We start from the raw sequence: 115343 nt of genomic DNA, 5'->3' as shown, positions 1-115343 counted from the left end.
GTCCGGGAATGCCCCCTGAGCACGAAGATCTTAAATTACCGGGTGCAGATCAAGCGGGGAAAAAAGAGCAAAAAGAGCAGAGCGTCGAAGATAAAATGTCTTTGGATGTCCAGGCCGCCGGCGAAGGCCAGCTGCCCGAGCAGGGTGCTATGTTCATTGGGAAAAAAGGACGATTGTTGTTGCCGCATTTTATGCAGTTGCCTACCAAGATCGTAAAGGGCAAGTATGTAGATATTTCAAAGGAAATCGAGGAAGTCTCGAAAGAGTATAACTTAGGGGAAATTATTCGGAATTATGAGTCGGAGGGACCGAAACACTATCATCAGTTTGTCGATGCCTGTTTGGGCAAGGGCGAAACGACGGCCCCATTTTCATACGGCGGAAAATTGACCGAAACCATTCTTTTGGGTACCATTGCATGCCGGTTTCCTAACCAGACCCTGCACTGGGATGCGGAAAAGGCGAAATTTCAGGAAGAAGAGGCCAACCAGTATTTAAGTGGTGACTATCGGGAATTTTAATTTTCATGGCAATATGCAAGACCAGTATGGCATTAAGCGCTTAGTACTTTTAGTGTCAATCGCTTTGTTCGGGGTGGCCCTGACCTTCGCGCAGACAGGTAGGGTCTTTGATAACCTGACCATGACGAGCGAAATTCTGGACAGTGAACGGAAGTATGCGGTGTATTTGCCTCCGGATTATGACAGTTCCGAGCGCCATTACCCCGTGCTTTATTTACTGCACGGCGCAGGCGACGATCAGACCGGGTGGGTGCAGTTCGGAGAGGTACTTCGGATAACCGACAATGCCATCAAGAACGGTACCGCCACCCCAATGGTGATTATCATGCCCGATGCCAACACCGGTAAGCGCGGCTACTTCAATCAAGGAGAGAATTGGCGGTACGAAGATTTCTTCTTTGAGGAGTTCATGCCCCATGTGGAAAAGAAATACCGCATCAAAGGCGAGAAACGCTATCGTGCCGTAGCGGGACTCTCCATGGGTGGGGGCGGGTCATTTATGTACGCGCTGCACCGGCCGGAGCTGTTTTCCTCGGCCTGTCCGCTCAGTGCCTATGTCGGCCCCTTGACGATAGACGATTTTAAAGAGCGTTTGAAAGATAGGGATGTCAAGTATTCCGATTCGGAAATGACGGCCTATTTTAAACGGCATAATGCCTTGGAACTTCTTAAAACTGTTCCCGTTGCCGATGTCAAGTCCGTTCGCTGGTACATCGATTGCGGCGATGACGATTTTTTATACGAGGGCAATAGTCTTGTGCACATCGCCATGACCAAGCAAGAGATTCCCCATGAATACCGTGTGCGTGACGGCGGGCATAGCTGGACGTACTGGCGGGAGTCGTTGCCAGAGGTTTTACGATTCGTTTCGGAGGCGTTTCACCAATATTAGAAAGTAAGGTTCTACCAATCATTATTTCTGTGGTAAAATTTAGGCACTTTGCACGTGACATAAGACAATAGGATGTAAGACGTAAGATTGGTTTTATATAGGTGTTGATATTCAGATATTTGTCTTGATGTTATTCAACAAGGTCATTGGATTTAATCTTATGTCCTATGTCTGGAAGTCTTAAGCCCTCCTCATTAATAGGTTGATTTTTACAACACTCGTGGTAGTACCAAAAGTAATAATAATCAGCAATCAAGAATCTCAATGCAGTACAGGAAATTCGGAAGAACCGGTTGGCAAGTAAGTGAAATAGGGTACGGGATGTGGGGCATGGCGGGTTGGACGCAATCCGACGACGAACAGTCCGCCAAGTCCTTGGACCTGGCCGTAGAAAACGGGGTCAATTTTTTTGATACGGCCTGGGGCTACGGCGAGGGCCATAGCGAAAAGTTATTGGGTGAACTGGTGCGGCGACACCCCAATGCGAAGCTATATACGGCCAGCAAAATTCCCCCTAAAAATTTCGAATGGCCCGCAAAACCGGAATACTCATTCGAGGAATCCTATCCGGAAAACCATATTATCGAATACACCGAAAAGACCTTGAAAAACCTAGGGATGGAACGGATCGATCTGATGCAGTTTCACACGTGGGACGACGGGTGGTCAGACCGCGAGGAATGGCAACGGGCTATCGAAAACCTCAAAAAGGATGGAAAAATTGCGGCTATGGGGGTCAGCGTCAATCGCTGGGAGCCCGAAAACGGAATTAAAGCCCTGAAAACGGGAATGCTCGATGCCGTACAGGTCATCTATAACATCTTTGACCAGAATCCTGAAGATGAATTATTTCCGTTATGTAGAGAAATGGATATTGCCGTAATCGCCCGGGTTCCCTTTGACGAGGGCACCTTGACGGGAAAGATTACCAAGGAGACCACGTTTCCGGAGGGCGATTGGCGGGGCACCTATTTTGTGCCAGAAAACTTGAACTCCAGCGTGGATCATGCCGATGCCTTGCGGCCGCTGGTTCCGGAAGGGATGACCATGGCCGAAATGGCCTTGCGCTTTATTGCCATGAACAAGACGGTAAGCACCATGATACCCGGAATGCGTAAAGCGCCGCATGTCAAGGCCAATACCGCCACCAGTGACGGAAAGGGACTTCCAAAAGACCTGTATCAAGAACTAAAGAAGCACCGCTGGGATAGGGAACCTACGAAGTGGTCGCAGTGAAATTGAGTTTATAGGTTTATGAGTTTATAAGATTATAGATTGATGTCATCTTTAATCCACTTCCTCATCGGGGGGTACAGTATATTCATTGAGTCCCGGCCACACCATTTTGATTCTTTATTTCTATTTCGCAAATAATTGCCCCATATCCCGAAAGGCTTTGAATTCCAATGCATTTCCTGCGGGGTCCAAAAAGAACATGGTAGCCTGTTCGCCTACCTTTCCCTTAAACCGGATATAGGGTTCGATAACGAATTTTACTCCTTTTTTTCCGAGTTCTTCGGCGAAGCTTTGAAAGGTATCCCAAGGCAAGACCACTCCGTAGTGCGGTACCGGAACGTTTTGTCCGTCTACGGGATTGGAGTGTGATTCTTCTTTTTCCGACTTGGGTTTGTAATGAATCACCAATTGGTGTCCGAAAAGATTGAAGTCCACCCAGTGTTCACTGCTGCGTCCCTCTTCGCAATTCAAGGTTTCGCGATAAAACGTACGGCATTCAGCAAGATTGTGAACGGGTATTGCGATGTGGAAGGGGGTTATTCCTTGCATTTGTTTGATGTTTAAGAGTTCGAATATTCGACTAAATTTACCATAAGATCCGCCCTTTCGGTTACTGATTTTTTTGGAACTTGGACGATATGATATCCATAGTGTTTATAGGTTTCGACCATCTTATCATAGGTAAGTACCGCCTCGTTCCAGTCTTGTTTTCTTTCGCTGTCGGACTTATAAATTTCTCGCCATGGCGGAAGAATAAAGATGCTTTTATTATACCTCCATTTTTCCGCATAGATTTTCATTTGTGCAGTTATTTCCGATTGAATTAAGTTCGCATAACAAATCGAATCCAAAAACCCGCGGTCGAAAAAAATCGGATTCGATGGAGTTTCTCTTTGGTCAATTTGTCTATAACTTTCAATGGAACGGTCGAACATCTGATTTTTGTACAAATCCTCGTCTTTCCAAGGTAAGGCTGCTCCGTCATTTTCTTTTTGCTCTTTTATTAGCTCGCGCGCGATTTCAGGTATGACTTCATAGTTTCTTTTCTTTAGCTCCTGCAATAAAGTTGTTTTTCCCGTTCCCGGACCTCCGGTTATTACATAGAAATTCTTGTTCTCCTTGAATTCAATCATAGTCGACCTTAATAGCGGTTAAAAAGCCAATGTTTATCTATATTTCCACAAAGATAGCTCATCGAAATATTTACTTATTAGGTCAGGTTACACTCCATCCCCCAAATTCCACACTTCGGTGGTTTCTTTTGGCCCTCGTCGAGTCTATGTTTCATTTTTGGGACATAAAAAATAATACGTCGCGACACGATGAAACGAACTCTCCTAATCCTGATGCTACTCCTTTTTTGCGAATACATTTTCTGCCAGACCCCTATTTCCGGTAAGGTCAGCGATAGTTCCGACAACCCGATTCCCGGGGCGAACGTCTATCTCGAAGGCACCTATGATGGCACCTCCACCGGGTCCGATGGTAGCTTTGCTTTCGAGACCTCCGAGACAGGAAGCCAAACGCTGGTCATTTCCATGTTGGGTTTTCAACCGCGTTACGAGACCGGTGATGTCGCTTATCTCAACGGATTGAGCATAAAAATGGTGGAAGCTATCAATGCCCTGACCGGCGTTACCCTGACGGCGGGTACTTTCGAGGCGGGAGACAATTCGAAGGTCTCGGTACTCAAACCTTTGGATATCGTCACCACCGCCGGGACGGTAGGCGATTTTGTGGGGGCATTGCAAACCCTACCGGGAACCTCGACAGTCAACGAAGACGGCCGACTTTTCATAAGAGGGGGAGACGCAGGGGAGACACAGGTATTTATAGACGGTCTCCGTGTGTTCCAGCCCTTTAACGCCACGGCCAACAATATTCCCACCCGGGGGCGGTTCTCCCCTTTTCATTTTAAGGGCATCACTTTTAGTACGGGCGGATATTCCGCGGAATACGGGCAGGCACTCTCTAGTGTGCTGTTGCTGAACAGCATCGATAGCCCCGACCAGGAAAAGACCGATATTTCGATCCTATCCGTCGGCGGGGGTATCGGCCATACCGAAATCTGGGGCGATCAGTCCCTTAGCATCAATATGCAGTATATCGATCTAGCGCCCTATGAGGCCCTGATTCCCTCTGACCAGGGGGTGCGCTGGAATAGGCCTTACGAGTCCGTTTCGGGTGAGGCCGTTTTCCGTAGTAAGGGGGAAATGAGCATGTTCAAGCTGTACACCTCATTCAATCGAGCCGTTTTGGATATCGAGCAGGAGGATATCAACTTTGAGGATTTCGTCCGCTTCGACCTGACCAACAAAAATCTATATTTCAACACCTCTTATAAACTTTTTCTTGATCGGGAATGGGCGTTGACCACCGGCGCCGCTATCTCATGGGATGCCAACGACATCGGATTAAGGGGTACTGCCATCGAGACCAAGGAAACCGCATCCCATCTAAAGCTCAAGCTCAAAAAGAATTTCAGCAACCGTCTTAGCTTGGCCCTCGGAACCGAACATTTTATCACGGATTACGGGGAAACCTTTCTTGCGCCGAAAGGACCCGGTTTCGATACGGCCTTCACCGAAAGACTCTGGGGCGGCTTTGCCGAAAGTGATATTTTTTTCAGTAATGACCTGGCCCTAAAATTGGGAGTCAGGGCAGAACATAGCGGTTTAATCGAAGATTTTACGGTTTCGCCCCGCGTTTCCCTAGCCTACAAATCCAGCGAAAAGGGACAGTTTTCCCTCGCTTATGGTGATTTTTATCAGAATCCACGAACCACCGCCCTACGCTACGATAACACGCTCGATTTCGAAAAGACATCCCATTATATCCTGAACTATCAATATCTTGATGACGGGAAGACCTTTCGGGCCGAGACCTACTACAAAGATTACGACGGTCTGGTCAAATTTGATACCGAAATGCCCCAATTCGATTCCCGCTTCAACAATTCGGGAGGCGGCTATGTATCAGGCTTGGATATTTTCTGGCGGGACAATAAGGGCGTCAAAAACCTGGACTATTGGGTGTCGTACGGCTATTTGGATACCGAGCGTGATTTTCGGAATTTTCGGGAACGCGCCCGACCCAACTTCGCCCCAAAACATAATCTGTCCGTCGTAACTAAATACTGGATCAACCAGTGGCGCTCGCAAGTGGGCCTGTCCTACACCTACGCATCCGGAAGGCCCTACGACAATCCCAATACGGCGGAATTTCAAGCGGAGCGTACGAAAGCGTTCCAAAGTCTGAGCTTGAGCTGGGCCTATCTGATCGACCAACAGAAAATACTTTACTTCTCGGTCAGCAATATGTTAGGGTTCAACAACATCAATGACTACCAATACGCCAACTCCCCGGGCCCGAACGGTAATTTTGGGCGAAGGGCTATCCGCTCCGCCGCCGACAGCTTTTTTTTCGTAGGCTTTTTCTGGACGATCAGCACGGATAATACGAGCAACCAATTGGACAATCTATAAAACATCGGTCCATCCCAAAAAATCAACAGTTCGGTCAAGGGTTTTGGGATTGCAAAGCGAATACGGCCATTTTTGAAACAGAGCAAATTAGAAACCTCAAAACAAGCATCATGAAAAATCTACTTACTATCCTTTTTTTGGTAACGGCACTTTCCATCAGCGCGCAAAACCGATACGCCGACGGCATGGAAACGGCCATGCAACTTTGGGGCGAGCAACAGACCTCGGCGGCCTCCAATCAATTCGAGCGCATCGCCTTGGCAGATGACGACAACTGGTTGCCCTATTACTACGTCGCCATGGTAAACACCGCCGCATCCTTTGGTGAAAAGAACGAAAATCTACTTACCCGGCAACTGGAAAAGGCCAAGGAGTTTAATGACATTGCCAAGAGCCTTTCCCTCGAAAATCCCGAATTGTTGGTGATGGAGGCCATGATCAATACGGCCTGGATTGCATTCGACGGTGCCACCTACGGACAGGCCCTATCGGGAAAAAATAACCAGCTGTACCAGAAAGCCTTACAACTGGCGCCCGATAACCCAAGGGCCGTACTCGCGAAGGCGGAATGGGACATAGGCTCGGCCCAATATTTTGGCAAAGACACAACGCCCTATTGCAAGGATGTGGAACGGGCTATGGAACTTTTCGAAACGTTCGAAAATGAAACCCCTTTTTATCCTAATTGGGGAAAGGATAGGGCGGAGCAGGTCTTGAAGCAGTGCGCGGATTAAAAGCCCTTGGATTTGAACAACAAGCTCCCTCATTGCACTTCGGGGGCTTGTACCTATTTTGGTTACCTTTAAGTAAATTTCGAATGGCTTGGATTCTCGTGAATTCAGTAGGGTGGGCCTCAAACAGATATTGGAAAAGATAGATTATGCGTGTATTTTTTAGGGAACTTTTGAAGGGGGCGTTCGTCGGAACTTGCATTTTTGCAGTGCTTTTGACGGTAGGCTATTTCAGTGGGGAATACGATAACGGTTTTGACTATGCTGAACTCTGGAATGAATATCAGATCAATCTGATGTATTCGGCCATTATTTATATGACCAACGCCTATCTTTTTATCTATCTGCTCCGTCGATACGACGGAAATCTTTATGGACGAAAGAGCTTTCCGATTTCAATGGTCGCGACGGTCACGGTTTCCTTGCTATCGCTCTTTTTTGCCCGATTTCTGCATCGGGTGGTATTGGAAGGTGAGCCGATAGCTACGTTCTGGGCTAAACAGCGTTTGGAGTACTATTGGGTATCCCTCTCCATTGCCCTTGTAGTCGCCTTGATTTTTTATTCCTTTTTTTATTTTAAATACCGACAGGAGTCCAAGGTCAAGGAACAAAAGATAATTGCCGGTACCGCTTCCGCCAAGTTCGATGCCCTGAAAAATCAGCTCGATCCGCATTTCCTCTTCAATAGCCTGAACGTGTTGACCAGCTTGATCGAAGAAAATCCACATCAAGCCCAGAAATTTACCACCTCGTTGTCCAAAGTGTATCGTTACGTGCTGGAGCAGAAGAACAAAGATTTGGTCAGCGTTGACGAAGAACTACGGTTCGCAAGGACCTATATAGGACTATTGAACATGCGGTTCGAGGGTAGTATCGTTTGTGAACTCCCCGAATCCGTTCAAAATCCTGAAGCGAAGATCGTACCGCTGTCCCTGCAACTTTTGTTGGAAAACGCCGTCAAGCACAATATCGTGACTTCCTCGAAACCTCTAATCATAAAAGTTTTCGAGAAAGACAGCGGATTGGTGGTACAGAACAACCTGCAGGAAAAACAATGCGTTAAAAAGAGCAGTGGCGTTGGCCTGCGCAATATCCGGCAGCGTTACGGTATCTTAACGGATAGAACGATAGAGATTCAAAAAACAAATTCTACTTTTAGTGTCCGTCTGCCCATCCTTTCAAAGCAAATATCGGTCATGGAAAGCCAAGAGGATTATCTTGAAGACAAACGATACGAGCAGGCCAAGGAGAGGGTAGAGAATATTAAGGGTTTTTACGGCAATTTATTGGCCTATTGTATCGTAATTCCGTTCCTGACGTATTTGAATTACAGGACTACAGGTTATCCATGGGTCCTGTTCCCTATCTTCGGATGGGGCATTGGCCTAACGATACACGGTATGCAGGCTTTTGGGTATAACCCGCTATGGGGCAAACGCTGGGAAGAGAAAAAAATGCGCGAGTTTATGGAGGATGATGGATTCTGACCCGGCCACCTGTCCAACCTAAGAGAAAAGATACGGATAAGGAACCACAGGAAATACAATTCATCTGGCGAATTCGACAGTTCGGAAAGATACAACTGCTGCGGTGGATTATTTTTGCGAAATTTGAATGAACACAGCATAACAGAATAAAAGAAACGATACCCCGAACCCATGGAGAATTCGAAAAGGGACAGCAAGTACCTACGGGCCAAGGAGCGTGTGGAAGAAATCAAGAAGTTTTACAACAGCTTGATATCCTATATATTGGTCATCGCGTTGTTGGGCGGAGTGAATTATTATACGAACGAATGGGCTTATCCCTGGTTTTTATGGGCCGCATTCGGGTGGGGCATAGGATTGATATTCCAGGCGACCAAGACCTTCGGCCTAAATCCCTTTTTCGGACGTGATTGGGAAGAGCGAAAAATCAAGGAATATATGCGGGAGGATGAAAGAAGAACACGTTGGAAGTAGCACGTTTGGTATGGCGGAAATCTAAGAATTCAATCGGAAACAAGATGGAAACAAATAGAAATGATAAACGGACTAAGGCCCGAAACCGGGTCGCCCAACTCAAAGGGTTTTACATACATGCCTTGGTATATGTGCTTGTAAACCTTTTTATTGTTGTTGCGTCAATAATCGGACAGATGAACGCCGGCGAGAGTTTCAATGAAGCGTTATTCAATTTCGGCACTTTCGCCACCCCCGTTTTTTGGGGTATTGGGTTGGCTTTTCATGCCGCGAAAACCTTCGGATACAGTCCCTTTTTCAGCAAGGATTGGGAAGAACGACAAATTAAAAAGTACATGGAAGACGATCGGAGGGAGGCGGAGAAATTTAGTAAAAGTAAGTAATGAAAAATGAAATAAAGACCTTATTCCCGGCCCCGACCTTCTCCTGGATAATTTAGCTCCCATGACCACCATCATTATCGAAGATGAAAAACCTTCTGCCCGGCGCTTGGCCCGAATGCTGGCGGATCTGGATGTGGAGGTTGCGACTTTGCTGCATTCCGTTGAGGAATCCATAGATTGGTTCCAAAAAAACGAACATCCCGATCTCATATTTTTGGATATCCAGCTTTCAGACGGACTCTCCTTCGAAATATTCGATGCCGTTGAAGTGCACAGTGCCATTATTTTTACCACCGCTTACGATGAGTACGCCCTTCAGGCCTTTAAACTCAATAGTATCGATTATCTTTTAAAGCCGATCGATGACGAGGAGTTAAAGGTGGCCGTTGAGCAATACCGTAGTTTAAAGCAGGCCCCCAAGAAACTCGCGCTGGATTTTGAGGATGTCAAACGACTATTGGTCAACCCCTTGGAGCGGGAGTACAAAAAACGCTTTACCGCCAAGGTGGGACAACACCTTAAAATCATCAACGCCGATGAGGTGGAATGCTTTTACAGCGAAAACAAAGGTACGTATGCAGCCACTACCGACGGAAGAAACTACCTGATCGACACCACCTTGGAGCAGCTGGAATATGAATTGGAACCCCAAACTTTTTTTCGTGTCAGCCGCAAATTCTACGTTAACATCGACTACATTAAAGATATTATTTCCTACACTAATTCAAGGCTTCAAATCAAGCTCAACCGTTTTTCGGATGCTGAAATTATCGTGAGCCGGGAACGGGTGCGGGATTTCAAGTTGTGGTTGGAGTAGAGGGAGCCAAAAACTCGACAATCGCATCATTGACCTGGTCTTGATGCATGGAATGCCCCAAGCCTTCAGTGGATATCAAGCGACTGCATTCCCAGTTGGCATGAACCTGTTGGGAGGCGTGGTAAGGAGTGATCCTATCCAATGTATCGTGGAAAAGCAATCCGTTTTTCGTGTTTGTCCGGACGAATTCCGAAGTGGAAAACTCTTTAATCTTGAATCCGAACCTGTCCATAACGTACGCATCTAAAGCATCCAGAACCCTATCGTTAAAGCGAAGCAAATTTTGAAAATGGGCCATGATTTCATGAAACTCCGAAGGGGCGGCGACCGTTACGATTTTTTCTACACTGGGACTCGGATTCCTTTTCTCGTTGTAAATCACTGCCATTCCCCCTACGGAGTGGCTAACAAGATGCTTCGGTCGGTACTTTTCAATGACCGTACGTAATATTTGGGCGTACAGGGGTACATGCAATTTACTTCCCGATGAGTGACCGTGGCCCGGGGCATCGAAAGCCACGGTGTTGAAGTCCGCCGCCCTCAGTTTTGTAATGAGGTTTCGCCATCGAAAGGTGTTGCTTTCCCACCCGTGTATCAAAAGAACGGTAGGCCCCCTGCCAGGCCAATTGTAGATTTGGATGTCATGGTCCTCAATGCGCAGCATCTCTTTTTTGGCGGAATCAAGGTACTCCCTCTGATGTGCCAATACCCGTCCTCTACGGACGGTGGAGAATAGATCAAAAGCCTCACTTGCTGTTTTTTTCTTTGAGAAAACACTGAGAATATTGAAGTAAAAACCGAAGAATACCGGAATTGTCCGCTTAAAATAGTTCAGCATAGGAAATTTGGAAAAAGGAATTAGGTATTCAAAACTATAAACATAATTCACGGTCTTCGCGGCGGCCAAATTAGTGAGAAGCTCATAGGGCAGTCTCTACCGAAAGCGGATAGACGCTCACGGGTCCGGTCACAATTAATCCCACCCCACCATCATATATTTTATCTTGGCATCATCGGGAATCTGTACCGCTTCAATGTTTACACTCGATGCATAGCGCAAACTTGAGGGCAGTTGCTCTTTACTGATAGTAAAGTAGATATCACTGTCCTTCAGAAGGATCACCACGTTGTTCATCGAAGTAATTACTTTGCGAATGGAATAATTATCTTTGATATCCTTGAACGTACTATTAAGCCCCACGCCCCCTTCGGTCACGAAACGAGAATCTTCGATGCGGATATTTTCAATCGAGGGGATGCTGTCCGAATTAGGGGTCAAGGTCAACAACTTTTTACCTCCCTTTTCGTAAATTTTGATTCTTTTACTGTTGTTTGCGGCGTTGACATAGGTCGAGTCCCTTACGATGGAATCGTTCTCATAAATGATGTCCAGGTCACGGGCCAGGCTGATTTTATCGAGCTTTCCTATTGCATCTTCGGTAACCAAAAAGGTGGTGTCGGTTTTTTCTTCGCAGCTTAGCAGCAAAAGAATAACAAATAATGTGGATAAAATGGCTCTCATTGGTTTGGATATGGGTTTATTCAAAAATATCGTTAACGACTAACAACGGCCAACATCACCGCATAACCTTTTTCAAAATACCCAGGACACCACGGATGAAAGTAGCGCTGGTCAACACCTTGATTACAGGATTCATTCTGTTGCTGGTGGTCCTTCGGCTTGGAGCTTTCGGTTTTTCTTCCTCCTGTTTAGCCAGTGCTTCCGCCTTTTCTATTTTATTGTTCAAGATTTCATAGGCACTTTCTCGGTCGATGCTCTCGTTGTATTTGTCCACCAGATCCGAGCTACCGATAACCGTTGCGAGTTCCTTTTCTGTCAGCACGTCCATACGGCTCATGGGGGCACGGAGTAGGGTTGCGGCCAAGGGCGTCGGCCTTCCCTTTTCATCCAGAGCGGACACAAGGGCCTCCCCGATACCCAGTGAGGTCAAGGCTTGCTTGGTGTCGTAATAATCCGATTCCGGGTAATTTTCTGCAGTCAGCTTTATCGCCTTCCTGTCCCTTGCCGTAAATGCGCGCAGGGCGTGTTGTACTTTCAAACCGAGTTGGGCCAATACCTCGTTCGGTACATCGGTAGGGTTTTGGGTTACGAAGTACAGGCCGATGCCTTTGGAGCGGATCAATTTTACAATACTCTCGATCTGGTCCAACAGTGCTTTCGACGCTTCATTAAAAATAAGGTGGGCCTCGTCGATAAAGAGAATGAGTTCCGGCTTTTCGCTGTCGCCCTGTTCAGGGAAGGTGTCGTATATCTCGGCTAATAGACTGAGCATAAATGTGGAAAAGAGCTTGGGGCGGTTTTGGATATCGGTCAGCCTCAAGATGTTGATGTAGCCTTTTCCTTTGTCATCGATTCGCGTTAGATCGTTCACCTCGAAGGATTTTTCCCCGAAAAAAAGCTCCGCACCCTGCTGTTCCAGTTCGATAATCTTTCTGAGGATGGTACCTGTTGAACGGGTCGATATACGGCCGTAATCTTTGGTGAACTCCGATTTTCCTTCCCCGGTCGCATACTGAAGCACTTTTTTAAAATCCTTAAGGTCTAACAAAGGAAGCTTATTGTCATCACAGTACTTGAAGACCACCGCGACGATTCCTTGCTGCGTTTCCGATAGGTCTAGGATGCGCGAGAGCAGCACGGGTCCGAACTCTGAAACGGTCGCCCTTAATTTGACACCGTCCTGTTCGGAAAGGGAAAGTATTTCAACGGGAAAGCTTTTCGGCTCAAAAGGGATACCTATCTGTGCATGGCGCTCGTCGATCTTGGAATGTCCCGGACTCGGTTGCGCCAGTCCGCTTAAATCGCCTTTAAGGTCCATCAGCAGCACGGGTACTCCTTTTTCGGAGAGATTTTCGGCTAACACCTGCAGGGACTTGGTCTTACCGGTACCTGTTGCACCGGCGATGAGCCCGTGCCTGTTCATGGTTTCCAGGGGTAGCTTGACTAAGGAGTTCGCAACCGCTTTGCCATCTAGCATAGCCGCTCCCAAGACGATAGCATCACCTTTGGTAGCGTAGCCTTCGTCAATATGTTCGCGAAAGTCCTCTTCGGTACGCATAGTGGTATATTTTGGCCCAAAAATAAGGGTTTTTGAGTTTATGGGTTTATTAGTTTAGGAGTTTATGCCTGCCACGATCAACTAATTCAGATCTCGCCCTCAAACTGAATCTGAATTTGGAATTTGGGTTTTGGAACCCGCATGCCGTATCTTTGCGCCATGGTAGAAAATGAAGTGTCGAAAGATGAGGTGACCGCGTTAGTGGACCAAGGCTTGCTATTGCCCTTGATGGAGGAATTCTATACCATTCAGGGCGAAGGTTTCCATAAAGGTACGGCCGCTTATTTTATTCGGGTGGGAGGCTGCGACGTGGGTTGCCACTGGTGCGACGTTAAGGAAAGCTGGAACGCCGAGACCCATCCGCCGACCGGCATTCGACAGATTGTCGAAAATGCCGCTAGATTATCCGATACGATAGTCATCACGGGCGGTGAACCCCTCACTTGGAACATGCAGCCCTTGACGGAAGCCTTGAAGTCCGAAAATCTGAACATCCATATCGAGACGTCGGGGGCCTATCCCTTAACTGGGATATGGGACTGGATCTGCCTGTCCCCAAAGAAAAACAAACTACCAAAGGAGCCCATCTACGCCAAGGCCAACGAGCTCAAGGTCATCGTCTATAACAAACATGACTTGATTTTTGCCGAACAGGAGGCGGCCAAAACGAATAGCGATTGTATTTTATACCTACAGCCCGAATGGAGCGTTCGGGACAAGGTAACCCCGATGATCGTTGATTACGTCATGGCAAACCCCAAGTGGAAAGTGTCATTGCAAACGCACAAGTATTTGAATATACCTTAGTAATCGTTTCGAACTGACACAATTCAAAGAAGGTCTCTTAGCACGTCAAGCGCTGAAAACCGAAAACATTAGGGATTGTTTGAACTTCTTTACGGCCAATTGCCGCTGCCGTTTTGAGCTGAAATCACCGCCCGCCATTTGTCTGTAAATCCAGAATACATTCACTATCCAAACCTGGGGCCAAGCCACCCTTCGCGGTCCGTGACTTCAACATTTTGAGAACGCTTTTACCGCTTAACCGACATTCGGCCGAAATTCCGTCTCCGTTTTTTGAGGTACGTAGAGCATTCTTCCCCTTCGCACTTCCGCCGAATTGCAGTTCGGCGTTCATCAGGCATCCGTTGACATTGCAATGGTTATTACCCATAGTGTTGCCTTTATCGTCTAAAACAGGTTCTCCGTTCGCATCCGTCTGAATATCCTCATGGTCATTGACAGGTGAGATGCCCAAATTGACCAGCCCGAGAAGGTGACCGAATTCGTGGTTCAGGGTAGAGCTTTCGACATCGGCATCGGTAATGAAGATGCTCTGGCCCGCCAATTTGCGTACGGTCGATTCGTGAATGATCATGGAGGTGTTCCGGTAAACGGCGCCAAGAGTGACGAGATCTTTGTCTTCATCATCCTCCTCGGCCGGGGCATCGGCAAAATATATGTAAACCCCTAAGGTTTTGCCTTGGTTATATACCGTTCTGTGCTTTTTTTCCAGCTCGGCGATTTCGTCCAAGGTCAGCTTTTCCTTATCGGGGGAGGGCAATTCACTATAAACCAGATTGATTTCTTCCTTAAAAGTTCTTGACTTCAGATAGGCAACGAACCCATCCATGGCGGCCTGAGTGGGCCGAAACCCTTTGACATAGGCAATCTCGACATGTAACTTGTCGTAATCTGCGTTAGCTAGCAGGTCTTTGGCCGAATCCCCGGTTTTCTTTAGGTTGGCCGTGGTATCGACTGCGGTAGGATTTTGTGGCAAATCGTCATCTGCATCTTTGGAACAGCTAAGGAGCAAGCCCAAGCAAAATAGGATTAAAATAGGGAAGCTTATCTTTTTCATGATCTAGTGTTTCTATTAGGGATAACGTAAAAGTAAGATGAACCGTATGTACGGTACAGCGATTAATAAAGATTACCACAATCGGGCCAAATAGTCGTAATGTTCGCCTTTTTCTACAATCTCACACCGGATTCCGCAGGTTTCGGCGATGCTGCGCAAGGTACGATAATCGACATATAACCAAGAAAAAGCTGCGCCTTTGTGATTCTTGTAACGTAGGCTAAACTCCACCTCCCCGTAGTACCTATCGGAATTGGCAACGTATGTGCGTCCGTCATCGGCATCATCGAACATATAGATAATATCGCTTGAATCTAACAAGATCTGCCCGTCAGGTCGCAATAGGGTTTTTAGATGCTCAAGATAACGGCCGAGATTTTCCAATTTTCCGACAATACCTATACCGTTCATCAGCATCAGCAGCGTGTCGAATTTTCCTTGATTAAAATCGAGGATATCGGTATGTATCCTGTTTTTGATTCCCCGAAGTCCGCAGGTTTCAATGGCTCCTTTCGAGCTGTCCAAGGCTATGACCTCAAATCCTTTTCGTTGTAAATATATGCAATGGCTTCCGGCCCCGCATCCGATGTCAAGTATGCGCCCCTTGCAGTGTTGTAAGGCCTTTTTTTCGATGGATGGCATGTCCCCATATCCCCGAAAGAGATAGGGCAGGGGCATCACGTCATGTTCATCCAACGAGGATGAGGTTTCGATGTCTTCCGAATACTTTCCGTTCTGATATTCCAAGAGCGCATGTCCGAATAAATCTTTCATAACGAATGCAAAAATCGACATTTTGTCCGAGTTTCCTATTTCTTTTTTAGCTTTGGACCGACATGGATAAGATGGACCGAATACTGGATACACTTCCTCAAAAGGCTGCAATAAAACACGGTGAGAACAAAAAGTTTTTAAAAAGACTAAAAAAGAAGCCGCCCAAAAATTTGGATTATATCATGCAGGAACTGCATGAGAGGGAGTTCGAGCGTACCGATTGCCTGAAGTGTGCGAATTGCTGTAAGACCACCGGCCCACTATTCACGAATGCCGATATTGAACGGATTGCCAAGCACTTTAGACAAAAACCACAAGCGTTCATCGAACAACATCTCCGTATCGACGAAGACAAGGATTATGTGTTGCAGGGAGTACCCTGTGCTTTTTTGGGAGCGGACAACCGTTGTTCCATATACGATGTCAGACCCAAGGCTTGTCGTGAATTTCCCCATACCGACAGAAAAAAATTCCAACAAATTTCACAGCTGACGTTGAAGAACGTGGGTATTTGTCCGGCGGCCTTTAATATTGTCGAAGCGATGAAGGAAAAGCTTACAAACGACGGCCGCACTCGCCAAAGACCGGAAAGTAGGAGGTAGAAAATGGCAGATCCTGTTCCGAGACAACAACAATCGGAGAGGGGTCGCTGCGCTGACCAAGGAACAATGCTTTAGCTCGTGAGTTTAGAACCATTAAAGCTTTAGGAGCATTGAAGTACGAGAACCGGTTCCGTTCAATGAGCTAAGGGGCCGTTCTAGTAAATCAATCCCATTTATTCGCCGTATTTGTCGTAATTTGTGACCGAACAGTTCAGTTTTTAAAACGTATCCCACATTCCGATGGAGGCTATCATCGACTATTTCGAGACCATCCCTTCCCTGCACCGCTCGTTGATATTAGTGGGCGGCATAAGCTTTTTCTGGATGTTGGAAGGCGCCGTTCCACTATTTAGGTTCACCTATAAAAAATGGAGACATGCCGTACCCAACCTTTTTTTCACGCTGACGACCGTTCTCGTGAATTTTATATTGGCCTTTCTCTTACTCCGGACGGCGGATTGGACCGCAGTCAACGATTTTGGAGTGATTAATTGGCTGCCCGAAATGCCGCTCTGGCTCTACGTGGTCTTGGGAACATTATTGCTGGACTTCGTCGGTGCATATCTTCCCCATTACGTCGAGCACAAAGTAAAGCCGCTTTGGATGGTTCACCTCGTGCACCACACCGATCACAACGTCGATACGACTACGGCGAACCGTCACCACCCTTTGGAAAGCGTCATCCGTTTCGGATTTACCTTAGCGGGGGTCTTTATCATCGGAACGCCAATCGGTATTGTGTTCCTTTACCAATCTTTGTCCCTAATCGCCACCCAGTTCGGGCATGCCAATATCAAGCTGCCCCGGCAGGTGGACAAAGCTCTAAGCTGGGTTATCGTTTCCCCCGATATGCACAAAGTACACCATCACTATATGCTTCCCTATACCGATTCGAATTACGGAAATATATTCTCTATTTGGGATAGGTTGTTGGGAACATTTATGGAATGCGATCGCGACGCTATTGTTTACGGAGTGGACACTTTTCCCGATGAGGTCGAGAATGGTAGTATTGGCGGATTGCTGAAACAGCCGTTTCACAAATATCGGAAGCCGACGGGAACGACCAGGTGCAAGGGTGACGGATAGTGTTCGGTCGTGCGTCCGATGGGTCGCCCGGAAAAAACCGGAACATCGAAACGGGCCGGGCTACGCGACCGGTTACGGATACATCAAATACTTCTTCCGTGTCTTCCCGAATTTTTCTAAGTCCCCCTGCCAGGTTTCCTTAATTTCCTTTTCGGTCTTGCCGGCCTCGATCTGTTGTTGTAGTGCAGCGGTACCGGCATGCTTTGTAAAACCCTTGGTGTTGAACACTTTGCTTTTATCAAGAGAGTTCGTGTAGGCGTCGATGACCCATTGCAAGGTGACTTCGTGCATTCTGGGATTTTGGGAAAGGTCTTTTCCGAAACACTTTTTTCCTTCCTCTTTAGGATTTTTTGATCCAAAATTGGGCATGGGTACATAGGTGAAACTGTACTGGGTGCTGTCTAAAAAGGAGGCGCCGTAACGTTGAAACTGGAATTCCGTGCCGCGTCCGGCGTTGATGTTGGTGCCCTCAAAAAGGCCCAAGCTCGGATAGAGGGTTATGGCTGTATCGTCCGGTAGGTTCGGCGAGGGCCGTATCGGGAGGTTATAATCGGTGCAGTGGTTCCAGTTTTTTAATGGGATTACAGTGAGGTCCGCCTTTTTATTATCTTTCAGCCATCCCTCTTCATTGATCATTCGAGCGTATTCGCCTATGGTCATTCCGTAAACTAGAGGGATTTGGGTCATTCCCAAGAAACCGGTATGTGCGGCCTCCATGGTTGGACCATCAACATAGTGACCGTTCGGGTTGGGACGGTCCAAAACTATTATGGGAACGTCGTTTTCGGCACAGGCTTCCATAACAAGTTGTAAGGTGGCAATATAGGTGTAGAAGCGCACCCCGACATCCTGAATATCAAAAAGCACTACATCAAGGTCTTGCAATTGCCCGGCCGACGGCTTCCGGTTTTTTCCGTAGAGGGAAATCAACGGCAGGCCCGTTCGGTTATCCGTCCCATCCTTTAACTTTTCCCCGGCATCCGCCTCTCCGCGAAAACCGTGTTCGGGCGCGAAGACCTTTTTTATATCCACCTTTAGGGAAAGCAAAGAATCCACCAAATGGGTATAATGGGTTCGGATGATTTCGTTTTTAGTCTTTCGTTCCCCGTAGCCCTGTCTTCCGTCTTGCGTTACCGGTCTTGCCGAATAGCCATCTATCTTTACTTCGTCACCGCTTCCATGTTCCGGCATCCCTGGTCCGTCACCGGTCTCCATTTCCCTATCGCCGCTGCGCCCATTTTCCTCAAGCTTACTTCTTGAATCTTGTTCGTGGAAAGAATCGTCCTGACCTTCGTCCTCTTTAAATATCACACTGGTCTGATTCGCGACCACCCCCACTTTTTTGCCTTTGAGTAAATCGATATAATCCTCTGTTCTGTTTGCCCCCACAATGACCGGTTCCGGTACTAGGGCTTCCGTTTCCGCCATAGCGATTCGCACCGGGCCGGCCTTCTCTTCCTTGGACGGGTTTACACAGGAACAAGCCGCCAAAAACAAAATGAAAAACGTACTTTTGAAATTAAGTATGTGCATGACCTGATCGAAATATGCGCTGTTAGCTTAATGATATTATTTTAGCGTCGGGTTTTGATAATTACCTTAGGGTTGCCGAACCATTCCATTAGTGCGGAACGGGATCGAAAAGTTCTTTTCCCTACTTAACAGGTTGATGTGTTTGCATACCTATAAAATATTTTACCATAGTACCGTAAAAACCTCGGATTGAATTTTGAATATTTTCTGGCCAAACGCCTTATCAAAGGTGCGGCGCATAAAAGTAGTATTTCTGCGCCGATAATAAAAATAGCGATTGCCGCCATCGCCATGGGGGTAATCATGATGCTGGTCGCCATTGCTACGGGAGTGGGACTTAAATATAAAATCCGCGAGAAAGTATCCGCGTTCAACGGCCACATCCAGATATCGAACTACGACAACAATGCATCCGATGTGTCTGTGGTGCCGGTATCTTTGGATCAGGAGTTCTATCCGGAATTCAAATCTGTCGATGGAATTGCGAACGTGCAAGCAGTGGCGAGCAAGGGCGGCATTATCCGAACTGAGGACACCTTCGAAGGCATCATCGCCAAGGGCGTCGGCAGCGACTATAACTGGTCCGTTTTTGAGGAATACCTGGTCGATGGCAAATTACCTGATTATTCCGGAAAATTGAACAATGAGGTGTTGATGTCCCGTTTGATGGCGAAGCGTCTGCATCTTGAGACGGGTGATTCGTTCTTTTCTTTTTTCTTGAAGGATGATAGTGTCGACAAATTGCCCAACCAGCGAAAGTTTACCATAACGGGACTCTATGATAGCGGTTTTGAAGAGTTTGATGGACTCTACGTTTTTGCCGACATACGTCATATTCAGCGGATGAACCAATGGGATGCCGATCAAGTTGGAAATTTTGAGGTTTTTTTGGATAGTTTCGATGATATCGAGGCGAAAAGCAAGGAAATATACGGGAAGACCCTCTCCTCGTTGGATACCCAAACCATCATCGACAAATATTATAAAATATTCGAGTGGATCGGTCTGTTCGACTTTAACATCTTCCTGATTATCGGAATTGTCATCATTGTCAGCGGATTTAATATGATTACCGCCCTCTTGGTGCTGATCTTGGAGCGGACCCAAATGATTGGTATCCTCAAAGCCCTCGGCACGGCAAACTGGAGCATACGAAAAGTTTTTCTGTACAATGCCGCCTACCTGATCGGTATCGGACTGGTATGGGGCAATTCCATTGGACTAGGGGCGATATGGATCCAAAATCGGTTTAAAATTCTTAAATTCCCCAATCCACAGGAATATTATATCGATTACGTCCCCGTTCACATCGATAGCATTACCATAGTTTTATTAAATATCGGAGTTTTGGTATTGTGTCTTCTGATGTTATTGGTGCCCTCTTACATTATTACCAAAATTACACCGGTTAAGGCCATCAAGTTTGAATGATTAATTGAGTTTATTGGTTGAGTTTGTAGGTTTATCAGTTTAGGAGTCGCCAATACACTAGTCCACAATTCTATGAAATACGCAGAAAACATACTGGAAACCATTGGGAACACGCCCTTGGTGAAAATGAACAAGTTGACCGTCGAACTGCCCTGTCTCGTCCTAGCGAAGTACGAAACCTTTAATCCGGGGAATTCGGTGAAGGATCGTATGGCCCTACAGATTGTCGAGGATGCCGAGGAAGCGGGGCACCTTAAACCTGGGGGGACGATTGTAGAGGGTACCTCCGGGAATACCGGCATGGGTCTCGCCTTGGCGGCAATCGTGAAAGGCTATCGGCTTATTTGCGTCATTAGCGACAAGCAATCCCAAGAAAAAATCGACATCTTGAAGGCGATGGGGGCCGAGGTGCATGTTTGTCCTACCGATGTCGCACCTGAAGACCCGAGAAGTTACTATTCTACGGCACGGCGCCTGGCCGAAGAAATTCCCGGGGCTTGGTACGTGAACCAGTATGACAATCTTTCGAATACGAAAGCCCATTTCTTAAGCACAGGTCCCGAAATTTGGGAACAGACCGATGGTAAAATTACCCATTTTGTGGTGGGGGTCGGCACGGGAGGTACGGTTTCGGGCGTCGGGAAATTTCTGAAATCCAAAAATCCCGATATCAAGGTCTGGGGGGTCGATACCTATGGATCTGTGTTCAAAAAGTACCATGAGACGGGCATTTTTGACGAAAACGAGATTTATCCTTATACCACCGAGGGTATCGGCGAAGACATCCTTCCTAAAAACGTAAATTTTGATATCATCGATGGTTTCACCAAGGTGACCGATAAAGATGCCGCCCTATACACGCAGCGCCTGGCCAGGGAGGAAGGTTTCTTTTTGGGCAACTCCGCTGGGGCGGCCATTAAAGGCCTTTTGCAGCTCAAGGATAATTTTAGCGAAGACGATGTTGTCGTTGTGTTGTTTCATGACCATGGTAGCCGGTATGTTGGAAAAATGTTCAACGAGGCTTGGATGCGGAAGCAGGGATTTGTGGAGTAGTTTGAAAAGTGTCGTGTCGAGTACTTCGACAGCCGATTCGACTCTATCATGCAGCACAGGCTGTCGGTCGAGACATTTTCATCTAAGCCCTTGACTGCCAGCCCGAAAAATTCGTTCCCGCCTAAACGGGACACCCGCACAATTCGGCAAGGGAGGGACGGACTGACGGGCACTCAAGGTGACAAAAACCTTCTGTAGGCTACTGAACGGATAGGCATTCTCTTTTTTTAGTCTTTGTTCTAAGTCTTACAGTCCTACATCGGATTTAACTCTCAGAACGGATAATAAAAAAAATACAATGATATGATTATGAGAAAAGGTTTCATTTTTGCCATAGCGCTTGTCACCTGCGTTACCGGCCTCAACGCCCAAAAACTATCGCGTGCCGAGAAGAAATTGGTAAAGAGCGTAGAAACGAACAATCCGGATGCCATTTCATTTTTGGAGAAAGTGGTGAACATCAATAGTGGTACCTTGAATACCGAAGGTGTAAAGCGGGTGGGAGCGGTGTTTCGGAAAGAATTCGATAAAATCGGCTTTACCACCTCATGGATTGACATGCCTGAAGAACTCAACCGTGCTGGGCATCTTTTCGCCGAAATTGGGGGAAACAAGGGAAGAAAGTTATTGCTGATCGGACATTTGGATACGGTTTTTGAAGAGGATAGTCCCTTTCAGACCTTCGAGAAGGTCAATGACAGTATCGCCCACGCTCCGGGCGGAAATGATATGAAGGGCGGCGATGTCATCATATTGTATGCCCTGAAGGCGCTCCGGGAGAACGGACTGCTCAATGACGCCCAAATTATAGTTGCCTTCACCGGGGATGAGGAGAGTGCCGGAAAACCTTTGAGCATTAGTCGAAAAGATTTGATAAGCGCTGCCGAACGTAGCGATATCGCCCTGGGGTTCGAGACCTCCACGGGCTTTAACTACGCTACCGTGGCACGCAGAGGGGCTTCGGGCTGGGAGGTCGAGGTAGAGGGCAAGCGGGCCCATTCATCGGGGGTGTTCAGTACCGATGTCGGGGCTGGAGCTATTTTCGAGATGTCGCGCATCCTGAACGGCTTTTACGAGAAAGTCAAGGGAGAGGAGTTTTTGACTTTCAATCCCGGCGTATTGCTGGGCGGCACTTTTGTAGACTACGATCCCAAGAAAGGTAAAGGCAATGCCTTTGGAAAAAGTAATGTAGTCGCGCAGACGGCGGTGGTCAAAGGCGGACTCCGATTTATCTCTGAAGAACAGAAAGAGAAGGCACGTAGTAAAATGCGGGAAATCGTGGCGAAAAATCTGCCCCACACTTCCGCACAAATAAGTTTCACCGACAGTTATCCCGCTATGGAGCCCAGTGAGGGCAACCGGGCCCTTTTGGATCAACTTGACCAAGTCAGTCGCGATCTGGGCCAGGGCGAGGTCTTGGCCTACGACCCCGGAAAACGCGGGGCGGCCGACACTTCGTTCGTGGCCGAATACGTCGATGCCCTTGATGGCCTGGGAACGATGGGAACCGGGGCGCATACTCCCGATGAGACCGTGAACCTTAATACGATAGAGGCCTTGACCAAACGTACGGCGGTCTTGATCTATCGGCTTATTAATCAGGACTAAAATTATGATTACACTAGAATTACTCGATCAAAAGGTAGGCATCGATGCCGGGGAACTGGTGAGCTATCAAGTCGATGGCCACGAATACATCCATCAAAAGGGAAGTCCCGGTTGGCGGAACTCCGATACTGAGATGTTCCCGATTATCGGCCCCACCTCGAAAGCTGAGTTTCAGGTACAGACCCCTAAGGATATCGCTATCCAGGATCAACACGGTCTGTTGCGGGAAATGGATTACGAACTGGTTTCCCAGACAGGCACGGAAGTTGTTTTCAAGAAAAAATACGAAGCGCGTACCCAGGTCAAGAACTCGAAGTATCCGGAGAAATCCAACAAGGAATATTTGTTTTGGACCTACGATTTCCTGTTTCAAAAACAGTTCCTATTGACGGAATCGGGCCTCGAAATAACCTTTATCGTTTCCGGGGAACGCGATAGTCCCTTTATGTTGGGCTATCATCCTGCCTTTAAACTGTATTCCGCAGACCCCGTTATCGTAGCGGGCAAAAAGAATATTGGGCTTGATGAGGTACTAGCCGTAGGAAGTCGCGCTATGGAAGTCCCTAATTGTGAAGACATCCTACTGAAAGATGGAGAACGCCAACTTCAAATTAAGACAAAGGACTTTGGCAATTTTATGTTGTGGACGGAGGTTCGCAATATGGTCTGTATCGAGCCCATCACCTTTTACCCCTATACCGTCGAACAGCGAAACCTGCACGAGGGCTTTCGGTACTTGGATAACAAGGCGCAGACCTTCAAGGTAGCTTTGATGCCTTGAGAGGCAATTTACTGAAGCCCCAAGATATTCCATCCATTTGTTGAAGAACTGGCGGGCTCTGTGCAATTCCCGGATTCCGATCAAGATTATAAAGAACTTTTAACCGATGCCTTGCTCGAGAAATATGCCTATTCTCCGGAATTCTTCGCTTTCTCCAAATAAGCCTTCAGTGCAGTGCCGTACTTCGACTCGGCGACCTCGGAGGTAAGTGACCCGTAAATGGAATCCAGATACACGATGTTGGCGTCCGGCACCTCGTTAAGGGCGATGTAGGGGGCGATGTAGGAGTCATTGTTATTCAGCGCAAAGTTCAGAGCGTAGGCGTAGCCCCGCTTTACGTTTCTATCGCTCAAGTCTTGGATGGAATCCAATTGTAGGGAGTCCAATTCAGATTGTCGTTCTGTTGCATTTCGTACCAGCTCCAGATTTTTTAAATTGAAGCGGGACATGGTTTTTTGGTACTCCTCCAGTTTCTTTTGAGTCTTGGAGCCCTCGATCTTAGCTTTGGTATCAAACGTGTTCCAAGCCGTGTTGATGGTAATCGTCCCGGGCTCACCAAAAAAAGTGATTCGATCGTTGATGTCGTTGTTGTCTTTTTTGTCGAGGTACAGATAGAAGATTTCAGGGCTCTCCAATTCCGTCTTAAAGTTAAAGCCGCCATCACCATCAATCTGTAACGAATCAACCGATACCAACTTGGAATCGGAGAGGTGTTGGAGGTACAGGGTTCCTTTTTTTAGGCCTTTGACCTTTCCGGTCACGAACATGGTTCGCTCTGATGTATCGCTATCGCAGGCTAGCATCAATACCGCCGGAAGCAGGAAAAATAGTAGTGTTCTTTTCATTTTGGGGATGGTCTGATTAAGAAAACGGGAACGTTAGAAATTTAAAGGCGACCGGGTTGCTCCGATTGATGCCTAATTCAGGTTGGATTTCCGAAATTCCATTCCGCAAATATCCTAAATTTTTCGATGGTGCTACCTCAATCCGACTTTAAAATTCACATCCTCGTTTAACGGCAACCAGCGCTGCGAGTTGTCAAGCGAATGCCTACTTTCATCGAAAAAACCGATCCAAAATCGGGAAAAAACGAAAATTTCCATAGATTGGTGGAAAATTCCTACTTATGAACAACTATATCGTTCTCTTCTGTTTTTTTGCGATTTGTTTTGTCATGGCATGTCTTTTGGCTCTGTTCTTATCCAACGATAAGGGGTAAATTTCCATTACATGGTAGCGGCCACCTCCATTAAATAGGTACATAGCAAGGCTCCGCCCGTTCCGACCACATATCCGAAAACGGCAAGTAGTACGCCTACGGAGGTTAAAGACGGATGGAATTCAGCCGCAACGATCGGTGCCGAAGCTGCCCCGCCCACATTGGCCTGACTGCCAACGGCTAGGAAGAAATAAGGCGCTTTGATGAGTTTTGCGACCAAAATAAGGAGACCCGCGTGGATGGAAATCCAGACAAATCCTACGACCAGAAGCCCCGGATTTTCCAATACCCTTCCCAAATCCATTTTCATACCTATGGTCGCCACTAGAATATAAATGAACACACTTCCGATTTTACTGGCACCTGCCCCTTCGTAATTCTTTACTTTGGTAAATGAAAGTGCAATTCCAAGGGCAGTTGCCAATACAACCATCCAAAAGAAACCGGAACCTAGAAAGGAAAGAAAGTTTGAGGCATCGGCAACCTGCGCGATGTTCGCGATAAGATAATCACTAATTTTATCCCCGAAAAAATGAGCGATACCGGTTGCCGTAAAGGCAATGGATAGCATCAAAATATAATCGCTCAAAGTAGGAATCCGTGCGATCTTTTCAGCAAATTCGGTCACTTTTACCTTTAAGGTTTCGATGGCCGAGTTATCCGCTTTTAGCCATTTGTCGATTCTGACACTTCTGCCCACCCCGAACAGAATGACGGCCATCCAAATATTGGCGATGACAATATCGACCAGCACCATTTTTCCGTATTCATTGGGGTTGTACTTAAATATCTCTAACATGGCCGCTTGGTTCGCACCGCCCCCGATCCAACTGCCCGCGATGGTGGAGAGTCCCCTCCATACCGCATCAAAATCGTTGCCGCCAACCGTTGCAGGCGAAAAAATGGAAACGATGAGTATAGCGATGGGGCCACCGATAATGATACCTCCCGTACCGGTCAAAAACATTATTAGGGCCTTGCTGCCCAAGTTCGATATAGCTTTCAAGTCAATACTTAAGGTCATCAAGACCAATGCAGCCGGCAAGAGGTATCGGCTTGCCATAAAATAGAGGTTTGACGTTTGGTCCGAAATGACACCGGTACTCGCCAAAATAGCCGGCAAGAGGTAGGCCATAAGTACGCCGGGAACGATGGAATAGAACCTGCGCCAAAATCCGGTCTTTATCGCAGAGGTATAAAAAATAAATCCTAGGCAAAGGACTAGGAGTCCAAATACTACCGTATCGTTGGTGATTAAAGGGTCGGCCATTATTTTGCTAGAGGTTAGGGGTTAGGAGCCCGGATTTTATAAAATGTGCTACACCATCGTGAACATTGGGCAGTGCGACGATGTCCGCAGCCGCTTTGACCTCTGGTCGTGCATTGCCTACCGCCACGCCGAACCCACAGTGCTTCAACATGTCAATATCATTGTAATTGTCCCCGAAGGCGATTACATCGGAAAGGGTCTCGCCCGGCTTCAACAAACTTTTGATCGCGGACAGTTTGGAGACCGATTTCGGCGATATCTCGATTAAAGTATCGTTTGAACGATACAGATGGACCTGTTCACCCAATTCTTTTTCAAGCTGTGGATACAGTTTATCCGACGTAATCTTAGTTCCCATAAGCATGACCTTGTGTGCTCCAACGTTCCGCTCCTCCCAATCTCGCAACGTATCCGGAGTATTCCTAAATACTGGGGTGGCTTGAGTATGTCGGATTTCTTTGCGCACCCGCGCGGTGTTTTCCTCCACATACCATTCGTCGCTCTGGTAAAGTCCCAGTTTTGTGAATTGCGATTCGGCGAGGTCATAAATTTTCCACAGGTGGGGCATATTGATCAGGGCCGATGAAATTTCCACGTCCCCATGCAGTACCAAAGCACCGTTATAAGAGACCATTGGCTGGTCTTGTATGTTCAGCCTACGCTGTAAATAGCGCATGGCTCTTGGCATTCGGGCCGACACCAGTATAATTCGCATTTTGTCGCGTAGCCGACCGATCTCGGATATCGTGACATCCGACACATCGCTTTTTGTAGAAAGCAATGTTCCGTCAAGATCAGCGCAAAGCATTTTATATTTCAAAATAGTCGTATGGTTTGGAGCCACCTGGTCGGCGCTTCCCTTTATAATCGGGCTTAGAGCAATTCGAAACTTCAAATTCTGAAGTACATTAGAATAGCAACATATGTGTCCATTTTTCAAAGTTCAAAATCGCCTTATTTTAAATCGGTCATAAGTTCACCCAATACCGCAATTTTAAATTGATCGAGCGATATCGAGGTTCAAATTGGTTCACGACGTAATTGTCATTGTAAACGACAAATAAATCCGACAAGGGGGCAAAACGCCATTGCAGTCTTGAATTGATGCCCATATTGTTAGCCTGGTTTCCGTATTGAAAAATAGTGGACCAAAAAATAGATTTGCTAAAGGTAATATTGAGTTTTGAACTCACCAACCAAAAGTTGGCATCCGGGTAGGGGTCGGGCAGTCGAATCCGGTTGTGGCTCAAGAGCAGCGAAATTACGGCTTTAGGCTGTAGTCGCAAAGTTGTTTCCCCTTCAAGGCTCAAGAGGTCGCCGTTAAAAAAGCGACCTATTTGGGCAAAACCCTCGAAAGAAACTGTCTTGGCCCGATTCGATTCGTATTCTACCCCTACGCTGTTGAAGTGATAACCTTGATCGCCGGGCAAGGGAATACCGCCTTCGGTTCCGGTCGGATCAAAAGGGTCGGACAGATAGATGTACTCTCCGTAAAATTCGACCATGAATTCGGACTGGTCCTGGAGCTCGGCGGACCATGAGGCCATTATATTACGATCGGTGTTCTTGTAATCTAAACTTGGTTGCCAGGTAATAATGGGAAAAAACTGAAAGCCATGGGTGTTGATAAAGCTACTTTTAGGGTAGAACAGCCGTTGGACACCCGTAGCGGATTTTAGGATATCGGTGCGCCGGATAAAGCCGAGATCCGATCGAAAGTCCTCATCGATATACACCAGATCGGAAAAAACGTTAAATCTCCTGGTGTTGTAGCTCAAGGATGCCCCACTGGAAAAATTGCCGCGGCTGTCGTCGGGCTGGAAGGACTTATGGGCGTAAAATTTGCCCGTCCAAATATTATTTTCAGAGGCCAGATTATAGTCCAATCCCACCACCCGATTGTACTCATCTTCACGTTCGATAAAATCATAGTCTTTGAAAGATTGTTTGTTGATAAAGAACATTCCGATGTTGGAACGGGAGAAGACTTTCTTTTGAAGGGCGAGCATGGTATTGTTGTTCGAGGCGATCTCATTGGCCTTGTCCTTATCGGTTTGAATGCTGAGTACGCCCAAACGCCAATCGTCGTTGAGTTTCCCACTCAGACGGATGCCGCCCAGAATACGGTTTTCTATAAAATTGCCAGTACTGTCCCTGGCGATGCCGATGCGCCTTGAAAAAAACGGATTGGCATCTTTGCCGCCGCCAAAGCTGCCGAAAAGGTCGCTATTATCTATAAAAAATTGCCGTTTTTCCGGACGGGACACCTCAAATCGGGTCAAATTGGTGATAATATCATCTACTTCGACATTGGAGAAATCGGGATTGATGGTTACATCGAGGTTCATGCCATTGCCGATAGCAACTTTCGCGTCGCCACCGACCTTGAGCTGAAAGCGGCCGTCGTCGAGCAAATAGTCCTTTTCGGCAATGGCGTTGGCATAGGGAATAAGGGCCAGGGGGGTACGCGATTTTCCCAGGGGTTGTTCAAAGATCATATCGCCCATAAAGGCGAGGCTGAAAATCGACTGGTTCTGGGGTACCCGATACCAGGCACTGCGCTCATTGGTCTGCATGTCAAAGCGATAGCTCTGAAAGCGCCATTTGGTCTCGCCCTCCCTGAACTTGAAAGAAGTCAGGGGAATGGCCAGTTCTGCCGTGTAATAGTTCTCGAACATTTTGGCTTCCCCCAGCCATTTAACATCCCACGAAGTATTAAAATCACGACCACTTTCCTCTCCGCCCCCTGAAATCAGCGCCTCCCGACGCACACCGAAGGGGTTGATACCAAAGAGAAAGGCGTTGGTACCATCGTTGAACGTATCGAACATCAAACTGATGTTATCGTTTCCCCCGGCCCGAAAGTCCCGTTCCAAAGAAGGGATGACCCAATTGTTGTCAACCGATAATACCTTGATGCCAACGTATAGCGTGGTCTCGTTATAGACCATTTTTATTTCCGTCGGCTGTTTCGCTGGGACCTTGTCCGAGGGAAAATATTGTTGGAAATCCGTAGCCACCTCTGCGTTTTCCCAAGCGGGATCGTCGAGAATACCATCGATTTCGAGAAAATCGGATATAAATTTAACGGTGAAGGATTTCTCGGGGTCTTGGGCTAGAACAAGGGCGTTCACAAATAGCGCAAGGGTAAAGCAAAACGTCCTGGTCATTGAAGGTAAGGTTAGCCGCCATAAAAATAAGGGAATTTATTTTACGGGCAAGCCTCTCGACCAGCTTGAGGTCATGCAATTTAATTAATATCTATCAATTCTTGCATCGACCAGGGCTCTCTGTCTCAATATCAAGCTTACTTACAAGCGAATAACGTTCAAAGCCTTCCGTTTAAATACCAAGGTCCAGCGACCAACGACTAATCTCTAACGCCCAGAGCTCTTCCGCTCAAAGTCTTTTTTCTTCTTTTTGTTCGGGTTGGTAAACAATCTTTTAAAGAAACCATCGCGCTTGACCGGTTCGCAGTCCATCAAGCGTACGACTTCGGGGGACGGGGTTGAGAAACGGGCCTTGGTGATGGAATCGTAAGAAGGGTGCCGGTTCAGCTCTTGCATAAACTTGGCGAACATGGGGAGGGCGGCGTTGGCGCCTTGGCCGAGCGCGGTACTTCTGAATCCAATTTCGTGATGATCGAGTCCCACCCAGGTCACGTGGAGCATCTTGGGGGTCAGGGCCACAAACCAGGCGTCTTTGTTATTTTGGGTGGTACCTGTTTTCCCGGCGATATCGTTTTTGAGTTTGTAGGTGGTACGGATTCGGGAGGCGGTGCCGCTATTGACGGTTGATTTCATCATTTCGAGCATAATTTGCCTTGTTTCTTCTGAAAAAGCGCGTGTTTTGGCCTGTTTTGGCTCAAATTCGGTCAGAAGGGAATCTTTTTGGTCGGTTATGCGGTTGATCAAGTAAGGCAGTACCGCTTTGCCGTCGTTCAAATAGGTCGCATACACGCCCGCCAGTTCGTTCAGGTAGAGCTCGCCGGTGCCCAAAGCGATGGATGGCTCTTCGGGCAGTTTGGTGAAAACCCCCATATTTTTGGCCATGGTCATAACGTTGGTGAGTCCCGTTTCTTCCAGCACCTTTACCGTGACTGTGTTTACGGAATTGCTAAGCGCCTGTTCCATGGAATAGTTGAGGTAGGCCTCGTCTTCGTCGCCGGAGTTGCCCGGCGACCATCCTTTTAAATTCTCGTATTCCACTTCTCGGGCCGAAAAATAGTCGCAGGGTGAGATGCCGGTTTCCAGGGCGGTGGTATATACGATCGGTTTAAAGGTCGAGCCGACCTGTCTTTTGCTCTGGGCGACGTGGTCGTACTTGAAATGTTCGAAGTCCACCCCCCCGATCCAGGTCCTTACCGCCCCCGTATTCGGATCGATGGACAACGATCCGGTATTCAGGAATTTCATGTAGTGTACGATGCTGTCGTAGGAACTGGACTCGACCGTTTTTTCACCTTCCCAATCGGTTAGCAACATCGGTTTCTTGATTTTAAGCGAATCCATGATTTGGGCATCGTTTAGTTTCAATGCTTTGAGCTTCTTATAGACATCCGTGCTCCGCACCACTTTTTGGATCAACTTTTTATCGGTGAGCCAAGGCGCATTTTTGCCGTAGCTCTTTTCGAATTGCGATTGAAGCGAGGTCATGTGTTCGCGCATCGCGGCCTCCGCCCAATATTGCATATTGTAGTCGAGGGTGGTGTAAATCTTGAGTCCGTCGGTATAAATATTGTAATCGTTGCCATCTTCGCGCTGTTGTAGGCTCCATTTCTGCATTTTTTTGCGGACCTCTTCGCGAAAGTAAGGGGCTAGGCCGTCGTTGTTGTCGTACTCCCGATAATCCAAGGCAATCGGAATGTCGATCAAGCTATCCTTTTTTTCTGCGGATAGGAGCTCGTTTTCCGCCATGGCGTGAAGCACTAGGTTTCGTCGGGACAGGCTTTTTTCGGGAAATATTCTCGGATTATAACCGTAGGTTGCCTTCAGCATCCCGACCAAGGTGGCGCCCTCATCCACAGAAAGGTCTTTTGCACGTTTGTTGAAAAATTTTAGGGATGCACTTTCAATACCGAACGTATTGTCCCCAAAGGAAACCGTATTTAGGTAATGGGTCAAAATTTCGTCCTTGGTATAGATATCCTCCAAACGGGATGCGATGACCATTTCCTTCAGTTTGTCCACCGCGATATTCGTTCGCTTTCTATCCCTTCTCGGATACAGGTTTTTGGCCAATTGCTGAGTCAAGGTACTTCCGCCACCGGAGGATTGGTCCTGCATCAGCAGTGTCTTTATTGCCACCCGGCCCAAACTGGGATAGTCGATACCGGAATGTCCGTAGAATCGCTCGTCCTCGATAGCGACAAGGGCGTCGAGCAGATGTTGGGGAATAGCCTCAAAGGGGATGGGCTGCCGATCGTACAGATAAAATTTACCGATAAGAACGCTATCGATGGTATATACCTCGGAGGCCCGCTGGTACTGAAAATTGGAGAGCTCTTCTTTCTTGGGAAGCTGCCCCCAAGCGCCCCAGTACACACTAAGGATAAAGAACAGCAACAGCAAGATGCCCGCCGCAACGGTCAGCAGGGCATATCGTAGGATGGGGGATTTTATCTTTTTTAATAGCACAGGCTTGTTTTTAAGATGACATGGGGCGTTAAGACATAGGATAACTTTCGTTTCTTCGATTACTCGTTCAAGGCCCGTTGGCGCAATGTTTAAAATCGACTTTTCCCTTTTCCCGGCCAGTGCCCACTTTGCCCCCTTCCTTGAAAGACCAACCTGTCGGTCGGTACATTGGCCCCGTTCGTTTTTGAAAAAGTCTTACATCATGCGTCCTTTTGTCCTAAGTCCTTTTTTAAAACGGCTGCAATATCCGATTAAAAAATAAAATCGCAACGAAGCTTAACAATTGATTAATGTGCGTTTGACTATTTTTGGCGAAAAATATCCCGGAATGAGACAGATTATGCTTTTATTGGTGTTGGCGACCCAATTTTGTTTTGCCGATGCCGTCGTCTGGTCGGAAACAGGACACCGGGTGGTCGGCGAAATAGCGCAGGAGCACCTATCAAACAGAGCGGCAAAGGCCATTGACCGGTTGCTCGACGGCGCAAGTTTGGCCAAGGTCTCTACTTTCGGCGATGAAATCAAGGCCGACGGCAGGTATCGCAACTTCAGCCCATGGCATTACGTGAACTATCCCGCGGATAAGGAGTATGGTGACGAGCCGCCCAGTAAACAGGGCGATTTGATCATCGGTATCGAAAAATGTATCGCAGTGATCAAAGACCGGAAAAGTCTGAAAACCGAAAAAGCGTTCTACCTTAAAATGTTGGTGCACCTGATGGGTGATCTGCACCAGCCCATGCACGTCGGCCGGTTGGAGGATAAGGGCGGTAACGACATTCAGGTACGCTGGTTCAACCGGGGCAGTAACTTGCACCGCGTCTGGGATTCGAACATGATCGACGATTATGGCATGAGCTATACCGAACTCTCGGACAATTTGCCCCGGCTCTCAAAGGCACAGAAAGAAGCGGTTCAGAAAGGGGATATTTACGATTGGGTAGAAGAGTCACAGGAGTTGGCCAACGAGGTCTATGACTCCGTGGAGATGGGCGATAAGCTTTCCTATCGTTATAGTTACGACTGGTGGCCTACCGTGGAAATACAGTTGGAGAAAGGCGGGTTGCGATTGGCCAAGGTGCTGAACGAACTGTTCTGATACGGACGTTCTAGCGTTTGGAAATTTTATTTCCCGTGATGTTCTTCTGCCGCGAACTTTTAAAGCGTCCGATCTCGTCCTGTCGAAGTTTTGTGTGTTTCGTGCTTCTGCCTTGTACCCTTTTACGCCACATCCGAAAACTACTGGGTTTCATTTCACGGCGCATGATTTCGATGGTTTCTTGTTCCCTGACCCCGAATTGAAACGTGATGGCCTCAAAGGGGGTGCGGTCTTCCCAGGCCATTTCTATAATACGGTCCAACTCGCGTTCTGTAAAATCCTTTTTCATAGCGGTCCAAAGGTAACAAATTGACTTATTCTCTTTTATTTCGCCTTACGTCATTCCGTTTAACCCAAAAACCTGAAATTTGACGATCTGTAATACGCTTTGAGCTTCCTGTAGGTTATAGTAGTGAAGTTTATAGTGAGGACATTAGCGGCCGCCCGACCGCTAAAGGCAGCGATGGACTTTCTAAACAGGGCCCTCAATAAAAAATCGGCTTAAACAAGTCGATTTTTTTTAGCGATTCGGGTTCTGACCTGTCAGCTCGATGACTTCAAGCGATTACCCTAAAGGTCAAATTGATTCGCTCGCCAATAGGTTTCGCAGTCTTGGGGACTTGGTGCAACCAATGCTGCTGGGTGGTGCCTTGCATTATCAAGAGACTGCCGTGCCACAATAACACTTTATGTTTTAAATACTTGTCGCTGCGATGTTTGAGGTGAAAATAGCGCTCTTGGCCCAAGGTTACGGAAGCGATAACCGGATGAGGTCCCAGAGCTTTTTCGTTGTCCGCATGCCACCCATTGCTGTCCCTTCCATGGCGATAGCGATTGAGGAGGCAGGTGGTGAACACGGCATCGGTAACGGTCTCGATTTTTTCCTTGATTTCCAGCAAGGCTTCCGTGAAGGAATGCGGTTGCATCGTAATATTGGAATAGGAGTAGGGTTTCCCATTAGTACCGTACAGCGCGGTCAATCTAGGTTGTGGATATATCTTCCCAAAAACTTTGATGTTGTCTTGTTGCCAGGGTACCTTTTTCTTAAAATGCTCGAAATAGGCATCCGCTTTCGCCTTGATAAAAAATTCTGGGTAATAGACGATCTCACTGTCGGGCAGGTCGAGGCGTTTTCCGATGGGTTTATCTCTGTTGGCGTTGAAGGCGTTCATGATCACTGCTGAATTCGTCGGTGTGGGTTCTTAACAAATCTTGTCTTGTACGTTTCTTAATAACTTGGGATGTTGGACTTGGAATAGGAGAAGATTCAAAGATACCACCACGCCCAATACATAAGTCCGAATTGCAGGGGAATCCTTAAAATCAAGATCCATTTTGGGATGCCGGCGGATGCTTTTTCGCCAGAAAGCATGTAAAAATGGACCAAAAGAAACACGGCAAGCATTAGAAGGATGCCGTAGATGGATACCTCCTTGGTGGCAGGAAAGCACAATCCCAGCCCGAGAACAATTTCTGCGATACCGCTAAGGGATACCAAAAGCTTGTGTTTCGGCAAGTAGCGGGGCATGATCCGCAAATAGATCTTGGGTTTTATAAAATGCATCAGACCGGCAACGATGTACATTGCGGCCATGAGGTAAAGGTGCCAAGAGGGGGTCAAGTTCAAGTTCAAGTGCCAGGTTCAGGTTTCAAGTTCAAACTTCATGAGTTTATAGGCTTACGCGCCAATGAGTTCATCTAAAAAAGCCACCTCCTATGGCGGTGTTTAGCCCGATTTGAGCAAATTCTTTATTGCTTTGGTCAGCATAGTAAATTAACATCAGTAAAATCGAGACTTGCCGTCCCCCGCTGCTCATGTTTTGCTCTCGCTCGCGATCCATTGATTGATTTTCTCTTCTAAAAGGGCCAGCGGCACGCAGCCAGTTTCCAGAACTTGGTTGTGGAATTCCTTTATATCAAAGGCATCCCCGAGTTCGTTTTCGGCATTGCCGCGTAGCTCCAGAATCTTTAATTGTCCGATTTTGTAGGATAGCGCCTGCCCAGGATTGGCCATGTAGCGCTCGATCTCGGAAGTAATGCCGGCTTCGGATTCCGCTTCGTTGTCCAAGGAATATTGGATGGCCTTCTCCCGTGACCAGCCTTTGGAGTGAAGCCCTGTATCCACTACCAAACGTATGGCCCGGTGCATTTCGGCTCCCAGCATCCCGAAATACTGGTACGGGTCTTCGTAGAGACCCAATTCTTCGCCCAAAGATTCGGTATACAAAGCCCAGCCTTCTCCGTACGCACTGTACCAAAGCGTTTTACGGAATTTGGGAAGCGCCTCGTTTTCCTGGGTCAGCGAAATCTGAAAATGGTGCCCGGGAATGGCTTCGTGCAGAAACAGGTCTTCATCGGAATAGATATTGTATTCGGTAACATCGGGTATGGGCACGTAGAAGATACCGGGCCGGGTGCCATCAAGGGATCCCGGATTGTATTCCGCACTGGCGGATGCCTCTCGGAAGGCCTCGGTACGGCGGACCTCGAAAGCGGTCTTCGGTTGCTTGTCAAAGAGCTTGTCCACTTGGGGCTTCACCTTGTCGTGGATGGCGTTGAAATGGTCGATGACCTGTTGTGGTTCGGTATAGGGCATCAGTTCCTTTTTATTGCGCACATGGTCGAAAAAGGCTTTGAGGTCGCCCTCGAAACCGACCTGCTCCTTGACCTTTTCCATTTCCGAGGAGAGACGGGCGACTTCATCGAGCCCGATCTGATGGATTTCGTCCGCGGTCATATCCGTGGTCGTGTACAATTTGATTTGGTGCCTGTAGTAGGCATCTCCGTCCGGAATGCCCTGAATGCCGCTGCTTTCCCTGCCCGAAGCCATGTAATCGGTTTCCATAAAGTCGTGCAGTTCGCGGTAGGCGGGGACTATCTTTTCGGTAATAATCTTCCCATATTCTTCGGTCAAGCGTTCTTTATCGGCGTCGGAGAAACCTTCGGGATAGTTTTTAACGGGACTGTAAAATAAATTATCCTCCAATTCCGGTTCGGCGACACTCGCCAGTTGGGGCAACACCTTTTGGATGAGGGATTTCGGCAGTACGTTTTCCGCTTCGATACCTTCAATCATTTTGGTTTTGGCAGAGGCCAGCCATTCGCCATAGTCTTCCAATCGAGAGAGCCAGTTGTCGTAATCCTCGACGGACTTAAAGGGTTGTGCACTTGTCCCGCCTGCCAGCTGGCCGACCATGAGGTTCATCGACCACATTTGATCGATCGGGGTGTAGTCGTCGAACTCCAATCCCTCCAGATTGATATCGCATTCCCATTGCAAAACTGCCTTGGTCATTCTTTGATCTTCGGAAAGCTTTTCGTCGCTAAAATCATTTAGTTCTTTTTGATAGGAGGTGTAATAGTCCCGCAGGCGTTTTTCGTATTTGTTCGACAAAAAATTCGGTAGGGTATCGTTGTAGCGCGCGTCGCCCTGGAATGTGGCGCTTAAGGGATTGAGCTCCAATCCCTCTTGATAATAGTTTTCGGCAAGGGAGTCAAAGGCCGTATTTCCGGATACGCCGTTTTCCGCAGCGTTTTTGGAATCATTTTCGCAGGCGAGAACACCGAAAGCCGATACTAGAATTAAAATTTTGATTTTCATAATGGTAATTTAAAATTTTAAAGGTCAGTAGATCAATACATACCATCTTCTCAAGTCTCAGACCCCGTGTTTCAGATGTCAAGTCCTGCTCCTCGAATCCAGCTCTTCAGAGATACTTTTTCATCCGTTCTTTTTTATACTCCGGCACGGAGTCATTGTCCATAAACAGCCGTAAGATTTCGGGACTTTTTTTCTTGGCATAGATAAGTTGGAAAAACTGTGCAATGGTCAGGGCGTTCTCTGATCGTTCGACCAATTTCACAAAATCGTCCTTTTTTATCGCGCCTTCTTCCAGGACACGAACGTATGTGCCGGGACGATTTCGTTCGACGTATTCATTTAGGATGTTCTGATCGTTGAACCGAACGCCCAGTTTATAACAGGGCTCCCGAGGTTGCGACACCTGGATCGTAGCACTTCCTATTTTATAGATGTCCCCGATACGTACTAGGGATTCGTCCAAGCCTTCTACCGTTAAATTCTCGCCGAACATCCCCCAGTCCCAATCCAGCTCGGGATAGGCCTTCCTCCAAAAGGGATATTCATTCGCGGCAAACAAAAAACAGGCCTTGTTGACTCCCGCGTGGTGCTTACGGTCCATTACATGGTCCTTTTCAACATCGGTCTTGCCCAGATGCAGCGACTCGGACACCGGATATTTATAGATGCCTGTTTGCTCTTCCTCCCCGTTCCAATAGAAGGTCGTCGGTTTGCCGATGTTGGTGGAAACAATTCTCATATCCCAAAAATAGAAAACCATCTGGATTAATGGATGGTTTTCAGGAATTAAGTCCAAACCGTTGTAAGGATGTACGGCTTTATCCTTTCAATTGATACTAGAGCTACGCTGGGTATCCGACGAAACATCCAACATTTTTCCTATTTTTACCGTCGATGGCGCTTCTTACATTTTTACTTTTTACCGGCTTTGTGGCGTTTTATGCCACGTGGAAACTGCGCCGTGATAGCCTAGACACCCAAGACGGTTATTTTTTGGGGGGGCGGTCCCTGACCGGGGTCGTGATTGCGGGATCGCTTCTACTGACCAATATTTCTACGGAACATTTGGTGGGTATGAACGGGTCATCGTATCGCAATGGGGCTATAATCGTCGCTTGGGAGGTCACTTCTGCCCTGGCATTGGTCATCGCTGCCCTCTATTTTGCCCCCCGGTACCTGAAAATGGGCCTGACCACCATCCCCGAATTTTTGGAAAAGCGTTTTGACGGCCTGACCCGTACCCTCATCGCACTGCTCTTGATCCTTTCTTTCGTAGTAACCTTACTGCCTATCGTGCTGTACACGGGAGCCTTGAATATCGAAGCCATTTTTGAGATTTCGGAGCTTTTGAACGTCTCCACGGAGCAGGGAATCTGGATTACCATAGTCGTGGTCGGGACCATTGGGGCGGTGTATGCCATATTCGGCGGGCTGAAAATGGTAGCCTATACCGATACGATCAACGGTTTCGGTCTGCTGGTAGCGGGACTTCTAGTGCCGATTCTCGCCTTATTGTCCATTGGCGATGGCAATCTGTTCGAGGGCATGGGCGCCGTTTTTAAGAATAGTCCCGATAAATTTAACGTAATTAGCAACGAGCCCGGGGCCGGGGAAGGGGCGCGTACCGCCATTCTTCCTTTTGAGGTTCTCTTTACGGGCCTGATGATCAATCAGGTATATTTTTGGACGATGCACCAGTCCATCATCCAACGCGTTCTCGGGGCCGTTAACCTAAAGGAAGCGCAAAAGGGCTTGCTATTTACGGGGCTTTTGAAAATTTTGGTGCCTTTGGTCATCGTACTGCCCGGATTGATCGGTTTTTATTATTTCGGGGAAAGTCTCTACGACAATCCAGATAATGTGTATCCGCTGCTGGTTAAAAAGGTACTGCCCCTGTGGTTGACCGGATTTTTTGTGGCGGTCATGATGGGGGCCATCCTCAGTACGTTCAACTCCGCCCTGAACAGTGCCGCTACTGTGTTCAGTCTGGATATTTTTAAAAGATACATCCGCAAGAATGCCTCGGAACGGAAACTGGTCGCCCTGGGAAGGTGGACCTCGGCGGTATTGGCCGTTTTTGCCATCGGAATCGCTCCCTTTGTGGCGAAGGCGCCCGAAGGACTCTACCAGTTGCTACAACAGCTCAACGGCATCTTCTTTATCCCTATCGCCAGTGTCATTATCGCAGGTTTTTTATTTCCCAGGGTATCTGCAGCGGGCGCTAAGATCGGATTGCTCTTCGGGCTCCTGTTCTACATCATTATGTATTACGTGGTTCAAGTGAAGCTGCACTTTGTGCACATCTGGGGTATCGAGTTCGTACTGAACATCCTTATCATGCACCTGGCCTCACGTTTTTTTGCCAGGGAGGCAAGGTTTGAAATGGAAGACTCGGGGAAACTCGATTTGAAGCCTTGGAAATATGCGAGAGGCTTTAGCGTTTTTCTCGTAGCTGTAACCATTATTTTGTATATTGTTTTGGGAAATGTTTAAAGAAGGCGGATACTATCCAGCTGCAGTTGGCGATGCTGGATTTCAATTTATTCTGGGCTCGAGCATTGCCCTAAACTTTTAATGAATTTACAATGGATGCAAAAACGTTTAGAAATTATGAAGCCGTCGATGTAAAGGCGGCCGTAAAAGAGCATTATCGGAAAATGCGCAAAAATCAGACCTACGATTATGTGCAAGGTATGCACAGGAAATATTTGACTTTCGACAAGCCAATGGACCTGTGGGAAGCAATGGGACACTTGAACAAGCTTATCGACGTCAGCGATCCCGATCTAGATCTGCCCAACGTGCAACACCTGATTCAAAGTGCCGAGGCCATCCGTGCCGACGACCGGCCGGATTGGATGCAGTTAACAGGACTTATCCATGATTTGGGTAAAGTAATGTTCCTTTGGGGCAGTGACGAGGACGGTACCAGCCAAGACGAGCAGTGGGGTATGGTCGGTGATGTTTTTGTAGTCGGCTGCGAGTTGCCGGATACTTGCGTGTATCCCGAATTCAACAAATTGAATCCCGATATGCACGATGAGCGTTACAATACGCCTACGGGAATCTATGAAAAGGGCTGTGGCCTTGATAATCTAGATCTCGCCTGGGGCCACGATGAATATCTGTATCAAGTGCTGAACAACCATGAGCCCAATACACTTCCCGATGAGGCCATGGTCATGATTCGGTACCATTCCTTTTACCCGTGGCACACGGGCGGTAGTTACAAACACTTTTTGACCGAAAAAGATGGCGAGTACCTGAAATTGATCAAGGATTTTAACAAGTACGATCTTTACACCAAAAGCCAAAAAGTCTACGAACTCGATGAGGTTCGCGACTACTATCAACCTATCGCGGAGAAGTATTTGGGCACTGGGCCGATTTATTGGTAAGGATTTGAGGATGTGCCCAGGTTTCTCGGACCTTGCGCTGATAATCGGGACCTTGTAAGGCATGACCGATAATTTACGGGGGAAGCCGGAACCTGCCATAGTCCTATCCCGGTGCATATTGGAGGTAATCTTTAGAATTTGGAATTTACGATTTTCCTTGGGTTCTATTCTTTAGAAATATGAAAAATCGCATCCCCTTGATTGACGATGGGCGCTTCGTTTATACAAATCAGGTAGCCGGCATGCGGCGCCTTGACCTGCCGTTCGAAATATCCGAAGGGGTCGGAAATATTGCCCAGAATTTGCCCTTTTTTCACTTTTTTACCTAAATTGATCAAAGGATGGAACATACCGGAATATTTGGCCCGCATCCATTGGGTCTTATGCAAAATAACCGGTTCCGAATCGTTTGAGGCCAAGTTATCAATTTCTTGATCGTAATTCCGCATTCCCAAATGCTGCATAACCCGCAACGCTCCCACAACCCCCGTATTGGTGACCTCTTTGTCGATATGAAGCGATTTTCCCCCCTCGAATAGTAATATTTTCTTATTGAGCCGATGCATGGTTTCCCGGTATGATTTTTCTTTCCGGGCCGAACGGATGATGAATGGGGGTTGAAAGACTTTCGCCAAGGCGAGGTTATCGGAATCTTCGCCATCGATTCGAATCTGTGAGGCATTAAAGCGGCTATCGCCACCGGTGTGGTAATCGATGCAGTAATCGGTTAAAGGAGCGATCTCCTCGATAATATGATGGGCAAACCTACTGGCCAGAGATCCGCGCGGACTCCCTGGAAATACGCGGTTAAGGTCACGTCCATCGGGAAACTGCCGCTTTTGGTTTAGAAAACCGAAAACGTTGACCACGGGAATACATATGACCATTCCATATTGGGGCCTATTATATTTTTTGGCCACAAGTTGGCGTACGATTTCGATCCCGTTGACTTCGTTCCCGTGAATGCCCCCTGTAATCAGTAGCGTGGGACCGTCTTTTCTACCTCTTTCTATGATAATGGGAACCTCTATTTTGGTACGGGTGTGCAGTTTGGCGATATCGAGGTTTACCAGTGCACCCTTACCTCTAGCGATGTACTGCCCCAGGATTTCTATTTTACCGTTCCCCATTTCTACTGCTCCGCATTGCGTTCTACGTACTTGATAATCATGCTGGCGATATCCTTGCCTGTGGCGGACTCGATCCCTTCCAATCCTGGAGAGGAATTGACCTCGAGAATCAGGGGCCCTCTTTCCGATTGCAACAAATCTACTCCCGCAACGCCCAGTCCCATCACCCGGGCCGCCTTTAGCGCGGCATTTTCTTCTTCATCGGAAAGTTCGATAATATTGGCCGACCCGCCCCGGTGCAGGTTAGATCGGAATTCCCCCTCCTTACCTTGGCGTTTCATGGCCCCCACGACCACACCATCGACCACGAAGGCCCGGATATCGGCTCCTTTGGCTTCCTTGATAAATTCCTGTACGATGACACGGGCCTGTAAGCCGTTGAATGCCTCCAAAATGGATTCGGCCGAGTTGCGCTTGTCTGCCAGAACAACTCCGAGGCCCTGGGTGCCTTCGAGTAACTTTATAACCACAGGTGCACCTCCGGCTTTTTCGATAATACCACCGACATCTTTGGAATAGTTGCTGAACACTGTTTTTGGAAGGCCCAGACCGGCTCGGGACAGAATTTGAAGGCTGCGCAACTTGTCGCGGGAGCGCACCAGGGCCTGGGACTCGACCGCGGTGAATACTTTCATCATTTCGAACTGGCGTACTACCGCCGTTCCGTAAAAGGTGATGGAGGCCCCGATTCGCGGAATGACTCCATGTATTCCAGTAAGCGCCTCCCCTCTATAGGTAATGCCCGGTTTTTTCCTTTCGATGATCAGGTCGCATTTCGAATGGTCGACCACCTGCATGTCGTGTCTTTTCTTCTTGCCTGCCTCGATTAGGCGTTTGGTGGAATATAAATTGGGGTTTTGGGATAATATTGCGATTTTCATGAGTGGGTATGTATATTATGCTAGTTTTTGTGGTACTTTTCTTTAAGGCCTAAAATGTACGATAAAATCTGTCCCGTCGGAAAATAAAAAATAATGATGGATAAACCTCCCCAAACCGAGCTTATAAATTAAAAAACCGTCTTTGGTTCTCACCTCCGACGGTTAAAATAATCGTTATCACTAATTTTGATCAGACCGGCTATGTAAATAGCTGCTCAAGATACCGTGTCCCTTTTTGGATTGTCAATAGTATGACTCTAAAAAATAGTGTTAATGTGCAGGTTCATTAATTTCTGCAGATCTTACCGTATCGACAATCCGACGTGCTATTTTATAAGGGTCTCCGTTGGATGCCGGCCTTCTGTCTTCCAGATAGCCCTTCCAGCCGTGGTCCACGGTGTAGATCGGAATGCGGATCGAGGCCCCCCTGTCCGAGATCCCATATCTAAAATCGTCTATGGCCGCGGTCTCATGGTTACCGGTCAGGCGCTGATCGTTGAATTCCCCGTACACCTCGATATGTTCGTCGGTCACGGGCCGAAAGGCTTCGCAGATCTGCATAAAAGTTTCTTTCGAACCGCAGGTCCGCATCGTATTGTTCGAGAAATTGGCGTGCATACCCGATCCATTCCAATCGCCCTTGATCGGCTTTGGATGATATTCGATATAATACCCGTAGCTTTCGGTCAAACGATCGAGTAAATACCTCCCGATCCAAATTTCGTCCCCCGCTTTTTTTGCGCCTTTAGCAAATAGTTGGAACTCCCATTGACCACTGGCCACTTCTTGGTTGATGCCCTCGAAATTGAGTCCCGCTGCGATGCACAGGTCCGCATGTTCTTCTACAAATGCGCGACCGTGGGAGTTTCTTCCTCCCACCGAACAGTAATACATGCCTTGTGGCCCCGGATATCCGCCGACGGGGAAACCCAGAGGCAATTGGGTCTCATTGCTCATAATAAAGTATTCCTGCTCGAAGCCGAACCAGAAATCGTTCTCCGGATCGTTGATCTTGTGGCGTGAATTCGATACATGCGGCGTACCATCCGCATTTAATACCTCGCACATTAAAAGGTAACCGTTTTCCCTTGCAGGGTCCGGATAAATGGCCACCGGTTTCAAAACACAGTCCGATGATTCACCAATGGCCTGTTTGGTCGAACTTCCATCAAAAGACCAAAGCGGACAATCTTTCAATTTTCCACTGAATCCGTCAATGACTTTCGTTTTACTTCTGAGGTTTGCGGTGGGCTTATAACCGTCCAACCAAATGTATTCCAACTTTGACTTGCTCATAATAGGGTAGTTAAGTTAACTGTATGACTTGAGCAAAAATATATGTTTTGACGGAGTCGGTTGATTCTTTTATTAGTTAAAATTGAACAATGTCATCATTTTTTTGATATCCCCATAATTGGTATCCGTCTTTTGACCACGCTTTATTTTGGTTGGGATATTTTATCAAATCCCTAATTTTTCTTTTGGGTCAGCTCGATGTTTCATGCTCATATCCATTCTCTTACGATTTGACGGACAACTGGGACCGTCCCGTCCATCGATTTCAAAGCCAAAAGTCATCATTGCTGGTGAAAAGCAGGAAGGAGTTCGTTATTTTTGCGGTAAAATGCAATAAATGAATACATCGGCAAGCGAGAGATATCGTCAGCGCGGGGTTTCCGCCTCGAAAGAAGATGTGCACAATGCCATCAAGAACATCGACAAAGGTCTCTTTCCCAAGGCCTTTTGCAAGATTGTACCCGATTATCTGACAGGGGACGACGACCATTGTCTGGTTATGCATGCGGACGGGGCGGGTACGAAATCTTCCTTGGCCTATATGTACTGGAAGGAAACGGGAGACCTTTCCGTGTGGAAGGGTATCGCCCAAGATGCACTGATTATGAACGTTGACGACCTGATATGTATTGGGGCGACGGACAACATCATGCTTTCCTCGACCATTGGCCGAAACAAAAATCTGATTTCCGGAGAGGTAATCTCGGCTATTATCAATGGTACTGAAGACCTGATCGCCGATTTGGCCGAACACGGGATAAACATCCATTCCACGGGTGGCGAAACGGCAGATGTAGGGGATTTGGTGCGCACGATTATCGTAGATTCCACTGTTACGGCGCGCTTAAAAAGAAGCGATGTCATCGATAACGCCAATATCAAGGCGGGCGACCTTATCGTCGGGCTTGCTTCTTTCGGACAGGCCACCTATGAAAAGGAATACAATGGCGGCATGGGCAGCAACGGACTCACCTCGGCGCGGCACGATGTGTTCTCGAAATATTTGGCCGAAAAATACCCTGAAAGCTACGATGCATCCGTACCGGAAGGGCTCGTATATTCCGGAAACGCAAAGCTGGCCGATACGGTCGAGGGTTCTCCCCTCGATGCAGGAAAATTAGTGCTGTCCCCCACCCGTACCTATGCGCCGATCGTGAAAAAGATGTTGAAAAAATATGCATCCAATCAAATACACGGTATGGTACACTGCAGCGGGGGCGCGCAAACCAAGATCCTTCATTTTGTCGATGATCTTCATGTGATTAAGGACAACCTGTTTCCCGTTCCCCCGTTGTTTCGGTTGATCCAGGAACAATCGGGTACGGATTGGAAGGAGATGTACCAAGTCTTTAATTGCGGACACCGATTGGAACTGTACGTCGATCCTTCCATCGCCGAGGACCTAATTTCGATTTCGCAAAATTTCAATGTCGATGCGAGGATTGTGGGACGGCTAGAAGCGCGTCCCACCAAAAAATTGACCATCAAAAGCGAATTTGGCACCTTTACGTACGACTAACGATTCCACTCAAACGTCCGCCCATAACGTCAATCCGTAACACTAACTTTTGGCACCTAACACCGGCCCACTAACGTCTAGAGACTAACGCCGAGTCCATCCCAACGCCTCGTCGATGGCGCTTTCGAAGAGCTCCGATAGCGAAATGCCCGCGGCTTTTGCCTGTTTCGGCAAGATACTTTCTACGGTTAGCCCCGGAGTGGTATTCATTTCGAGCATATAGGGCTCGTCGCCGACGAAGATAAACTCACTGCGCGAATAACCTTTCATTTTTAATACCTCATAGGCGCGTTGAGCTAGCTCAGATACTTTTTTTTGTTGGATTTCCGATATTCTGGCGGGGGTTATTTCCTCTGATTTTCCCTCGTATTTCGCTTCGTAGTCGAAAAAATCGTTCGTCGTGACGATTTCGGTAATGGGAAGCACTTTGGTCTTTCCTTTATAGGTGATTACTCCGACCGATACCTCGGTGCCGTCCAAAAAGGCTTCGATGATAATCTCATCGTCCTCTTGGTAGGCCTTCTCGATGGCGCTGCGCAATTCCGTTTTTTCGTGTACCTTGGAAATCCCGAAGCTACTGCCGGCCTTATTGGCCTTTACAAAACAGGGTAGTCCGACTTTTGCCACGATGGCGTCCTCATCGACGGTATCGCCCCGGTTTAGATAGTACGAGGCGGCAGATTTTATGCCGTAGGGCTTTAATGTACTGAGCGAATCCCTCTTGTTGAAGGTAAGCGCGGCCTGATAATAGTCGCAAGAAGTCTGGGGAATGTCCAGCAGTTCAAAATAGGCCTGCATTAACCCGTCTTCGCCAGGCGTGCCGTGGATGGCGTTGAACACGCAATCAAAGGTCTGTATTCCCTTTTCGGTGGTTACGGAAAAGTCATGTTTGTTTACAGGCAATTTATCTCCTTCCTCACTTACGAAAACCCATCCATCCTTTCCAATATGAATACGAAACAAATTGTATCTGTCCTTATTCAGATGCTCATAGACAACGCCGCCGCTTTTCAGGGAAATCTGAAATTCACTGGAATATCCACCCATAATGATGGCAATATTTTTCTTCATGTTACCGTTTGGTTGATAGCTTACTAAAACGAATCCCAAAGTAAAGAAAAAAAGCAGTCCATTGCCTTTCACTTCGCTATATTTGTCATGTCAAACAGAATTAAATGCGTAATTTTTTCAACTTTTTAAGGAGCAAGGTATTTCTTGTACAGCTCGGCTTGGCACTTTTGGTGCTGATACTGATCGTTTTTATGGCCTTACGTTGGCTAAAAAGCTCGACAAACCACGGTGAATTCGTCGAGGTGCCCGACTTTAGTAAGATGTCCGTTCCGGATATGCGAAAGGCCGTAGAAGAGGCAGATCTACGGTATGAGGTGTTGGATTCTGCCAATTTTAATCCCGATTATCCCCGGTTCTCCATTATCGAACAGGATCCCCCGGCGGGCAATAAAGTCAAGGAAAACCGTAAGATATATTTTTGGGTAAATCCTTCCGGATACAAACAGGTGACCGTTCCCAATATCATACAGGTCACCCAGCGTAACGCTACTTCCATGTTGCGTGCCGTGGGTCTCGATGTACAGCGTGTGACGTATGTCGACGAACTTGGTAAGGACATGGTATATGAGATTAAACACAAGGGTAAGTATATTAAACCGGGCGACAAACTGCCCAAGACTTCGAAGATCGAGCTGGTGTGCGGTAACGGGTCCATTCCCGAACAGGCACGCATACAGGCCGAATCACAATAATTTATGCAATCGGAAGACAGCAACGATAGCGAAGAGGCACTTTTCGAGCACCATCGGTTCGTGGCGGCAAAAGGACAAGAGCCGTTACGTGTCGACAAATTTCTAATGAACTTTATCGAACACGCTACCCGGAATAAAATCCAACAGGCCGCCAAAGACGGTAATGTTTGGGTCAACGGAAATACGGTCAAGCAGAACTATAAAGTGAAGCCCGGCGATGAGGTGAAGGTACTTTTCGAACATCCGCCCCATGAATTTTTATTGGTCCCTGAAGAGATTCCCCTGGACATCGTGTATGAAGACGATGCACTGCTCGTGGTCAACAAACCGGCGGGCATGGTGGTACACCCCGGACACGGCAATTATTCGGGAACCCTGATCAACGGTCTCTTGCACCATGTCGAAGAGCTTTCGTCTAGCTCGGCAAACCTACCCAAAAATAGTAGCGAACGCCCCGGATTGGTCCACCGTATCGATAAGGATACATCGGGACTCTTGGTGGTCGCCAAGACGGAGGCCGCCATGACCCATTTGGCCAAACAGTTTTTCGACAAAACCTCCGAAAGGGAATATGTCGCTTTGGTTTGGGGCGATGTCAAGAGCGATAGCGGCACCGTGGAGGGCAACATTGCCCGCAACCCGAAAAACCGGTTGCAGATGCAGGTGTTCCCGGAAGGCGACGAGGGCAAGGAGGCGGTCACCCACTACAACGTCTTGGAGCGTTTAGGGTACGTGACCTTGGTCTCGTGCCAGTTGGAGACCGGCCGCACCCATCAGATTAGGGTGCATTTGAAATATATAGGGCACACGCTTTTCAACGACGAACGTTACGGCGGCGATAAAATTTTAAAGGGCACTACGTTTACCAAATACAAGCAGTTTGTAGATAATGCCTTCAAAATACTTCCCCGGCAAGCCCTACATGCCAAGACTCTAGGTTTTGTACATCCCGAAACCGGCGAAAAGATGCGCTTTGAGTCCGAGATTCCCCAAGACATGACCGATTGCATCGACAAGTGGCGGCGTTATTCGAAACATCGGTAGGGATTCCATAACCACAAATTCCGAATTCCAAATCCCAGATTTAAAAAATGGTGTTTCGAGTCCCCGCCAGAATGAATCTTTCGGGCTGGCAGTCGAGGGACTAAATCCCAAATCCGTCCCTATTCGCGAATAGAATAAATTTCTCCAATGTTTGGATAGACATCGGCTTGGGAATAAACGCGGTAGTCCGAAAAATTCGGATTATTTTCGTAGCTCATTCTAAAATTGATCGCGACTATGAAAATTGTCATTTCACCGGCCAAGACCTTGGATTATGAATCGGAGTATCCTAAGATAGAACAGACACAGCCCCAATTTTTGGAGGAGGCCTTGAAACTGAACAAAATCCTGGCTAAAAAGAAGCCGAAGGATTTAATGGACCTTATGGCAATTTCAGATAATCTCGCACAGCTCAATTGGCAGCGGAACCAGGATTTTGAAACACCTTTCACGACGGAAAACGCGCGACCCTCCATCTACGCATTTGATGGGGATGTCTATAAAGGATTGGAAGCGTATGCACTTTCTGCAAAGAAAATCGAAAAACTACAGGATATCTTGCGGATCTTATCTGGACAGTACGGCATACTTCGTCCCCTTGATTTGATGCAACCCTACCGTTTGGAAATGGGGACGAAATTAAAAGTGGGACGGAAAAAGAACCTCTATGAGTTTTGGAAGGAAAGGGTTACCCAAAATCTGAATGCGGAACTTGAGGAGGATGAACTTTTTCTCAACCTCGCCAGTAATGAATATTTCAGTGCCGTTGACGAAAAAGCTTTAAAAGTCCCGGTAATCACTCCGATTTTTAAGGACTGGAACAACGATAAATTAAAAATAATCAGTGTCCATGCCAAAAAGGCGCGGGGCACGATGGTGCGCTACATCGTTGATAAGGATGTCAAAAACATAAATGATCTCAAGGGTTTCGATTACGATGATTACATGTTCAGCGAATCGCATACCTCGAAAAAGAACGAACCCGTTTTTGTTCGCTAAGGTTTTTCGGGAGGCTACGGCTTAATTCTTATTGCATTTTTGATTGATCTGCCTTTTCGGATGTTCCGGAAAATGGTTTTGTTTTTTATCCATGCTCTTTCCGTCCTTCTATCATTGGATAGTCGTTCCATTGGCCGGTGCGTTCTAAAATTACTCTCAAAGTTCAAATGAAAATCAACTACATAGCACGGATATTTACCATCGAACCATTGCCCTGAACGGCACGGGTACGGCGGCAACCAATATCACTTTTTCTTCTCCAGGCTGATTTTTTCCTCGACCGTAGGTCTTTTTTTGATTCGACGTGGGCGCCTCGCCCCGTAAGAACGGTTGGCAATTTTCCCCCTCTTGGATTTTTTGTCTCCTTTTCCCATAGTTGTACTTTTAACCTGATTTTATTTTTTTTGGTAAAATTCCGAATAGCTGAAATAATATAGGTAAAATATGTTCAATTTAATGAAGATATCGTATTGTTATACCAATTCAAAAAAGTTAAGTTTGTTTTTGAATGGGTAAATGAACGAAAGAGCAACGGGAAAAATACAATGGCACTTTAAGAAACGCATTAAAATTTAAACGATACAAGGTGAAAATAGAAAAAGTTTTAGTTGCGAACCGGGGCGAGATCGCTATCCGGATTTTCAGGGCCTGTGTAGAGATAGGGGTTCGGACCGTTGGCGTCTATACGTACGAAGACCGGTATTCGTTGCACCGCTACAAGGCCGATGAGTGCTATCAGATCGGGGAAGACAAGGAGCCCTTAAAGCCCTATCTCGACATTGACGCCATTATCAAAGTGGCCAAGGACAATCACGTCGATGCCATTCATCCCGGATACGGATTTTTATCGGAGAATGCGCAGTTCGCCCAAAAATGCGCCGAGAACGATATCATCTTTATCGGCCCCAAGGTATCCGTGCTAAAGGCGCTTGGCGATAAAATTACGGCCAAAGAGGTGGCAGTGGCGAACCAAGTGCCCGTTATCGAAAGTAGCAACGTAGATTTAAAGGATATCGACACCGCACTGACCGAGGCCGGGCGTATCGGGTTTCCGCTGATGCTCAAGGCCGCTTCCGGTGGTGGGGGGAGGGGAATGCGGGTCATCCGTACCGAAGAAGAGCTTAGAAAGGGCTTCCCCGAGGCCCAGCGGGAATCGCTGAACGCTTTTGGGGACGATACCGTCTTTCTAGAAAAATTCGTCGAAAATCCCAAGCATATCGAAATCCAGATCGTGGCCGATACCCACGGCAATATCGTGCACCTCTACGAAAGGGACTGTTCGGTGCAGCGGCGTTATCAAAAGGTAATCGAGTTTGCACCTTCGATCGGACTCCCCCAAAAAACCAAGGACAGCCTCTATAAATATGCCATCGATATCTGCAAAGCGGTCGATTACAACAATATCGGTACGGTGGAATTTTTGGTCGATGACGACGGAAGTATCTATTTTATCGAGGTAAATCCCCGAATCCAGGTCGAGCATACGGTGACGGAAATGATTACTAATATCGACTTGGTCAAGGCACAGCTGTTTATTGCAGGAGGCTACAAACTGTCGGACAGGCAAATAAAGATTCCCGATCAGGCTTCCGTCCAGATTTCGGGAATCGCGCTGCAGTGCCGTATTACTACTGAAGACCCGTCTAACGACTTTAAGCCTGACTACGGGGTGGTGACCACCTATCGCAGTGCCTCGGGTTTCGGAATCCGGTTGGATGCGGGGAGTATATATCAGGGCGTGGTCATTTCTCCCTTTTTCGACTCCATGTTGGTCAAGGTCTCCGCCCGCAGCCGTACGCTGGACGGTTGTTGCCGAAAGATGCGCCGCGCCTTGGCGGAATTCCGAATACGCGGGCTCAACACCAATATGGCGTTTTTGGACAATATTTTGTCGCACCCTACTTTTCGGGATGGCAAGGTCACCGTCAATTTTATCAAGAACGAACCTGGGCTTTTTGAGTTTACCGAACCCCGGAACCGGGCTAATAAACTAATCCAATTCTTGGGGGAGACCATCGTAAACGGAAATCCGGATGTAAACAACTACGACCCGAACCACGTGTTTTCAAAGCCCATGGTGCCTAGCTTTCCAAAAATGGACAGCTATCCCAGGGGAACAAAAGACCGGTTGACGGAGTTGGGTCCCGAAAAATTCGCCCAATGGCTGAAGGCGGAAAAGAAAGTCCACTTTACCGATACCACCATGCGGGATGCACACCAAAGTTTGTTGGCGACCCGGATGCGAACGGCGGATATGCTCAAAGTGGCGGAAGGCTACGCCAAGAACCATCCAGAGATTTTCTCCATGGAAGTCTGGGGCGGGGCCACTTTCGATGTATGTCTGCGCTTCTTGCACGAGAACCCTTGGGAACGTTTAGCTCTTTTGCGGAAGGCGATGCCCAATCTATTACTGCAAATGTTGATAAGGGGATCGAACGGGGTCGGCTACACCGCCTATCCCGATAATCTGATCGAAAGATTCGTGGGGGAGTCCTGGCAGACCGGGGTCGACGTGTTCCGTATCTTCGATTCCCTGAACTGGATGAAATCCATCGCTCCCTGCATCGAGTACGTCCGCAAAAATACGGGTGGATTGGCGGAAGGTTCCCTTTGCTACACCGGCGATATCCTCAACCCCGCCAAAACAAAGTACGACCTTAAGTATTATATGCAACTGGCCAAGGATATCGAAAACGCCGGTGCCCACATTTTGGGGGTCAAGGATATGGCGGGCCTGCTAAAACCCGATGCCGCCTTTGAGCTTATAACGGCCTTGAAATCCGAAATTGATATCCCCATCCATCTTCATACCCACGACACCTCGTCGATACAGGCCGCCACCTACCTAAAAGCTGTGGAAGCCGGGGTCGATGTCGTTGACGTGGCCTTGGGCGGGTTATCGGGACTCACGGCGCAGCCCAATTTTAATTCCATAGTGGAGATGCTGCGTTTCCATGAACGGGAAAACCCCGTGAATGCCGAAAAGCTGGCAGAATATTCCAATTATTGGGAGATTGTGCGCAACTACTATTACACTTTTGAATCCGGTTTGAAATCCGGTACCGGCGAGGTGTACGACCACGAAATACCAGGGGGACAATATTCCAATTTAAAAGGTCAGGCCATCGCATTGGGCCTCGAAGATCGGTTTGCCCAGGTGACAAAAATGTACGCTGAGGTCAACGCCATGTTCGGCGATATCATCAAGGTGACCCCGAGCTCTAAAGTGGTCGGGGATATGGCTCAATACATGGTCAGCAACGATCTTACCGTGAAAGATGTCATGGAAAGGGGAGAAGAAATTTCCTTTCCTGAATCCGTCAAGAGCTTTTTTCGAGGCGATTTGGGCCAGCCGTACGGAGGTTTTCCTAAGAGATTGCAGAAAATCGTCCTAAAAGACGAGAAGCCCTACACCGACCGTCCGAACGCCCATTTAGAGGCCATTGATTTCAATAAGGAATTTAGGTCCTTTAAACGAAAGTTCAAGAAGGGAATGGGCCGCGAGTTGGAGATGACGGATTTTTTATCCTATAAATTATATCCAAAAGTATTTACCGACGCTTATGAAAACCATGTAAAGTTCGGCAACCTGGTCAATATTCCCACCAAGAATTTCTTTTATGGAATGGACATCGGCGAAGAGATTATGGTAGAGCTTGACAAGGGCAAGAACGTATTGATTTCCTTGATGTTGGTCGGTGAACCTGACGAGGCCGGCAACGTGAGTATCTTTTTCAAGATCAATGGGCAATTGCGTAACGTGGTTATCAAGGACCGGTCGGTCAAGGTCGAAAAAACAGAGAACCGAAAGGCCGATACCGACAATCCCATGCAAGTAGGGGCGCCCTTACAAGGCCTGCTTTCCAACGTTTTGGTCAAAAAAGGACAGGAAGTCAAACGCAACCAACCCCTCTTTATCATCGAGGCTATGAAAATGGAAACCACGGTGACCGCCAACGCCGAGGGCACGGTCAAGAGCATTCAACTGGAAGGCGGTTCGCTGGTCAACGCAGATGACTTGGTTTTGACTTTAAAATAAAGTTTCATGTTTCTTCATACGCATCCCTATCCACCTTTCATCTTTCCCGAAGCCACCAAATTGATCGTCGGTACGCTTCCGCCACCCCGGTTCACCACCCGGGAATTAAAAGAGGGCGACGTGGACTTTTGTTATGGGAGCCGCGATGGACAGTTATGGCCTATTTTGGATCAAATTTTTGGGCTGGACCTGACTTATGAAACTACCCGAGAGGCGGTGGAACAGCGCAAGCATTTTTTGTTCAAACGGCGTATCGGCATCTGCGATATGGTGGAAGGGGCGGAGCGGGAGAAAATCGATGCTTCCGATCTGGGGATGCAAAACGTGCAGCTACGGGATTTGGTCCGCATCCTAAATACCTATCCCAATATCGATACGCTTTTGTTTACCGGAGGTAACAGCAAGAACGGCCCCGAATATTTTTTCAGGAGCCATTTGAAAGACTACGGGTTGCGGTTGGAACCGGTTTCCAATGAGATTCCCCGAATACATCAATTCGTACTTCCTTCGGAAACCGATCGGATAATAAAGACCGTATCACTGACAGCGCCTTCCGGAGCTGCGAACAGGGCGGTGGGTAGCTTGTCATCCTATAAAAAAAAGAAGAGGGAGAACCCTGATTTTACAACCATTGATTTTAGGGCACTGCAGTACGCCCCTTTTTTTTGACCCGGCCACCCCATTCTAAACCAGCTTTGCAAAATTGCTGCATCTGATTATAGTGTCGAACGATGCCATAAACTAAAAAGAGCCCTACCGAATAAGGAAAGGCTCTTTTACGAGAACACTATATGAAAATGAAAACTTTTATTTCGTTTTTATTACTCCGTAAAAATACCCCCACATTACCCTGAACGGAAATTTTTGTTGTGAACCCTGTTGTTTTTGTGGTGTAGGCACCCTATTTTGTGGTTTATGTTCAAAACCTGCGCGCACAAGCCCGCTAATCCCGATATTTATCGGTTCAATCGATATTATATAAAAATTTAAACACCATATCCCTATATGCATCAAATAGAAAGACTCGAAACTTTTAAGAAGTCGGTTACCAACAAGTTCAACGTATATAATAGCCTGTTTCTGAACTTGCCCTACCAAAATATCGAAAACGTCGGGATGCTCATCCCCGTGCTGTCCGATAGATGCCAAAAGGGCTTGCGGGCGGGGCAACATCCCCAAGAGATTTTAGATACGTTTTTTAGCAACTATGCGGACATCGAAGATGAACGGGCCCAAATCGACTTTATGTTTCGCATTATTCAATACGTTGAGCGCCAAGTGGTGCTTTATGATAGCGTGGAAGATGCGGCCTTTCCAAAGTTGCACGAACATACCGGTTCACAATCCATCAAGGATTATTTTCAGTTTGTGGACAAGAACAGGAATTGGGACAAGTTGGCCAAGCAGCTGTCCACCTTTAGTGCCCGTATCGTTTTTACCGCGCATCCGACCCAATTCTACACCCCGGCAGTACTGGATATTATCGACGAACTGCGCTGCCTTATCCTGGAAGATCGGATCAACGATATCGATTTGACCCTGCAGCAATTGGGACTGACCTCCTTGATCAATGCAAAAAAACCTACGCCGCTCGATGAGGCGAAAAACATCATTTATATTTTGCGTAACGTCTATTATGATGCGGTCGGGGATCTGTATTCCTATATCAAACACAGCGTTCCCAACGCCGATTTTGAGAATCATGGCATCATGAAACTCGGGTTTTGGCCCGGCGGCGACCGTGATGGTAATCCTTTCGTAACGGCCGATATCACTACAGATGTAGCCGACGAGCTGCGTATTACCTTGATGAAATGCTATTATAACGATCTGAAAGAACTGCACAAAAAATTGACCTTCAAAGATGTTCAGGAGCCGTTGAACAAACTGCGGGACAATCTCTACGTGGCCATGTTCGATGCGGACAAAACCGTGCAATATGAAAATCTCATCGGTCAATTGGAGACCATCCGTGAATTGCTGATCGAAAAGTACCACGCGCTCTATCTAAAGGATCTTGACCACCTTATCGACAAAGTCAAGATCTTCAAGGTGCATTTTGCGACCTTGGATGTTCGGCAAGACCAAAGCAAACATATTTTGGTCGTGGAAAGCCTGTTGCAACATAACGGGATTATCAAAAATAGCTTGGACGAACTCAAACAAGAGGAATTGGTCGATATACTGCTCCATAAAAATATGGAAGCAGACCCAGCCGATTTTTCGGAGGATGTTGTAAAGGATACCCTAATCAATATTGCACAGTTGAAAAAAATACAGGCAAAGAACGGAGAGGAGGGCTGCAACCGTTACATTATCAGTAATTCCGAGGATATTTTTTCGGTTCTTTTTGTTTACGGACTTTTCCGCTGGTGCGGATGGGATACCGATGAAATAACCTTTGACATCGCACCCCTCTTTGAGACCATGGATGGGATGAAAGGTGCCGAGGCGACCATGCAGGCCTTGTTCGATATGCCCGAATACAGGGCCCATCTCGAACGTCGGAACAATGTGCAGACCATCATGCTCGGTTTTTCCGATGGTACCAAGGATGGCGGTTACCTCAAGGCCAACTGGTCCATTCTTAAAACCAAGGAAACCTTGTCGAAAGTCTGCAAAAAGAACGGGGTCAAGGCCGTGTTCTTTGACGGCCGTGGCGGACCACCGGCCCGAGGGGGCGGAAAGACCCACCGTTTTTACGCTGCGCAGACCGAAGATGTGGCCAATCACGAGATTCAGCTCACCATTCAAGGTCAGACGATTACGAGTACCTACGGTACCAAAGAGCAGTTCATCCACAATTCCGAGCAGCTGCTCACCGCAGGGCTGTCGAACAATCTGTTCGGTAAGGAGAACATCATTACGAAGGGCGATCGAAGGTTAATGGAAGAGCTTTCGGAGCTGAGCTTTGCCAAATACGATGCCTTGAAGCAGCACGAGATGTTCATTCCCTATCTCGAAAACAAGAGTACCTTGCAGTACTACACCAAGGCGAATATCGGCAGCAGACCGGGCAAGCGTGGCAACAAGGCCGAACTGAAACTGACCGATCTGCGTGCCATTTCTTTTGTAGGCTCTTGGAGTCAATTGAAACAGAACGTTCCCGGTTATTTCGGTATCGGCACGGCGATAAAGACCTTAAAGGACGAGGGTAGGCTCGAGGAAGTGAAATCCCTGTTCAAGGAAGTGCCCTTCTTTAATGCCTTGATGCTAAATAGTATGATGTCACTCACCAAATGCTATTTTGAGTTGACTAGCTATATGAAAGAAGATCCGGAGTACGGCGATTTTTGGAACATCTTGCACGAGGAGTACGAGCTCTCCAAGGAAATGTTGTTGGAGATTTCCGGTTTCGACATCCTGATGCAGAATGAAGGCGTCTCCCGCGAATCGATAAAGATCCGGGAGAACATCGTCTTGCCGCTCTTGGTAATTCAGCAGTACGCCCTACAAAAAATCGGGCAGGGCGCCGAGTTCAAGGAGTTGTACGAGAAAATAGTTACGCGCTCCCTGTACGGTAATATCAATGCCAGTCGGAACTCAGCTTAATAACATCCCGATCTGGAACAACCAACAAGTCCCGAAGCCGGGTTAACGGCTTCGGGACTTGTTATTCTATTGCAATAGCCTTCGCAATCTGGCTACTTCTTGTTCTCTTGATCTTTTATGGTTTCTTCGTCAATATCGAATTTGTTCGTATCGACAGTGTTTTTAATATTGGCGCTAGTGGGATGATCTTGATCCGTTTTGCGCTTGAACTTTCTCTTATCGTCTGTATTTCCCATAGTTTTAATTTAAAGATTACTTCTAAATATAGGTAGATTATGATGGATTTCGAGTTAATATCTTCTCAATTTTTTGAAGTAAGTTCTTAAAAATAAAAACGTAGGGATTTTGGAATATGGAAATCCCGATGGTAATAATAGCGTTTTGAATCAGTTCTAATGAATGTTCAGAGCGATATGCTAACGAATTTCGTCGATAAATTTCGCTATTGAACTTACACCGTGTTCGGTCAAATGTTTTATGAATGCCGACCCGATGATTGCGCCCTTTGCCGCTTGGGTCGCTGCCCGAAAAGTTTCAGTATTATGGATGCCAAAGCCTACGATTTGGGGATTGGATAGCTGCATGGCGGCAATACGTTCGAAATACTCGGTCTGGGCCTTCTCGACGCCTTGGCTCGAGCCCGTTACACTCGCCGAACTGACCATATAGATAAAGCCTTTTGAGACATCGTCGATATGTCGGATGCGCTCTTCCGAGGTCTGTGGCGTAATCAAGAATACGTTTATAAGTCCGTATTTCTCGAAAGTTTCCTGATATGTTTCATGGTACACATTGACGGGAAGATCAGGGATGATAAGTCCGTCAATACCGATATCCTTGCACTTTTTACAGAATGCCTCCACTCCATACTGGAGCATTGGGTTGAAATAGCCCATAATGAGTAACGGAATCGAAACGGATTGCCGAATATCCTTGAGCTGCTGAAAAAGAATTTCGGTGGACATTCCGTTTTTGAGGGCAGCGGTGGAACTTTCTTGTATGGTCGGTCCGTCGGCCAGGGGGTCGCTAAAGGGGAGGCCGATTTCAATCATATCGACCCCGTTTTTTTCCAAATCTTGAATGATTCTAACGGTATTGTCCAAGGCCGGATAGCCTGCCGTGAAATAGATGGAGAGAAGTTTTTTGTCCTCCTTAAGTTTATCCTGAATTCTGTTGATCATGTTTTCAATAGTATTGGGTACTTAGTATTTGGTATCAATTAGGGCTGCTCGATACTTCATCCCAGATTAAAATAATCGATATACGTCTGTAGATCCTTGTCCCCACGACCGGATAGGTTGACGACCACGACATCGTCTTTGGAAAATTTTCGATGCTCAAAAATCGCAAAGGCGTGTGAGGTTTCGATGGCGGGGATTATACCTTCTAATTTCGCCATTTCGAGTCCCGCTTTCATGGCCTCGTCATCGGTGATGGAGATGAACTCCCCGCGCTTCGATGCAAATAGGTGGGCGTGCATGGGACCGACCCCGGGATAATCAAGTCCCGCGGAAATGGAATAGGGTTCCGTAATCTGTCCGTCTCCGGTCTGCATCAATAAGGTTTTACTGCCGTGGATGATGCCTACCCTTCCAAGTGCCGAAGTGGCGGCACTTTCTCCCGAATTAACGCCTCTTCCAGCCGCTTCCACCGCGATGATACCCACCTCGGGAGTATCGAGATAGTGGTAATATGCCCCTGCGGCATTGCTTCCCCCGCCGACGCAGGCAACGACGTAATCGGGATTTTCACGGCCTTCCTTTTCCTGCAGCTGTGATTTGATTTCCTGGGAGATGACGGACTGAAACCGGGCCACCATGTCGGGGTAGGGGTGTGGCCCAACTACAGAACCAATGATGTAATGTGTATCGACGGGATTGTTGATCCAATCGCGGATGGCCTCGTTGGTAGCATCCTTAAGGGTTCGGCTGCCCGATTTTGCCGGTCGTACTTCGGCTCCCAGCATATTCATCCGAGCGACGTTCGGGGCCTGGCGTTCGATATCGATTTCCCCCATGTACACGACACATTCGATGCCCATCAGGGCGCAAACGGTGGCGGTGGCCACTCCGTGTTGTCCGGCCCCGGTTTCCGCTATGATACGATTCTTGCCGAGTTTTTTGGCCACCAAGATCTGTCCGATTGTATTGTTGACCTTGTGGGCTCCGGTATGACAGAGATCTTCCCTTTTCAGATAGATCCGCGTTTCATACTTTTCGGATAGCCGATTGGCGAAATAAAGAGGGGTAGGGCGTCCTACATAATCCCGTAGCAACTGGTCGAACTCCTTTTTAAAGGAAGGTTCCTCCATAATACGGATATAGTTCTGTCGCAATTCCTCACAGTTCGGGTATAGCATTTCAGGGATAAACGCCCCGCCGAACTCTCCGTAGTAGCCTTTTTCGTTCGCGTGATAAGATATGGTGTTGTTCATATGTGTTAATTCTGGCTTTAAAATAGATAATTACGTGAGTAAGTGTTTTTCAATAAATGCCGCGAAGAAACAATCTTTGTCGTTGATAGTATCAGCAGCGCATCGACTTTTGAAAGTTTTCTAACTTTTCTATGTACTTTAAACCCGGTTCCATCTCAAATCGACTGTTGATGTCGATGGCATGGCAATATTTGGATTCCGGTCTTTGCATAAACGCCTTGATGGAATCCGCCTCCCCCGGTCCAATACCACCGCTTAGAAAAAAAGGCTTGGTCGAAGGATAATTTTTCAGCACTTTCCAATCAAATGCATAGCCGTTTCCGCCGGGGAGCTCGCCTTTGGTGTCGAACAAAAAATAGTCGCAAACTTCTTCATAAGGTTCTAAAATGCTGAAATCGAATCGGTCTTTGATAGAGAATACCTTGATTATCCTGGGATTTGATTCCGAAGGAGAGGTCGCGACTGCGCTTTTCTCGAGCGAAGTCGAGAGGCTCGACTTACCACGGGCTGCGCTCGATTTACCACGGGCTGCGCCCGACTTGACACGTAGTTCTTTACAAAATTCGGGGCTTTCGCTCCCATGTAACTGTACGGCATCCAAACCATATTTTTGCACTTTGTCCAGGATTTCATTTATTGTGGCATCCACAAAAACCCCTGTTTTTGTTATCCCCTTCGGCAACGAAGGAATCGTTCCGTCAAAATAACGGGGTGAAGCTTCCCAAAATATAAAGCCAAGGTAGTCGGGCCGTAGTTCTGCAACTTCCGCCGTATTCAATTTCATTCCGCAGACTTTAATTTTCATTTTGATACTTATTTTCCGTATTGAACCCTACCACATTTCAAATCCATAAATCTTAAAATCGATATATACCCACATATTTAAATAACTACATCTTTAAATTAAATAACCATCCTGTCAATAAACTCCCCCGCAGCTTTTCCCGGATTTTGCGTCCGCATAAAGGTCTCCCCGATCAAAAAGCCTTGATAGCCGTAGGGCTGCAATTGCTGGATGGCTTCGACACGGCTGATTCCGCTTTCTGATATTTTCACGAAATCGTCGGGTATCAAGGCGGACAGCTTCTTGCTGGTTTCCAGGCTGACCGCAAAAGTCTTTAGATTTCGATTGTTTACCCCCAATAGGTCGAGACTGGGCATGATGGAATAATGGAGCTCCTCTTCGTTGTGGACTTCAAGCAGTACTTCCAGGCCCAGGCTTTGGGCGCGTTCGGAAAAACGTTTAATTTTTTTCTTATCCAAAATGGCGGCAATCAAAAGGATGACATCCGCGCCGTGGGCCCTGGCCTCAAAAATCTGGTATTCGTCGATGATAAACTCCTTTCTCAACAAGGGGATGTCAACGGCCGCCCGGGCTACCAGCAGATCGTCCAAGCCCCCCCCGAAGTATTTGGCATCGGTGAGGACGGACATGCCGCAAACCCCGGCAGCTTCATAGCCCCGGGCGACATCCTGCACGTTCAGGTCTTGGTTGATGACCGATTTGGAGGGCGACCGCCGTTTATGTTCGGCGATGATACCTGTTTCGCTATGTCGGAGCTTGTCCGTCAAGGAGACGGTCGGGTAATCAAAAAGCACCGATTTCTCAAGTTGGGAGACGGGAATCAGGGACTTCCTTAAGTCCACTTCCTTGCGTTTATCCGTTACAATTTTATCTAAAATATTCATATCAAACTATTATTCCGAACTTCATGCCGAGGGCAAGGAAGCGAAGGAATCTGTTGAATTAGTTAAGTATTCCCCTAAAAGCCCTTTCTTCTGCCTGTGGGGAAAATCTACTCGTGACTTATTTCTTTTAGGCAACGAAACGATGGAATTCGTTGATTTCAATCGATATTCCATTAAAAACTTTGGCTCCGGCCGCATTAAAACTTGTCTTAGAGTTTATCCGCTTAGGAAGCCTTGCTTTTCATGTTTCGCTCAGGTTGCCTTACTCAATTCCTGCAATTTTTTCAAGGCTTTCAATCCACTTCCGTTCATAAGCGATTCTTTCGCCAGATCAAAACCTTGCTGAACATCCATATTTTTGACGGTGGCTATTGCTACCCCGGCATTGGCACAGACCACGTTGTTCTGGGCTTCGGTACCCTGACCTTCCAAAACGTTGAGAAATATTTTGGCGGAAGCTTCTATGCTTTCCCCGCCAGCAATCTCGAAGGCTTCAATGGGCGAAACCCCAAAATCCGAGGGCTTGAGCATGCTTTCGGAACGGTTGGATATCGTCTTGGTCCTTCCCGTCAGCGAAATTTCATCATAACCGTCCAATGCGTGCAAAACCGTGAATTTTTTATCGGTATTCTGATAGAGATACCCATACATGCGGGCCAGCTCGAGGTTAAAGACACCTACCATTTGATTTTTCGGGAAGGCGGGATTCACCATCGGTCCCAGCATATTGAAAAAGGTCTTTACGGCCAGATCGCGTCGTATGGGAGCCACGTTTTTCATGGCAGGATGGAACAACGGCGCATGCAACACGCAGATGCCGGCCTGATCAATGGATTTTTCCAAAAAATCTTTCTCATTGCTGAAATGGATGCCGAGAAACTCCATGACATTGCTGCTTCCGCATTTGCTGGAAACCCCGTAATTGCCGTGTTTAGTGACCTTCACCCCGGCTCCTGCGGTCACGAACGATGCCAAAGTCGAGATATTGAAGGTGTCTTTGCCATCGCCGCCCGTCCCGCAAAGGTCTACCGGGTCGTAGGCGGAAAGGTCTACCGACAGACACAGTTCCAAAAGCGCATCACGGAAGCCTTCGAGCTCTTCGATGGTGATGCTGCGCATCATGTACACGGTTACAAAGGCCGCGATCTGACTGGTATTGTAGTCGCCCTTGGCCATATTGACCAATATGCGTTTGGCATCCGCTTTGGAGAGGATGTCGTGGTTAATGAGTTTGTTTAAGGTCTCTTTCATATTTTTTTAGTACTGAGTACTTAGTACAACGTATTAAGTACAGGATGGTTTTTGATTTCATTTGTTTAGTACGGAGTACTTGGTACAATGTATTAAGTACGGATTTGGGTTTTCGAAAGTCGTTACTTTGCGTCCAAACCGGATTACGGAGCCGGCACTAAATGACGTCTTCGTGCGTGCTTCAATAACAGTCGATTATATTTTTAATAAATTTATAAACCTATCAATCCATAAACTAGCCAATTGATAAAAAAGCTCCCAATCACGGGCTTACGGTCCGGCCAAGTGTCTCAGTACTTAATACTCAATACTAACTACTTAATACTCCCTATCCAGTTCGCCAAAATCTTCTTCCCATGGGGCGTCAGTACCGATTCGGGATGAAACTGCACCGCGCACACATCGTATTCCTTATGGCGAAGAGACATGATCTGTCCCCTGTCATCGACCGAAGTGGCTTTCAAGCCCTCCGGTAAATTCGGATCTACGACCCAGGAATGGTATCGACCTACTTCGATTTCCTTTGGGAGTCCCATAAAAATTGGATCTTCTTTAATGATGTTTATCCGGGTAGCGACCCCGTGGTGTACTTCCTCCAAATTGATTAGTGTTCCCCCGAATACTTCGCCTATCGCCTGTTGGCCAAGACATACCCCAAGGATGCTTTTCGTGGGGGCATAGCGGGATATTATATCCTTCAACAAACCCGCTTCATCTGGAATCCCAGGTCCGGGCGATAATACGATCCTATCGAAGGCATCGACTTCCTCGAGCGTAAGCCTGTCGTTACGCTTCACGGTCACCGTGCATCCTATGTCTTCGAGATAGTGCACAAGGTTGTAGGTAAAGCTGTCGTAGTTATCGATGACAAGAACATTGGTGCTTTCGAATTCTCCTGTGGGGGAAGAATCCTTGCTCCGGTCACTAATTTTATCGTTTTTCATTATTTAAATTTCTTTTTAATCTTTTTCCCGGCGTAAAAGAAAGATAAGTACTTTCCCCGTCTGTCTCCGCGGATCTTGGCGGACCAATGGCACTGGCGGACTTTTAAATTCCCTCTGCGATTTCCAGCGCCTTGGTCAGTGCGCCCAGTTTGTTGTAGGTTTCCTGCAGTTCGTCATCGGGGTCGGAAGCGGCTACCAATCCCGCCCCGGCCTGATAGTGTAGGCGGTGGTTCTTGCTTAAAAAGGTGCGGATTAAAATGGCGTGGTTAAAATTGCCGTTGAAATCCATAAAACCGATGGCGCCACCGTAGTAGCCACGACTTGTTTTTTCATACTTTTCTATCAATTGAATGGCCCTGTGTTTTGGGGCACCGCTCAAGGTTCCGGCGGGAAAGGTGTCGGCCACTACCTTCAGGGTAGGTACATCCTTTTTCTTTCGGCCCGTTACTTTCGATACCAGATGGATGACGTGCGAAAAGAACTGGACTTCACGGTAATTGGCGACCTCGACCATACTGCCGTTTCGGCTGAGGTCGTTGCGGGCAAGGTCGACGAGCATCACGTGTTCGCTGTTTTCCTTATCGTCTTCAGAGAGTTGTTTGGCCAAAATAGCGTCCTGTTCATCGTTGCCGGTGCGTTTGAAAGTGCCGGCGATAGGGTGGATTTCGGCAATATCGTCATTCACTACGAGTTGCGCTTCCGGAGAACTTCCAAAGATCTTAAAATCCCCATAATCGAAATAGAACAGGTAGGGCGAAGGATTGACGGAGCGAAGGGCACGATACACGTTGAATTCATCCCCCTTAAAATCTTGCGAAAATCGGCGGGAGAGCACCAGTTGAAAAACGTCTCCGCGCTGACAATGCATTTTGGCCAAACGCACATGCTCTTTGTATTCTTCGTCCTTTAGATTGGAGGCTGCCGTCCCATCCATAGAAAAGTTATAGGAAGCGAAATTACGAACGTTTAGAATTCGCTCAATTTCAGTCGTATTTTCTTCGGATTCATAGCAATGGGCAAAAACATAGGCCTCGTTCTTAAAATGGTCGATGGCGATTACATTTTTATACACGGCGTAGTACAGGTCGGGAATGACGATACTATTGTCCTTTTTTCCCAGCTTCACGTCCTCAAAGTAGCGTACGGCGTCATACGCCATATATCCAAAGAGACCGTTTACCATAAATTTGAAATCTTTGTTCTCGGTTTCGAACCTTTGGCTGAATGCGTCGATGATAGTGACTACATCAGTGTCATTTTCGATTGATATTTCTTCGGACGTACCATCGGGAAATTGCTGTACAATGCTTTCGTTCTCGATTTTGATCGAGGCTATGGGATTGCAACAAATGTAGGAAAAGCTGTTATCATTAGCGTGATAATCACTACTTTCTAGAAGGATGCTATTCGGAAAGCGGTCCCTAATTTTGAGATAGACGCTCACCGGGGTGATGGTATCTGCAAGAATGCGTTTGTAGGTCGTGTTCAAGGTATAGTTCGTCATGTCAATAGCTATGAAATAATAAAGGCCTGTCGTGATGACAGGCCCTGTATAGTTATACTACAATAATGCTCAGCTCACGATGCGTATCGAAAGTTGTTCCACCACCAAGTATGTACCGTATTTTTTATCATGGGTTCAAATATAAAGATCATTTTTCGAATGACAAGCCGTTGGGGCAAAAAAAAGAGGGACCGAAATTTCCGGTCCCTCTCGTACAGTAAAATGGGATGGCTTCTAGAACTCCAGATCAACGACGAGATCAAATTCGTCATAGATGGTTTTATCGCCCAAATTTTCAAAGAAACTCCCAGATCCATAGCGTACATCATATTCCGCCCTGTCTATTTTTAGGGTAGCGGTCGCCTTGCTTCCGTAAACCGAAACATCGAACACGACCGGTTTGGTGATATTTTTGATGGTAAGGTCCCCCGTTACCTGGTACGAATTTTTACCGGTAGATTTTACATCGGTAAAGACCATATTGGCGGTCGGATGCTTCTCGGTATGGAAGAAATCTTCTGAGTTGAGATGTCCCTCCAATTTTTTCTTGTTTTCCGGATCGCCTTCCAGATCGGTCGAGATTAAGGTGGACATGTCAACGGTGAACTCTCCGCCTGAAAGTTTATCGCCGTCAAACCTTAAAAAGCCGTCTTCCAGATCCACGGTTCCGGTATGCGAGCCAGTGACCTTATAGGCTTTCCAGGTAACAGTGCTGGCTTCGGTATCGACCTCTTTCTTTACTTCTTTCACCGGCTCCGTTGCCGTTGCCGTTCCGAAAATTAAGGCCAATGCTAAACTAAATACTCCTTTTTTCATACATTTTCATTTTAGTCGTTTCCTTTGGCGGAAACGTGGTTAATACGTGGTGTTTCTATTTAAAATTTATCGAACAATACGTTCAATTGTTCCAAGTTCTCGTCGGATAGGTTCATTAGAACTTCATCTTCGGCTTTTTGCATCGCCCTATCCATTTTTTCCAGTCTTGCCATTCCGTGATCGGTGATGGTAATTTCGATTTTTCGTCGGTTCGAAGGACATATTTTACGGTCAACGTACCCCTTTAACAGCAACTTGTCCACCAATCGGGTGGTATTACTCCTTTTAGTGACCATCCGCTCATTGATGGTCGACAGGTTCGCCGGTTTGCCCTTTTGTCCCCTTAAAATACGCAAGACGTTGAACTGTTGAACTGAAACCTCGAAAGGTTTGAGCGCATGTGCAATTGTTTCATTGATTTTATGGTCAATCAGCATAAGATGGATAATCGTCCTGCGTTTAAGCGGGATTTTCCTATCTGTTTTTATGACCTTCTCGACATTCATGTACCTACAATGATTGTATATACAAATGTATGCTCGTTTCTTCGGATTGCCGCATACCCGAAGCTAAACTTTTGTTAAATCTCAGCGCGGTCGTTAGCGCTAAAAAAGGTACATTTGATGTTCAGCAAATAAATATAATACAACAATGGATTTATCACAGCAAGAATGGCAGGATCAGTTAAAAAATGACGAGAATGCCGTTGTCCTGGACGTACGAACCCCAGAGGAAGTGGAGGAGGGGTACATTCCCAATGCCACGAATATTGATTTTTATTTGGGACAGGAGTTCCTCACCGAGGTGGAAAAATTGGATAAGGACAAAAACTATTACGTTTACTGCCGCAGTGGAAACCGAAGCGGCCAGGCCTGTGCCGTCATGAACAGCGTAGGTTTTAAGAATGCCTATAATCTGGAAGGCGGTTTTATGAAGTGGGAAGGCGATGTTATTGAAGAGTAGTCGACAGAGGTCAGTTGGAAGTAAAAAGGAATACGGGGAAATAAGAAATGAAAAGTAGGCTGTGAATAGGGTAAGGGGAGCGTTGGTCTGAAGGCAGCAAATGGTGAACACTGTGGATGTTCCGTTGCTGTACACTTGGTCGTCTAGCAGTAAGAAGTAAACAGTGAACAGTTGTCGTGGCCTGTTACAGGGGGCGGTAGATAGTGAAAGGCCGTCAATGAGCAGTAAAAAGTGGACCTTAAATAGTGGCTTTTTACTCAATACTCAATACTCAGTACTAAGCACTCAATACTATTTAACCTTGAGGGAAGACCTGCTACATTTTATTTGGAAATACAGAAAGTTGTGCACCACCGAGCTGGTCGGAACCAACAACGAACCGATCCGTATCGTCGAACCCGGCATCCATAATCATTTGGCAGGTCCGGATTTCTTCAATGCCAAGTTGAGTATCGACGGCCAACTTTGGGCGGGCAACGTCGAAATTCATCTAAGTTCATCGGACTGGTACGCGCATCATCACGAGCGCGATTCCAACTACGACAATGTCATTTTACACGTGGTCTGGGAAGACGATGCTGCGGTGTTTTACAGTGATAATTCCCAAATACCTACCCTTGAACTCCGGAACTATATTTCACAAAATCTCTTGGATGACTATCAAAATCTTTTTGACAGAAATGGGACAGGTTTTATCAATTGTGAAAAGCATATTGCGGAGATCGATACCTTTTTACTCGATAATTGGCTGGAACGTTTATACTTTGAGCGTTTGGAACGGAAGGCGACTTTGGTTCTCGAATTGCTGGAAACCTCAAAGAACGATTGGGAGCAGGTGCTTTTTGCACTGTTGTTGAAGAATTTCGGGCTAAAGGTCAACGGATCACCCTTTTTGAGCTTGGCGCAGGCCCTTGATTTTTCGACCGTGCGCAAACTGCAATTCGATTCCTTGACCTTGGAGAGCGTGTTCTACGGAATGTCCCACTTGCTCGATAGCGACGAAATTTTTGACGACTATTACATCCGACTCAAAAAAGAGTATGTGTATTCAAGGAAAAAGTTCGACTTAAAAGCGGATGCCGTGCAAAAACCACATTTCTTCAAACTGCGTCCTCCGAACTTTCCCACCATCCGATTGTCGCAGCTGGCCAACCTCTATGCCACGCATCAAAATCTGTTCAGCCGCGTAATCCATGCCACCGATCTGTCTGAAATTCGCTCTTTGTTCAATGTTTCCGCAAGTGGCTACTGGAACCGGCATTATACCTTCGGGAAACCATCCAGGAAAAGTACGAAGAAGCTGACCGGGAAATTCATCGATCTTTTGGTCATCAACTCCCTATTGCCCCTAAAATTCTGCTATGCCCGACATCAAGGGAAAGACGCCAATGAAGAGATTATCCAGATTATATCCCAAATCAAAAAAGAGGAAAACAGTGTCATCGCCAACTATGAACGGGTAGGGGTCGGCATTGAGAACGCCAAGGAAAGTCAAGCCCTCTTGCAGTTATACAACGAATATTGCACCCAGAACAAATGCTTGCAGTGTGCGGTCGGGAGTCGGTTATTGCATGAAAATTGTTAATTTAGTCGTCAGTCGTCAGTCGTCAGTCGTCAGTCGTCAGTCGTCAGTCGTCAGTCGTCAGTCGTTAGTCGGGTTGCACTAAATACTTGCGCTTGAACTTGCACATGATGCTTGAACTTGTACTTAAAATTTGAACATGAATGTCCTGTACCAGCTTATCTACTATTTTCAAAAACGCGGTTTTGAAGTCTGCCGCCGTATTGCCGAGCGCTTGGGAATCAGGGCGCGGGTAGTACGTACCTCGTTCATCTACCTTACTTTCGTGACGCTCGGCTTTGGTTTTGCCCTTTATCTTTTTTTGGCTTTCTGGCTGCGGATCAAAGATTTGGTCTATACCAAACGCACCTCGGTATTTGACCTATGAAACGAGCATCAACAAATTTTAAGAATTACTTCACCAGGGGTGATGTTTTAAATTTTTAATGCGAGAGCGTAGCGGTTACATACGTTCTTAATTTTTTAATTAAAAATTTTTAAGCGTGTGAAACTATTGAACATCTTTCGGTCCAGGATCTATCTAGCCACGGGTTTGATGGTATTGGTACTGACGACAGGGGTTCTGGGATATCGATTTATTTCGAACTTCACCTGGTTAGATGCCATATACATGACGGCCATTACCGTAACTACTGTCGGATTTTCGGAAGTGGGGCCCCTCAGTACCGAAGCAAAGATTTTCACCGTGCTGTTAATCATATCCAGCGTGTTTATCTTTGCTTTTTCGCTTTCATTGATTACGGAATATATCTTGAGCAGAAACTCGTTACAACTTTTAAAAAAGAAAAAAGTGAAGGAGAGGATCGATAAGTTGACCGATCACGTGATTTTATGTGGTTTCGGACGTAACGGCAGGCAGGCGGCCGAGCGCTTAAAGACGTATAAGAGACCTTTTGTCGTTATTGAACGGGATAAAGAGGTCATCGATAAATACGTCGAAGAGGATATTCTTTTCGTAGAGGGCGATGCCAATGAAGATGAAATCCTGAATTCTGCCGGTATTTGCAGGGCCCAATACCTTATATCTGCCATGCCCGATGATGCGGCCAACCTCTTCGTGGTGCTGTCCGCCCGGCAAATGAACGCAGATTTGTTCATCATCAGTAGGGCTTCGCTGGTCACCTCACAAAAAAAATTGGTATTGGCAGGGGCAAACAAGGTCATCATGCCCGACCGTATCGGGGGCGATCACATGGCTTCGCTAGTGGTTATGCCGAACCTGATTACGTTTATGGACGAATTGGGTACCGTAGGAAAAAACCTGACCAACCTGGAGGAGGTCGATATCGCGGATTTTAAAGAAACCGTGGAACACAAATCCTTACGCGAGCTTGACCTGCGAAAGAAAACAGGTTGCACCATAATAGGATATATCGATCCCGATGGAAAGTATACCATCAATCCCGAAGCTGACTTGCAGCTAAGGCCCAAAAGCAAAGTTATTGTCTTGGGGCGGCCCGAACAGATACGAAAGCTGCACCAAATGTTTCATGTTTAGTAATTGACCGGTTCAAGTGTCATGTATTTTTTTAATAGTTCCAAAAAGTGCTCAAGCTTGATGAAATCGGTTTTTTCTGTCGTTTTCAGATCGTCGAAAGCACGCTGAAACAATTTTCCCCGAATTTTTATGGATGTCCATTAGGTTAATTCGAGGCTAGAATTTGATTGTTCTGCTATTTTTTATGATATTGGGCTTTCCTTAACAAAGACATCCCATTCAAACACTAATCCTTTTTCTAAGACCAAACGGCGCATGCTTCACGAAATGGGCGATATCAACCTTATTTCGATCGGAACATTTCATAAGGTTGGACCTTGGTATGCGCAAAACAATTAAAATACACGGATGAAAAACTACCTTTTTTTATGTCTGGCCCTGTTCGCTTTTACCCTTGATGCCCAGGAAGGGCTCAGGATCAACGAAGCGGTGATGAACCCTTCAAATCAAATCAACGACGGGGCCATTGACCTGCAGGTACTAGGTGGTACGCCGCCCTACACATATAAATGGAGCAATCAAAGTACCCCTTTGACCAGCAATAAGGCCGTCGGGCTTACGGAAGGGGTGCCCTACACGGTAACGGTTACCGACGCCAGTGGTGCTTCGGTCACTGAAACGTATAAAGTGGAGACGCAGGCGATAACCGAAGTTTTCAACGGGGTGATGACACCGGCGGTCGCAGCCTTGGAAACTGTATTGTTTTGGGATCCCTTCGCAGCCATCGGCATTTACGATCCGGTAGCCTATGCCGATGTGAAATTGGTGTCCACCCCCGGATGGTCCGCTAACATAGAGGAGAAGTTCGTGCTTAAACAGTGGTTGAAGCCTAACGGTGCGGAAGTAAGGGAGGGCGATGAAATTGCAGTGGTTTCGAGTAACAATACTTTTGACCGAACGGTCGTCGCCTCGGCGAGCGGAGAACTGAACCATCTGGTACAGGAGGGCAAGGCCATCTACAATTTTGAAAACCCCGAACATGTTATCGAGCAAGGTGCCCATTTTCTGGCGGAAATAAAATACGATGAGCAGGTGGCCCTTTTACACCCTAACGGAGATCCCGTCACCAAGCCGATTCCCTTTATTGTGATTTGGCTGGTTTTCGGTGCGCTTTTCTTTACGATCCGTATGGGCTTTATCAACGTTCGCGGGTTCAAACATTCCATCGACCTGGCACGAGGTAAATATGACGATCCCGATGCACCGGGGCAGGTGACCCATTTTCAGGCCTTGGCCACTGCCGTTTCCGGAACGGTGGGTCTAGGCAATATTGCGGGGGTTGCCGTTGCGGTTTCATTGGGCGGCGCCGGAGCCACGTTCTGGATGATTATTTGCGGACTATTGGGAATGTCATCGAAATTCGTGGAATGTACCCTTGGGGTAAAATACCGCGACATTTTGCCCGATGGAAGGGTGTTCGGCGGGCCGATGAACTATCTGCGGTACGGACTGGCCAAGAAAAATATGGCCGGGCTCGGAAAAGTGCTGGCGGGACTCTTCGCCGTGTTGGCAATCGGGGCCTCCTTTGGGGGCGGTAATATGTTCCAGGCGAACCAATCCTTCGAACAATTATCGGGCCAGTTTCCCGTTTTGGCGGGTAACGGCTTCTGGTTCGGGGTGCTTACCGCCATTTTGGTAGGCGTGGTGATTATCGGGGGTATACGGAGTATTGCCAAGGTAACGGGCAAAATTGTGCCCCTTATGGCGACTATTTATGTGTTGGCCGCCTTGGCAGTGATCATTATGAACATTCAGAACGTCGCTCCCGCATTCGGGGCGATAGTTGACGGCGCTTTTAGTCCCAGTGCCCTAAAAGGCGGGGTTATCGGAGTCTTGGTCGTTGGTTTCCAGCGCGCTGCGTTTTCCAATGAGGCCGGGGTCGGATCGGCGGCAATCGCCCACAGTGCGGCGAAGACCAATCATCCGCCTTCCGAGGGCTTTGTGGCGCTCTTGGAGCCTTTTATCGATACGGTCGTCGTCTGTACCCTGACCGCCCTAGTGCTTATTTTTACGGGAATGCACGAGGTCGAGGGCATGGCCGGCGCACAGTTGACCTCCGACGCCTTCGGAAGCGAAATTACTTGGTTCCCTTACGTACTGGGCGTTGCCGTTTTCCTATTTGCCTTTTCGACCATGATATCCTGGTCGTACTACGGCATGCGGGCCTGGACGTATCTGTTCGGAAAAAGTAAAAAATCAGAATTGACCTATAAACTACTTTTCTTGGTATTCGTGGTCGTCGGGGCATCGGTAAGCCTAGGAGCGGTTTTGGTGTTCTCGGATATGATGATTTTAGCCATGTCTTTTCCAAATATTATAGGATTGTACATTATGTCCGGTGAAGTAAGGGGCGACCTGGCCAACTATTGGCATAAGCTCAAAGCCAACGAGCTGTTTAAAAAACAGAAATCCGTCGAGCGCTGATCGAATAGGATTCGGACAGATTTTTCTGATTCAGTTAGGAAACTGAACAACGGAGAACAATGGGTTCGTGAAGTTCCTGTTTGTCATCGGTAAGACGGATCATGGCCAATAATTCACCCCCCATTGTGGGTAAGTCCAGTTTTGGTACCTTTAACTGTCCTTCTTCCTTCTTCCTTTCGTTTTTTGGTCAAATCGAATATTGTTCATTTTGTTTCACGGCAATGAGGGCAGAAGCTAGACAATAAAACACGCGGTCCGTACGTTTTTAGGGGGTACCGGACAGAAAGCTAGGCCTCGTGAACAAGTTAAAATCTTACTTCCGTTTCAACAAGCAGGAACGCAGTGGGATTTTCTTTTTACTCCTTATTATAGTAGCGCTACAGATAGGATATTATTTTTTCGGAAATTTTTTTAAGGGTGGTCCTGAGGACGTCTTTGTCACAGACCATGAACTACAGGCACATATCGACACCCTCAAACAAGCGGCCCTGAAAAAGGATTCGGTCATAATTTATCCTTTTAATCCCAATTTCATCTCCGATTATAAAGGATATACCTTGGGAATGTCAACCGACGAGATCGACAGATTACACGCTTTCCGAAAAAAGAACAAATTCGTCAACAGCCCGAAAGAATTCCAGCAGCTTACTCATGTATCCGATTCCCTGTTGGGTATCATATCCCCCTATTTCAAATTTCCGGAATGGACGAAAAAGAAAAAGCGGCCTGCAGGTGGCAGTACGCAGTTTGAGTACGCAAGTAATTCGAGTAAACGTACATCGGAAGGAAACCCAAATGGGCGTCAACGGGAAGGCAGAATCGCTAAAGACGAAAGCTTCCCGCCCGCCCGAATCGGCCAAAATAACGACCGAAGTTCGCAGACGACACCGATAAAGGACCTGAACACCGTTACTGCCGAGGAGCTTAGAACAATCAATGGTATTGGCGAAAAGCTGTCCGCACGCATCGTAAAATTTCGGGATAGGCTAGGTGGGTTTCTCGTCGACGACCAATTGTACCATGTATACGGACTCGAGCCTGCGGTCGTGGAAAAAACGCTTAAAAAGTTCAAGGTGCTGTCAAAATCCGACATCCAAAAAATCAACATCAATACGGCGTCCGTAGAAGATATCGGTGCGCTGGTATACGTTCAAAGAAAAGTCGCGATTGATATCGTTGCCTACCGAAATCGTAAAAATGGCATAGTTTCCTTAGACGAACTTAAAAATATTGAAGGTTTTCCATCGGATAAGATCGAGATAATAGCTTTATATTTGTCCCTTTAAAAAGAAGCTATGCAAAGTATGTACTTCACCGAAGAACACGGTCTGTTTCGGGAGAGTCTAAAAGATTTTTTACAGAAAGAAGTCGTGCCCCATGTCGAGAAATGGGAAGCATCCGGACAGATAGAAGATTTTATCTGGGAAAAGTTTGGCGAAATGGGATATTTTGGCCTAGCGGTGTACGAAGAAGATGGGGGCCTGGGCCTTGACCTATTTTATACCGTCATTCTGCTCGAAGAACTCCAAAAAATTAATTCCGGCGGATTCGCCGCCGCTGTATGGGCCCACGCCTATTTGGCCATGACCCATTTGAGAAAGAACGGTAACGAATCCCAGAAAGAAAAATATCTCGCCCCGAGTATCGACGGCAAGATAATTGGAAGCCTCGGCGTTACCGAACCCTTCGGGGGCAGTGATGTAGCGGGAATGCGAACCACCGCGACCAAAGAGGGAGATTCCTATATTATTAACGGATCAAAAACTTTTATCACGAACGGGGTCTATGGCGATTATACCATTTTGGCCGCGAAGACCGACCCTTCCGCCGGAAATAAGGGCATCAGTATCTTTATCGTGGACCTTGACAGCAAAGGCGTTAGCAAGAATAAACTCAATAAACTGGGGTGGCGGGCCTCGGATACCGCCGAACTGGCATTCGATAATGTAGAGGTGCCTGCAGCCAATTTGATGGGCGAAGAGGGCGCGGGTTTTGGCTTCATTATGGAAGCTTTTGCCCTTGAGCGGTTGATTATGGGCATCAACGCTCACGCCAGGGCGGAGTACGCTTTAGATTATGCCTTGCAATACATGTCCGAACGCGAGACTTTCGGTAAAACCATCGACCAGTATCAGGCCCTACGCCACCGCTTTGTCGAACTACATGCCGATATGGAGGTATGCAAACAATATAATTACGGTGTAGTATATAAAATGGACCGCGGAGAATATGTGGTCCGGGAGGCGACGATATCCAAGCTAAAAGCCACTAAAATGGCCGATGAGGTCATCTATAACTGCCTACAGTTTTTAGGAGGATACGGATATATCGAAGATTACCCCATGGCACGTCTTTTACGTGACAGCCGCTTGGGCCCGATTGGCGGCGGTACTTCCGAAATATTGAAAGAAATAATCGCTAAGATAGTCATCGATAAGAAGGAGTATCGGCCGGCAGGGGATTAAACTTCTGCGAACGTGTTTCCGGAAACAGCGGACGGCATTTGGATTGTTTTAAAATTTAAAATCAAAAGGGATGCCTGTTTCCAAATTAGTTTTATATTTGCACCCTGAATGGAACAAAAGTCGTTCCTTTAACTAATAAAGAAAGGAGGTTGTAGCCAATGTTAATTATACCAGTAAAAGAAGGAGAAAACATCGATAGGGCTTTAAAGCGTTTTAAGCGTAAGTTCGATAAAACGGGCACGATGCGGCGATTGCGTAAGCGTCAACAGTTTACCAAACCCTCCGTAGAGCGCAGAGCCCAATTGCAAAAAGCACAATACATACAGGGTCTCAGGGATGCGGAGGAAATCTGACGTCCTTGCCACGTTGTACAATAGAATAGAAGAATCCCGCCTAGAGCGGGATTTTTTATGCTGTGTGGCCCGTGAGTTTGAATGATTTTTCCGCTGCGGGTCATTGGATTTCTTTAGGATGTAATTCCGAAGGATTCGAACGCGTAATTTTCGGTTGAATCAAGCGCTGTTTCTATTGCAGCGATGGGTCGAATTTAGGTTGCGCAGGGAAAAAACTTAGTTGTGGTGGTAATGAACATTTCTGACGCCTCCATCCTTTTTAAGCCATATAGAATCCTTTTGCTAACTTCGCAGCATGGCGCTCCGATCTTTTATATCCTATCTTTCCCTGGAAAAAAAATATTCCAGCCATACGGTAACCGCCTATCAAAAAGATATTGAGGCTTTTCAATTATTCTGTACCGATGAGCACGACCTCCACAGTGTTGAGGATGTGGAGTATAACTTAATTCGCCATTGGATCGTATCGTTGGTGGATTCCAACATCTCAAATCGTTCCATAAACCGTAAAATAGCTTCCCTAAAGGCTTACTACAAGTTTTTACAGCGTATCGAGCGAATCGATTTCAATCCGCTGGCAAAGCACAAAGCCCTTAAAACGTCAAAAAAAAGCGAGGTACCATTTTCGGAGGAAGAAATGCGCAATGTGCTGTCACAGATTGAATATCCAGACGATTTTGAGGGCGCCCGGGATAAATTAATGGTCGAGCTTTTGTACACCACGGGTATTCGTCGAGCGGAACTTATCAATTTAAAAATGGTCGATGTAGACCTCAGCGGACGATTGATCAAAGTTTTGGGAAAACGGAACAAGGAACGTATGATACCCCTGTTGCCCACTACGGTTCAGGCGTTTATGTCGTATTTTGAAAAGAGAATCTTGCTGGGAACAACAGTTGATGATGCCTATGTGTTTTTGTTAAAGTCAGGTTATAAAACCTATGAAACCCTTGTCTATCGATTAATAAATTTCTATTTTAGTGAAGTGTCCTCGAAAGTTAAAAAGAGTCCGCATATACTTAGACACACCTTTGCGACCCACCTGCTAAATAAGGGGGCCGATATGAATTCGGTCAGGGAGTTATTGGGGCATTCCAGTTTGGCGTCGACCCAGGTGTACACCAATAATAGTGTTGCGAAGCTCAAGGAGGTACACGCATCGCATCACCCCAGGAGCAAGAAATGAAGTTCAACCTTAATAATCCTCAACTATGCAAGTAAACGCGCAATCAGTCAATTTCAATGCCGACAGAAAACTCATTGATTTTCTGGAAAACAGGATGGACAAGTTGGAGACTTTTTACGACAAAATTATTAGCTCCGACGTGTATTTGAAAGTGGAAAATACCAGTTCAAAAGAAAATAAGATTGTCGAAATCAAGCTGTATGTGCCGGGGGATAAGTTTATGGTCAAAAAACAATGTAAGAGTTTTGAGGAAGCGGTGGATTCCGCCTGCAGTTCCCTCGAGCGTAAGCTGATTAAGCGCAAGGAAAAAATGCGTGTCCAGACTTGATTATTTTTTTTGTCAATTTATTTTGATTAAACAAATAAATCTCTACATTTGCAGTCCGTTAGAAATAGCGGACTTTTTTATGCTCAAAAAGGGGTGTAAAAGGCCGATGTAGCTCAGCTGGCTAGAGCAGCTGATTTGTAATCAGCAGGTCGTGGGTTCGAGTCCCTCCATCGGCTCGAAACTATTGAAAGTTCATTTAAATTTGGCTAGGGGAGATACTCAAGCGGCCAACGAGGGCAGACTGTAAATCTGCTGACTATGTCTTCGCAGGTTCGAATCCTGCTCTCCCCACAAATAAAAGTATAGATTATTGATTGGTAATTGATAATTGATTTCGCGGGAGTAGCTAAGTTGGTACCCGCCCGCACCGAACGGCACGTTCGGGAGGAGAATGTCCGGCGCCGTGGGGTGTCGATTGGTTGAAAACGTTTTTTTGATATATTGTTTTAATTATAAGCGGGAGTAGCTCAGTTGGTAGAGCGTCAGCCTTCCAAGCTGAATGTCGCCGGTTCGAACCCGGTCTCCCGCTCAAAGCAACAGGGGATTTGCGTCTTATGGTATAATAAAATTTTCCTGAATGTCGGCCGAAGGAAGATTGTATCTCTTTTTTTGAAACCAAATCCACGTTTCATTTACGCGAAAAGCGTATCCCCCGACACAGGCCCAGACGACACGTTGTGGTGGGGCGCCCTGAAAAGTTGCTCCTGCGGGCAGTCGATAATATCCGGCCTTCCGCTTAAATGAAGGTTGTCAAGGATACCCTTGAATCGCCTTCGTCAGTATTTTGGTTCATTTCCAATACGAGTTTATTGGGTTCAATCGAAATCCTTTGGCGCCGCTGGAGGGCCGGTTTGAACCTTGGACTTTAAAAATGCCGACGTAGCTCAGGGGTAGAGCGTTTCCTTGGTAAGGAAGAGGTCATGGGTTCAATTCCCATCGTTGGCTCATAAAGGCAGTATTACACACTAATTTATAACTAAGATTAAAATTCGTTAAACATGGCAAAGGAAACTTTCGATCGTTCCAAACCGCACTTGAACATAGGTACTATTGGACACGTGGATCACGGTAAAACAACATTAACTGCAGCAATAACCAAGGTATTGGCAGATGCCGGCTATTCAGAGGCTAGCGCCTTCGATCAAATCGATAACGCACCCGAGGAGAAAGAACGTGGTATCACCATTAATTCTTCACACGTCGAGTATGCCACCGAATCACGTCACTATGCACACGTTGACTGTCCCGGTCACGCCGATTATGTCAAGAACATGGTTACCGGTGCCGCACAGATGGACGGAGCAATATTGGTGGTCGCCGCGACGGACGGACCTATGCCGCAAACACGTGAGCATATCCTTTTGGGCCGCCAGGTCGGTATTCCGCGAATCGTCGTTTTTATGAACAAAGTTGATTTGGTCGATGACGAGGAGCTTCTGGAATTGGTGGAAATGGAGGTGCGTGAGTTGCTTTCTTTCTACGAGTATGACGGTGACAATGGTCCCGTAATCTCAGGTTCCGCTTTGGGCGCATTGAACGGCGATGATAAGTGGACTAAGACTGTTCTTGAGCTAATGGAAGCTGTTGACGAGTGGATCGAAGTGCCCGAGCGAGACGTTGAAAAAGACTTTTTGCTGCCCGTTGAAGATGTATTTACGATTACAGGCCGCGGAACGGTTGCTACCGGTCGTATCGAAACTGGTGTTGCCAACACAGGCGACTCTGTGGATATTATCGGTATGGGTGCCGACAAGTTGACCTCTACCATTACTGGTGTCGAGATGTTCCGTAAGATTTTGGATAGAGGCGAGGCCGGTGATAACGTTGGTATCCTGTTGAGAGGTATCGAAAAATCACAGATCAGTAGGGGTATGGTAATCTGTAAGCCAGGTTCCGTAAAGCCGCACGCCAAGTTTGAGGCCGAGGTGTATATCCTTAAAAAAGAAGAAGGCGGGCGTCACACGCCTTTCCACAACAACTATCGTCCGCAGTTCTATGTTAGAACGACTGACGTAACGGGTAATATTGCGCTTCCTGACGGAGTCGAAATGGTAATGCCCGGTGACAACCTTACTATTACGGTAGACCTTATTCAGCCTATTGCCTTGAGCGTAGGTCTTCGATTCGCCATCCGTGAAGGTGGTAGAACCGTAGGTGCCGGTCAGGTAACCAAGATTATCGACTAATTTTAGTTGAAGTAGGCTTAAGGGTGTTCCGTCCTGATCTAGATTAGGGCAGAGCACCTTTAACTACAATTATGCTCAAGGCACCAAAGCTTGTGGTCTGAGCATCTAAACGGGTGTAGCTCAGTTGGTAGAGCACTGGTCTCCAAAACCAGGTGTCGGGAGTTCGAGTCTCTCCTCCCGTGCAGTTAAAAAGAGGAGTGTGCGAGACGAGAAGTCTATCCCGGACATAGTCGAGGGAAGTCTCTGCTCCCGTCCTGAATAAATTGACAGCAGAATCACTTAATCGTCGAATTTTATGTTGACCTATATTAAAGAATCCGTAGAAGAACTTCGTCACAACGTTACCCTGCCTTCCAGGGAAGAGGCTTCGAACCTAATGATTGTTGTCGCTGTGTTTTCTATTTTGTTCGCGTTGGCGACTTGGGGAGTCGATACGGTATTCAGTGAGTTGGTGCAATTGTATTTCGACAACGTTTTAAATTAATCGATCGCTATGTCAGAAGTATTGGATAAGAAGTGGTATGTTGTGAGAGCGGTCAGCGGCCAAGAGAACAAAATAAAGGGCTATATCGAAAGTGAGGTCGAAAGACATGGGTTTGCCGATTATTTAGAAGACGTTCTTGTTCCTACCGAAAAGGTCATACAGATACGTAACGGAAAAAAAATCAATAAGGAAAGAGTCTATTTTCCGGGTTATATCATGATCAAGGCCAATCTGGGCGGCGAAATGATACACATCATACGTTCTATCACCAACGTAATCGGTTTCTTAGGGGAAACCAAAGGTGGAGATCCCATTCCGCTACGAAAATCGGAAGTAAACCGGATGCTCGGTAAGGCGGACGAATTGGCCGTGGATACAGAGAGTGTAGCGATTCCTTTCACCCACGGGGAAACGGTCAAGGTAATCGACGGACCGTTCAACGGTTTCAACGGTACAGTAGAGAAAATCAATGAAGAGAAGCGTAAGCTTGAGGTGATGGTGAAGATTTTCGGAAGAAAAACGCCCTTGGAATTAAGCTATATGCAGGTCGAAAAAGTGTAAAATAAATGTTACATATATAAGGTTGTGTTGCTTCCAACGAATACAACTGGAATTCAATTAATACAGAATGGCAAAAGAAGTAGGTAAAGTAGTCAAACTACAAGTTAGGGGAGGTGCAGCGAATCCGTCGCCACCGGTCGGACCCGCCTTAGGTGCTGCCGGAGTTAACATTATGGAGTTCTGTAAGCAGTTCAATGCACGAACGCAGGACAAACCGGGAAAAGTACTGCCCGTTGTTATCACCGTTTATAAGGACAAATCTTTCGATTTTGTCGTAAAAACACCACCGGCGGCCGTTCAACTGATGGAAGCGGCTAAGATAAAAAAAGGATCTGGCGAGCCTAACCGGGTAAAATTGGGAAAGGTTTCCTGGGATCAGGTCAAGGCGATAGCCGAAGACAAAATGGTTGACCTGAACGCGTTCACCATCGAATCGGCCATGAACATGGTCGCCGGTACCGCACGCTCCATGGGCATGAAGATTTCCGGCAAACGACCCTTTTAAAATCTTAAAAGCAATTTAGAATGGCAAAGTTAACGAAGAAACAGAAAGAGGCGCGGGCCAAGGTCGATAAGGATAAATTATATTCCGTTGACGAAGCCGCCGCTTTGATAAAGGAGATTACCAATACAAATTTTGATTCCTCCATTGATTTGGCGGTACGGCTTGGGGTCGATCCCAGAAAGGCCAACCAGATGGTGCGCGGGGTAGTAACCCTTCCCCATGGCACTGGTAAGGATGTAAAGGTTTTGGCGTTGGTCACACCCGATAAGGAGGCCGAGGCCACCGAAGCCGGTGCCGACTACGTTGGATTGGATGAGTATTTGGATAAGATTAAAGGCGGTTGGACGGACGTTGATGTTATCATCACAATGCCAAGTGTCATGGGAAAGCTCGGTCCGTTAGGACGGATTTTGGGACCTCGTGGTCTTATGCCCAATCCGAAGACAGGTACCGTTACCATGGATGTCGCCAAAGCGGTATCCGATGTGAAGGCCGGTAAAATTGACTTTAAGGTAGATAAAACGGGAATCGTTCACGCTGCGGTAGGAAAAGCTTCTTTCACTGCGGATAAGATTGCGGATAACGCAAAAGAACTTCTCGATACCTTGATCAAAATGAAGCCTGCTGCGGCAAAAGGCATTTACATGAGAAGTGTTTTCATGTCAAGCACGATGAGTCCGAGTGTTCAATTAGATCCGAAGACCGTTTAACGAACTGGTAGTTCAAAATTCACAGTATGACTAGAGAAGAAAAAGCACACGTAATAGAAGACCTGACTACCCGGTTGGCCGATAGTCCCACTATTTATTTAGCGGACATTTCGGGCTTGAACGCTACCCAGACCACTAATTTGAGAAGGGCATGTTTTAAGGCAAACGTACAACTTTCGGTGGTTAAGAATACCTTGCTCGAAAAAGCCATGGAGGCTTCCGATAAGGATTTCGGAAAGCTTCCCGAAACTTTGAAGGGCAATACATCCGTAATGTTTTCGGAAGTGGGCAATGCCCCGGCAAAACTGATCAAGAATTTTAGGAAAAAGTCTAAAAAGCCTCTTGTAAAAGGTGCTTTTGTTGAAGAGGCGATTTTTATCGGAGACGAGAACCTGGAGAAGTTGGTCGAGCTCAAGTCACGGGATGAAATGATCGGCGAAATTATCGGGCTGTTGCAGTCCCCCGCCAAGAATGTTATTTCTGGATTGAAGTCCAGCGGCAGTAAATTGTCCGGCATCCTTAAAACCTTGTCCGAAAAAGAGAGTTAAGTACACGCGAACGCTAGTGTATGAACACACTAGCACACTAAAATCACTAACACACTTTCACTAAGTAAGTATATTTTCAAATTTGATTAAACGATAGAAAAATGGCAGAATTAAAAGATTTCGCAGAACAATTGGTAAACTTGACCGTAAAAGAGGTAAACGAGTTGGCCGATATATTAAAAGATGAGTATGGTATCGAGCCTGCAGCCGCCGCAGTAGCCGTTGCCGCCGGAGGCGGTGGAGGCGAAGCAGAGGCCGCTGAAGAACAATCTGAATTCGACGTGGTTCTTACCGCAGCCGGAGGTTCTAAATTGGCCGTCGTCAAGTTGGTCAAGGAGTTGACCGGTCTTGGATTGAAAGATGCCAAGGAGATTGTCGATAGCGCACCGAAAGCCGTTAAGGAGGGAGTGCCAAAAGATGAAGCAGAATCCGTTAAAAAACAATTGGAAGAAGCAGGAGCCGAAGTTGAGCTTAAATAAAAGCACCAATTATAGCACCCGGAACGGCGGGGTTGGTTTAGGTCTTTCCGCTTTGGCGGTCAGACCTAAGCCATTTTATACTTATGGTATAATTTGTGCCATCAAGGTATCTATGAAGTACTATTCTAGCTGAATTGTAACGCTAGCATAGTTTTTGTATATTAAGAAATGTACGACCCGAATTTAGTATTCACGTTCAAAACACTGTCCATAGATGTTCACACAACAGACTGATAGAGTAAATTTTGCATCCGCTAAGAGCACCCCGGATTATCCGGATTTCTTGGACATTCAGATAAAATCGTTTCAAGATTTTTTTCAGCTTGAGACCAAATCCGACGAGAGGGGCGACGAAGGTTTGTACAATACCTTCCAAGAGAACTTTCCCATCACGGACACCAGAAACCAGTTCGTACTGGAATTTTTGGATTATTTCATCGATCCGCCCAGATACTCCATCCAAGAATGTATCGAGCGCGGTTTGACTTATAGCGTGCCATTAAAGGCAAGACTTAAGTTGTATTGTACCGATCCTGAGCATGAGGATTTTGAGACTATCGTACAAGATGTCTATTTGGGTACCATTCCTTATATGACGCCCAGCGGTACTTTTGTTATCAACGGCGCCGAAAGGGTGGTGGTATCGCAATTGCACCGCTCACCAGGGGTTTTCTTTGGTCAGTCTTTCCATGCCAATGGCACCAAACTGTACTCCGCCAGGGTAATTCCGTTCAAAGGATCTTGGATTGAGTTCGCTACCGATATCAACGGCGTGATGTACGCTTATATCGATAGAAAAAAGAAGTTGCCGGTGACCACACTTTTCAGGGCCATCGGTTTCGAAAGGGACAAGGATATTCTCGAAATATTCGACCTTTCAGAAGAGGTTAAGGTTTCCAAGACTGCATTAAAAAAAGTGTTGGGCCGAAAATTGGCCGCTCGTGTGCTGAACACATGGCACGAAGATTTCGTGGATGAGGATACAGGGGAAGTAGTATCCATCGAGCGTAACGAAATCATTTTAGACCGTGATACCGTTTTGGAAAAGGAGCATATCGACGAGATTCTCGATACCGACGCCAAAACCATTCTTTTACATAAAGAGAACAATGCGCAGAGTGATTATGCGATTATTCATAACACGTTGCAAAAAGACCCCACCAATTCCGAAAAGGAGGCCGTGGAGCATATCTACCGCCAGCTTAGAAATGCCGAGCCGCCCGATGAGGAAACGGCACGCGGTATTATCGACAAGCTGTTCTTTTCCGACCAACGCTACAACTTAGGCGAGGTAGGAAGATACAGAATGAACAAAAAATTGGGATTGGATATCGGAATGGACAAGCAGGTCTTGACCAAGGAAGATATCATTACCATCATCAAATATTTGATCGAACTGATCAACTCCAAGGCGGAAATCGATGATATCGATCACCTTTCTAACCGTCGTGTTCGCACCGTGGGCGAGCAGTTGTCATCGCAGTTCGGTGTTGGTCTGGCCCGTATGGCCCGAACCATCCGGGAGCGAATGAACGTTCGCGACAACGAGGTATTTACCCCGATCGATTTGATCAACGCGAAGACCTTGTCCTCCGTCATCAACTCGTTTTTCGGAACGAACCAGTTGTCCCAGTTTATGGACCAGACGAATCCGCTGGCCGAGATTACGCACAAAAGAAGGTTGTCCGCTTTAGGGCCTGGGGGACTTTCACGGGAAAGGGCCGGTTTTGAGGTTCGTGACGTGCACTATACGCACTACGGACGTCTCTGCCCCATCGAAACCCCGGAGGGACCGAACATTGGGCTGATTTCATCTTTGGCGGTTTTCGCCAAGGTGAACCCCATGGGCTTTTTGGAAACACCTTATAGAAAGGTCTCCGATGCCAAGGTAGATACGGAAAATTATATCTATCTGAGCGCCGAAGAAGAAGAGGACATGAAAATCGCACAGGCCAACATTCCGTTAAAGGACGACGGCCAAATCGATTCCGAAAAGATAATTGCACGTGAAGAAGGCGATTTTCCAGTGGTGGAACCTTCGGAAATCAACTACACCGACGTAGCGCCAAATCAGATCGCATCGATTTCCGCATCGCTTATTCCGTTTTTGGAGCATGACGATGCCAACCGGGCCTTGATGGGCTCGAATATGATGCGCCAAGCGGTTCCTTTACTGCAACCGCAATCCCCGATCGTAGGTACGGGACTTGAACGCCAAGTAGCCACCGATTCCCGGGTATTGATCAACGCCGAGGGTGATGGTACCATCGATTATGTCGATTCACAGAAAATCATCGTAAAGTACGAGCGTAGCGAGGCCGAGCAGTTGGTGAGTTTCGATGACGATTCCAAATCCTACAACCTGGTGAAGTTCAGAAAGACCAACCAGGGCACCAGTATCAACTTGAAACCTATCGTCAGAAAGGGGGATAAGGTGAAGAAGGGGCAGGTACTCTGTGAGGGCTATGCTACCGAAAAAGGGGAATTGGCATTGGGCCGCAACCTGACCGTGGCATTCATGCCTTGGAAGGGATACAACTTTGAGGATGCCATCGTGATTTCCGAAAAAGTGGTGCGCGAAGATATTTTCACCTCGATCCACGTCGATGAATACTCCCTCGAAGTAAGGGATACCAAACTGGGTGCTGAAGAATTGACCCATGACATTCCCAATGTATCCGAGGAAGCGACCAAAGATTTAGATGAAAACGGAATGATCCGTATTGGAGCAGAGGTCGAACCTGGAGATATTTTGATCGGTAAGATTACTCCCAAGGGAGAGTCTGACCCTACACCGGAAGAAAAATTGCTTCGTGCCATTTTTGGTGACAAGGCAGGTGATGTGAAAGATGCTTCCCTGAAAGCTTCTCCCTCCTTACGCGGGGTGGTCATCGATAAAAAATTGTTCTCACGTTCGGTAAAGGACAAGCGCAAGCGATCTGAGGATAAAGAGGAGCTCAACAAGCTGGAACTGGAGTACGAAGTGAAGTTCCAAGAGTTGAAGGATGTCTTGGTGGGCAAGCTGTTTACGCTGGTCAACGGAAAAACGTCGCAGGGCGTATTGAACGATTTGGGTGAGGAAGTACTGCCAAAGGGCAAGAAATACACCCAAAAAATGTTGAACTCCGTTGATGATTTCGCTCACTTGGTGGCCGGAACTTGGACAACCGATAAGGGCACGAACACTTCGATAGCCGACTTGTTACACAACTACAAAATCAAATTGAACGACCTTCAAGGGAACCTGAGAAGGGATAAGTTTACGATTTCCGTAGGAGATGAACTGCCGGCAGGTATCATGAAATTGGCCAAGGTCTATATCGCTAAAAAACGTAAGTTGAAAGTTGGCGACAAGATGGCAGGACGCCACGGTAACAAAGGTATCGTGTCCCGTATCGTACGTCAGGAAGATATGCCGTTCCTAGAGGATGGAACCCCGGTCGATATCGTATTGAACCCCTTGGGCGTGCCTTCTCGTATGAACATCGGTCAGATATATGAGACGGTGCTCGGTTGGGCAGGCCTTAAACTAGGTAAAAAGTATGCGACCCCAATTTTCGATGGGGCCAGTTTGGAACAGATCAATGAATTCACCGACGAGGCGGGTATCCCGAGATACGGACATACCTATCTCTATGACGGTGGAACCGGTCAACGTTTCGATCAGCCCGCGACAGTGGGAGTGATCTATATGCTGAAATTGGGCCATATGGTCGATGATAAGATGCATGCCCGTTCCATAGGACCCTACTCCTTGATTACGCAGCAACCCTTGGGCGGTAAGGCCCAGTTCGGTGGACAGCGTTTCGGGGAAATGGAAGTTTGGGCGTTGGAGGCCTATGGCGCCTCGGCGACCTTAAGGGAAATCCTGACCGTTAAATCCGATGATGTTATCGGAAGGGCCAAGACCTATGAGTCCATCGTAAAAGGAGAGACCATGCCAGAGCCCGGTCTTCCCGAATCCTTCAATGTATTGATGCACGAACTCAAAGGTTTGGGCCTTGATATCCGATTGGAGGAGTAAAGGGAAATGTCAGGTCGAGCGCAGTCGAGACCTCGCTCGAGACAAGCTCAGTCGAGACCTAGCAGCTAAGAAGAACAACATTAATTAGTAGCATATTACAATTATGGCTAGAATAAAAGATAATAATCCAGTAAAAAGGTTTGACAAGATTTCCATCGGATTGGCATCGCCGGAAGCTATTTTGGCAGAGTCAAGGGGGGAAGTCCTCAAACCTGAAACGATAAACTACCGTACGCACAAACCAGAGCGTGACGGTTTGTTCTGCGAGCGTATCTTCGGTCCCGTAAAAGACTATGAATGCGCCTGTGGAAAATATAAGCGTATTCGATATCGGGGAATCGTCTGTGACCGCTGTGGGGTAGAGGTGACCGAGAAGAAGGTACGCCGCGACCGGGTCGGGCACATCAATCTTGTAGTACCGGTGGCCCATATCTGGTACTTCCGTTCCTTGCCGAACAAAATCGGGTATTTATTGGGGCTCCCGTCCAAGAAATTGGATATGATTATCTACTACGAACGGTACGTAGTGATCCAGGCTGGTATTGCCAAAGGTCCGGAAGGCGAAGATCTCAATAAACTCGATTTCTTGACCGAAGAGGAATACTTGACCATTATGGAGTCCATTCCGCCAGAAAATCAATATTTGGAGGAGTCCGACCCCAATAAGTTTATCGCAAAAATGGGTGCTGAGTGCCTTATCGATCTTTTAGGGCGTATTGACTTAAAAGAGCTATCCTACGAATTGCGGCACAAGGCCAATACCGAGACCTCAAAGCAGCGTAAGACTGAGGCTCTAAAGCGTTTACAAGTGGTCGAAGCGCTCCGCGAATCTCAGGACAACCGGGAGAACAATCCGGAGTGGATGATCATGAAGGTGATTCCTGTCATCCCGCCAGAGCTGCGTCCTTTAGTACCTTTGGATGGGGGTCGGTTTGCGACTTCCGACCTAAACGACCTCTACCGTAGGGTTATCATTCGGAACAACCGACTGAAAAGATTGGTCGAGATCAAGGCACCTGAGGTCATCCTTCGAAACGAAAAAAGGATGCTTCAAGAGGCCGTGGACTCCCTTTTCGACAATACTAGAAAGGCATCCGCAGTTAAAACGGAATCCAATCGTCCCCTGAAATCCCTTTCCGATTCTTTGAAAGGTAAGCAAGGGCGTTTCCGTCAGAACCTTCTAGGTAAACGTGTCGATTATTCAGCGCGTTCGGTAATCGTCGTAGGCCCTGAAATGAAGCTGTTCGAATGTGGACTTCCCAAAGATATGGCGGCGGAGCTTTATAAGCCGTTTGTCATTCGGAAGCTGATCGAACGCGGCATTGTCAAAACGGTGAAATCCGCTAAGAAAATTATTGATAAAAAGGAGCCGGTGGTGTGGGACATCCTTGAAAACGTATTGAAAGGGCATCCGGTGCTCTTGAACCGTGCCCCGACCTTGCACCGTCTCGGTATCCAGGCTTTCCAACCCAAGCTTATCGAGGGTAAGGCCATTCGGTTGCATCCCTTGGTCTGTACCGCGTTCAACGCGGATTTCGATGGCGACCAGATGGCAGTACACTTGCCGTTGGGTCCCGAAGCAATCCTAGAGGCGCAGCTGTTGATGTTGGCGTCTCACAATATATTGAACCCTGCCAACGGTTCCCCGATTACAGTACCCTCTCAAGACATGGTTTTGGGGCTCTACTATATGACCAAGGAGCGAAAATCAACACCTGAAGTGCCCGTCAAAGGCGAGGGAACGACATTTTATTCCTATGAAGAAGTTGAAATCGCCCTTAATGAGGGGATGGTCAATCTGAACGCGGGAATCAAGGTGCGCGCCCCGGATTTCAACGAGGAAGGCGAATTGGTCGACCAGATTATCCCTACTACGGTCGGACGCGTGCTCTTCAATATGGAAGTGCCCGAGCAGGCCGGTTACATCAATGAGGTGCTAAATAAGAAATCGTTGCGTGACATTATCGGTAGAATTCTGAGTGTGACCGACGTACCGACCACGGCAGATTTCTTGGACCAGATTAAGACCATGGGCTATGATTTCGCCTTTAGAGGTGGTTTGTCGTTCAGCCTAGGTGATATTATCATCCCCAAAGAGAAGACCGAGATGATCGCCGATGCCAACGGGCAGGTCGATGGTATTATGGCCAACTACAATATGGGACTGATTACCAACAACGAACGCTATAACCAGGTTATCGATGTATGGACTTCAACGAACGCGCAATTGACCGAAATGGCTATGAAACGTATTCGCGAAGACCAGCAAGGGTTTAACTCGGTGTATATGATGTTGGATTCCGGAGCGAGAGGTTCGAAAGAGCAGATACGTCAGTTGACCGGTATGCGGGGACTGATGGCAAAACCCAAAAAATCGACCGCGGGCGGGGGAGAGATTATTGAAAACCCCATTCTTTCCAACTTTAAGGAAGGCCTATCGATTTTGGAATACTTTATTTCTACCCACGGTGCCCGTAAGGGTCTTGCGGATACCGCTTTGAAAACGGCCGATGCAGGATATCTTACTCGTCGATTGGTCGATGTTTCGCAAGACGTCATCGTCAATATGGAAGATTGTGAGACCTTGAGAGGCGTGGAAGTGCAGGCCTTGAAAAAGAACGAGGAGACCGTTGAATCTTTGGCCGATCGAATATTAGGCAGGGTATCGTTGCACGACGTGTACGATCCTTTGACCCAAGAGCTTTTGTTGAGCGCCGGTCAGGAGATTATGGAGTCCGATATGAAACGCATAGAGGATTCTCCCGTCGAAAAGGTAGAGGTGCGATCCGCATTGACTTGCGAGGCGCCCAAGGGAATCTGTGCCAAGTGTTATGGAAGAAATCTTTCGACCAATAAGATGGTACAACGTGGCGAGGCCGTAGGGGTTGTCGCTGCTCAATCCATCGGCGAGCCTGGAACACAGTTGACCTTGCGTACCTTCCACGTTGGTGGTATTGCAGGAAATATTTCCGAAGACAACAAATTGGTGGCTAAATTCGATGGCATCGCCGAAATAGAGGATTTGCGAACTGTCGAAGGAGAAGACGCGGATGGGAGCAAAGTGGAAATCGTTATCTCAAGAACTTCGGAAATCAAGATTGTAGATAAGAAAACCGGAATTACCTTAAGCACCAACAATATTCCCTATGGATCGCAAATTTTTGTGAAGAGCGGAGCCAAGGTTAAAGATGGTGATCTCATTTGTCAATGGGATCCTTATAATGGTGTCATTGTATCGGAATTTCCTGGTAAGATCGCTTATGAGAATATTGAGCAGGGAGTTACCTATCAGGTAGAAATCGATGAGCAGACCGGTTTCCAGGAAAAAGTGATTTCCGAAACCCGTAACAAAAAGCTGATTCCTACACTATTGATCAAAAATAGTAAGGACGAAACTTTACGGTCTTATAACCTGCCCGTAGGTTCACATATCATGGTCGATGACGGTGATAAGATTAAAGAAGGCAAAATTCTTGTCAAAATTCCACGTAAGTCGGCGAAGGCAGGAGATATCACAGGAGGTCTTCCAAGGGTTACCGAGCTGTTCGAGGCCCGTAACCCATCGAACCCCGCCGTTGTATCGGAAATTGACGGGGTAGTTTCTTTCGGTAAGATCAAAAGAGGTAACCGCGAGATCATCATCGAATCCAAACTGGGCGAGGTCAAGAAATACTTGGTCAAGCTATCCAATCAGATTCTTGTACAGGAAAACGATTATGTACGAGCGGGAATGCCACTTTCGGATGGTTCCATAACCCCCGAAGATATCTTGGCGATTAAAGGTCCATCTGCCGTTCAGCAGTACTTGGTGAACGAAGTTCAGGAGGTATATCGTTTACAGGGCGTGAAAATCAACGACAAGCATTTTGAAGTGGTCGTGCGTCAGATGATGCGTAAGGTTCGTATCCAAGATCCGGGCGATACTATCTTCTTGGAGAACCAGTTGGTACACAAAGATGATTTCATCACGGAAAACGATGAGATATACGGTAAAAAGGTCGTTGTCGATAAAGGAGAGTCGGAGAACCTAAAAGAAGGACAGATAATCACCGCCAGGGAACTCAGAGACGAGAACTCCATTTTAAAACGTGCCGATAAGAACCCTGTGACCGCCAATGACGCCATTGCAGCAACGGCAACCCCGATCTTGCAGGGTATTACCCGAGCATCGTTGCAGACGAAGTCGTTTATTTCAGCTGCGTCGTTCCAAGAGACTACCAAAGTATTGAACGAAGCTGCGGTAAGCGGTAAGGTAGATACGTTGGAAGGTTTGAAGGAGAACGTTATCGTCGGACACAAGATACCTGCCGGTACCGGTATGCGCGACTATGAGAACATCATCGTTGGCTCGAAAGAAGAATACGATGAAATCATGGCCCGAAAGGAAGCTATGAAGTTCTAATTGCGAGACTGCCTGCCAATGGCAGGAGTGGCGAAGCAATCTGTTCAAGTTTTTTAAAGGGATGCATCCTATCTGGTATCTTTTTGGAAAGTTGAATCAGATTGCTCCGCTTTGCTCGCAATTTTACCTTGATTCAACACTTTAGTATGGCAGAAAAGGAAGAAAAACAAAAACAGATCAACATCGAACTGGATGAAAAGACGGCGGAGGGAATCTATTCCAATCTGGCGATTATCAACCATTCCGTATCCGAATTTGTGGTCGACTTCATTAGTATGATGCCCGGAGCGCCCAAAGCCAAGGTAAAAAGCCGAATCGTGCTGACACCACAACACGCCAAGAAATTTTTGAAAGCGTTGAACGATAACGTCAATCGCTTCGAAAAGGCACATGGTCCGATCAAGGATTACGAGCAGCCCTCTATTCCGATTAATTTTGGCCCCACGGGTGAAGCCTAAAACCTACTTTAAATTATCTCTTTAAACTGAAAGCCCCTTGAAATTAGTCAAGGGGCTTCCTGTTTTTTAATAGGGAGGTCGGGAGTGGACAGTGGCATTGGCCATTAAAGTTTCGTACTTAGATCAATCCTGATTTTAAGCTTCGTACGTCGGACGGGTACTAGTAGGCGACTGATTCAGATTCCTTCAATCGAATTCCGAAACAAAATGTAGTTTAACACTTGGATATTTTTGCTGTACCATCTGAAGTGAAAATTGCGAATCGGCCAAAAAGACCAATTGCCCGCGCTTATCTTTGGCTAAAAATTTCTGTTTTACCCGTTTAAATTCCATAAATTCCTCATTCTTGGGGTCTTCAGGGTCCACCCAGCAAGCCTTGTGTACCGGGAAATTTTCATAGGTACATTTTGCCCCGTATTCATGTTCTAGACGGTATTGTATCACCTCGAACTGCAATGCACCGACGGTGCCGATCACTTTCCTTCCGTTTATTTCCAGGGTGAACAGTTGCGCGACCCCTTCGTCCATCAACTGGTCGATGCCCTTGTAAAGTTGTTTGGATTTCATGGGATCGGCATTGTTAATGTACCGGAAATGCTCGGGGGAAAAACTGGGGATGCCTTTATAGTGTAATGTTTCGCCTTCGGTCAGCGTATCGCCAATCTTAAAGTTGCCGGTATCGTGCAGTCCAACAATATCACCCGGATACGACGTATCTACAATTTCCTTTTTCTCGGCAAAAAAGGCATTGGGACTCGAAAATTTCAATTTTTTGTCCTGTCTAACGTGCAAATACGGCTTGTTGCGTTCAAATGTACCCGATACCACTTTTACAAAGGCCAAACGGTCACGATGCCTAGGGTCCATGTTGGCATGAATCTTAAAGACGAAGCCGGTCATTTCCTCTTCATTGGCCTCGACTTGTCTTTCTTCCGCATTTTTTGCCCGCGGCGACGGAGCAATCTCTATAAAACAGTCCAATAGCTCGCGCACCCCAAAATTGTTCAGGGCCGAGCCGAAGAATACCGGCTGTTGTTTTCCTTGAAGGTACAGGTCTTTATCAAAATCCGGATAAACGCCTATGGCGAGCTCTAAGTCGTCTCGAAGAGTTCCGGCCGCTTTGCTTCCGATGATGGTATCCAGTTCCGGGTTGTTGATATCGTCAATAGCGATGGTTTCTTCAATGTTTTTCTTACTACTGCCGCTAAAGAGGTTAATGTTCCGCTCATAGATATTGTAGATGCCCTTAAAATCATAGCCCATCCCAATAGGAAAGCTCAATGGCGTTACCGAAAGTCCGAGTTTCTGTTCCAATTCGTCCAAAAGGTCAAAGGCATCCTTTCCCTCCCGATCCAGTTTATTGATAAACACAATCATCGGAATGTTTCGCATTCGGCATACCTCGACCAGTTTTTCGGTCTGTGCCTCGACGCCTTTTGCCACGTCGATAACGACAATCACACTGTCAACGGCGGTAAGGGTACGAAAGGTATCCTCGGCAAAATCTTTGTGCCCTGGGGTGTCAAGAATATTTATTTTTTTATCCTTGTAATAAAAGGCCAAGACCGAAGTGGCGACCGAGATACCGCGTTGACGTTCTATTTCCATAAAGTCGCTCGTGGCCGATTTTTTGATTTTATTGCTCTTCACGGCACCGGCCTCTTGAATGGCGCCGCCAAACAAAAGCAGTTTTTCGGTCAGGGTCGTCTTTCCGGCATCCGGGTGCGAAATAATTCCAAAAGTACGGCGTTTCTGTATCTGCTTTTCAAATGGATTCATGCTGAAAATTTGTGCAAAAATACGGTAAATATAGGGTTTTCCCTCAGCCTAACCCAGATGGATAAAAGAAGGGTGGCCTTCGGTTCCGACACCGGATAATTTTATCTTGATGTCTCCCTTTATGGACATCGATAACGCTTGAGTGTCCTACGTTTCAGTGTTTTGACCACGTTTTATTGGGCTTTCACAACATTAATTTTGTGCCTGCCGACCAAGCGGTAGATTTGTACTATGGATTCGTAATGGTGGCTGTATAAGTTCGCGCCCGACAAATTCTCAAAGCGATACCATGATAAAATTTATTCTAATCCACTCCTTCTGAATGGGAAACAGCTACATACATAAAGCCTACCTATTCGCTCTCTTACTAATCGTTACCCAGGTACTTGCGGCACAGGTCACGATTACATCACAAGTATCAAGGAACAGTGACGATGCCGAAGAGCGGATATCCAATGCTAACGTAAGCTTGAACAGTACAGATTTGGAACTGGGGAGCGATAACGGTAGCGATCAAATTGTGGCTTTCCGTTTTCAGAATATCAACATTCCCCAAGGTACGACCATTTTAAATGCCCACATTCAGTTTACCGTCGATGAGACCGATAATGGCGCAACTTCGGTAACAATTATTGGCCAAGATGCCGACAACGCGGCAACCTTTACCACTACTAATGGTGATTTGAGCGGTCGGCCGCAAACGGCCGCTGCGGTAGCCTGGAACGGTATTCCCGCATGGAATGCCGTGGGTCAGGCGGGCACCGACCAACAAACTCCCGATCTCACAGGCATTGTACAGGAAATAGTCAACAGGGGAGGTTGGAGCAGTGGTAATGCCATGGTATTCGGAATGTACGGAACCGGCGAAAGAACGGCGGAATCCTATAACGGCGATGCCTCGCGAGCCCCGATATTGTCTATTACCGCGGATTTGGCTCCCGACAACGATACGGACGGCATCCCAGATGTTGCCGATCTGGACGATGACAATGACGGGGTGCTCGACGCCCATGAAGAAAATTGCGGTCCCGATGTATCCGGTTACGATGCGTACTGGAACCTGGAAAATTCCACTGACGATAGCTCAGGAAACAGCCATAACCTGCAGAACGGCAGCATAACGTATTCCACAGATAGCCGTAAGGGCCTGCGTTCGGCATCTTTTAACGGAAGTTCGGATTATCTGCGGTACAGTGACGGGACTTTTTTGAACCAACAGATTGCCAATTTCAGTTATTCTTTCTGGATAAAACCGACCAACCTATCCGGCATCCAGCCACTTTTGGAGGAAGGAGGCTCGGGCAACGGCGTCGCCATCCGCTTAAATGGCAACATCCTTGAAAATGCTGTCCGCGAAGGTGGTTCTGGCAGTCAGATCAGTACTTCGAGCTTCACATTTCCCAATGATAATCGATGGCACCATATCGGTTTGACATATGCCAACGGCAACGTGGTCATGTATCTCGACGGCGTGGCCAGCAACGTTTTGAACACGGGGTTTGGATCATTGGCCGGCCACGGCAGTGCACAGTCTTTTGGAAGAACGGACGGTGGCGATGCGTTTGGCTCGGGTGGCGGAAATCATTACGGGGGCCTGATGGACGAAATCATACATTACCCAATAGCTCTTACCGCCGCCCAGATGCAGGAATTGTACTATGGCACCTGTGACACCGATAATGACGGTGTTATCAATCGTTTGGATGCGGATAGCGATAACGACGGCTGTAGCGATGCCGATGAGGCCTATAGCGACACAAACGCCGATTCTGACAATAACGGAAATTACGGAAGCGGAACACCCGGAGTGGATAGCGAGGGCAGGGTGGCCGCAGCCTCCTACACCGTACCTGTTGATACCGATACCGATGGCATCCCTGATTTTTTGGAGGCTGGCGGTAGCGTAACCATTACTGCCCAGCCTCAGGACCAGACCGTCAACATGGGTGATACTGTCAGTTTTTCGATATCCGCGACGGGAAGCAGCCATATCTATCAATGGTATATCAGCACCGATGGGGGCAGCAGCTTCACGCCATTGTCCGGAGAAGTTTTAAGCACGTTGACGATAAACAATGTATCCGGTGCCCAAGATGAAAATCGGTATCGTGCCACGATTCGGAACGCGAACAATGTATGTAGTATCCGAACCTCGACATCCGCTGTTTTAAGAATTGCCGACATGCCACCGGTGGTCGATGCCGAGGGTAATCAAGACTATTGTCCGGGTTCCTCCATCCCCATTGCGGAAAGCATTGCCATTACCGATCCCGATGATACGACAACGACCGCGGTCTATATTCAGATTTCTTCAGGATATATCAACGGCGAAGATCTGTTGACCATGACGGGATCGCATCCTAATGTAACCGCTTCTTGGGATCCCGTTCAAGGGGAGCTCACATTAACCGGACCGGCCACCTATTCCGAATTCGAGGCGGCCATCCGAGCGATAGAATATTCCAGCAGTGCCGCCGCCCCTACAGGATGGAGACAATTTTCGATTACCGTCGGCGAGGCCAATTATCTGCCCGCGACGGGACACTATTATCTTTATGTGGATGATTTGGGAATTACATGGACAGATGCCCGAGACGCGGCCGCCGCTAGCACTTATTTCGGTCTCCAGGGATATCTGGCTACGCTGACCTCGCAAGAAGAAGCCGATTTTTCCGGCACCCAAGCCTCCGGCACCGGATGGATCGGGGGTAGCGATGCGGCGACCGAAGGAGTTTGGCGATGGGTCACCGGTCCCGAAACGGGACTCAATTTCTGGAACGGTACGGCCGGGGGCAGCACGCCGAATTACGCCTTTTGGAACAGCGGGGAACCCAATCAATCCGGGAATGAAGATTATGCCCATATCACCCATCCCAACGTGAATTCCAACGGTTCTTGGAACGATTTGAGCAATACAGGTGCATCCTCGGGAAATTATCAGCCCCAAGGCTACGTGATAGAATACGGGGGCATGCCGGGCGACCCCACACTTTCGATTACCGACGTAACCAGTATAACTATGGTAGAACCGGCAACGATAACCACATCGCCTGTTCACCAAACTGTTGGCGATGGTGATAACGTTACTTTCTCGGTGGCCGCTACCGGATCGAACTTGGACTATCAATGGCAAGAGAGCACGGACGGTGGCGCGTCGTTCAACGATATTCCAGGAGCGACCAATACCAGCTATGCCTTCAATGCCAGTTTTGTCGATGATGGAAACCAATATCGCGTGGTGGTCAGCGACGGAAACAATTCGTGCGGTCAGGCCGTTTCATCGCCGGCGACTTTGCGGGTGGACTACGATTTTGACGGCGATGGGGTGCTGGACAGTTTTGATCTCGATGATGACAACGATGGGATTTTGGATTCTCTCGAATGTCCGGCTTCGGTGCTTTGGATCACTGACGGGACCGCTTCGCCCCCAGAACAAAACACGATAAATAAACTGATTGCCTTGGGCTATGTCGTAACGGTAGTCGATGACGGGGTTGGGGGTGACGCCGATACTTATGACGTCACCTTTATCTTTGAAGATGTGAACAGTACTACGGCCGCGGCCAACTTGACGAACATGACGACCACTACGAATGGAATAATCACGAGCGAATCCGCCTTGCACGACGAAATTTTAGGCGGTGTCTCCGGTGTAAACATCAACGGCACGTCCATCACCATAACGAACAATACCCATCCTATAACCGCTGGATTAGCCCTTGGAAACCTGAGTATCGGCCAGGCCCAACACCCTGCGGGCAATTTGACATCCGGTACAGTGTTGGCGGATCATGTTAGCGGCAATATCGGTATTGCGGTTTGGGAAACCGGACAGACCATGGAAACCGGAACCGCTCCTGGCCGGCGTGCGATCGTTCCCTTTTCGAACGACAATGCCCCTTTCAATGCCACGGCTGAAGATATTCTGGTCAAGGCCATAGCGTGGGCGGCCGGCACCCCGATCTGTGACTCCGATAGCGATGGTATCGACAATCGTTTGGATTTTGACAGTGATAACGACGGCTGTAACGATGCCGACGAGGCCTACACGGATCCGAATGCCGATATCGATAACAACGGTATGTACGGTTCGGGCAGTCCGTCGGTCAACTCCGATGGTACGGTCATCGAGGCTTCCTATCAGGCCCCTGCCGACGGAAACGCCAACGGCACCTACGATTTTCTCCAAAGCGACCCGGTTCCCGCCATATCAGTCCAGCCTGCCGACACCACAATCTGTCCCGGTTGCACGGAAAGCATTTCGGTGACCTCCACCGGTGCCGATACCTACCAGTGGCAGCGATTTAACGGTTCAAATTGGATCAATCTAACGGATTCGGGTATCCATTCGGGCGCGGCGACCGCAACGCTCACCATAACGAACCCGGCCTCCTCTGAAAACGGCAACCAATACCGGGTCCTTGTTTCCAGTTCCTCCTACATATGTTCCGTTGAAACCTCCAATACTGCAACCTTGACCGTTCGGGTCAATACGGTCATCACTAACCGGCGGATTACCCATCGAGTCAACCGGAATTGAGATTCGAGCCATTCTTGGGTCGCGCATAATACTTATCCGATTTTTCGTACAGGTTGTCCTTCGAACGTATTGATTACAGGGCGTTTATCGACCAGTTGAGAACTCTAAGACTTCAGTTTTTATACTATTTACCCTGCTTTTTATCGGTTACACAACATTTATTTCAGATGTGCTTACAGTCCCCTTAATTTTATCGTGGACAAGTGTACTGTAATCCCAAAATCCGGTAACACACCAACCAAAGCATGAATGACTTAACCGAACGCAACCGAGGTTTTCATCGAGAAGACCAACGTATTTTGGATGTATTAACATCCTCTTCATCTGGGCTGCCATCGATTGCATACAGCCTTGCTTTCCTACAACGAATTCATTTTGGATAACTCTATAAGACGAGACTGTCGCTATAGACGTGTATCCGGAGCCATGTAATGGAAACAACACCAAGAAACCGAACCATACGATTTTAAGAAAAGTAAAGGTCATGAAGAAACTAGTTTTTCTATTCATTTTTCTACTCACCGCGATGGCAATGGCCCAGACCACTGTTACTTTAGAAGACCAGTGTAATTGCGAGGTGTTAAGTGGTACTGCGGTAACGGCAGCAGGAATGACCACTCCCACTGGGGCAGATCTCGGTGATATCTACGTCAATACCAATACCGGAACCATCTATTTTTGGGATGGCGGGGCATGGGGGTTGACTTCGACGGACAGTCAGCAGTTGCAAGCGTTTAGCTTTGACGCGGCAACCAATATGTTGACGCTTCAAATTGAAAACGGGGGCAGTATTACGGTCGACCTATCCGCTCTGAGCAATTCCGGAAGTGATGACCAGCTTTTAAGCTTGACCTCAGGCAACATTCTGAACCTCGAAGATGGTGGTACAGTGGACCTGACTCCCTATCTTGACAACTCCGACGACCAGAACCTGACTTTGGCGGGGAACACCCTGACCCTGGAGGACGGCGGCACGGTGGACCTCGGCCCGTACCTTGACAACACCGACGACCAGACGGTCACCGCCTTCAGCATCGACAACGCGACCAACGTACTGACCATTACCTTGGAGAACGGAAACACGCAAACGGTAGACCTGTCCGCTCTGGACAACGCCGGCACCGACGACCAGAACCTTACATTATCGGGTAACATTTTGACATTGGAGGACGGCGGCACGGTGGACCTTGGCCCGTACCTGGACAATACCGATGATCAGGCAATAACGGATTTCAGCCTTGACGGCGCGACGAACGTCCTGACCCTGACCTTGGAGGACGGCGGTACCCGGACGGTGGACCTTTCCGGCTTCGTCTCGAGCGACGACCAGAACCTGACATTGGCGGGGAACACCCTGACCCTGGAGGACGGCGGCACGGTGGACCTCGGCCCGTACCTTGACAACACCGACGACCAGACGGTCACCGCCTTCAGTATCGACAACGCGACCAACGTACTGACCATTACCTTGGAGAACGGCAATACGCAAACGGTCGATCTTTCCGGCCTGGACAATGCAGGAAGCGACGACCAGAACGTCAGCGGTTCCGGCCTCTCGGGCACCGATTTGACCATCGGTATCGAGAACGGAACCAACGAGACCGTGGACCTATCGAGCTTGGTGGGAACCGACGACCAGAACATCGAGAACCTCGGCCTTGCAGGCAACATCCTTACCGTCGGTATAGAGGACGGTTCGGCCCAAACGGTAGACCTGTCGGCTCTGGACAATTCCGGCACCGACGACCAGAACCTGACATTATCGGGTAACATTTTGACATTGGAGGACGGCGGCACGGTGGACCTCGGCCCGTACCTGGACGACACCGACGACCAGGCAATAACGGATTTCAGCCTTGACGGCGCGACGAACGTCCTGACCCTGACCTTGGAGGACGGCGGTACGCAAACAGCGGACCTTTCCGGTTTCGTCTCGAGCGACGACCAGGACATCAGCGGTTCGGGTCTTACCGGGAACATCCTTACCATCGGCATCGAGAACGGAACCAACGAAACAGTTGACCTGTCCCCATTGGACAACAGCGGTACCGACGACCAGAACCTGACATTGGCGGGGAACACCCTGACCCTGGAGGACGGCGGCACGGTGGACCTCGGCCCGTACCTTGACAACACCGACGACCAGACGGTCACGGCCTTCAGCATCGACAACGCGACCAACGTACTGACCATTACCTTGGAGAACGGTAACACGCAAACGGTAGACCTGTCCGCTCTGGACAATTCCGGCACCGACGACCAGAACCTGACTTTGGCGGGGAACACCCTGACCTTGGAGGACGGCGGCACGGTGGACCTTGGCCCGTACCTTGACAACACCGACGACCAGACGGTCACCGCCTTCAGCATCGACAACGCGACCAACGTACTGACCATTACCTTGGAGAACGGCAATACGCAAACGGTAGACCTGTCCGGCCTGGACAACGCCGGCACCGACGACCAGAACATCGAGAACCTCGGCCTTGCAGGCAACATCCTTACCATCGGTATAGAGGACGGTTCGGCCCAAACGGTAGACCTGTCGACTCTGGACAACGCCGGCACCGACGACCAGAACCTTACATTATCGGGTAACATTTTGACATTGGAGGACGGCGGCACGGTGGACCTCGGCCCGTACCTTGACAACACCGACGACCAGACGGTCACGGCCTTCAGCATCGACAACGCGACCAACGTACTGACCATTACCTTGGAGAACGGTAACACGCAAACGGTAGACCTGTCCGCTCTGGACAATTCCGGCACCGACGACCAGAACCTGACTTTGGCGGGGAACACCCTGACCTTGGAGGACGGCGGCACGGTGGACCTTGGCCCGTACCTTGACAACACCGACGACCAGACGGTCACCGCCTTCAGCATCGACAACGCGACCAACGTACTGACCATTACCTTGGAGAACGGCAATACGCAAACGGTAGACCTGTCCGGCCTGGACAACGCCGGCACCGACGACCAGAACATCGAGAACCTCGGCCTTGCAGGCAACATCCTTACCGTCGGTATAGAGGACGGTTCGGCCCAAACGGTAGACCTGTCGACTCTGGACAACGCCGGCACCGACGACCAGAACCTTACATTATCGGGTAACATTTTGACATTGGAGGACGGCGGCACGGTGGACCTCGGCCCCTACCTGGACGACACCGATGACCAGGCAATAACGGATTTCAGCCTTGACGGCGCGACGAACGTCCTGACCCTGACCTTGGAGGACGGCGGTACCCGGACCGTGGACCTTTCCGGCTTCGTCTCGAGCGACGACCAGAACCTGACTTTGGCGGGGAACACCCTGACCCTGGAGGACGGCGGCACGGTGGACCTCGGCCCGTACCTGGACAATACCGACGACCAGGCAATAACGGATTTCAGCCTTGACGGCGCGACGAACGTCCTGACCCTGACCTTGGAGGACGGCGGTACGCAAACAGCGGACCTTACTGGCTTCGTCTCGAGCGACGACCAGAACCTGACTTTGGCGGGGAATACCCTGACCCTGGAGGACGGCGGCACGGTGGACCTCGGCCCGTACCTGGACGACACGGACGACCAGACGGTCACGGCCTTCAGCATCGACAACGCGACCAACGTACTGGCCATTACCTTGGAGAACGGCAATACGCAAACAGTAGACCTGTCCGCTCTGGACAATTCCGGCACCGATGATCAGAACCTGACTTTGGCGGGGAACACCCTGACCCTGGAGGACGGCGGCACGGTGGACCTCGGCCCGTACCTTGACAACACCGACGACCAGACGGTCACCGCCTTCAGTATCGACAACGCGACCAACGTACTGACCATTACCTTGGAGAACGGCAATACGCAAACGGTAGACCTGTCCGGCCTGGACAATTCCGGTACCGACGACCAAGATTTGGGCATCGGAACCGGCGGCACTTCCAACGAGAGCGTTGAGGTTACGATTACCGACGGTTCGAGCGCGACGGTGGACATCCGGGACTCGGATTCCGACCCCACCAACGAGCTTACCCGACGGGGCAGCGGCGGTCCCACGGGCACCGTGCCCGAGGGCACGACCTACGTCGACACTGCGAGCGGCCAGCTGTACGTATATGATTCCGGCTCGTGGTCGCCGGTCGGGGGCAGCGCGACCTCGGGCGATGCGAGCGACGCCAACGAACTGATTACCTCTTTCGGGGTCAATGGCACGGACCTGCGTATCGTCGAGGCGGGCAACACCTTCGACGTTCCCTTGAACATTTTGGGTACCGATGATCAAGGCCTGATCCTTTCTGGAACCGATCTCGCCATCGAGGACGGGAACACCGTTGACCTTTCCGGTTTCGTCTCGAGCGACGACCAGAACATCGAGAACCTCGGCCTTGCAGGCAACATCCTTACCGTCGGTATAGAGGACGGTTCGGCCCAAACGGTAGACCTGTCCGCTCTGGACAACGCCGGCACCGACGACCAGAACATCGAGAACCTCGGCCTTGCAGGCAACATCCTTACCGTCGGTATAGAGGACGGTTCGGCCCAAACGGTAGACCTGTCGGCTCTGGACAACGCCGGCACCGACGACCAGAACCTGACATTATCGGGTAACATTTTGACATTGGAAGATGGCGGCACGGTGGACCTCGGCCCGTACCTGGACGACACCGACGACCAGGCAATAACGGATTTCAGCCTTGACGGCGCGACGAACGTCCTGACCCTGACCTTGGAGGACGGCGGTACCCGGACGGTGGACCTTTCCGGTTTCGTCTCGAGCGACGACCAGGACATCAGCGGTTCGGGTCTTACCGGGAACATCCTTACCATCGGCATCGAGAACGGAACCAACGAAACAGTTGACCTGTCCCCATTGGACAACAGCGGCACCGATGATCAGAACCTGACATTGGCGGGGAACACCCTGACCCTGGAGGACGGCGGCACGGTGGACCTCGGCCCGTACCTGGACAATACCGACGACCAGGCAATAACGGATTTCAGCCTTGACGGCGCGACGAACGTCCTGACCCTGACCTTGGAGGACGGCGGTACGCAAACAGCGGACCTTTCCGGTTTCGTCTCGAGCGACGACCAGGACATCAGCGGTTCGGGTCTTACCGGGAACATCCTTACCATCGGCATCGAGAACGGAACCAACGAAACAGTTGACCTGTCCCCATTGGACAACAGCGGTACCGATGACCAGAACCTGACATTGGCGGGGAACACCCTGACCCTGGAGGACGGCGGCACGGTGGACCTTGGCCCGTACCTGGACAATACCGACGACCAGAACATCAGCGGTTCCGGCCTCTCGGGCACCGATTTGACCATCGGTATCGAGAACGGAACCAACGAGACCGTGGACCTATCGAGCTTGGTGGGAACCGACGACCAGAACATCGAGAACCTCGGCCTTGCAGGCAACATCCTTACCGTCGGTATAGAGAACGGTTCGGCCCAAACGGTAGACCTGTCGGCTCTGGACAACGCCGGAAGCGACGACCAGAACATCAGCGGTTCCGGCCTCTCGGGCACCGATTTGACCATCGGTATCGAGAACGGAACCAACGAGACCGTGGACCTATCGAGCTTGGTGGGAACCGACGACCAGAACATCGAGAACCTCGGCCTTGCAGGCAACATCCTTACCGTCGGTATAGAGAACGGTTCGGCCCAAACGGTAGACCTGTCCGCTCTGGACAACGCCGGCACCGATGATCAAAACCTGACTTTGGCGGGGAACACCCTGACCCTGGAGGACGGCGGCACGGTGGACCTCGGCCCGTACCTTGACAACACCGACGACCAGACGGTCACGGCCTTCAGTATCGACAACGTGACCAATGTACTGACCATTACCTTGGAAAACGGAAACACACAAACGGTAGACCTGTCGGCTCTGGACAACGCCGGAAGCGACGACCAGAACATCAGCGGTTCCGGCCTCTCGGGCACCGATTTGACCATCGGTATCGAGAACGGAACCAACGAGACCGTGGACCTATCGAGCTTGGTGGGAACCGACGACCAGAACATCGAGAACCTCGGCCTTGCAGGCAACATCCTTACCGTCGGTATAGAGAACGGTTCGGCCCAAACGGTAGACCTGTCCGCTCTGGACAACGCCGGCACCGACGACCAGAACCTGACTTTGGCGGGGAACACCCTGACCCTGGAGGACGGCGGCACGGTGGACCTCGGCCCGTACCTTGACAACACCGACGACCAGACGGTCACGGCCTTCAGTATCGACAACGTGACCAATGTACTGACCATTACCTTGGAAAACGGAAACACACAAACGGTAGACCTGTCGGCTCTGGACAACGCCGGAAGCGACGACCAGAACATCAGCGGTTCCGGCCTCTCGGGCACCGATTTGACCATCGGTATCGAGAACGGAACGAACCAGACCGTGGACCTATCGAGCTTGGTGGGCACCGACGACCAGAACCTGACATTATCGGGTAACATTTTGACATTGGAAGATGGCGGCACGGTGGACCTCGGCCCGTACCTTGACAACACCGACGACCAAGATCTGGGCATCGGAACCGGCGGCACTTCCAACGAGAGCGTTGAGGTAACGATTACCGACGGTTCGAGCGCGACGGTGGACATCCGGGACTCGGATTCCGACCCCACCAACGAGCTTACCCGACGGGGCAGCGGCGGTCCCACGGGCACCGCGCCCGAGGGCACGACCTACGTCGACACTGCGAGCGGCCAGCTGTACGTATATGATTCCGGCTCGTGGTCGCCGGTCGGGGGCAGCGCGACCCCGGGCGATGCGAGCGACGCCAACGAACTGATTACCTCTTTCGGGGTCAATGGCACGGACCTGCGTATCGTCGAGGCGGGCAACACCTTCGACGTTCCCTTGAACATTTTGGGTACCGATGATCAAGGCCTGATCCTTTCGGGAACCGATCTCGCCATCGAGGACGGGAACACCGTTGACCTTTCCGGTTTCGTCTCGAGCGACGACCAGAACATCGAGAACCTCGGCCTTGCCGGTAACATCCTTACGGTAGGCATCGAGGACGGTGCCGCCCAGACAGTGGATCTTTCCGCCCTTAACAATTCCGGCACCGACGACCAGAACTTGACTTTGGCGGGGAACACCCTGACCCTGGAGGACGGCGGCACGGTGGACCTCGGCCCGTACCTTGACAACACCGACGACCAGACGGTCACCGCCTTCAGTATCGACAACGCGACCAACGTACTGACCATTACCTTGGAGAACGGCAATACGCAAACGGTCGATCTTTCCGGCCTGGACAATGCAGGAAGCGACGACCAGAACGTCAGCGGTTCCGGCCTCTCGGGCACCGATTTGACCATCGGCATCGAGAACGGAACCAACGAGACCGTGGACCTATCGAGCTTGGTGGGCACCGATGACCAGAACCTGACCGGTGCGACATTGAACGGTAGCAACATTCTGCAGATCGATATCGAGGACGGAACATCTACGACGGTAGACCTGTCCGCTCTGGACAATGCCGGCACCGACGACCAGAACCTGACTTTGGCGGGGAACACCCTGACCCTGGAGGACGGCGGCACGGTGGACCTTGGCCCGTACCTTGACAACACCGACGACCAGACGGTCACCGCCTTCAGCATCGACAACGCGACCAACGTACTGACCATTACCTTGGAGAACGGCAATACGCAAACGGTAGACCTGTCCGGCCTGGACAACGCCGGCACCGACGACCAGAACATCGAGAACCTCGGCCTTGCAGGCAACATCCTTACCGTCGGTATAGAGGACGGTTCGGCCCAAACGGTAGACCTGTCGACTCTGGACAACGCCGGCACCGACGACCAGAACCTTACATTATCGGGTAACATTTTGACATTGGAGGACGGCGGCACGGTGGACCTCGGCCCGTACCTGGACGACACCGATGACCAGGCAATAACGGATTTCAGCCTTGACGGCGCGACGAACGTCCTGACCCTGACCTTGGAGGACGGCGGTACCCGGACCGTGGACCTTTCCGGCTTCGTCTCGAGCGACGACCAGAACCTGACTTTGGCGGGGAACACCCTGACCCTGGAGGACGGCGGCACGGTGGACCTCGGCCCGTACCTTGACAACACGGACGACCAACAGCTTAGTCTGGCTACCGATACCTTGACCCTCGAAGATGGAGGTAATGTAGATTTAAGCGGTTACCTTGACAACACCGACGACCAGAACATCGAGAACCTCGGCCTTGCCGGTAACATCCTTACGGTAGGCATCGAGGACGGTGCCGCCCAGACAGTGGATCTTTCCGCTCTGGACAATTCCGGCACCGACGACCAGAACCTGACATTATCGGGTAACATTTTGACATTGGAGGACGGCGGCACGGTGGACCTCGGCCCGTACCTGGACGACACCGACGACCAGGCAATAACGGATTTCAGCCTTGACGGCGCGACGAACGTCCTGACCCTGACCTTGGAGGACGGCGGTACGCAAACAGCGGACCTTACCGGCTTCGTCTCGAGCGACGACCAGAACCTGACTTTGGCGGGGAACACCCTGACCCTGGAGGACGGCGGCACGGTGGACCTCGGCCCGTACCTTGACAACACCGACGACCAGAACATCAGCGGTTCCGGCCTCTCGGGCACCGATTTGACCATCGGTATCGAGAACGGAACCAACGAGACCGTGGACCTATCGAGCTTGGTGGGAACCGACGACCAGAACATCGAGAACCTCGGCCTTGCAGGCAACATCCTTACCGTCGGTATAGAGGACGGTTCGGCCCAAACGGTAGACCTGTCGGCTCTGGACAACGCCGGCACCGACGACCAGAACCTTACATTATCGGGTAACATTTTGACATTGGAGGACGGCGGCACGGTGGACCTCGGCCCGTACCTGGACGACACCGACGACCAGGCAATAACGGATTTCAGCCTTGACGGCGCGACGAACGTCCTGACCCTGACCTTGGAGGACGGCGGTACCCGGACGGCGGACCTTTCCGGCTTCGTCTCGAGCGACGACCAGGACATCAGCGGTTCGGGTCTTACCGGGAACATCCTTACCATCGGCATCGAGAACGGAACCAACGAAACAGTTGACCTGTCCCCATTGGACAACAGCGGTACCGACGACCAGAACCTGACATTGGCGGGGAACACCCTGACCCTGGAGGACGGCGGCACGGTGGACCTCGGCCCGTACCTTGACAACACCGACGACCAGAACATCAGCGGTTCCGGCCTCTCGGGCACCGATTTGACCATCGGTATCGAGAACGGAACCAACGAGACCGTGGACCTATCGAGCTTGGTGGGAACCGACGACCAGAACATCGAGAACCTCGGCCTTGCAGGCAACATCCTTACCGTCGGTATAGAGGACGGTTCGGCCCAAACGGTAGACCTGTCGGCTCTGGACAACGCCGGCACCGACGACCAGAACCTGACATTGGCGGGGAACACCCTGACCCTGGAGGACGGCGGCACGGTCGACCTCGGCCCGTACCTTGACAACACCGACGACCAGACAGTCACGGCCTTCAGTATCGACAACGTGACCAATGTACTGACCATTACCTTGGAAAACGGAAACACACAAACGGTAGACCTGTCGGCTCTGGACAACGCCGGAAGCGACGACCAGAACATCAGCGGTTCCGGCCTCTCGGGCACCGATTTGACCATCGGTATCGAGAACGGAACGAACCAGACCGTGGACCTATCGAGCTTGGTGGGCACCGACGACCAGAACCTTACATTATCAGGTAACATTTTGACATTGGAAGATGGCGGCACGGTGGACCTCGGCCCGTACCTTGACAACACCGACGACCAGACGGTCACCGCCTTCAGTATCGACAATGCGACCAATGTACTGACCATTACCTTGGAGAACGGAAACACACAAACGGTAGACCTGTCGAGCCTTGACGATGCCGGTACGGACGACCAACAGCTTAGTCTGGCTACCAATACCTTGACCCTCGAAGATGGAGGTAATGTAGATTTAAGCGGTTACCTTGACAACACCGACGACCAGAACATCGAGAACCTCGGCCTTGCTGGTAACATCCTTACGGTAGGCATCGAGAACGGAACCAACGAGACCGTGGACCTATCGAGCTTGGTGGGCACCGATGACCAGAACCTGACCGGTGCGACATTGAACGGTAGCAACATTCTGCAGATCGATATCGAGGACGGAACATCTACGACGGTAGATCTGTCCGCTCTGGACAATGCCGGCACCGACGACCAGAACCTGACATTATCGGGTAACATTTTGACATTGGAAGACGGCGGCACGGTGGACCTCGGCCCGTACCTTGACAACACCGACGACCAGAACATCAGCGGTTCCGGCCTCTCGGGCACCGATTTGACCATCGGTATCGAGAACGGAACGAACCAGACCGTGGACCTATCGAGCTTGGTGGGCACCGACGACCAGAACCTTACATTATCGGGTAACATTTTGACATTGGAAGATGGCGGCACGGTGGACCTCGGCCCGTACCTTGACAACACCGACGACCAGACGGTCACGGCCTTCAGTATCGACAACGCGACCAACGTACTGGCCATTACCTTGGAGAACGGAAACACACAAACGGTAGACCTGTCGAGCCTTGACGATGCCGGTACGGACGACCAACAGCTTAGTCTGGCTACCAATACCTTGACCCTCGAAGATGGAGGTAATGTAGATTTAAGCGGTTACCTTGACAACACGGACGACCAGAACATCGAGAACCTCGGCCTTGCAGGCAACATCCTTACCGTCGGTATAGAGGACGGTTCGGCCCAAACGGTAGACCTGTCGGCTCTGGACAACGCCGGCACCGACGACCAGAACCTTACATTATCGGGTAACATTTTGACATTGGAGGACGGCGGCACGGTGGACCTCGGCCCGTACCTGGACGACACCGACGACCAGGCAATAACGGATTTCAGCCTTGACGGCGCGACGAACGTCCTGACCCTGACCTTGGAGGACGGCGGTACGCAAACAGCGGACCTTTCCGGTTTCGTCTCGAGCGACGACCAGGACATCAGCGGTTCGGGTCTTACCGGGAACATCCTTACCATCGGCATCGAGAACGGAACCAACGAAACAGTTGACCTGTCCCCATTGGACAACAGCGGTACCGATGACCAAAACCTGACCGGTGCGACATTGAACGGTAGCAACATTCTGCAGATCGATATCGAGGACGGAACATCTACGACGGTAGACCTGTCGGCTCTGGACAATGCCGGTACGGACGACCAGAACCTGACATTGGCGGGGAACACCCTGACTCTGGAGGACGGCGGCGACGTAGACCTTTCCGGTTACCTTGACAACACGGACGACCAGAACATCGAAAACCTCGGGCTCGCAGGCAACGTCCTTACCGTGGGCATCAAAAATGGAACGGCCCAGACGGTGGACCTGTCGGCCCTAAACGATAGCGGCACCGATGACCAACAGCTGAGCCTGGTGACCAATACCTTGGCCCTCGAAGACGGCGGCAACGTTGATTTGAGCGGTTACCTCGATAACACCGACGACCAGGACATCGAGAACCTGAACCTTTCAGGGAACACCCTGACCGTGGGCATCGAGAACGGAACCGCCCAAACGGTGGATCTGTCGGCCCTGGACGATAACGGCACGGACGACCAGAATCTGACCAGCGCCATACTGAACGGCAGCAATGTTCTTCAAATAGATATCGAAAACGGCAACTCGACGACAGTAGACCTCTCCAGCTTGGATGATAACGGCACCGACGACCAAACAGCCTCCGAAGTAAATTCCGATACCCCAACAGACTTAGATGGAGACGGAGCGAACGAAGCGACGGTCGAAGATGTAATCCAGGCCATTGCCCCGATCACTTCAAAGGCGGCGCGGATTTTCTATCCACCTTCTATTGCGGTGGACGCGTCCTCATCTGGAACAGGCCGTACCTTGAACCTATACACCGAGTACACAAACCAATATGCCACGCCGGCGGTCGCCAGTACGGGAGCACCAGCCGCAATTCCGACGTATGCCGCAGGGGATCTCTACTATTATGTAACCTATTACGACACAGGTGTTTTTGCGAATATTAGCGTAGATGCGAACGGGGTTATGACCTACGATGTTACCAACCCGCCTGCCGACTACAACTCCCTCATCAATGTAGTTTTCGTAGTCAAGTAAACTAAAAGCGACACCGACAGATTTGAAATCCATCACTACATATAAAAAGCGCGTCCTCAGCACAATTTTTACCTTTCTAGGGCTTGCCGTCGGAAGTGCCCAGTTTTTGCTACAGGCCCCCATGGATGACAGCGACGGCACACGTTCGAACTGGCGCTGGTACGAAGCTTCCGATACAAGTACGGTCTTGAGTACAAATTCGTACTATGAAGCGACCGATAGAGGGGTTTATTTCGCTACCTATGATGGCACGAACTGCGGACAGAACGCTACCGGATATTTTATCCTGACCAATTGTAATTCGCCATTCAACGAGGTGACCTTGGACGTTTCGGCGAATCCGTTACCGCCGGGGGCGACGCTGAACTGGAGTCCCACTGTTACGGGCGACCCCGCCAGTCCCACTGTAATCGCGACCCAAACGGTGGTCCGATATACCGCCACCATAACCAAAGCGGGCAACAGTAAAAATCTTCCCAATTTTACCGTGGTCTGTATGGACGAGGCCGCTGATCTGGTCGACGATATGATTACGGTCAATGAAGATGAATCCGTTGTCGTCGATAGCTATGGCAATGATTCCGACCTTCCAATATCGGGGTCCCTTACGATTTCGGACAGCCCCGTCAACGGCAACGTAAACCTTGACGATAATGGCACTCCCAACGACCCGACCGACGATATCGTGACCTATATTCCGAACCCCGATTACAATGGTCCCGATACCTTTGATTACACGCTATGTAATACGTTCGGCGATTGTAGTACGGCCACGGTCAGCGTCGCAGTGCTTCCTATCTTGGACGTACTTGATGATTTGGTGACAACGAACGAAAATTCGCCTTTGGATATCGATATCCTCACGAACGACAACGATGTCCCATCTTTGGGAACCCTGACCGTAACAAATCCATCCAATGGAAATATCCTATTAAACAACGGAGAAACGCCGAACGATCCATCCGACGATAGTATTTCCTATACGCCCGACAGCGGATTCTTGGGGAATGATTCTTTTAGCTATGAACTTTGCGACGCCATCGGCAATTGTAGCACGGCGACCGTGACCGTGATGGTGAATTCCGCGGGAATCGACTTGGATAGTGACAACGACGGTATCGCGGATAGTTTTGAGGATTTGAATTTGGATAGCGATAATGATCCTACTACGGACGCCACCGATACCGACGACGACGGTATTCCCGATTATTTGGATATCGACAGCGATAACGACGGAATACTTGACACTTTTGAGGCTCTGGCCACCTACGATTATGGAATACCAAGCGGAATGCAACAGAATGGCACCGGAATCCACTCCGCCAACGATAAGAATGGAATCACCAGGATTATTCCTGAGGATACCGATGGCGATGGTATTCCGGATTATGTGGACGAGGATAGTGACAATGACAACATACCCGACAACATCGAAGGCCACGACCGTGATCGTGACGGCATTCCCGATGTCTTACCACTAGGCTTGGATGCAAATGGCGATGGCTTGGACGATGTTTATGAAGGATGGATAGTCGCTGGCTTCGATACCAGTAATAACATCAATAACCTAACTAAGGGGCTGCCGGATACCGACGATGACGGCACACCCGACTATAGGGACACCGATGACGACGGTGATCGTATTCCATCTAGCGAAGAGGATTTGAACAACGATGGCAATTACGCCAATGACGATAGTAATGACAACGGTATTCCGGAATATTTGGACCCTAACGTAGAAGAAGATGTGATCGAGGTTTTCAACGTGATTACCCCGAACGATGACCAAGTTCACGATACCTTGAAGATCGACGGTCTCGAAAACTATCCCGATAATTCCATCAGTATTTACAACCGATGGGGCGTGTTGGTCTATAGCACGCAAGCCTATGGAACACGGGGTAACGTGTTCAAAGGCACTTCTGAAGGAAGGGCTACTGTAGATGCCGATAGAAAACTGCCCGTAGGCACCTATTTCTATATTCTCGATTACAAGAACGGGGTAGGGGAGAACAAATCGCTCTCGGGCTACCTTTATATTAACAGATAGAAAAAATATGGTTTTTCCGAAATACAACAAGCGTTATTGCCGATATCTGCTTGCATGCCTTGCAATAAGTTTCTTTTTTCTTGGGGATGGACTGTTCGCCCAACAAGATGCGCAGTACACCCAGTACATGTACAATATGCCGAGCATTAACCCAGGGTATGCCGGATCGAAGGAGAGCCTGAGCATAACAGCTTTGTACCGGTCGCAATGGGCGGGACTTAAAGGGGCACCGAAGACCCAGACCCTTAATTTACACACTCCCATAGGATATAGAGGCGTAGGCTTAGGCGTGGGCGTCCTTAACGAACAGATCGGTCCCACTTCGGAAACTTATTTAGACGTTGATTTTTCATACACCATTTTTACCTCTAGGGAAGGTAGACTTGCTTTCGGACTAAAGGGAAGTGCGCACCTCTTGGACATCCAATTTTCTAAATTAGATCAGGATATCGGAAATTCCAACGGTCCGGATCCATTGTTGCAACAGGATATCGATAACAAGTTTTCGCCAAATATCGGGGCGGGGGTCTACTACTACAACGAAAAATTTTATATGGGTATCTCGGTTCCGAGAATTTTGGAAACCACCCATTTTAGTTCCTCGAATATTTCTACGGCCAGTGAACGAATGAATCTGTATCTGACTTCCGGCTATGTTTTCGATTTGAACAGGGACTTAAAATTCAAACCTGCCCTATTGACAAAAGTGGTTCGGGGTGCTCCCTTGCAAGTGGATCTTTCCGCTAATTTTCTGCTTGACGAAAAGTTTATATTGGGCGCTGCGTACCGTTGGAGCGCCGCCGTAAGCGGAATGCTCGGTTTTTATATCGACGATGGCCTATTGTTGGGCCTTGCCTACGACCGCGAAACCACCGACCTTGGAGGTACCCAGTTTAATTCGGGATCTTTCGAAGTACTGTTGCGCTACGATTTTACCCAAAGGCGCAACGGACGAATACGCTCCCCGCGGTTCTTTTGAAGCCTATTTTCCGGCTATTTTACAAAATACTTAACCATCAGTCTGCGGAAAGAGCTTATTTTTGCACTGGACTCATTTAGATTTTTTGTTTGGAACCGATCCGGAAAGTTTTCGGGATGCTTTTGAAGCTAGATGATGCCATTTTTAATAGCATAGCGGGGCTACGGTTTTCAAAAATGAGGAAATATAGCTTTAAAATGCGATATTCGTAGGTAAAAGAAAGAGTCTAAACGAGTTCATTATGGAGGAAGAACATGTAATTTTGGTCGACCCTAACGACGAGCCAATTGGCACTATGCCCAAAATGGAGGCGCATGAAAAAGCGCTGCTTCACCGGGCCTTTTCCGTATTTATTATGAACGATAAGGGGGAGACCATGCTGCAACAGCGTGCGGCGGACAAATACCATTCCCCCTTGCTATGGACGAACACCTGCTGCAGTCACCAGCGGGTGGGCGAATCGAATGTTGAAGCGGGAAAACGAAGGTTGCAAGAAGAGATGGGTTTCTCCGTCAAACTCGACGAACTTTTTTTCTTTATTTACAAGGCCCCGTTCGATAACGGCCTCACCGAGCACGAATACGACCATGTCATGATCGGCAGGTATAATGGGGAACCAAAGATCAATCCCGCCGAGGTGGCGGACTGGAAATGGATGGATCCCGAAGCGGTGAAAGACGATATTGAAGCGCGTCCCGAGCACTATACGGCCTGGTTCAAGATCATTTTCGAGAAGTTCTATGACCATATCGCCGAAAACTCATTTGGCCAGAAATAAGTTCTACTGAAAACGCACAAGGCGAAATTCGTTCAAACAATCCTCAATCTCCGAAAGATGAAAGTAAAAGTCAGTAGAAAGGCCCATTTCAACGCTGCCCATCGTCTCTATCGCAAGGATTGGAGCGATGAAAAGAACGATGCCGTATTCGGAAAGTGCAACAATCCGAACTTTCACGGACATAATTACGAACTTGTTGTGAGTGTTCTTGGAGAAATCAATCCCGAGACCGGTTTTGTGATGGACATGAAGGTGCTGAAAGAGCTGATAAGGGATATGGTGGAGGAGACCTTAGACCATAAGAACCTTAATCTTGAAGTACCGGAATTCGCTACCCTCAACCCGACCGCAGAGAATATAGCCGTTTTTATCTGGAATACGCTTCGACCGCATATCGATGAAAAACACGAGCTCGAGGTCCTCCTCTATGAGACCCCCCGGAATTTTGTTACTTTTAAGGGATGAAATCCGATGCACCAAATTCTAAATTTTAGCACCGGGTAGCAAACACAGGTCACCCAGAATCCAACACCCCGTCCTTTGCCTCTTTTTCCTTTTGACTTAGTCTCATAACTCATAACTCGAAAAAATGTATCCCTTAAAATTTCATCCTATTTTAAAAGAACGTCTTTGGGGCGGTACAAAGCTCAAAGAAGTCTTGAACAAGCCCATTGAGAGCGACATTACCGGAGAAAGCTGGGAGCTATCGGGGGTCGAAGGCGATATTTCGGAGGTCTCCAACGGGGAGTTGGCGGGCACCTCCCTGACGCAATTGATCGACGATGACGCCGAGGGAGTTTTGGGAACACAGGTGATTGATCGATTCGGTACCGACTTTCCCATCCTCTTAAAATTTATCGATGCCAAACAAGATCTATCCGTTCAGCTGCATCCGGACGACGAGCTGGCCACGAAGCGGCACAATTCCAACGGGAAGACGGAAATGTGGTATATCATGGACGCCGATGACGATGCCAACATTATAGTTGGTTTTAACCGCGATATATCTAAAAAGGAATATACCGAAAGCTTGGAAAAAGACACGCTGTTAGAGCTGTTGAACTATGAAAAAGTCGACCAAGGGGATGCCTTTTTTATCCATACCGGCAAGGTGCATGGCATCGGAGCGGGTGTGCTCCTGGCCGAAATACAACAGACCTCGGATATTACCTATCGTATTTACGATTATAACCGGAAGGATAAAGAAGGGAATCTCCGCGAACTGCATACCGACCTCGCCCTTGATGCCATCGATTATGAAAAAAAGGACGATTTTAAGATGGATTATAGTTCGGAAGCAAACATGGCGAATCCGATGGTGGATTGTCCCTATTTTAGAACGGACTTTCTACGCCTTACGGATGATTGGAGCTATGATGTTTCCGAAAGGGACTCTTTTACCATTCTCATGTGCGTCAAAGGTTCGGGTCGCATTGCCAATGAAAACGGCACTGCCGACATTAAAAAGGGAGAAACTGTACTGGTGCCGGCACTGTCGCGATTTCTTTCGATCACTACGGACGGGATGGAGCTCTTGCAGGTGACGCTCTGATCTGCAAGCAGAATAGATAAAACTCTTTTGGGCACAGGTTAAACTACGCAAAGAAATTAGTTGTGGGCGCTCGTTTGACATACAAAAGGCTTGCAGAGCGAAACCGGAAGTGGGACCGCAATAAACTCGTAAAGGCAAACCTTGGGAATTCGGTAAAGTTTAAAAACCTATTTTTGCAAAAAATCATTCAATTATGGCAAGTGTACGAAATTTAAAGAAAGACATCAATAACGTATTGGGCGATGTCATCGAGGCCGTCTATCTTACGGAAGCGGCGAACGACAAACAAGATTCCAAAGAGGGCGCCGAAATCATCGATGAGGCCATTTCCGATTTTGATGAGTTGATTGTCCAGGTAAACAAAAAAGATGTTGACAACAGACGCAAACATCTGAAAGAGGTGCGAAAGGAACTGCAAGAAAAGGCTGCTAAACTGGTCGAAAAAGTGAACAATATGGAATAGCAATAGTTTCTTTATTTCATTAAAAATCCCGTTTTCGCGGGATTTTTTAGTACGGAATATTGCTTAGTGACACATTGGTCCTGTTGGCACCAAAAATTTGTCTAGCTCTTTTTAGCCCTTCCTGCTGAATCCCGAGGTTTCGAATCGGTCTTTTGGTTAAAACTCCGCCTCTTGGGGCGGTTCTTTTTGTTAAGCAAAGGCGCAACCCTATAGACTCTTAATCCCATAAACTTAATTTCAGCCCAAATTCGAATTACAACTTTCCCTTACCTTTGTCACAATGCGACGCCTTCTTCCATTTTTAGACTGGTTGCCGAAGTACGGGAAAAGCTGGTTCGCCAAGGATCTGGTGGCGGGCCTGAGCGTTGGGATATTGCTGGTTCCCCAAGGGATGGCCTATGCCATGATCGCGGGTATGCCACCCGTCTACGGTCTTTATGCAGCCCTAGTACCAATTTTGGTATATGCCTTTTTAGGAACCAGCCGACAGTTGGCCGTAGGTCCGGTCGCAATGGATTCGCTGTTGGTTGCGGCCGGTCTGGGTACGTTGGCCCTTACCGGGGTGGAAAGCTACATTTCCATGGCACTCTTGTTGGCCTTTATGGTCGGGGTAATCCAGTTCACCCTAGGGATGCTCCGTATGGGTTTTTTAGCCAATTTTCTTTCCAGGCCCGTCATTAGTGGTTTCACTTCGGCTGCGGCTTTGATTATCATTTTCAGTCAGTTGAAACATTTTTTCGGGGTGAACATCCCACAGACAAACCAGTTCCATAAATCGGTAATCAACGTCGTAAGCGCCGTGCCGGAAACCAACTTATACGCTTTGTTGATCGGGGTGGTCGGCATCGCGTTGATTGTATTGTTAAAGCGCTGGAACAAAAAGATTCCCGCGATCTTGGTCGTTGTTATCGCCGGTATATTGGCTGTATATCTTTTTGGT

General features: G+C 48.3%; 89 protein-coding genes and 5 tRNA genes (2 of these 94 running past the window's edge). 60 read left to right on the top strand and 34 right to left on the bottom strand.

All coding sequences use genetic code 11. From position 1 onward, the window contains the following. The 3 genes from RQM65_RS04340 to RQM65_RS04330 all read left to right on the top strand — a co-directional run. Positions 1–521: the final stretch of a Gfo/Idh/MocA family protein gene (locus RQM65_RS04340; RefSeq protein ID WP_314013014.1), read on the top strand. The gene continues 901 nt to the left of window position 1, outside the view; 521 of the gene's 1422 nt are visible here — the last part of the coding sequence; its start codon lies off the left edge, out of view; its stop codon occupies positions 519–521. 13 nt (positions 522–534) lie between these two features. Next, the gene (locus RQM65_RS04335; RefSeq protein ID WP_314013012.1) at positions 535–1413 is read left to right on the top strand and encodes an alpha/beta hydrolase; all 879 of its coding nucleotides are present in this window, start codon (positions 535–537) and stop codon (positions 1411–1413) included. Between the two features lie 264 nt (positions 1414–1677). Then, positions 1678–2649: an aldo/keto reductase gene (locus RQM65_RS04330; protein ID WP_314013010.1), complete on the top strand. Its 972-nt coding sequence runs from the start codon at positions 1678–1680 to the stop codon at positions 2647–2649. Between the two features lie 123 nt (positions 2650–2772). Here RQM65_RS04330 and RQM65_RS04325 read toward each other — a convergent pair whose 3' ends face one another. Both RQM65_RS04325 and RQM65_RS04320 read right to left on the bottom strand, forming a co-directional pair. Further along, entirely contained in the window at positions 2773–3198 is a 426-nt protein-coding gene (locus tag RQM65_RS04325) for a VOC family protein (RefSeq protein WP_314013008.1), read from the bottom strand. An 11-nt stretch (positions 3199–3209) separates the two neighbouring features. Then, on the bottom strand, positions 3210–3782 hold the full coding sequence (locus RQM65_RS04320) for an AAA family ATPase (protein WP_314013007.1): 573 nt from the start codon (positions 3780–3782) through the stop codon (positions 3210–3212). 189 nt (positions 3783–3971) lie between these two features. On the opposite strand from RQM65_RS04320, the gene RQM65_RS04315 reads away from it, so the two are divergent. The 6 genes from RQM65_RS04315 to RQM65_RS04290 all read left to right on the top strand — a co-directional run bounded on the left by RQM65_RS04315 (position 3972) and on the right by RQM65_RS04290 (position 10026). After that, entirely contained in the window at positions 3972–6134 is a 2163-nt protein-coding gene (locus RQM65_RS04315; RefSeq protein WP_314013005.1) for a TonB-dependent receptor, read from the top strand. Positions 6135–6244: 110 nt separating this feature from the next. Then, positions 6245–6868 (top strand): hypothetical protein, encoded by a 624-nt coding sequence (locus tag RQM65_RS04310; RefSeq protein ID WP_314013004.1) that lies wholly within the window; start codon positions 6245–6247, stop codon positions 6866–6868. Positions 6869–7014: 146 nt separating this feature from the next. Next, positions 7015–8352, top strand: coding sequence for a 2TM domain-containing protein (locus tag RQM65_RS04305; RefSeq protein ID WP_314013003.1), 1338 nt, complete (start codon positions 7015–7017; stop codon positions 8350–8352). Between the two features lie 171 nt (positions 8353–8523). Beyond that, positions 8524–8826 carry a 2TM domain-containing protein gene (locus RQM65_RS04300; protein WP_314013002.1) on the top strand — a complete coding sequence of 101 codons (303 nt, stop codon included), beginning with the start codon at positions 8524–8526 and terminating at the stop codon, positions 8824–8826. 44 nt (positions 8827–8870) lie between these two features. Next, complete coding sequence (locus RQM65_RS04295; RefSeq protein WP_314013001.1) at positions 8871–9209, top strand: 2TM domain-containing protein; 339 nt, start codon at positions 8871–8873, stop codon at positions 9207–9209. Between the two features lie 61 nt (positions 9210–9270). Beyond that, entirely contained in the window at positions 9271–10026 is a 756-nt protein-coding gene (locus tag RQM65_RS04290) for a LytR/AlgR family response regulator transcription factor (RefSeq protein WP_314012999.1), read from the top strand. Here the strand turns inward: RQM65_RS04290 and RQM65_RS04285 are convergent. The 3 genes from RQM65_RS04285 to RQM65_RS04275 all read right to left on the bottom strand — a co-directional run bounded on the left by RQM65_RS04285 (position 10007) and on the right by RQM65_RS04275 (position 13106). Continuing rightward, positions 10007–10864: an alpha/beta fold hydrolase gene (locus tag RQM65_RS04285; protein ID WP_314012998.1), complete on the bottom strand. Its 858-nt coding sequence runs from the start codon at positions 10862–10864 to the stop codon at positions 10007–10009. The two genes, RQM65_RS04290 and RQM65_RS04285, sit on opposite strands and share 20 nt — an antisense overlap. Positions 10865–10999: 135 nt before the next feature. After that, entirely contained in the window at positions 11000–11548 is a 549-nt protein-coding gene (locus RQM65_RS04280) for a hypothetical protein (protein ID WP_314012997.1), read from the bottom strand. Positions 11549–11603: 55 nt separating this feature from the next. Continuing rightward, a complete protein-coding gene (locus RQM65_RS04275; protein ID WP_314012996.1) occupies positions 11604–13106 on the bottom strand; it encodes a helicase HerA-like domain-containing protein in 1503 nt (500 codons plus the stop codon). 159 nt (positions 13107–13265) lie between these two features. Between RQM65_RS04275 and RQM65_RS04270 the strand changes: the two genes are divergently transcribed. Beyond that, positions 13266–13913, top strand: a complete 648-nt coding sequence (locus tag RQM65_RS04270; protein ID WP_314012994.1) for a 7-carboxy-7-deazaguanine synthase QueE — start codon at positions 13266–13268, stop codon at positions 13911–13913. Between the two features lie 124 nt (positions 13914–14037). On the opposite strand, the gene RQM65_RS04265 is transcribed toward RQM65_RS04270, so the two are convergent. Together RQM65_RS04265 and RQM65_RS04260 are read right to left on the bottom strand one after the other, a co-directional pair. Continuing rightward, the gene (locus RQM65_RS04265; RefSeq protein ID WP_314012993.1) at positions 14038–14967 is read right to left on the bottom strand and encodes a hypothetical protein; all 930 of its coding nucleotides are present in this window, start codon (positions 14965–14967) and stop codon (positions 14038–14040) included. 72 nt (positions 14968–15039) lie between these two features. Further along, a complete protein-coding gene (locus tag RQM65_RS04260; protein ID WP_314012992.1) occupies positions 15040–15741 on the bottom strand; it encodes a class I SAM-dependent methyltransferase in 702 nt (233 codons plus the stop codon). A 71-nt stretch (positions 15742–15812) separates the two neighbouring features. On the opposite strand from RQM65_RS04260, the gene RQM65_RS04255 reads away from it, so the two are divergent. Together RQM65_RS04255 and RQM65_RS04250 are read left to right on the top strand one after the other, a co-directional pair. Beyond that, the gene (locus tag RQM65_RS04255) at positions 15813–16343 is read left to right on the top strand and encodes a YkgJ family cysteine cluster protein (protein ID WP_314012991.1); all 531 of its coding nucleotides are present in this window, start codon (positions 15813–15815) and stop codon (positions 16341–16343) included. A gap of 240 nt (positions 16344–16583) precedes the next feature. After that, positions 16584–17432, top strand: coding sequence for a sterol desaturase family protein (locus RQM65_RS04250; RefSeq protein ID WP_314012989.1), 849 nt, complete (start codon positions 16584–16586; stop codon positions 17430–17432). Between the two features lie 72 nt (positions 17433–17504). On the opposite strand, the gene RQM65_RS04245 is transcribed toward RQM65_RS04250, so the two are convergent. Further along, on the bottom strand, positions 17505–18965 hold the full coding sequence (locus tag RQM65_RS04245) for an exo-beta-N-acetylmuramidase NamZ family protein (protein ID WP_314012988.1): 1461 nt from the start codon (positions 18963–18965) through the stop codon (positions 17505–17507). Between the two features lie 189 nt (positions 18966–19154). Here RQM65_RS04245 and RQM65_RS04240 point away from each other — a divergent pair, with 189 nt between their 5' ends. From RQM65_RS04240 to RQM65_RS04225, 4 genes are all read left to right on the top strand, one after another. After that, complete coding sequence (locus RQM65_RS04240; RefSeq protein ID WP_314012987.1) at positions 19155–20396, top strand: ABC transporter permease; 1242 nt, start codon at positions 19155–19157, stop codon at positions 20394–20396. 72 nt (positions 20397–20468) lie between these two features. Continuing rightward, positions 20469–21449: a PLP-dependent cysteine synthase family protein gene (locus RQM65_RS04235; RefSeq protein ID WP_314012986.1), complete on the top strand. Its 981-nt coding sequence runs from the start codon at positions 20469–20471 to the stop codon at positions 21447–21449. A 309-nt stretch (positions 21450–21758) separates the two neighbouring features. After that, entirely contained in the window at positions 21759–23057 is a 1299-nt protein-coding gene (locus tag RQM65_RS04230; protein WP_314012985.1) for a M20/M25/M40 family metallo-hydrolase, read from the top strand. Between the two features lie 4 nt (positions 23058–23061). Then, positions 23062–23838 carry an aldose 1-epimerase gene (locus RQM65_RS04225; protein ID WP_314012984.1) on the top strand — a complete coding sequence of 259 codons (777 nt, stop codon included), beginning with the start codon at positions 23062–23064 and terminating at the stop codon, positions 23836–23838. 128 nt (positions 23839–23966) lie between these two features. Here RQM65_RS04225 and RQM65_RS04220 read toward each other — a convergent pair whose 3' ends face one another. The 5 genes from RQM65_RS04220 to RQM65_RS04200 form a co-directional block, all read right to left on the bottom strand. Next, complete coding sequence (locus RQM65_RS04220; RefSeq protein ID WP_314012983.1) at positions 23967–24683, bottom strand: DUF4369 domain-containing protein; 717 nt, start codon at positions 24681–24683, stop codon at positions 23967–23969. 381 nt (positions 24684–25064) lie between these two features. Beyond that, positions 25065–26327, bottom strand: a complete 1263-nt coding sequence (locus RQM65_RS04215) for a DUF819 family protein (RefSeq protein WP_314012981.1) — start codon at positions 26325–26327, stop codon at positions 25065–25067. Positions 26328–26334: 7 nt separating this feature from the next. Next, entirely contained in the window at positions 26335–27147 is an 813-nt protein-coding gene (locus RQM65_RS04210; RefSeq protein WP_314012979.1) for a Cof-type HAD-IIB family hydrolase, read from the bottom strand. Between the two features lie 148 nt (positions 27148–27295). Then, entirely contained in the window at positions 27296–29497 is a 2202-nt protein-coding gene (locus tag RQM65_RS04205) for a DUF5916 domain-containing protein (RefSeq protein ID WP_314012977.1), read from the bottom strand. A 207-nt stretch (positions 29498–29704) separates the two neighbouring features. Continuing rightward, positions 29705–31963 (bottom strand): transglycosylase domain-containing protein, encoded by a 2259-nt coding sequence (locus RQM65_RS04200; protein WP_314012976.1) that lies wholly within the window; start codon positions 31961–31963, stop codon positions 29705–29707. 328 nt (positions 31964–32291) lie between these two features. Here RQM65_RS04200 and RQM65_RS04195 point away from each other — a divergent pair, with 328 nt between their 5' ends. Further along, positions 32292–33062: a S1/P1 nuclease gene (locus RQM65_RS04195; RefSeq protein ID WP_314012974.1), complete on the top strand. Its 771-nt coding sequence runs from the start codon at positions 32292–32294 to the stop codon at positions 33060–33062. Between the two features lie 10 nt (positions 33063–33072). Here the strand turns inward: RQM65_RS04195 and RQM65_RS04190 are convergent, their stop codons facing one another. The 5 genes from RQM65_RS04190 to RQM65_RS04170 all read right to left on the bottom strand — a co-directional run bounded on the left by RQM65_RS04190 (position 33073) and on the right by RQM65_RS04170 (position 37402). After that, the gene (locus RQM65_RS04190) at positions 33073–33351 is read right to left on the bottom strand and encodes a TIGR03643 family protein (protein WP_314012972.1); all 279 of its coding nucleotides are present in this window, start codon (positions 33349–33351) and stop codon (positions 33073–33075) included. Between the two features lie 268 nt (positions 33352–33619). Further along, entirely contained in the window at positions 33620–34234 is a 615-nt protein-coding gene (locus RQM65_RS04185; RefSeq protein WP_314012970.1) for an alpha-ketoglutarate-dependent dioxygenase AlkB family protein, read from the bottom strand. A gap of 95 nt (positions 34235–34329) precedes the next feature. Next, entirely contained in the window at positions 34330–34656 is a 327-nt protein-coding gene (locus RQM65_RS04180; protein ID WP_432279858.1) for a DoxX family protein, read from the bottom strand. A 219-nt stretch (positions 34657–34875) separates the two neighbouring features. Then, positions 34876–36663, bottom strand: a complete 1788-nt coding sequence (locus tag RQM65_RS04175) for a DUF885 domain-containing protein (protein WP_314012968.1) — start codon at positions 36661–36663, stop codon at positions 34876–34878. Positions 36664–36769: 106 nt separating this feature from the next. Then, complete coding sequence (locus RQM65_RS04170) at positions 36770–37402, bottom strand: MOSC domain-containing protein (RefSeq protein WP_314012966.1); 633 nt, start codon at positions 37400–37402, stop codon at positions 36770–36772. A gap of 155 nt (positions 37403–37557) precedes the next feature. On the opposite strand from RQM65_RS04170, the gene RQM65_RS04165 reads away from it, so the two are divergent. Further along, positions 37558–39156: a solute:sodium symporter family transporter gene (locus tag RQM65_RS04165; protein ID WP_314012964.1), complete on the top strand. Its 1599-nt coding sequence runs from the start codon at positions 37558–37560 to the stop codon at positions 39154–39156. Positions 39157–39248: 92 nt separating this feature from the next. Next, positions 39249–40061 carry an inositol oxygenase family protein gene (locus RQM65_RS04160; RefSeq protein ID WP_314012963.1) on the top strand — a complete coding sequence of 271 codons (813 nt, stop codon included), beginning with the start codon at positions 39249–39251 and terminating at the stop codon, positions 40059–40061. A gap of 164 nt (positions 40062–40225) precedes the next feature. Here the strand turns inward: RQM65_RS04160 and RQM65_RS04155 are convergent, their stop codons facing one another. The 3 genes from RQM65_RS04155 to RQM65_RS04145 form a co-directional block, all read right to left on the bottom strand. Further along, positions 40226–41191: a succinylglutamate desuccinylase/aspartoacylase family protein gene (locus tag RQM65_RS04155; protein ID WP_314012961.1), complete on the bottom strand. Its 966-nt coding sequence runs from the start codon at positions 41189–41191 to the stop codon at positions 40226–40228. A 2-nt stretch (positions 41192–41193) separates the two neighbouring features. Beyond that, complete coding sequence (gene rimK, locus RQM65_RS04150; protein ID WP_314012959.1) at positions 41194–42072, bottom strand: 30S ribosomal protein S6--L-glutamate ligase; 879 nt, start codon at positions 42070–42072, stop codon at positions 41194–41196. Between the two features lie 270 nt (positions 42073–42342). Then, the gene (locus RQM65_RS04145; RefSeq protein ID WP_314012957.1) at positions 42343–43368 is read right to left on the bottom strand and encodes a glutamine synthetase beta-grasp domain-containing protein; all 1026 of its coding nucleotides are present in this window, start codon (positions 43366–43368) and stop codon (positions 42343–42345) included. Positions 43369–43705: 337 nt separating this feature from the next. Here RQM65_RS04145 and RQM65_RS04140 point away from each other — a divergent pair, with 337 nt between their 5' ends. Further along, positions 43706–44887 carry an AIR synthase related protein gene (locus RQM65_RS04140; RefSeq protein ID WP_314012955.1) on the top strand — a complete coding sequence of 394 codons (1182 nt, stop codon included), beginning with the start codon at positions 43706–43708 and terminating at the stop codon, positions 44885–44887. A gap of 84 nt (positions 44888–44971) precedes the next feature. Here RQM65_RS04140 and RQM65_RS04135 read toward each other — a convergent pair whose 3' ends face one another. Beyond that, a complete protein-coding gene (locus tag RQM65_RS04135; protein ID WP_314012953.1) occupies positions 44972–45958 on the bottom strand; it encodes a D-alanine--D-alanine ligase in 987 nt (328 codons plus the stop codon). A 104-nt stretch (positions 45959–46062) separates the two neighbouring features. Here RQM65_RS04135 and RQM65_RS04130 point away from each other — a divergent pair, with 104 nt between their 5' ends. From RQM65_RS04130 to yaaA, 3 genes are all read left to right on the top strand, one after another. Beyond that, positions 46063–46650, top strand: a complete 588-nt coding sequence (locus RQM65_RS04130; RefSeq protein ID WP_314012952.1) for a PASTA domain-containing protein — start codon at positions 46063–46065, stop codon at positions 46648–46650. A gap of 3 nt (positions 46651–46653) precedes the next feature. Then, positions 46654–47694 carry an RluA family pseudouridine synthase gene (locus RQM65_RS04125; protein ID WP_314012950.1) on the top strand — a complete coding sequence of 347 codons (1041 nt, stop codon included), beginning with the start codon at positions 46654–46656 and terminating at the stop codon, positions 47692–47694. 237 nt (positions 47695–47931) lie between these two features. Next, positions 47932–48693, top strand: coding sequence for a peroxide stress protein YaaA (yaaA, locus tag RQM65_RS04120; RefSeq protein ID WP_314012948.1), 762 nt, complete (start codon positions 47932–47934; stop codon positions 48691–48693). Between the two features lie 245 nt (positions 48694–48938). Here the strand turns inward: yaaA and RQM65_RS04115 are convergent, their stop codons facing one another. Then, positions 48939–49067 (bottom strand): 30S ribosomal protein THX, encoded by a 129-nt coding sequence (locus RQM65_RS04115; RefSeq protein WP_314012946.1) that lies wholly within the window; start codon positions 49065–49067, stop codon positions 48939–48941. A gap of 212 nt (positions 49068–49279) precedes the next feature. On the opposite strand from RQM65_RS04115, the gene RQM65_RS04110 reads away from it, so the two are divergent. The 3 genes from RQM65_RS04110 to RQM65_RS04100 all read left to right on the top strand — a co-directional run bounded on the left by RQM65_RS04110 (position 49280) and on the right by RQM65_RS04100 (position 56284). Further along, the gene (locus RQM65_RS04110) at positions 49280–52732 is read left to right on the top strand and encodes a pyruvate carboxylase (RefSeq protein WP_314012944.1); all 3453 of its coding nucleotides are present in this window, start codon (positions 49280–49282) and stop codon (positions 52730–52732) included. 6 nt (positions 52733–52738) lie between these two features. Further along, positions 52739–53401 carry a uracil-DNA glycosylase family protein gene (locus RQM65_RS04105; protein WP_314012942.1) on the top strand — a complete coding sequence of 221 codons (663 nt, stop codon included), beginning with the start codon at positions 52739–52741 and terminating at the stop codon, positions 53399–53401. Positions 53402–53737: 336 nt separating this feature from the next. Further along, complete coding sequence (locus tag RQM65_RS04100) at positions 53738–56284, top strand: phosphoenolpyruvate carboxylase (RefSeq protein ID WP_314012940.1); 2547 nt, start codon at positions 53738–53740, stop codon at positions 56282–56284. 92 nt (positions 56285–56376) lie between these two features. On the opposite strand, the gene RQM65_RS04095 is transcribed toward RQM65_RS04100, so the two are convergent. From RQM65_RS04095 to RQM65_RS04050, 10 genes are all read right to left on the bottom strand, one after another. After that, positions 56377–56520 carry a hypothetical protein gene (locus RQM65_RS04095; protein ID WP_314012938.1) on the bottom strand — a complete coding sequence of 48 codons (144 nt, stop codon included), beginning with the start codon at positions 56518–56520 and terminating at the stop codon, positions 56377–56379. Positions 56521–56700: 180 nt separating this feature from the next. Next, positions 56701–57462, bottom strand: a complete 762-nt coding sequence (trpA, locus tag RQM65_RS04090) for a tryptophan synthase subunit alpha (protein ID WP_314016780.1) — start codon at positions 57460–57462, stop codon at positions 56701–56703. 59 nt (positions 57463–57521) lie between these two features. After that, positions 57522–58706: a tryptophan synthase subunit beta gene (trpB, locus tag RQM65_RS04085; protein ID WP_314016779.1), complete on the bottom strand. Its 1185-nt coding sequence runs from the start codon at positions 58704–58706 to the stop codon at positions 57522–57524. Positions 58707–58809: 103 nt separating this feature from the next. After that, positions 58810–59523 carry a phosphoribosylanthranilate isomerase gene (locus tag RQM65_RS04080; protein WP_314012937.1) on the bottom strand — a complete coding sequence of 238 codons (714 nt, stop codon included), beginning with the start codon at positions 59521–59523 and terminating at the stop codon, positions 58810–58812. Positions 59524–59621: 98 nt separating this feature from the next. Next, entirely contained in the window at positions 59622–60407 is a 786-nt protein-coding gene (gene trpC / locus RQM65_RS04075) for an indole-3-glycerol phosphate synthase TrpC (protein WP_314012936.1), read from the bottom strand. A 252-nt stretch (positions 60408–60659) separates the two neighbouring features. After that, positions 60660–61658 (bottom strand): anthranilate phosphoribosyltransferase, encoded by a 999-nt coding sequence (gene trpD, locus RQM65_RS04070; RefSeq protein WP_314012934.1) that lies wholly within the window; start codon positions 61656–61658, stop codon positions 60660–60662. 314 nt (positions 61659–61972) lie between these two features. Further along, on the bottom strand, positions 61973–62602 hold the full coding sequence (locus RQM65_RS04065) for an anthranilate synthase component II (protein ID WP_314012932.1): 630 nt from the start codon (positions 62600–62602) through the stop codon (positions 61973–61975). 103 nt (positions 62603–62705) lie between these two features. Next, on the bottom strand, positions 62706–64106 hold the full coding sequence (locus tag RQM65_RS04060; RefSeq protein ID WP_314012931.1) for an anthranilate synthase component I family protein: 1401 nt from the start codon (positions 64104–64106) through the stop codon (positions 62706–62708). Between the two features lie 234 nt (positions 64107–64340). Continuing rightward, a complete protein-coding gene (locus RQM65_RS04055; RefSeq protein WP_314012929.1) occupies positions 64341–64922 on the bottom strand; it encodes a YceI family protein in 582 nt (193 codons plus the stop codon). Positions 64923–64981: 59 nt separating this feature from the next. Then, positions 64982–65428 carry a MarR family winged helix-turn-helix transcriptional regulator gene (locus RQM65_RS04050; protein WP_314012927.1) on the bottom strand — a complete coding sequence of 149 codons (447 nt, stop codon included), beginning with the start codon at positions 65426–65428 and terminating at the stop codon, positions 64982–64984. A gap of 145 nt (positions 65429–65573) precedes the next feature. On the opposite strand from RQM65_RS04050, the gene RQM65_RS04045 reads away from it, so the two are divergent. The 25 genes from RQM65_RS04045 (at position 65574) to RQM65_RS03925 (ending at position 90078) form a co-directional block, all read left to right on the top strand. Next, a complete protein-coding gene (locus RQM65_RS04045; RefSeq protein WP_314012925.1) occupies positions 65574–65885 on the top strand; it encodes a rhodanese-like domain-containing protein in 312 nt (103 codons plus the stop codon). A gap of 217 nt (positions 65886–66102) precedes the next feature. Then, a complete protein-coding gene (locus RQM65_RS04040; RefSeq protein ID WP_314012923.1) occupies positions 66103–67470 on the top strand; it encodes a DUF2851 family protein in 1368 nt (455 codons plus the stop codon). A 136-nt stretch (positions 67471–67606) separates the two neighbouring features. Then, positions 67607–67834 carry a PspC domain-containing protein gene (locus RQM65_RS04035; protein ID WP_314012921.1) on the top strand — a complete coding sequence of 76 codons (228 nt, stop codon included), beginning with the start codon at positions 67607–67609 and terminating at the stop codon, positions 67832–67834. Between the two features lie 168 nt (positions 67835–68002). Further along, entirely contained in the window at positions 68003–68965 is a 963-nt protein-coding gene (locus RQM65_RS04030; RefSeq protein WP_314016778.1) for a potassium channel family protein, read from the top strand. A 348-nt stretch (positions 68966–69313) separates the two neighbouring features. Next, the gene (locus tag RQM65_RS04025) at positions 69314–71389 is read left to right on the top strand and encodes an amino acid carrier protein (protein ID WP_314012919.1); all 2076 of its coding nucleotides are present in this window, start codon (positions 69314–69316) and stop codon (positions 71387–71389) included. Positions 71390–71685: 296 nt separating this feature from the next. Then, positions 71686–72675 carry a ComEA family DNA-binding protein gene (locus RQM65_RS04020; RefSeq protein WP_314012917.1) on the top strand — a complete coding sequence of 330 codons (990 nt, stop codon included), beginning with the start codon at positions 71686–71688 and terminating at the stop codon, positions 72673–72675. Positions 72676–72684: 9 nt separating this feature from the next. After that, positions 72685–73854 (top strand): acyl-CoA dehydrogenase family protein, encoded by a 1170-nt coding sequence (locus tag RQM65_RS04015; RefSeq protein ID WP_314012915.1) that lies wholly within the window; start codon positions 72685–72687, stop codon positions 73852–73854. Positions 73855–74012: 158 nt separating this feature from the next. Continuing rightward, the gene (gene rpsU, locus RQM65_RS04010; protein ID WP_314012913.1) at positions 74013–74207 is read left to right on the top strand and encodes a 30S ribosomal protein S21; all 195 of its coding nucleotides are present in this window, start codon (positions 74013–74015) and stop codon (positions 74205–74207) included. Between the two features lie 295 nt (positions 74208–74502). Next, positions 74503–75393 carry a tyrosine-type recombinase/integrase gene (locus RQM65_RS04005; RefSeq protein WP_314012912.1) on the top strand — a complete coding sequence of 297 codons (891 nt, stop codon included), beginning with the start codon at positions 74503–74505 and terminating at the stop codon, positions 75391–75393. Positions 75394–75418: 25 nt separating this feature from the next. After that, on the top strand, positions 75419–75721 hold the full coding sequence (hpf, locus tag RQM65_RS04000) for a ribosome hibernation-promoting factor, HPF/YfiA family (RefSeq protein ID WP_314012911.1): 303 nt from the start codon (positions 75419–75421) through the stop codon (positions 75719–75721). A gap of 102 nt (positions 75722–75823) precedes the next feature. Next, positions 75824–75897, top strand: a tRNA-Thr gene (locus RQM65_RS03995). Between the two features lie 33 nt (positions 75898–75930). Further along, a tRNA-Tyr gene (locus RQM65_RS03990) sits at positions 75931–76012 on the top strand. Positions 76013–76177: 165 nt separating this feature from the next. Continuing rightward, positions 76178–76250: transfer RNA gene (locus RQM65_RS03985), tRNA-Gly, on the top strand. Positions 76251–76594: 344 nt separating this feature from the next. Continuing rightward, positions 76595–76666: transfer RNA gene (locus tag RQM65_RS03980), tRNA-Thr, on the top strand. 53 nt (positions 76667–76719) lie between these two features. Next, a complete protein-coding gene (gene tuf / locus RQM65_RS03975) occupies positions 76720–77907 on the top strand; it encodes an elongation factor Tu (RefSeq protein ID WP_314012909.1) in 1188 nt (395 codons plus the stop codon). 109 nt (positions 77908–78016) lie between these two features. After that, positions 78017–78089: transfer RNA gene (locus tag RQM65_RS03970), tRNA-Trp, on the top strand. A 113-nt stretch (positions 78090–78202) separates the two neighbouring features. Then, a complete protein-coding gene (gene secE, locus RQM65_RS03965) occupies positions 78203–78391 on the top strand; it encodes a preprotein translocase subunit SecE (protein ID WP_314012908.1) in 189 nt (62 codons plus the stop codon). Between the two features lie 9 nt (positions 78392–78400). After that, positions 78401–78952, top strand: coding sequence for a transcription termination/antitermination protein NusG (gene nusG, locus RQM65_RS03960; RefSeq protein WP_314012907.1), 552 nt, complete (start codon positions 78401–78403; stop codon positions 78950–78952). A gap of 67 nt (positions 78953–79019) precedes the next feature. Then, on the top strand, positions 79020–79457 hold the full coding sequence (gene rplK, locus RQM65_RS03955) for a 50S ribosomal protein L11 (RefSeq protein ID WP_314012905.1): 438 nt from the start codon (positions 79020–79022) through the stop codon (positions 79455–79457). 20 nt (positions 79458–79477) lie between these two features. Then, positions 79478–80167, top strand: a complete 690-nt coding sequence (gene rplA, locus RQM65_RS03950; RefSeq protein WP_314012904.1) for a 50S ribosomal protein L1 — start codon at positions 79478–79480, stop codon at positions 80165–80167. A gap of 26 nt (positions 80168–80193) precedes the next feature. Continuing rightward, the gene (rplJ, locus tag RQM65_RS03945) at positions 80194–80715 is read left to right on the top strand and encodes a 50S ribosomal protein L10 (RefSeq protein ID WP_314012903.1); all 522 of its coding nucleotides are present in this window, start codon (positions 80194–80196) and stop codon (positions 80713–80715) included. 101 nt (positions 80716–80816) lie between these two features. Continuing rightward, on the top strand, positions 80817–81194 hold the full coding sequence (gene rplL / locus RQM65_RS03940) for a 50S ribosomal protein L7/L12 (RefSeq protein ID WP_314012902.1): 378 nt from the start codon (positions 80817–80819) through the stop codon (positions 81192–81194). Between the two features lie 214 nt (positions 81195–81408). Continuing rightward, positions 81409–85218: a DNA-directed RNA polymerase subunit beta gene (gene rpoB / locus RQM65_RS03935; protein ID WP_314012901.1), complete on the top strand. Its 3810-nt coding sequence runs from the start codon at positions 81409–81411 to the stop codon at positions 85216–85218. A gap of 103 nt (positions 85219–85321) precedes the next feature. Continuing rightward, entirely contained in the window at positions 85322–89620 is a 4299-nt protein-coding gene (gene rpoC, locus RQM65_RS03930) for a DNA-directed RNA polymerase subunit beta' (protein WP_314012900.1), read from the top strand. A gap of 146 nt (positions 89621–89766) precedes the next feature. Then, positions 89767–90078, top strand: coding sequence for a DUF3467 domain-containing protein (locus RQM65_RS03925; RefSeq protein WP_314012899.1), 312 nt, complete (start codon positions 89767–89769; stop codon positions 90076–90078). Between the two features lie 186 nt (positions 90079–90264). Here RQM65_RS03925 and RQM65_RS03920 read toward each other — a convergent pair whose 3' ends face one another. Continuing rightward, complete coding sequence (locus RQM65_RS03920; RefSeq protein ID WP_314012898.1) at positions 90265–91857, bottom strand: peptide chain release factor 3; 1593 nt, start codon at positions 91855–91857, stop codon at positions 90265–90267. A 322-nt stretch (positions 91858–92179) separates the two neighbouring features. On the opposite strand from RQM65_RS03920, the gene RQM65_RS03915 reads away from it, so the two are divergent. From RQM65_RS03915 to RQM65_RS03875, 9 genes are all read left to right on the top strand, one after another. Next, positions 92180–96397: a DUF8696 domain-containing protein gene (locus RQM65_RS03915; RefSeq protein WP_314012896.1), complete on the top strand. Its 4218-nt coding sequence runs from the start codon at positions 92180–92182 to the stop codon at positions 96395–96397. A gap of 484 nt (positions 96398–96881) precedes the next feature. Next, the gene (locus RQM65_RS03910) at positions 96882–108581 is read left to right on the top strand and encodes a beta strand repeat-containing protein (protein ID WP_314012895.1); all 11700 of its coding nucleotides are present in this window, start codon (positions 96882–96884) and stop codon (positions 108579–108581) included. Positions 108582–108603: 22 nt separating this feature from the next. Continuing rightward, a complete protein-coding gene (locus RQM65_RS03905; RefSeq protein WP_314012893.1) occupies positions 108604–110631 on the top strand; it encodes a T9SS type B sorting domain-containing protein in 2028 nt (675 codons plus the stop codon). Positions 110632–110638: 7 nt separating this feature from the next. Beyond that, a complete protein-coding gene (locus RQM65_RS03900; protein WP_314012891.1) occupies positions 110639–111610 on the top strand; it encodes a PorP/SprF family type IX secretion system membrane protein in 972 nt (323 codons plus the stop codon). 241 nt (positions 111611–111851) lie between these two features. Next, on the top strand, positions 111852–112388 hold the full coding sequence (gene idi / locus RQM65_RS03895; protein WP_314012890.1) for an isopentenyl-diphosphate Delta-isomerase: 537 nt from the start codon (positions 111852–111854) through the stop codon (positions 112386–112388). A gap of 57 nt (positions 112389–112445) precedes the next feature. Next, complete coding sequence (locus RQM65_RS03890; protein WP_314012889.1) at positions 112446–112853, top strand: 6-pyruvoyl trahydropterin synthase family protein; 408 nt, start codon at positions 112446–112448, stop codon at positions 112851–112853. A 124-nt stretch (positions 112854–112977) separates the two neighbouring features. Next, positions 112978–113940, top strand: a complete 963-nt coding sequence (locus RQM65_RS03885) for a type I phosphomannose isomerase catalytic subunit (RefSeq protein ID WP_314012887.1) — start codon at positions 112978–112980, stop codon at positions 113938–113940. Between the two features lie 193 nt (positions 113941–114133). After that, positions 114134–114403, top strand: coding sequence for a hypothetical protein (locus RQM65_RS03880; RefSeq protein WP_314012886.1), 270 nt, complete (start codon positions 114134–114136; stop codon positions 114401–114403). Positions 114404–114683: 280 nt separating this feature from the next. Further along, positions 114684–115343, top strand: partial view of a SulP family inorganic anion transporter gene (locus RQM65_RS03875; RefSeq protein ID WP_314012884.1) — the 5' end (the start) only. Its footprint extends 1068 nt past the window's final position; the window shows 660 of its 1728 coding nt (coding positions 1–660); its start codon is at positions 114684–114686; the stop codon falls past the right edge of the window.

This window comes from Pricia mediterranea, assembly GCF_032248455.1.
GTDB classification, from domain to species: domain Bacteria; phylum Bacteroidota; class Bacteroidia; order Flavobacteriales; family Flavobacteriaceae; genus Pricia; species Pricia mediterranea.
Note: the sequence above shows the minus strand (reverse complement) of the source record. Positions and strands in the feature narration are given on the sequence as shown.

Coding starts and splice junctions, on each gene's coding strand:
- RQM65_RS04335 (WP_314013012.1), top strand. CDS start 535: ATGCAAGACCAGTATGGCATTAAGCGCTTAGTACTTTTAGTGTCAATC.
- RQM65_RS04330 (WP_314013010.1), top strand. CDS start 1,678: ATGCAGTACAGGAAATTCGGAAGAACCGGTTGGCAAGTAAGTGAAATA.
- RQM65_RS04325 (WP_314013008.1), bottom strand. CDS start 3,198: ATGCAAGGAATAACCCCCTTCCACATCGCAATACCCGTTCACAATCTT.
- RQM65_RS04320 (WP_314013007.1), bottom strand. CDS start 3,782: ATGATTGAATTCAAGGAGAACAAGAATTTCTATGTAATAACCGGAGGT.
- RQM65_RS04315 (WP_314013005.1), top strand. CDS start 3,972: ATGAAACGAACTCTCCTAATCCTGATGCTACTCCTTTTTTGCGAATAC.
- RQM65_RS04310 (WP_314013004.1), top strand. CDS start 6,245: ATGAAAAATCTACTTACTATCCTTTTTTTGGTAACGGCACTTTCCATC.
- RQM65_RS04305 (WP_314013003.1), top strand. CDS start 7,015: ATGCGTGTATTTTTTAGGGAACTTTTGAAGGGGGCGTTCGTCGGAACT.
- RQM65_RS04300 (WP_314013002.1), top strand. CDS start 8,524: ATGGAGAATTCGAAAAGGGACAGCAAGTACCTACGGGCCAAGGAGCGT.
- RQM65_RS04295 (WP_314013001.1), top strand. CDS start 8,871: ATGGAAACAAATAGAAATGATAAACGGACTAAGGCCCGAAACCGGGTC.
- RQM65_RS04290 (WP_314012999.1), top strand. CDS start 9,271: ATGACCACCATCATTATCGAAGATGAAAAACCTTCTGCCCGGCGCTTG.
- RQM65_RS04285 (WP_314012998.1), bottom strand. CDS start 10,864: ATGCTGAACTATTTTAAGCGGACAATTCCGGTATTCTTCGGTTTTTAC.
- RQM65_RS04280 (WP_314012997.1), bottom strand. CDS start 11,548: ATGAGAGCCATTTTATCCACATTATTTGTTATTCTTTTGCTGCTAAGC.
- RQM65_RS04275 (WP_314012996.1), bottom strand. CDS start 13,106: ATGCGTACCGAAGAGGACTTTCGCGAACATATTGACGAAGGCTACGCT.
- RQM65_RS04270 (WP_314012994.1), top strand. CDS start 13,266: ATGGTAGAAAATGAAGTGTCGAAAGATGAGGTGACCGCGTTAGTGGAC.
- RQM65_RS04265 (WP_314012993.1), bottom strand. CDS start 14,967: ATGAAAAAGATAAGCTTCCCTATTTTAATCCTATTTTGCTTGGGCTTG.
- RQM65_RS04260 (WP_314012992.1), bottom strand. CDS start 15,741: ATGAAAGATTTATTCGGACATGCGCTCTTGGAATATCAGAACGGAAAG.
- RQM65_RS04255 (WP_314012991.1), top strand. CDS start 15,813: ATGGACCGAATACTGGATACACTTCCTCAAAAGGCTGCAATAAAACAC.
- RQM65_RS04250 (WP_314012989.1), top strand. CDS start 16,584: ATGGAGGCTATCATCGACTATTTCGAGACCATCCCTTCCCTGCACCGC.
- RQM65_RS04245 (WP_314012988.1), bottom strand. CDS start 18,965: ATGCACATACTTAATTTCAAAAGTACGTTTTTCATTTTGTTTTTGGCG.
- RQM65_RS04235 (WP_314012986.1), top strand. CDS start 20,469: ATGAAATACGCAGAAAACATACTGGAAACCATTGGGAACACGCCCTTG.
- RQM65_RS04230 (WP_314012985.1), top strand. CDS start 21,759: ATGAGAAAAGGTTTCATTTTTGCCATAGCGCTTGTCACCTGCGTTACC.
- RQM65_RS04225 (WP_314012984.1), top strand. CDS start 23,062: ATGATTACACTAGAATTACTCGATCAAAAGGTAGGCATCGATGCCGGG.
- RQM65_RS04220 (WP_314012983.1), bottom strand. CDS start 24,683: ATGAAAAGAACACTACTATTTTTCCTGCTTCCGGCGGTATTGATGCTA.
- RQM65_RS04215 (WP_314012981.1), bottom strand. CDS start 26,327: ATGGCCGACCCTTTAATCACCAACGATACGGTAGTATTTGGACTCCTA.
- RQM65_RS04205 (WP_314012977.1), bottom strand. CDS start 29,497: ATGACCAGGACGTTTTGCTTTACCCTTGCGCTATTTGTGAACGCCCTT.
- RQM65_RS04195 (WP_314012974.1), top strand. CDS start 32,292: ATGAGACAGATTATGCTTTTATTGGTGTTGGCGACCCAATTTTGTTTT.
- RQM65_RS04190 (WP_314012972.1), bottom strand. CDS start 33,351: ATGAAAAAGGATTTTACAGAACGCGAGTTGGACCGTATTATAGAAATG.
- RQM65_RS04185 (WP_314012970.1), bottom strand. CDS start 34,234: ATGAACGCCTTCAACGCCAACAGAGATAAACCCATCGGAAAACGCCTC.
- RQM65_RS04180 (WP_432279858.1), bottom strand. CDS start 34,656: ATGGCCGCAATGTACATCGTTGCCGGTCTGATGCATTTTATAAAACCC.
- RQM65_RS04175 (WP_314012968.1), bottom strand. CDS start 36,663: ATGAAAATCAAAATTTTAATTCTAGTATCGGCTTTCGGTGTTCTCGCC.
- RQM65_RS04170 (WP_314012966.1), bottom strand. CDS start 37,402: ATGAGAATTGTTTCCACCAACATCGGCAAACCGACGACCTTCTATTGG.
- RQM65_RS04165 (WP_314012964.1), top strand. CDS start 37,558: ATGGCGCTTCTTACATTTTTACTTTTTACCGGCTTTGTGGCGTTTTAT.
- RQM65_RS04160 (WP_314012963.1), top strand. CDS start 39,249: ATGGATGCAAAAACGTTTAGAAATTATGAAGCCGTCGATGTAAAGGCG.
- RQM65_RS04155 (WP_314012961.1), bottom strand. CDS start 41,191: ATGGGGAACGGTAAAATAGAAATCCTGGGGCAGTACATCGCTAGAGGT.
- rimK (WP_314012959.1), bottom strand. CDS start 42,072: ATGAAAATCGCAATATTATCCCAAAACCCCAATTTATATTCCACCAAA.
- RQM65_RS04145 (WP_314012957.1), bottom strand. CDS start 43,368: ATGAGCAAGTCAAAGTTGGAATACATTTGGTTGGACGGTTATAAGCCC.
- RQM65_RS04140 (WP_314012955.1), top strand. CDS start 43,706: ATGAATACATCGGCAAGCGAGAGATATCGTCAGCGCGGGGTTTCCGCC.
- RQM65_RS04135 (WP_314012953.1), bottom strand. CDS start 45,958: ATGAAGAAAAATATTGCCATCATTATGGGTGGATATTCCAGTGAATTT.
- RQM65_RS04130 (WP_314012952.1), top strand. CDS start 46,063: ATGCGTAATTTTTTCAACTTTTTAAGGAGCAAGGTATTTCTTGTACAG.
- RQM65_RS04125 (WP_314012950.1), top strand. CDS start 46,654: ATGCAATCGGAAGACAGCAACGATAGCGAAGAGGCACTTTTCGAGCAC.
- yaaA (WP_314012948.1), top strand. CDS start 47,932: ATGAAAATTGTCATTTCACCGGCCAAGACCTTGGATTATGAATCGGAG.
- RQM65_RS04115 (WP_314012946.1), bottom strand. CDS start 49,067: ATGGGAAAAGGAGACAAAAAATCCAAGAGGGGGAAAATTGCCAACCGT.
- RQM65_RS04105 (WP_314012942.1), top strand. CDS start 52,739: ATGTTTCTTCATACGCATCCCTATCCACCTTTCATCTTTCCCGAAGCC.
- RQM65_RS04100 (WP_314012940.1), top strand. CDS start 53,738: ATGCATCAAATAGAAAGACTCGAAACTTTTAAGAAGTCGGTTACCAAC.
- RQM65_RS04095 (WP_314012938.1), bottom strand. CDS start 56,520: ATGGGAAATACAGACGATAAGAGAAAGTTCAAGCGCAAAACGGATCAA.
- RQM65_RS04080 (WP_314012937.1), bottom strand. CDS start 59,523: ATGAAAATTAAAGTCTGCGGAATGAAATTGAATACGGCGGAAGTTGCA.
- trpC (WP_314012936.1), bottom strand. CDS start 60,407: ATGAATATTTTAGATAAAATTGTAACGGATAAACGCAAGGAAGTGGAC.
- trpD (WP_314012934.1), bottom strand. CDS start 61,658: ATGAAAGAGACCTTAAACAAACTCATTAACCACGACATCCTCTCCAAA.
- RQM65_RS04065 (WP_314012932.1), bottom strand. CDS start 62,602: ATGAAAAACGATAAAATTAGTGACCGGAGCAAGGATTCTTCCCCCACA.
- RQM65_RS04060 (WP_314012931.1), bottom strand. CDS start 64,106: ATGACGAACTATACCTTGAACACGACCTACAAACGCATTCTTGCAGAT.
- RQM65_RS04055 (WP_314012929.1), bottom strand. CDS start 64,922: ATGAAAAAAGGAGTATTTAGTTTAGCATTGGCCTTAATTTTCGGAACG.
- RQM65_RS04050 (WP_314012927.1), bottom strand. CDS start 65,428: ATGAATGTCGAGAAGGTCATAAAAACAGATAGGAAAATCCCGCTTAAA.
- RQM65_RS04045 (WP_314012925.1), top strand. CDS start 65,574: ATGGATTTATCACAGCAAGAATGGCAGGATCAGTTAAAAAATGACGAG.
- RQM65_RS04040 (WP_314012923.1), top strand. CDS start 66,103: ATGAGCAGTAAAAAGTGGACCTTAAATAGTGGCTTTTTACTCAATACT.
- RQM65_RS04035 (WP_314012921.1), top strand. CDS start 67,607: ATGAATGTCCTGTACCAGCTTATCTACTATTTTCAAAAACGCGGTTTT.
- RQM65_RS04030 (WP_314016778.1), top strand. CDS start 68,003: ATGGTATTGGTACTGACGACAGGGGTTCTGGGATATCGATTTATTTCG.
- RQM65_RS04025 (WP_314012919.1), top strand. CDS start 69,314: ATGAAAAACTACCTTTTTTTATGTCTGGCCCTGTTCGCTTTTACCCTT.
- RQM65_RS04015 (WP_314012915.1), top strand. CDS start 72,685: ATGCAAAGTATGTACTTCACCGAAGAACACGGTCTGTTTCGGGAGAGT.
- rpsU (WP_314012913.1), top strand. CDS start 74,013: ATGTTAATTATACCAGTAAAAGAAGGAGAAAACATCGATAGGGCTTTA.
- RQM65_RS04005 (WP_314012912.1), top strand. CDS start 74,503: ATGGCGCTCCGATCTTTTATATCCTATCTTTCCCTGGAAAAAAAATAT.
- hpf (WP_314012911.1), top strand. CDS start 75,419: ATGCAAGTAAACGCGCAATCAGTCAATTTCAATGCCGACAGAAAACTC.
- tuf (WP_314012909.1), top strand. CDS start 76,720: ATGGCAAAGGAAACTTTCGATCGTTCCAAACCGCACTTGAACATAGGT.
- secE (WP_314012908.1), top strand. CDS start 78,203: ATGTTGACCTATATTAAAGAATCCGTAGAAGAACTTCGTCACAACGTT.
- nusG (WP_314012907.1), top strand. CDS start 78,401: ATGTCAGAAGTATTGGATAAGAAGTGGTATGTTGTGAGAGCGGTCAGC.
- rplK (WP_314012905.1), top strand. CDS start 79,020: ATGGCAAAAGAAGTAGGTAAAGTAGTCAAACTACAAGTTAGGGGAGGT.
- rplA (WP_314012904.1), top strand. CDS start 79,478: ATGGCAAAGTTAACGAAGAAACAGAAAGAGGCGCGGGCCAAGGTCGAT.
- rplJ (WP_314012903.1), top strand. CDS start 80,194: ATGACTAGAGAAGAAAAAGCACACGTAATAGAAGACCTGACTACCCGG.
- rplL (WP_314012902.1), top strand. CDS start 80,817: ATGGCAGAATTAAAAGATTTCGCAGAACAATTGGTAAACTTGACCGTA.
- rpoB (WP_314012901.1), top strand. CDS start 81,409: ATGTTCACACAACAGACTGATAGAGTAAATTTTGCATCCGCTAAGAGC.
- rpoC (WP_314012900.1), top strand. CDS start 85,322: ATGGCTAGAATAAAAGATAATAATCCAGTAAAAAGGTTTGACAAGATT.
- RQM65_RS03925 (WP_314012899.1), top strand. CDS start 89,767: ATGGCAGAAAAGGAAGAAAAACAAAAACAGATCAACATCGAACTGGAT.
- RQM65_RS03920 (WP_314012898.1), bottom strand. CDS start 91,857: ATGAATCCATTTGAAAAGCAGATACAGAAACGCCGTACTTTTGGAATT.
- RQM65_RS03915 (WP_314012896.1), top strand. CDS start 92,180: ATGGGAAACAGCTACATACATAAAGCCTACCTATTCGCTCTCTTACTA.
- RQM65_RS03910 (WP_314012895.1), top strand. CDS start 96,882: ATGAAGAAACTAGTTTTTCTATTCATTTTTCTACTCACCGCGATGGCA.
- RQM65_RS03900 (WP_314012891.1), top strand. CDS start 110,639: ATGGTTTTTCCGAAATACAACAAGCGTTATTGCCGATATCTGCTTGCA.
- idi (WP_314012890.1), top strand. CDS start 111,852: ATGGAGGAAGAACATGTAATTTTGGTCGACCCTAACGACGAGCCAATT.
- RQM65_RS03890 (WP_314012889.1), top strand. CDS start 112,446: ATGAAAGTAAAAGTCAGTAGAAAGGCCCATTTCAACGCTGCCCATCGT.
- RQM65_RS03885 (WP_314012887.1), top strand. CDS start 112,978: ATGTATCCCTTAAAATTTCATCCTATTTTAAAAGAACGTCTTTGGGGC.
- RQM65_RS03880 (WP_314012886.1), top strand. CDS start 114,134: ATGGCAAGTGTACGAAATTTAAAGAAAGACATCAATAACGTATTGGGC.